Source organism: Corynebacterium sp. c25Ua_89, from assembly GCF_047459735.1.
Lineage (GTDB): Bacteria > Actinomycetota > Actinomycetes > Mycobacteriales > Mycobacteriaceae > Corynebacterium > Corynebacterium simulans.
The window spans coordinates 57,672-171,730 of the sequence record NZ_JASBOD010000002.1 but is presented as its reverse complement, the minus strand read 5'-3'; the positions used below and the strand labels follow the sequence as shown (position 1 = coordinate 171,730).

Below are 114,059 nucleotides of genomic sequence, written 5' to 3'. Positions count from 1 at the left end.
TTCCTCGCCGTCGAGAAGCGCGGCGACAAACTCGCCTTCCTCGGCCACCGACTGCGAACGAACGATGACCCAGTCACCGTTGAGGATGCCTGCGTCCTGCATGGAGTCTCCCACAACTTGGAGCATGTATAGTTCGCCGCTGCCAACTACGTCATCAGGCATGGGGAAGTAGGTGTCGATGTTTTCTTCGGCGGTGATCGGCGAACCTGCGGCAATGCGGCCGACCACCGGAATATAGGAAACTGCGGAAGCGTCCTCTGGGGTGGCGTCGACAGGCTGCTGCGGTTCTTCCTTGCGCGCAGCCTTGCGCCCTGGCTTCTTGGGTTCTTCCTCATTGAGGTGGCGTACGTCGACGGCGCGGGGCTTGTTTGGGTCGCGGCGCAGGAAGCCTTTTTCTTCTAGTTGCTTGAGCTGATAGGCCACGGAAGAGGTGGACTGGAGGCCGGCAGCGTCGCCGATTTCGCGGATGCTTGGTGGGTAGCCACGGAGCATGACTGCGTCGTGAATGACGTCGAGGATGCGGCGTTGGCGCGGCGAAAGGGAGTTGATGTCGGGCTTAGCGGAATTTTTAGCTGGCTTGCGTGGCACAGTTTCTCCTCGGCGGGGGTGGAAGTTGCCGCGCGGCTTCCGTCGCGGCTTGGGTTGTTCGAACTTGGGTTGTTCGAATTTTCGAAAAGCTTCCCTTCTTTTCTACCACGTGGGGGACAAATGTTCGAGAAATTTGCCGGAGGTGTGGACAAACTTTCGAAAAGTTGTTATAAATCGAACATAGCAACTAATTCGAACGGATTATCGATGAACCTTTTCGAACATGTCGCAGCAGAAAAGTACTCTGCAACCATCAGTTAATCGCAACGCACAAACACTGGAGAATCTCACAATGGCTATCGCACTCAACACCGCATCCACCTATGTTACTTCCACTAATGCTCGCCGCGCGTACCGCGCTCGCGTCGTGCCGGCTGCCTCTGTTTGGGATGCGGATGTCTACGATGCCCGTCGCGCTGGGGTAGCCGCAACGCCCCACGATGTTCGAACCCTTAGCGTGGATAATCGAACATACGGAGCCCCTATCCGCCGCTGCGCGAATTCTGAATCCGCTGGTCATGGCGAGCAAGAATATTCGCGTGCGCAATCGAATCGTGCGAATTATCTGTTGGGCGCTGTCTTTGGTGCAGCCGTGTTCGTCGGAACTGTATTCGGAGGATTGACTGCTGATACTGGTGCTGTCCACACCGAGAACGCCCAAGTGGTCCAGGCAGGCGTTACGCACTAGCCGCCGCTGCACGCTAGCCCCGTCCCGCGTTAGCTGCCGTCGCGCTTTTGGCGTGCGGCGCTGTGGGCGTGCGGCGCTGCTGGTGTGGGAAAGTAATCACTCGGCTTGGATGCAGGCCGGAAAATGGCATCCCCAGTTGTTTGGGCAGTACACTAAATGCGGTCTTAACGCCTGCCTTCCACGTGTGGGAGGTGGATGACGTGAAAGTGAAAGGAACCGTGCGGTGTACTGCCCGTTTTGTCATTATGAACAGTCGCGAGTCATCGACTCTCGTGTAGTCGACGCCGGCACCACCATCCGCCGTCGGCGCGAGTGCGCCTCCTGCAAAGGCCGTTTCACCACGATGGAAAAGGCGGTTCTTTTGGTGGTTAAGCGCAACGGTCTGGCGGAGCCGTTTAGCCGCGACAAGCTAATCCGCGGCGTCCGTCGCGCTTGCCAGGGACGCGACGTCAGCGACGACGCTTTGAAAAAGCTCGCCCAAGAAGTAGAGGAGACCGTGCGCAGCCACGGTTCCTCCCAGGTCAACGCCAACGACATTGGCCTTGCAATTCTCGAGCCGCTGCGTGACCTTGATGAGGTGGCCTACCTGCGCTTCGCGTCCGTTTACAAGTCCTTCGAAAGCGCCGACGATTTCGAATCCGAAATTCGCCTGATGCGCCGCCGCGACCGCGATAGCTTTTAAGAGCCGCAGTGCCAGCCGAGGGCTGGTGCTCGTTTGTGGATGGCGGCGAACGGCGTATGTCCGCATCTGGAGCTAGACGGCGTGGTGATTAGCGGAGCTTGTCCACCGCCTTTTGGATGCGGCGCAAGGATACCGGGTGCGCGGTGCCGAGGCGCTGAGCAAACAGTGAGACGCGTAGTTCCTCGACCATCCAGTAGATGTCCTTGACCTCGCGGGTTTTGGCGCGTCCGGCGGGCAGGTTGCGCAGGCGATTGTTGAGGTAGGCTTTGGCCTCGTCGACTTCGGCTTGCCGGTCCGCGTCTTTGTCCGGGTCTATTCCCATCTCATCTAGACGAATCCGCATAGCCTGTACGTAGCGCGGCAGATGGCGCAGGTGCGCCATGCCATGCAAGGTGATGGCGTTTTCGGGAAGCAGGAACTTCAGCTGCTCCCGCATATCGTCAATGGCAGGGCCTTCCCATTGATCGAGCTCGGCACGCAGGTTTGCATACTCGGCAAGCCCTGGCGCGATTGCTACCACGGATTGCCGGACGCGGCCAGGCACCTGGGGCTTGACGACGTCGCGAAGCTTGGCGAAGCCCTCCGGCGACCGAGGCGCACCGCCGGCTTCGACCATGAGATCGCGAATGGCAGCCACCCGCGCATCGCCGACGAGGCCTTCAGCGCCGCCGTGCGGGTAGGCGTCGACAGCCACGCGCTGCTGCAAGGGCAGACCCTTGACCATCTGTTGGTGATTGACGTTAATCTCCCGCAGGAGCAGCGTCAGAGTAGTGGTCATCATGGCGGCGTCGGCAGCGGCCTTGGTGGGGTGAACCTTCAGGGAAACGCCGTCCGCGGTTGCCACGAGCGCGGGGTACGCGGTGACCTCATGGCCGTCAACCACCGTTTGGACTTCCTCGTCAATAGTGCCGAGCGTCTCCAGCGTCCACTCTTTGACGGCCTTCGACTCAGACTTGCGTCCGACCCGCGAGACTGAGGACTTGATGTGCCCCGCCTGGCGCTGCACGAGCGCTGCGAGGTCCCGGTCAGAATCGATAATCTTCCCGCGCTTATCCACCGCAGCGTAGTTCATCTGCAGGTGCGGCGGCAGGCTGGAAGGCCGGAAGTCGGAAGCGTTGATCCCTTGGCCACCGAGCTCGCGGAGGACGTCGGCAAGCTGCTGCGTCAGGGGGCCCTCATAAGGAAGCAGACGCGGCAGGGCACGCTCAGCGAACTCCGGCGCGGGAACCACGGTGCGGCGCAACGCCTTCGGCAGGGAACGGATTAGCTCCGTGACCAACTCCAGGCGCAGGCCCGGCACCAGCCAGTCGAAGCCGTCCGTATCCAGCCCTGCAAGCAACGGCACGGGCACCATCAAGGTGACGCCATCGAGGGGATCGCCGGGCTCGAACTTATAGCTCAAGTCATAGTCAATCGAACCCTTCAGCCACCTGTCTGGGAAGGCTTCCTCGGTGACGTCGTGGTCTTCCTCGATAAGCTTTTCCGGGTCGAAGTCCAGCAGGTCTGGGGTCTTGTGACGCTGCTTCTTCCACCACGAGTCGAAGTGCCGGCCCGTGGTGACCTTGGCGGGGATACGTGTGTCGTAGAAATCGAAGAGCGTGTCCTCCGAAACCACCAGACCCCGGCGTCGCGCCTTGTCCTCAAACTCGGCGGCCTCTTCCAGCTTTTTCACGTTGTCGTGGAAGAAGTGGTGGTGGGTATTCCACTCGCCTTCGATCAGCGCAGAGCGGATGAACATATCGCGGGCGGCGGTCGGGTCGACGCGGTGATAGGGCACCGTGCGGTCTACCACGATGGGCACGCCGTAGAGCGTCGAGCGCTGTGTGGCGACGGCGGCGGCGCGCTTGCGTGACCACACGGGATCGGAATAGTTGTGACGTAGCAGGTCCGCTCCGAGCTTTTCGACCCACGCGGGGTCGATGGCGGCAACGTCGCGTGCCCACAGGCGCGAGGTTTCGACGAGTTCGGCGGCCATTAGAAATTCCGGCGGCTTCTTCGCCAGCGCGGAACCGGGGAAGACCAGGAAGCGAGTATTGCGGGCACCGTGGAATTCCTTGGAGTTGCCATCGCGCGCGCCGATGTTGGACAAAAGGCCCGCTAAAAGCGACATATGGATGTCATCGGGGCGGCGTTCGGTGGCTTCTTGCTGGTTCCATCCGAGCTGCTTGGCGACGTCCCTAAGCTGGCGCACCAAGTCAAACCACTCGCGGATGCGCATGTAGTGCAGGAATTCCTTCTTCATGCGCTTGCGGAAGGCGTTGCCGCTCATCTCGGTGCGGGCGTCCGTGAGGAAATCCCACAGGTTGAGCATGGCGAGAAAGTCGGAGGAGGCGTCCTTAAAGCGCGCGTGGGCTTGGTCGGCTTGCGCCTGGTATTCGAGGGGGCGCTCGCGAACATCTTGGATGGTCATGGCCGCGACGATGACCATGACGTCTTCCAAGCAGCCGGAGCGGTGGGCCTCGACGAGCATGCGCGCCATGCGGGGGTCGACGGGGATGCGGGAAAGGTCGCGGCCGATGTCGGTGAGAACCGGAAGACCGTCTTTTTCCTCTTGCGAGTGCAGGGCGCCGAGCTCGCGGAGGAGCAGCAGGCCATCGCGAATGGCCTTGTTCTCCGGCGGCTGCACGAAGGGGAACTCCGAGATATCGCCGAGGCGCAGCGAAATCATCTGCAGGATGACGCTGGCCAAGTTGGTGCGCAGGATTTCGGGGTCGGTAAATTCCGGGCGGGAGGCGAAGTCCTGCTCGGAGTACAGGCGGATGGCGATGCCGTCGGCAACACGGCCGCAGCGACCGGAACGCTGGTTGGCACTGGCCTGCGAAATCGGCTCGATGGGCAGGCGCTGGACCTTGGTGCGGGTGGAATAGCGCGAGATACGCGCGGTGCCGGTGTCTACCACGTATCGAATACCCGGGACCGTCAGCGAGGTCTCTGCGATGTTAGTGGACAGCACGATGCGCCGGCCGCGGTGCTCGGAAAAGACGCGGTGCTGCTCGTCGTTGGACAGGCGGCCAAACAGTGGGGTGACCTCAACGCCGCGCCACTTGCGCGCCTCGATGGCCTCTTGCGCGTCGCGGATATCGCGCTCGCCGGGGAAGAAGCAGAGGATGTCGCCTTCGCCCTCTGCCATGAGCTCCTCGATGGCCTCGCACAGGCCGTCGAGCGGATCTTGATCGACGACCTTGCCCCCGGCCTCGAACTCGAGCGGCCGGTAGCGAATCTCCACCGGGTAGGTGCGCCCAGAGACCTCGATGATGGGCGCGGGCTTTCCCTCACCGTCTGCGAAGTGCTGGGCAAAGCGCTCTGGGTCGATGGTCGCGGAGGTGATAATCACCTTGAGATCCGGGCGCTTAGGCAGCAGGCGCTTTAAGTAGCCCAGCAGGAAATCAATGTTAAGGGAACGTTCGTGAGCCTCATCGATGATGATGGTGTCATAAGCATTCAGGAAGCGGTCGCGCTGCATCTCCGCGAGTAGGATGCCGTCCGTCATTAGCTTCACGGCAGTGGTAGCAGATACGCGATCATCGAAGCGGATGGCGTAGCCCACAGACTTGCCGATCTTCTGATCCAATTCTTGCGCGATACGCTCGGCGACGGTGCGCGCCGCTAGACGACGCGGCTGGGTATGGCCGATCAGCCCCTTGCGGCCACGGCCTAGCTCGAGACAGATCTTAGGGATTTGCGTGGTCTTACCGGAGCCGGTCTCGCCGGCGATGATGACCACCTGGTTATCGCGGATGGCTTCTGCGATGTCGTCCTTGCGGCCGGAAACCGGAAGGGTCTCGGGGTAGGAAATGGGGGGAACGGCGGCGTCGATTAGCACGACGCGCTCGCGGGCTTGTTGGATATCGCCCCCGATTGCGGTGAGGGCTTGGGGCGAGCGGGCCTTGCGAAGGCGGCGTCGGAAGGCGCGGGCATCTTTGGTAGAAACCTCGTCGAGAGCGGCGTAAAGCTCGTCGCGGGTGGGCGTTGAAGAAGTCGTCATAGCTGGTTGTGAATTCTACTAGCCGTCGTAAGCGGCGGGAAATGTTGATAGGGTGGGTGCGATCAAGACAAAAGAAAATGAATATAAATAGAGGGGATAGAGAATGTCTTCACCTTTTGGATCTGCAGGCGACGGCAAGGATTTCCCGCGTTACGAGCCAACCAACCACCCGGAGGACCGTCCTGACTACGGCTTGCCTTCCTACGGTAGCTACAACGCGGGCGGGAACGCTGGCTACGACGAGCAGCCACAGGGCGGCGTGGGTTACAACGGTCCTGTTTACAACGGCCCGGTTTCTGCCACGAAGGCTATCGGCTGGGCATTCCGCACGGTCTTTAGCAATTGGCAGCTGTGGATTTTGGGTTCGCTTTTGATGTTGGCTGGCTTCGGCATCTTCGGTGCCGTCGTGGGATTCATCTCGGCCTCCAACGGCGACGGCAACGCCGCGTTCACGGGCAATATATTCTCCAACGTGATCACGCAGGTGGTTTCCCTGCTGGTCTCCTTGTTCGTCATGCGTCTGGCGCTGTTCCAGATTGATGACCTGAAGACAGGCTGGTCCTACATCGGCAAGGACGTGCGATGGGGCAATACCTTCCTGATGCTGCTGATCATCGCGGTCGTTTCCTTCCTGGTAATGGGGCTTGGTGTGATGGTCTTTGGTGGCACCGCCTTTGCCACGCTCACCAGCGCGGACGTTCAGGACGAGGAGGCAGCTCTGGCGGCTGCTGGCACCGTCTTCGGCATCCTGGCAGTGCTGGTTATCATCAGCTGGCTGGTTACTCCGCTGTACAAGCTGATGCCATGGTTCGCAGCCGACGGTGACTCCATCGGCGATTCCATCAAGAAGGGCTTCACGGCGGGCAAGGCCAACTACCTGCAGCTGCTGCTCTACGCGCTGATGATGTTCGGCCTGGGTATCGCTTGTATCCTCACGCTTGGTCTGGGCTTTTTCATCTTCGCTCCAGTTTCCTTGCTGGCTGAGGCGCACTTGTTCCGCCAGTGCGCTGGTCGCTACACACCGGCCTAAAGATAAAAGAAAATTCCTCGGTTCCAATCAAGGAGCCGAGGATTTTTTATACGTTGCGCGAGCGCTGCAGGGCTTCTTCGAAGGCCGCAGTAACCAGCGCGCCGAACTTGCGGAACTCTTCGGCGCGGGCGGCGGAGCTGCGGAAGACCAACCCCACCTCGCGCTCAGCGGTAACACTTGGGTCGAAGCGCGAGACCTGCAGGTGCGGGTTCGTGCACTCGGTGGCAATGGCCGATTCCGGAACCAGAGTGGCGCCCAGCCCGCCCATGACTAGCTGCAAGATGGTGGTCAAAGAGGATGCACGAGTAACCGAGTTAGTGGCCTCAGACGGGTTGATATGCGCGCGGCGGCACAGATCGAGGACTTGATCGCGGAGGCAATGGCCGTCGTCGAGAAGCAAAAGCTTCAGGCTATCTAGCTCTGCAGGGGTGAGGTCCTCGCGGCCTGCCAGGGCATCGTTGTTGTCGGTGACCACGACGAAGTCCTCCGTGTACAGCGGTACGTCCACCATGCCGGCGGCCTCGGAGGGCAGGGCGATGATGGCGAGGTCTAACTGGCCGTCGCGAAGCTTGCCCAAAAGGTGCTCCGTCTGCTCCTCCACGAAGCGCGGCTCGAGTTCTGGGTAGGTCTCGGTGATAGACCGCAGCAGGGTAGGCAGGATATATGGCGCGATGGTGGGGATAACGCCGATGGTCAGCGGCCCAGTGAGGGTACCGTGGGCTCCACGGGCATGGGCATGGAACGCATCGGCGGCCTCGAGCGTTGCTTTAGCGTAAGGCAGGAGCTCCTCGCCATTGGCGGTGACTATCACCTTGCGCGTGGAGCGCTCGATGAGCTGAATTCCAAGGCCCTGTTCGAGGGCCACGAGGGCTTGGGAGAGGGAAGGCTGGGAGATTTCCAGCTTCGCGGCGGCGGTGCCGAAGTGTTTGTTCTCCGCGATGGTGACGAATGTTCGCAGCTGAGCGAGTGTGGGACGGTACTCTTTATTGTGCATGTCTATAACTTTAACATCCATCGATAGGATTTCCTATTGACATGCGCAACGGATGTTGGCATACTTGGCTGCGGCGGGGCTTAAGGCCCCACAAGCGCTGGAAGATGCGCAGCCCAGAAATTTGATTCAACATCTAAAAGGAGATGTCTTTCATATGCCTATCTTGACCGTTGGCGAGAAGTTCCCAGAGTTCGAGCTCACCGCACTGAAGGGCGGCGACCTGCACGACGTTAACGCTAACCAGCCTGAGGATTACTTCGAGCAGGTTTCCCTGGACAAGTACGAGGGCAAGTGGAAGGTCGTCTTCTTCTACCCGAAGGACTTCACCTTCGTTTGCCCGACCGAGATCGCTGCTTTCGGCAAGCTGGATGAGGAGTTCCAGGACCGCGACACCCAGATCCTCGGCGGCTCCACCGATAACGAGTTCGCTCACTTTAACTGGCGCGCAACCCACCCAGAACTGAAGGAAGTTCCTTTCCCGATGTTCTCTGACATCCGCCACGACCTCATCCGCGCCCTCGGCGTTGAGAACGCTGACGGTGTTGCTGACCGCGCAACCTTCATCATCGACCCAGACGGCGTTATCCAGTTCGTTTCCGTTACCCCGGACGCTGTCGGCCGTAACGTTGACGAAGTTCTGCGCGTTCTGGACGCACTGCAGTCCGAAGAGGTCTGCGCTTGCAACTGGGAAGCTAATGACCCAACCAAGAACATCAACAAGATGGACGTCGTTCAGTCTGCTCTCTAAGGGTGACTAAACCGCGCGTGCTCAGTCACGCGTGACGCCTAAGCCCCCTCGGGCAACCGAAGGGGCTTTCCTTTGAACTTCTTCTGAAAAACACTTATTAAAAACGCTAAGGAGCACAAGATATGTCTATCGATAACCTGAAGTCTTCCCTTCCGGAGTACGCAAAGGACCAGAAGCTGAACCTGGGCACCTTGGCTCGTTCCACCGAGCTGAACGAGGAGCAGCTGTGGGGCTCCATGCTGGCTGCTGCTGCCGCAACCCGCAACGACACCGTTCTTTCCGAGATCATGGAAGAGGCAAAGGATCACCTTTCCGCTGAGGCTATCGAGGCCGCTCTGGGCGCTGCCACCGTCATGGCAATGAACAACGTTGCATACCGCGCCAAGGGCTGGTTGGGCGACGACTACGCTCAGGTTAAGTTCGGCCTGCGCATGAACATCATTGCTAAGCCGGGTGTGGAGAAGGCTAACTTCGAGCTGTGGAGCACCGTTGTTTCCGCAATCAACGGCTGCGAGCACTGCCTCGTTGCTCACTCCAAGACCCTGCAGGAAGAGGGCATGACCAAGGAGCAGATCTGGGAGGGCGTCAAGATCGCTGGCGTTATCCAGGCTATCGCTCAGACCATTCAGGTTGAGGCTGCTCGCTAAAAGAACTTTTAAAGGCTCGCACGGTGAAATATCGTGCGAGCCTTTTGGGCGTTTTAACGCGGCGCTAGCCGACGGCCACCCCAAACAAGGTACCGATTCCATAGGTTACGGCCAGGCCCGCTCCGCCGCCGATTAGCAGGCGGATGACTGCGCGGGTGGAGTCGGTGCGGGCAAGGCGGGCAGAAATATAGCCGGTAAGCGCAAGCGCTAGGAGCGTAACCAGGGTGACGGCCCAGCCGCCTGCGGCAGAAGGCGCGATGAGGATGGCAAGCATCGGAAGCAATGCACCGGCGAGGAAGGAGACCGCTGACCAAAAGGCGGCATGCCAGGGGTTGGTGAGGTCATCGCCGTCGATGCCGAGTTCCAGCCGCAGGTGAGCATCGAGCGGGTCATTATCGGCGATTTCGTAGGCCGCGCGGCTCGCGGTTTCCACACTCATGCCGTAGCTCGCGAGCATCTCCGTGAGTTCGGCGTGCTCCTGCTCAGGGAACTCGGCGAGCTCCCAGCGTTCTTTGGCAATGAGCGCGCGCTCGGAGTCGCGCTGCGCAGACACCGAGACGTATTCGCCCAAGGCCATGGAAACTGCGCCGGAGACCGTGGCCGCAAGACCAGCGGTCAAGATTGTTTGATCGCTGGCCCCAGAACCAACGACGCCGAGCAAGAGCGCAGCGACCGATACGATGCCGTCGTTTGCGCCCAGCACGGCTGCGCGTAGTGAATTGAGCCGCGAGTTATGGCTTGCCGCGTGTGGCTCGGTGGGGTGGAGTATATCAACCATGGCCTTCACCTTTTGTCCTTTCGACTCTTATTGTCGTCGCAGGTCAAAGGGCTTGTCTAGCATGGTTAGGCTGCGCTGGCGGCGCGCAGCAGACCCTTTCCTAAGCTAGTGCTCGATACGCAGCTCCGCTAGGCGCACCTCGCCGGCTGCGTCGGAGGCGTCGAGATCCACGCGTCCAACGAACTGATAGCCGTGATCGCCCTCTGGGTCTTTGATTACCTGGCGTACCTCCCACAAGCGGGTGTCCTGGCCGGAAACACGGAAGAACTCCGGGCCACGGGCAGCGGGGCCGGAATCGATGTCGTCGTATTCGTCGAAGTAGTCGTCGAGGACTGCACCGAAGTCGGGGACTTCGTCCAGGTAGTCCAAAAGCTCGGCCAGCCGATCCTCTTTTTCGAGCGCGAAAAGCTGCACCAAACGGAAGAAGTAGTTGCGCACCATGATGCTAAACGCGCGGCGGTTGGACGTTAGGGCAGAAGGGTCCTCAACGCCGAAGGCCAGCTCGCGCTCCAGGTCTTCCTGGGAAATCGGCGAATCCTCGCCGGCCATCTGAGCCCACTCGTCCACGAGGGAGGAATCCACCTGGCGGATGAGCTCGCCGAGCCAAACGATGACGTCGGCAAGCTCCTCGCTCATGTATTCCTCCGGGATGGACTGCTTGAGCGTGCGCCAGGCGTCCGTGAGGTAGCGCAGGATAACGCCCTCGGAGCGCGCCAAGCCGTAGGTGGCCACCAGGTCCGAGAAGGTCATGGCGTTTTCCAACATGTCGCGGACCACGGACTTCGGGCGCAGCTCAAACTCCTTGACCCACGCGTTGGTCTCCGCGAAGGTGTCATAGGCCTGCTCGAGCAGCTCCTCCAGCGGCTTTGGCCAGGTGATGTCCTCAACGATGGCCATGCGCTCGGTGTAATCGACGCCGTCGGCCTTCAGCGCGGCAATTTCCTCGCCGCGGCGCTGCTTCTGCTGGGCCACGAGCACCTGGCGCGGGTCATCGAGGATCGCCTCAAAAACGGAAATGACGTCTAAGGTGTAGGTCTCAGACTCTGGGTCCAGCAGCGTGAGTGCAGCGAGAGCAAAAGGTCCAAGCGGCTGGTTCAGCGCGAAGTCTCGAGGTAGTTCGCGGACCAAGTGATAGGGCCGGCCGTAGATGTCCAGGCCCTTGGTGGACTTTTGCACCACGCCGGAGTTCAGCAGGCCGCGGAAGAGCTCGATGGCGGTCAGGATGTCCTGGTTCTGCTTGCTGCGGGTGTCATGGTTGGTACGCAGCAGGTGCTTCATGTGCTCGTACCCGTTGCCGTGGCGGGAGAGCACGTTGAGCAGCATCGAGTTCGAGACCCGGAACTGCGAAGTCAGCTGCTCCGGCTCGGCCTCGGTCAGGCGGGCGAAGGTCTTCTCGGACCACGAGACCTCGCCATCGCGCGGGGACTTCTTCTTAAGCTTCTTCAGCCGCGCCGGGTCGTTGCTGAGGCGACGCCGCGCCTTGGCGTTTTCGATCTCGTGCTCCGGGGCCTCAACGATGACGGTGCCCTCGGTGTCATAGCCCGCGCGGCCCGCGCGGCCGGCAATCTGGTGGAACTCGCGGGATTTTAAAATGCGTTGGCGTTGACCATCGAACTTGGCCAGGCCGGTCATCAGCACCGTGCGAATCGGCACATTGATGCCCACACCCAGGGTGTCGGTTCCACAGATGATCTTAAGCAGCCCCTGCTGCGCAAGCCTCTCGACGAGGCGGCGGTACTTCGGCAACATACCCGCGTGGTGGACGCCGATGCCGCGACGCAAAAGCTTGGACAAGTCGCGGCCGAAGGCGGTGGAAAAACGGAAGTGCGCCAGCTCCTTGGCAATAGCTTCCTTTTCCTCCGGCGTGATGATGCCAGATAGGGAAGTCAGCGCTTGGGCGCGCTCGGCGGCCTCACGTTGGGAGAAGTGCACCACATAGACCGGCGCCTTACCGGAGGAGAGGATTTCCTCGATGGTCTCGTGAACCGGGGTAAACACGTAGGAGAAATCCAGCGGCACCGGGCGGGTGGTGCCGGCCACCAGCGTGGTTTCGCGGCCGGTGCGCTCGGTTAAGTCCTTTTCCAGCCAGCCGGTATCGCCCAGGGTGGCGGACATCAGCAGGAATTGCGTCTTTGGCAGCTCCAGCAGTGGCACCTGCCAGGCCCAGCCGCGGTCCGGCTCGGAGTAGTAGTGGAACTCGTCCATGACTACCTGATCGATGGCAGCATCAGCGCCGTCGCGAAGCGCAATGTTCGCCACAATTTCTGCCGTGGCGGCGATGATGGGCGCATTGCCGTTGACCGTGGCGTCGCCCGTCATCATGCCTACGTTCTCGGCGCCGAAGATCTCGCACAGGGCGAAGAACTTCTCGGAGACCAAAGCCTTAATCGGCGCGGTATAGAAACTGCGCTGGCCACGCGCCAAGGCGATGAAGTGCGCGGCATTTGCCACCATGGACTTGCCGGAGCCCGTGGGCGTGGCAAGGATGACGTTATCGCCAGCGAGGATGCCCAGCGAGGCCTCCTCTTGGGCTGGGTACAGCGAAATGCCGCGCTGCGTGGTCCAGCTAGTAAAGGTATCCCAAATCGCCTCGTCAACGAGGGAATCAGGAACTTCGGCGAGATCGGGCAGCAGCTGAGAAAGATTCACCTTCCCTACATTAGGGGATGAAGGCGCCGCCGTGTGGAAAGAGGCTAGTTCTCGCCTTCCTGATTATCTTCGTCATCTTCTGCAGCGCGATCGGCGGCATCTTCGCGGTCATCGATCTCGCTGTCCAGAACCTCGTGGCGCTGCTCGGAATCACCGTCCAGGTTCGCTAGGAAAGCCTGGAACTCCGCACTGATTTCCTCGCCGGAGGGCACGGATTCCTCACCCGGCAGCAAAGCATTCGGGTGCTCCTTGCGGTAACGCTCGTGGTAATGGTCATACTGCTGCTCGAGCTGCTGGACCACGGAGGAAACCTCCTCGGAGTCCATGACCTGTTCCTCGAGCTGCTGGTTCACGCGCGTGATGTCTTCTTCTAAGCTGCGCAGAGGCAGGTTGAGGCCTGCGGCATTCGACACCGAGTTCAGCAGGGAGAAAGTACCCTGCGGATACGGTGAGGAAGCCAGGTAATGCGGGACCGAAACGGTAAAGCCAGCGACGTTGCGGCCCTTTTTATCCAGTGCCTTTTCCAGGAAGAGGGCGGCTGAGCCCGGAACCATCATGGTCTGCTCAATCTTCATCATGCGGCCTACCAACTCAGGGGAGTTGCCGTGCGCAGTAATCACCGTGGGGCGCGTATGCGGAACTGGCATCGGGGCGGCGTAGAGAACGATGGTGTCGTGTACATCGAACTTCTCTGCAATGCCCACGACGGCCTCGGTGAATGCCTCCCAGCGCAGGTCCGGCTCAGGGCCGGAAAGCAGCAGGAAAGACTTGCCGGAGTTATCGCGCAGCACCTTGATTCCGAGCTCGATGTCTTCGATTTCTACGGTGCGGTCATGGTCAATGGTGACCATGGGGCGGCGCGAGCGGTAGTCCATGAGCTCGTCGCTATTGAAGGAGGCGAGCTGGCGGTTTTCCAGCGCGGCCTTCAAGTGATCGGCAGAGGCCTCCACTGCCTGGCCGGCATCGGCATAGCCGTGCATAGCCACGATCATCGTGGGACCTTTATCCTCACTGGAAGAATCCTTCACCACTGGGGCGGGGTATTCCAATTCGTAGATGCGCCTTTGATCATCATGCATGCGTGCGATACCTCCTTAACCTGTGCCCCGACAATACAGCTTCGGAAGACACTTACCGCTTTCAACACCGAGCCTTAAACAAGTATTCCTGAATTTCGCCCTTTAGGATCCTAAAAGCCCCGGATGGCAGGTGGCGTCGCGATGAGTTATCCACAGATTCGGCCGTTTGGGAAAACTGACCCTAGTGTGTGGCCCGCGCGCTCGCGCATAGTGAGTGCTATGAGCAAGCAAGGCACACATCAGCACAGCTATCCACCGATCAACACCCCGGGACACCTTTTGGCCAACCTGCCAGGAGTGCTCGGGTTCTATCCCACCGATTCCGTAGTCTTTCTAACCTTCGAGCCTTCCCCACACGGCATAGCGTTGGGCCCCGTCGCACGCGTGGACTTCGCGGACGCCAAGGCGGCGACGGAGGAAGTCTGGCAGACAATTACCACCGACCGCACCGAGGGCGTCTTCGCCTTCTTTATCACCCAGCGCCCACCCAGCGAAGTCGACGCATTGGCCGAGTGGATGTACGGCTTGCACAAGCACAATGACGGCATGGACATCGACGCCGCCTGGCATACCCCGGAGATCATCACTGGCGGCAGCTATGAAATCCTCTTCGGCGCCGTCAACCACGAGGGCAAGGGGCCGATGAAGAATTGGCAGGAAGGAAAGATTCCACCGCTGACTTCTGCGCCCACCATGCACCACTGCGTGGATAAGGACTTTATCCCAGAGCTAACGCGCGAGGAGCTCTACGCCAAGCTCGCGCCGGGCAATAACCAGGTAGGAACGGTGTTGGGCCGCGAGATTGCAGAGCGCGCACGGGCCGCGGCACAGCAATTCCGCGAGGACATCGAGCTTTACGAGGATGACCCAGAGGTAGCGCTTGAGGAGTTCCTGGATGATGCGTGGTGGCAGCTGCGCGCGGTGCAGGATTTACACGCCACGCTTGGCGACGTCGAGGCTCTCGAGACCGCCGCCACCTGGCTGGCCACCACGTGGTCGCGCGACCTGGTCATCGAGAAGCTCTGCGAGCGGCCGGACAAAGCGGCCATCCTGATGCTGGCCACGGCGAAGACCTTCGAGGGAGTCATCCGCTATAACGCGCTGGTGCTTTATGCCATCGCGCAGCTGCAGATGGAGCGCTACCAGCTGGCAGGGCCAGCGCTGAATATCCTGTTGGAGGAGGCCCCAGAGCATACCTTCGGCAATCTGGTCCACCAGCTCTACCGCAAGGGACTAGCAAGCCAGCTGACCGAAGCTCTGCGCCATTCCTCTGGGGTTGCGCGTTCCATGGCGCTGCAAGCCCGGGACGGCAAAGTGGCTTAGCGCTTGGCGGAATGAGCCTTATCACCGAGCTGCTTGGTGAAGTTCCAGGCATCGGTGACGATGGTGCGCAGATCCGTGCGGGTGGGGTTCCAGCCCAGTTCGGCCTTGATCTTCTCGGAGGACGCCACCAGGGTGGCTGGGTCGCCGGCGCGCCGGGGTGCAATTTCTGCCGGGATTTCGTGGCCGGTGACCTCGCGGCACATCTCGATGACCTGCTTGACGGAGTAGCCATCGCCGGAGCCCAAGTTGTAGATGCGGTGGGTGCCCGGCTCGTTGCTTTCCAACGCGAGCAGGTGCGCCTCGGCGAGGTCGCGGATGTGGATGTAATCGCGCACGGCGGTGCCATCGGTGGTGGGGTAATCATCGCCGAACATGAAGATCTTGTCGCGGTGGCTCAAAGCTACCTGCAGCACCAGCGGAATCAGGTGGGTCTCCACCTCGCGGTTTTCGCCGATGAGGCCGTAAGCGCCCGCGACGTTGAAGTAGCGCAACGAAGTAGCGCCTAGGCCATAAGCCTTGGCGAAGGAGGTGATGATGTAGTCGATGGACAGCTTAGACGCGCCATAAGGGTTGGTGGGCTGGGTCGGCATGTCCTCGGTGATAGGCACCTGCTGCGGCTCGCCGTAGGTGGCGGCGGTAGAGGAGAAGACGAGGTTGTTGACACCGTGAGCGCGCATGGCGTTGAGCAGCTTCAGGGAGGTGACAACGTTGTGCTCCCAGTAGTCGGCAGGGATTTCCACCGACTCGCCAACCAGTGAGCGGGCGGCGAAGTGGACAACTCCGTCGAAGCCGCCCTCGGAAAGCACCTCATCGGCAACGTCGGCGACGTCGCCTTCTACCAGGCGCGCGTTCGCCGGAACTGCCTCGCGGTTGCCGGTTGTGAAGTTATCGATGATGGTGACTTCGTGGCCTGCTTCCAGCAGAACCGCCGCGCAGACGGAACCGACGTAGCCTGCGCCGCCAGTGACTAGGAGCTTCATTTACTTCACCTCAATGCGGATAGCGTGTGCCAGATCGTCGAGCAACTCAATCTTGGCGCCTGATTCGGTGGTAAGGGTCACCGCACCGTTGGCGTTGACCACGGTGACGGGCGCGCCCACGACGACGCCGGCTGCGTTGATATCACGGAAGGTGGCGGAATCTACCTGCAGGATCTCGTTAATCTGCGTGATAGTAGCTTTGGTCTCTACGCCGTTGGGAAGGTCGATGGCGCGGGTGCCGCTCGGTACCTCGCCAACCTCGATGCCTAATTGATCCAACGCCGGGATGGGGTTGCCGAAGGGGGAGCGGGTGGCGTCGGAAAGCACGGCGACAACGCGCTTTTCTACTTCCTCGCTCATGACGTGCTCCCAGCGGCAGGCTTCGTCGTGGACCTTGTGGATGTCGAGCCCCAGGACGTCGGTAAGCAAAAGCTCCGCGAGGCGGTGCTTGCGCATCACGGCCGTGGCGAGCTCGCGGCCCTGGGCGGTGAGGTCGAGGCTGCGGTCGGTGCGCACGTGCAGCAGTCCATCGCGTTCCATGCGTGCAACGGTCTGAGATACCGTGGGCCCTGACTGCTCAAGGCGCTCGGCGATACGCGCGCGCAGGGGCGTGATGCCTTCTTCCTCGAGCTCGTAGATGGTACGCAGGTACATTTCAGTGGTATCAACTAGGTCCCTCACGTGGGCATACCTTTCTGCACGATGGTGAAAGGCGCGGTGAGCAAAAAGGCCGGAACGCACCTTTCGGTGCGGTCGACATGGCTCGCGGCGCCTTCGAACAATAACTAAACAATACCGCACTTTGCCGAGCCTGCTTCCGAAAGGGATAAACGCATCTCTTGCTTTCGGCGCGGTGCAATTTCACATATTCTACCTATAAAAGATCGAAACCCTGTCGGCTACTGCCTATTAAAGGCGAAGTAGCTGACAGGGCGAAGAGATTTTCTCAGGAGAGGGCTAAAGATTAGAGCGCGTACTCACGCAGGCGGTCAGCACGGTTGCCGTCACGCAGCTTGGCCATGACCTCGCGCTCAATCTGGCGCACACGCTCACGGGAAAGGCCGAACTTGCGGCCAATCTGATCCAGGGTGCGCGGGACACCGTCGTCCAAGCCGTAGCGCAGGCGGATGACGTCCTGCTCGCGCTCCTCAAGGGTGTCGATGACACCGCGGATATCGGAGTGACGCATGGCCGCCACAACGGCGGATTCGGCGTCGGTAGCTTCGGCGTCCTCGATGAAGTCTCCCAGTGGTGCTTCCTCATCGGTGCCCACCGGCATGTCGAGTGAGACAGGATCGCGGGACTGACGCAGCAGCATCTCGATCTTGGATTCCTCGATGCCGGACTCTTCAGCCAGCTCCTCATTGGTGGCCTCGCGGCCTAGGGACTGGTACATCTCACGCTTGATGCGGGAGAGCTTGTTGACCTGCTCTACCAGGTGGACTGGCAGACGGATGGTGCGGGACTGGTCAGCCATACCGCGGGTAATGGCCTGACGGATCCACCAGGTGGCGTAGGTGGAGAACTTAAAGCCCTTGGCGTAATCAAACTTCTCCATGGCGCGGATAAGGCCCAGGTTGCCTTCCTGGATGAGATCCAGAAGTGGCATGCCGCGGCCGGTGTAGCGTTTCGCAAGCGAAACGACGAGTCGGAGGTTTGCCTCCAGCAGGTGGGAGCGTGCCTTCTTGCCTTCCCGGACCAGAATTTTGAGATCACGCTTTTCGGCGCGGGTGACCTTTTCTGCATTCGCCAGCTTGTATTCGGCGTAGAGACCAACCTCGATGCGCTGGGCGAGTTCTACCTCATCTTCAGCGCTAAGCAGTGCGGTCTTGCCGATGCCGTTGAGATAAACACGGACCAAGTCGGCGGAAGGGTTGTCATTGGTCTGGTTGCGGCGTGAGCCGCGGTCTACCTCCGGCTCCTCTTCATTTGAATTGTTTCCAAGGTCAGCGGCCTTGGTGTGGGACTTTTCAGCCATCTCTAGCCTCCTGAGGTTGCGGCTTTGTACATGAGGTACAACGAAGCGCTTGCGCGTTTAGTTCCCCGGGTTAGAAAATTATTCAAAAGTAGTGCAGACATAAAGGAGGCCCTCCCCGCATACGGGGGAGGGCTCACTCATGGCATGGGCAGTTTGACCTTGCAGTTGGCCATTGGGGCCGGCTAGCTACGCACTTTGACCAAGTATCGGTAGATGGTCGGCTCGGAGACTCGAAGGCGCTCTGCCGCGGCGGCGATTCCGCCCTTCAAGAGGAAGAAGCCGCTATCTTCGAGGGCGCGAACGACCTCGATGCGCTCGTCGCGCTGCATGCGTCGGACAGGCACGGACTGGGTAGAAATCGCGGAATCCAGCATGGAGTCCAACAGGTTCTCTACGTTGTCGCGCAACGATTCGCTGACCGTTTCCTCTGGCTCTGGCTGTGGGGCCACGGCAGCCTGGGCTGCGTGTGCTCCCGGGTAGCTGCCGAAGGCTTGGGTCTTGTCCGGCGCTTCTTCCGTGTTGCCGATGAGGGAGCTGGCGGCGTTGCGGATTGCTACGAGATCCGAGATGTCGACGTTGATGCACAGCATGCCGCGCATGTGGCCCGTCTCATCACGCAGGAAGTAGCTAGAGGAGTGGCAAATCTTGCCCTCCGCGTTGACGGCCCGGTAGCCGGTCATCATGGGGACGGCGGAGGCGTCGCCTTGTTTCATAAACCACAGGGCGAAATCAGTTACAGGCCCGCCAATCTGGCGGCCGGAGATGTGGCCGTTCGCAATGGCGATGATTGACTGATCTGGGACATCGAGATCGTGCAGAACGATTTCAGTGTTTGGGCCCATGGCCTGGCCTAGAAATTCGACGAGTGGTACGTACTGCCCGAGGAAATCTTGGTCTATGCCATGACTGTTGAGTTCATTCATCAGCTGAAGCATGTCCTTTAAGTTCCTGACACTTCAAGAAAGTTGAATAGATATTAACACGACAAAAAGCGGGTAAACACGAGGGGCCAAGCGCTGTGTTCACCCGCTCAAGGTGTGCCTTACGGCAGTATTAGCCGCAGACTGGGATAGGTGGGTGGATAGCCAGTGCAAGGCCACCCTGGGAGGTCTCGCGGTACTTGGCGTTCATATCCTTACCCGTCTTGTACATCGTCCAGATGACGTCATCGAGGCTGACGCATGGCTTGGACTCGCGCTCAAGGGCCATGCGGGCGCTGGTGATGGAGTCAACTGCAGCGACGGCGTTGCGCTCGATGCACGGAATCTGTACCTGGCCCAGAACCGGGTCACAGGTCAGGCCAAGCTTGTGCTCCATAGCGATTTCGGCTGCGATGCAGACCTGCTCTGGGGTAGCGCCCATGAGCTGAGCCAGGCCGCCAGCGGCCATGGAACAGGCGACGCCGACCTCGCCCTGGCAACCAACCTCTGCACCCGAGATGGATGCATTCATCTTGTACAGCGAAGCAATCTGGTTGCAGGCGAAGATGTAGTCGGAGAACATCTCCTCGGTGACCGGCTCAACGAACTTGTCGTAGTAGGCGATGACTGCTGGGACGATGCCGCAAGCGCCGTTGGTAGGAGCGGTGACCACGCGGCCACATGAAGCGTTTTCCTCGGAGATAGAAAGCGCGAACATGTTGACCCAGTCGAGGATGTTGAGGCCATCGTGCGGCTCATCCTTTTCCAGCATGCGGCGCAGAGCAGCAGCGCGGCGCGGGACGAGGAGCTGGCCAGGCAGCGGGCCGTCGGTTGATGAGCCACGCTCGATGCCGGTGTACATGACATCGCGGACCTTGCGCATGTGCTCTTTGACCTCTTCTTCGGTGGCGTGTGCCAGCTCGTTGGCCATGCCCAGCTCCGGAAGAGTCAGGTTGTGCTGCTCGCAAAGGTCGAGCATTTCCTGTGCACTTGCGTAGGCGTAAGGAACCTTGACGTTGTCCTCGCCGCGCTTGGCGAAGTCTTCCTGGGAGACGATGAAGCCGCCGCCGATGGAGTAGTAGGTCTTGTGGAGCAGCTCTTCATCACCGTTGAAGGCGATGAGGCACATGCCGTTCTCGTGCATCGGCAGGTACTCGTTGTGGAAGTAGAAGCCGCCTTCCTTCGGGAAATCGACCTCGCGGGTACCGCCGAGCATGAGCTTCTCGGAGGTGCGAACGTTCTTTACGAATTCGTTGATGCCGTCGATGTCTACGGTCTCTGGCACCTCGCCGGCCAGGCCCAGGAGGATGGCCTTATCAGTGGAGTGGCCGATGCCGGTAAGCGAGAGGGAGCCGTACACGTTAGCTTGAATGCGGGTGACGTGGTCGAAGATGTCCTTTTCTTTGAGCTCATCTACGAACGCCTTACCAGCCTTCATTGGGCCAAGCGTGTGTGAGCTTGAGGGGCCGATGCCGATCTTGAACATATCGAAAATGCTGATGAACATTGCTTTTCCTTGAATCTTCCGAGGGGGAGAGGGGGGTCCGGGGGTTTCTAGTGCTTAGAAAGCCTGGACGATGGTGTAGAGGATGGTGGCGACAGCTACCAGGCCCATGAAGAAGACGAAGTAGTTGGAAGCCTGGCCCTTGAAGCGCTGCAGTGCAGGAACCTTGTGGATTGCCCACATCGGGATGAGGAAGAGGATGAGTGCAATCGTCGGGCCGCACAGGGTCTCAATCATGCCCAGGATGGATGGGTCTGCCCAAGCGGTCAACCATGCGGTAATCAGCATGAAGATGAGGGTGATGGTGCCGAGCTTGCGAGCGGTTGCAGCGTCGTCCTTGTCGAGGTTCTTGTTGCCCTTGAGGATGAGGCCTTCGAAGCCCTCAGCAGCGCCGAGGTAGTGGCCGAGGAAGGACTTTGCAACAGCAATCATTGCGATAATCGGTGCAATCCACTGGATGATTGGGGTATCGAAGTGGTTAGCCAGGTAGGACAGGATGGTGATGTTCTGGGCCTTTGCTTCTGCCATGTCGGCCGGCGACAGCGACAGTGCGCAGGAGAAGACGAAGAACATAACGACGACGACCATCAGGATTTCTGCGCGCAGCAGGGTGGTGCGTGCCTTGACCTCAGCGAACTTGCCGTAGGTCTCGCGGCGGTCAACTGCGAAGGAGGAAATCATCGGGGAGTGGTTGAAGGAGAAGACCATAACCGGAACCAGGAGCATCAGGGTGACGCCCAAGCTGTGGCCGGAAGCTTCACGGGCAACGTTCAGGTCGAAGGAATCGAACAGTGCGGTGTTCCACTTCGGGATGAGGTAGATGGACAGGAGGACCAGGACGGCGATGAATGGGTAGACCAGCCAGGACATGACGTGGACGATGACATCCTTGCCCATGCGGACGATGAGGATGAGGCCGCCGACGAGCAGCAGGGAGGTCAGCCAGCGGTCCGGCGGGGTGATGCCGAGCTGGTGCTCCAAGAAGGAGTTAACCGTGTTGGTGATGGTCACGGAGTAGACCAAGAGGATGGGGTAGACGGACAGGAAGTACAGGATGTTCATGAACACGCCTGCCTTGATGCCGAAGTGCTCCTCGACGACGTCGGTCAGGTCACCGGATGGCTTGGAGCTGGAGAGAACCAGGCGCGCCAGGCCGCGGTGTGCCCAGTAGGTCATCGGCAGGGCAACAACCGTCATGATGATGAGCGGGATGATGCCGCCGATGCCGGCGTTGATTGGGAGGAACAGAACGCCTGCACCGATTGCGGTGCCGAAGAGGGAGAGCATCCAGGTTAGGTCGGAGTTGTTCCACTTCGGTGCGCCGGTGGTGCCGGCGAATGGGGATTCTGCAGGATCGAATCCTGCGGCTTGTTCAGCTTTGACTGCTTTTGAGGTTTTCATGTTCTCAGGCATGTTTGGCTCATTCTCCGGATGGTTAGCGGTGTCTTTCCGCAAGACTGAGTGAGACATTTTTTGGTCTCCTTGATGTCTCTAGTTGATCGACCGAAGCCTTAGAGCTTGGCGCAACTTTGCAAGTCTTGAGAATTTTCTCGCGGCTACAATTTTGCAACTGCAGTTGGACTTTTTAACTCTGTGTCCTGCAGCTTCAGCCCTTGTTGCTTCGCTGTGTCTTTATCATAAGCCTGCTTGGAGAAGATTTGATAATAAATTATCGCATTGCAAGTACGTTTTTTATCACTCCCTTAAAATTTGAGTTTTGCGCCAGATTGTGCTTTGTTCAACACTCTAAATTAAACAATGAACTACGTCACAGACAAAAAGAAAAAGCGCAGGTAAAAGCACCTGCGCTCGGATGTATTAATCGCCCCTTGGGGTTAATTGATCCCCTTTAAGTTTCCACCAGAACGGTGAAAGGGCCTTGATTGACGGATGCAACTTCCATCATCGCGCCGAACTTTCCGGTCTCAACGTGGACGCCGCGTGCAAGAAGTCTTGCAATGATTTTCTCAATCACAGGCTCTGCTGCATCCCCGGGCGCGGCATCAGACCAAGAGGGGCGGCGTCCCTTAGCAGTCTTGCCATAGAGCGTAAATTGGCTAACTACCAGCACGGGAGCGCCTGCTTCCTCGACGGATTTCTCGCCTTCGAGGATGCGTAGCTCGGCAATCTTGCGCGCCATCTTCTCTATCTTGGCTTCTAGCTCTGCAGTATTTACTGCAGTGTCTTCGCGTGATACTCCCACAAGTGCGAGGAGCCCGCCGGTTTCTGGGCAGTCGATAGCCCCTACGACCTCGCCATCTACGATCACTGAAGCGCTGGATACTCGGGTTAAAACTGCGCGCATTAGTCTTCCTCCTCCGCAGTTAGGTTTTGGCCGGCAGCGACCGCGCCTGCCTCGAGGTTGCAGAACGGGGCCAGCTCGGTGGGGATAATGAGGCCGTGGCGGATGAGGTCAACCATGGCCGGCAGCGCGGAGGCCACCAGCTCCTCCTCATCGAAGCCCTGGGCTGCGGCATAGAGCTCGATGGTCTCGCCAAGGGAGAGCCCCGCTGGGTTTAAGCCGGCGACGATGGCCGCGATGTGCTTGTCGACGTCGTGGGACCAGCGTGGGCCCTCCGTGCGGGTAAGGCGCAGCGCGGCGGGGGAAAAGCCCATGCCCAACTCGGCGTCGGGAAGCTGCACGTCCTCGCGGGCCACGCCGGGGCGGACCTGGAAGTGCTTGGTCTCTAGCTCGCCCGGGACAAGACCTCGCAGCCAGGCCACGCGCGCGAAGTATTCCTCTACTTCTGGGCCTAGGGGATCGGTGAAAGGCTGCGGCATGTACTCGGCGAGGACGTCGGAAGGCTCGTCATCGTCGATGCGCTGGATGGCCACAAAACCAAAGCCTATGCCGGTGACGTCGTGCTCGTTAAAGTGCTCAAGCCAAAGCCGGGCACGCTCGCGGCCGAGGTCGCTGCGAACGTCCACTGACTCGTCCTTGAGCCAGGTGGAGACGTAGAGGGCAGGGTCGGCGACGTCGCGCTGGATTATCCAGGCGGCCACGCCCTTTTCCGGCAGCCAGGAGGCCACGCGCTGCTGCCAGGACTGCTCGCCTTGGTGGACCCATGCTCCCAAGATGTGTGCGCTGCCGCCTGGTGCGAGGTGCTCGACTGCCTGGGAGACCACGAGCTCGCTGGCGCCGTCCAGGTTTAGCCCGGAGTCGCGGTAGATGTGGCCGACTTCCGGCAGGCCCACCACGAAAGGCGGGTTGGCCACGATGCGATCGAAGCGGCGGCCGGCTACAGGTTCAAACCAGGAGCCCTGTAGCAGCTCGACCTTTTCTTCTGCCGCGGGGCCTGCGGCGGCCAGCGTGGCGCGCGCGAGGTCCAGAGCGCGGGAGTGGAGGTCGGTGGCGGTGACGTGGGCGGCGGTGGAAAGCTGGCCGAGCAGCTGTACGCCGGAGCCGGTGCCTAGGTCTAATGCGGTCTCCACCGGGGTAAGCGGCGTCGATTGCAAAAGCGAGAGGCTCGCCGCTCCCACGCCGAGCACGTGCTCGGAGCCCGGGACGTGGTCCACCAGGGAAGCATCCACGTCAGAGAAGACCAGGCGGTTGGTGCCGACGATGATGTGTGGACGGATGTCATAGGCAATGTAGGCATTGCCGGACTCGTCCAGCTGCGCCACGCCTGCATCCATGAGCTTGGTAGCAAGGCGGGCGCCGAGGACGTCGGAAAGCTGCGTCGGAGCCACGGCCTCGTGCAGGATAAACAGGCGGATTAGTGCGTCCAAGGTGGTATCACCCGCAGCGCCCAGGGCCACGGCGGCCGGCTCGCCGCGGTGAAGCGCCTCGGTGTACTCGGGGCCCAAGTGCCCGGCGATGCCGTCGGCGGTGAAATCGTGGGAGCTTAAGAACTCGCCAAGCTCCGCGGCGACGGCAGCGACGGGGAGCTCGGGATTGAAGTCAGGTCCAAATTTAGTCATTGTCTTTTTCTCCAGCCTTATTTCTTTATCTGTTTATCTATGCCGATTATTGCGAGTCATCGTCATGATCGATGGTCTCGGCAGACCGCTGCTCGATGCCCTCGCGCTTGGGCTGGGCTAGTTGCTCTGCCTGCATTTGCGCCATCTGGCGGGCAAGCGCCGGCTTATAGATGTTCTTTTCGCGCTTGTCCTTGCGCTGGCCCTGCGCGTTACCAATTACCACGGCGATCCACGGCAGCGGGAAGGTAACGGCGATAATTAAGGTGCCGGCGAGCCAGGCGTCGAAGAAGTACATGAGCGCGCCGCCTATGAGGAGGGAGGGCACGCGCAGAAACTGCAGGATGGAATAGATGACTTCGCGCCGATGCAACTGTTGGCCCGGGGAGAGCTGGGCGGTGGTGATGAGGTGGGCTTCGCGGCGTCGGAAAGGGCGCGCCCATCCGCGCCGCCCCGTTTGTGGGGTGCCGGAGGAATTTCGGCTTAACCTATCGCGCGAGTTCTTGGGGGACATGCGTACAAGGGTAGACGGGCGAGGTGCGAACTTCGACACCGATGCGGCATGATTGGTGGAGTGAGTACGACGACTAAGACGATTGAACGCCCCGACGTCCGCGAGGACACGTCCACTTCTGATGACACCCCGAAGTTCTTTCATTACGTAAAGAAAGACCAGATTTTGGACTCCGCAGTCAACGGTAAGTACGTCGTTGCGCTGTGTGGCGAGACCTTCCCCGTAACCAAGCAGGCAAAGCCCGGCTCCCCGGTATGCCCGGATTGTGAGCGCGTGTACAAGGGCCTGCGCCGCAAGTGAGCCGCCCGGTGAGTAATTCTGTGTCCCGCAACCCCAGAAGATTCGCCAACAACGGAAAGCTACGCGCCTGGCAGCAGGCCGCCCTCGACAAGTTCCTCGCCAAGAAGCCGCAGGACTTCATGGCCGTGGCAACGCCTGGCGCGGGTAAGACCACCTTCGCGCTGCGCATTGCCACGGAGCTGATGGAAGACCGCACGGTCGAGCGCGTCATCGTCGTGGTGCCTACTGAACACCTGAAGATTCAGTGGTCCCAGTCGGCCGCGCGCGTGGGCTTGGCGCTGGATCCGAACTTCTCGAATTCTTCTGCCGTGAACCCGGCGATGGATGGCATCGTGGTGACCTATGCCCAGGTGGGCATGCACCCGTTCAAGCACCGCGCGGTGGCTTCGGCGCGCCGTACGTTGGTGATTCTGGATGAGATCCACCACGCCGGTGACTCCAAGAGCTGGGGCGACGGCGTGCGCGAGGCTTATGACGACGTCGAGCATCGCTTGGCGCTTACCGGTACGCCTTTCCGTTCGGATGACTCGCAGATTCCTTTCGTGCGCTACGAGGAGGACGGTGAGGGCCACCTGGTCTCTCGCTCGGATCACGCCTATAATTATGGCGATGCGCTTCGCGACGGCGTCGTGCGCCCCGTTGTGTTCTTGTCTTACTCGGGCGAGGCGCGCTGGCGTGACTCCGCGGGTGAGGAATACGCCGCGCGTCTGGGCGATATCTTGAACCCTGAGCAGACAGCCCGTGCATGGAAGACGGCGCTGGACCCGAAGGGCGAGTGGATCCCGGCGGTGCTGCAGGCCGCACACACGCGTCTTATGCAGATGCGCCGCAACATGCCGGACGCCGGCGGCCTGGTGCTGGCTACCGATACGCAGACCGCGCGTGCCTACGCGAAGCTGCTGAAGCAGATTTCCTCGACCCCGGTCTCGGTGATTTTGTCCGATGACCCGGGCTCCTCGGACCGCATTGAGGAGTTTTCCAAGTCCACCGACGAGTGGATGGTGGCAGTGCGCATGGTCTCTGAGGGCGTCGACGTCCCGCGCCTAGCGGTTGGCGTTTACGCCACCTCGGCCTCGACTCCGCTGTTCTTCGCGCAGGCAATCGGCCGCTTCGTGCGATCGCGTATGCCTGGTGAGACCGCCTCGGTGTTCCTGCCTTCCGTGCCGGTGCTGCTGGGCCTGGCTGAGAACATGGAAAAGGAACGCAACCATGTCCTGGGTGAGGAAAAGAGCCCCGATAAAGAGGGCTGGGACGACGAGCTATTGGCGGAGGCCAATACTAAGAAGTCTGAGCCCGACATGCTTGAGCCCTCTTACGAGGCCCTCGGTGCTGAGGCGGAATTTTCCGGCTTACTGTTTAACGGCTCGCAGTTCAACACCGGCGACATCACCGAAGACGTCGACGCGGACTTCCTGGGCATTCCTGGGCTTCTCGACGCCGACCAAGTCAAGGACCTGCTGCGCAAAAAGCAGTCGGAGGAACTCGACCGCCGCGAAGCAGAGGAGAAGGCGCGCCGGGCTGCTGAGGCCGCTGAGGAACAGCGCCGCAAGCTCTACGGCATGCAGTACGCCCCGAAGCGCCGTGAGGAACCAGCCAACAACCAAGAATCCACCGGCGTGGTGGATGAGATTGGCAACCTGCGCAAGGAGCTCAACACCGTTGTCTCCATTACCGCGCAGCGCACCGGCCGCCCCCACGGCGCCATTCACACTGAGGTGCGCAAGGCCTGCGGCGGCCCACCCACCGCGCTTTGCGACGCCGAGCAACTGCGCCAGCGCATCGAGTACCTGCGCAAGTGGTAGGTGACGCGACGCGGTGCACTCCTAGCGTGGAGCGCACCCAGCGTGGGCAACTTAGTCAAAAGCAGTAGTCAAAAGCAATAGAACGATTAGCGATAACACGATTAAGGCTTGTGGGCTGCACTCAAGGAGGCCAAGCGTATGACCACCCCGAACGACCCTCACACCCCGGGCAACGGGAAGAATTCCGACAGCGCCGAAGGTGCGGTATTCCCGGCCTATGCCGGTGGTGGTGTCGGTGAACCTCAAGCCGAAAAGAAAAGCGTGATCGCTATTTGGGCTCTCGTAATCGGCATCATTGCGCTGGTGTCTTTACTCCTAGTTGTTCCACCGCTGCTGCTGGGGCCGATTGGCATCATCGTCTCCATCATCGCATTGCTAAAAGGCAAGAAGCGGCCAAAAGAGCTGCGCCGCGCCTGGATGTCCATCGCCGGCTTGATTACCTCAATTATCGCTTTAATCTTGTCCGTTGCTTTCTCGATTTACTTGTATACGCACATTGGTTGGACGATGACGCCTGACCCTGAAATGTGCACGACCATCGATGACCCAGCGCAAAAGCAAGCCTGCATGGAAGATTCTTTGAACGGCGCTACTCAAAACTAGATTGCCAGTGATTTCACAGGTTCCGTAAGTAACGTGGCCGGAAGCGATTGCAAACGCATAAGTTATTAAACGCACGTATTTGAAAAAGCACGCAATTAGGGCTGCCCCAAGGAGGCCAACCACATGACCACCCCGAACAACCCAGAGAACCCGAACAACCTGAACAACCCAGAGAACCCGGACAACGTAAAGAACCCATTTAGCAGCGACAGCACCAGCAAGCTGCCCTCCTACGGTGAGGCAACCTCCAAGGCTAACGAGGAGCGCGCTCACGACGCTGCACACGATATCGACTCTGCTAACAGCCACGGCGCCGTAAACGACCACACCGCGCACGACGCATACGCCACGGACGCTAACGCAACCGCCGCTGGCACCGGCTACCCGGCCTACGCTGGTGCTGACAGCCAGCCGGCAAAGAAGAACGCCGTTGCTATCTGGGCGATGGTCATTGGCATCATCGCGCTGCTGTCCCTGCTGCTGATTGTTCCGCCGCTGCTGCTTGGCCCAATCGGCATCATCGTCTCCATCATCGCGCTGGTCGTTGGCGGCAAGCGCCCGAAGGAGCTGCGACGCACCTGGATGTCCATCGTCGGCCTGATTACTTCCATTCTGGCTCTCGGTGGCACCATCGCCGTCATGGCCCTCGGCGTGAAGGTCCTCGGCGACACTGGCGCCGACAAGTGCCTGGAGCTGCAGGACCCTGCCCAGCAGCAGGCCTGCATGGAGGATACCCTGGGCACCGCAGCGCAGCAGTAAGGGAAATACCCACACACTGCACTAAGTAACCCCCACGAGCCCCGACCATATACGTGGTTGGAAGGCACGTGGGGGTTCTTGATGTCTCGTGGAAGTCGCAGTCGCACCGTCACTTGGCGTCGGTAAGTGCGTTTCCGAGCGGAACTAGGAGAGGGGATTAACCCTGTTTCGATAATTATTGAACGGTGTTCAAGATGCTGGGCTACGATACCTGCATGGCAAAAACCTCGACTGTGCTGATGAGTATCAAGATGCGTGCAAGCCTTGAAGGTAGGCATATCTCGGGTGCAGAACGCATCGTAGAACCGCACCTTGTTCCTCGTGTGAGCTCAGAGCTTGCTACTCGTGCGTTGCGGCACGAAAAGGGCGTGCCGGATTCCATCAACATTGCTACGAGGGCGGTTGCAGCAAGCGACATTGCTCATGTCAGTGCCTTGAAAGTTAGTACACGGGACTGCGAGAACCCGGAGTCTGCACAAACAGCGATGATAGCCGTGCTCGCTAAGAACAACCGAGTTTCCGAGAGCGCAGCCCGCCGAGGTATCGAGCTTCTGTACCGCACCCGCGATATGCGCGGTGCGAGCATCGTCTGTGCTGAAACCGGCGAGCGTCTAGACATTCATGGGCAACGTGGTGTTCGGGTGGGAACATTTGATTGGGCTGATTTCCTTTGTGCCGAGTCGAAGAACCATCGGGCTGATGCCGTTGCTTTAGCGTCCAAGGCTCTTGCTGCGCCGGGCATAGTCGCGGAAGTCTGTATTTCCGATGACCCGAGCTACACCACGGGTTATGTAGCGGTCGAAGGTTCCTATACGGCTTTGCACAACGTCAAGGCTGAAGGCGGGAAGCAAGGTGGACGTGTCTTGTTCTATTCAGGCGCACTTAGTGCGCTTCCGGCGACAGAGCAGTGGCTGCGTGAAAAGCCTGTCCTTGTGGAAGGTTCTTGGCAATGAGCCTGGAAGACTGGGCATTTAGTTCCAATGCTTCGTGGTGTGAGCGTGGTCTGGAAAGAACCGAAAAGGTCATTAGCGGTAGTCAAAGTCCGCGCACCGTGGTCGATGGGCGTGAAACGCTGCTTGCGGGATCGTCTGATTACCTGGGGCTCGGGGCGAATCGCGCGCTTGCCGACGCGGCCCACGAAGCAACGCTGCACGCCGGGGTGGGGTCAGGAGGATCGCGCCTGACCACGGGTACGAGTGATTATCATGTCGCGCTCGAGCGTGATCTGGCTGGGTTTGTTGGTGCGCCGGCAGCGCTCGTGTTCGGCTCGGGTTACCACGCCAACATGGGAGTAATCCCTGCGCTTGCTGCAGCTGCGCGAGATTGTGGCGAGAGACTTTCTATTTTCTCTGACGCTGATAATCATGCGAGCATCATCGACGGCATCCGGCTGGCCAAGTCGAGCTACCAAGGGGTCCGGTCATCTGTTTATCCGCACCTCGACGTGAAAACCTTAGAAGAGCAGCTTGCTGCCGATGCATCGGAGCGCCGATTGATTGTCAGTGACGGCGTATTTTCCATGTCCGGCGAGCTTGCGAATCTTCAGGCGCTTCAGGAACTTGCTCAGGATTACAACGCCTGGTTGATGATCGATGACGCGCATGGGATCGGCACACTTGGCAGAAATGGACGCGGCGTTTGTGAGCATTTCGATTTGTCCTTGCCGGATATCTATATCGGTACCGCGAGCAAAGCCTTAGGTGTGGCGGGCGCTTTCGTCGCGGGCAGTGAGCCACTTATCGAGCTATGCCGCCAACGCTGCCGCAGCTATATCTTCTCAACGTCCATGCCACCATCGCAGGCGGCTGCTATTAGGGCGGCGTTAGCTCTTGTTCCTTCGCGAGTGCCACGGCTTGCCCGCGTCGTGCACAACCTTCGGCAGCGTCTGCGGGCGAACGGATGGAAAGTGGTGGACTCGCCTGCACCTATTATCGTCTTGCCAGTAGGCGCTGAGGACGCAGCAATGGAGCGTGCGGCACAGGCAGCTGAAAGGGGAGTAATTGTTTCTCCGATCCGCTATCCGTCGGTACCGCTCGGACAGGCATTGCTAAGACTTACAGCTCATGCCGACTACTCCGAGGAAGATATTGCGCTCATTGTCGATGCAGTAGGCCCCGCGCCTCAATAACGAGACCGCGGCGCTCACCACAAAGTAACCATCACAATGAGAGTTAGTTCCATTAGTGCTGCCTGCCAGATTATGTGATGGCCGAAGGCACTAAACCCTGTAGCGGTAAAGATGTTGAGAAACTCTTTGGTTAGCAGCGCTACGACTATGGCGGCAAAAGCGAGGGCGCAGCCAGCATGGATGAGGATGGAGAACTGCGTGAAACCTGGCGTCTTACGCTCACACACCATGGATTGCACTAGAGGGACGGTGTCCGAAAAGTACAACGCTAGGAACACGAAGCTGAGCCAGGCCCTGTTATCGATGCTGCTGAAGCTGGTTGCATAAGTCGCCATCGCGATTACGGGAACGAGGAGCGCTGAGGCGACCGTCATGCGCCGCATTATTGACGCGTGCCCGCACACCGGCGTGGGCCATCTCGTCTTCCTGTCCATCACTAACCTCGACAAGCCCGAGAATACGAAGTTCCCGTACTACGCGGCGAAGGCGGCGCAGGATAAGCTCGTGCGTGAGACCGATCTTCCCACCTCGGTCGTCAACTCCGCGCAGCGGATGGAGTTCGTCCTCAACCCCGCCTCCCCGAGCGAGGAAGACGACACCGTCAAGGTCGAAGATTGGCTTATCAAACTCATCGCGCTTGCCGATGCCGCCCGCACTGTCGCCCACTCCGCCGTCGGCGCCCGAGGTGAAGGGCGCCGTGATTAATCGGAAGATTCGATGTTCCCAACGAACGTGGTGTCTTATGCTTTAGTGGTTCTCGTCCACGGCAGCATCAATGTCTTCAAGTCGCGCAAGCCACATTGACATGTGTCCGTTTGCAATGGCGTGGAACATTGCGTTGGGGAAATACACCGGCGGCTTGTCGTAGGTTAGACAGATAGCCGCAATAATCTCCGCGGCGCTGGCAGCTGCAATTCCCTCAGCTGTCTCAAGCTCTGAAAGCGGTTTCGTTCCCAGTACAGTGGCAGGTTCATCTGGACGGAACTTCTCCAACGCTTCAGCAAATTGATTCTCGAATTGCTGCGTGTCTTCTGGAGTGATGTTCTGGGAACCAAAATCGTCCGCCATGCTCTTGAACACGGTGAGTGCAGAGTATTTCGATTCGGCTTCTTCCTCGTTGCGTTGTGATTCGCCTGCTGTCTTCCTCAGCGTGAGGATGACCTCGTTGGTATCTAGTTGAAGATGATCGAAGAGTCTACGGAGGAAGGAAATTTTCTGATCGGTCGATGTAGACAGGACGACGCCCAGACCTGCATCAACTTCACGCACTCGGCTCGAGTACGCGTAGCCGGACTTAGTAAGCACGAGAGTTCCTGATGCTTGTTCGACGAAGTTTATCAGTTCCGTGCGGTAGCGTTCGGCCATCAACTTAAGCAGCATGTGGACGAACTCGGCCCAGGTTTTGACAGGGATCTTGATGCCTTCCCATTCGAAGGCGCTGATCGAGCGCCCAGTGAAGTTCGCATCGTCGCCCATCGGCTCAGTAGGGAGCACTTCGCGCTTGGGGATAAAGTCGGAATTGGGGAGGTACCAGTAGTTGAGAGCGCGGCGCAAAAGTGCGTCGGTACGCTGCTCCATAGCTGCCCGGTCCCATTTGTCCTTCGTCTTTACATCGTCATTGAGGCGATAACCGGTTTCTCGGAAGCCTTTCTCACGGTCACGCTTGGTAATGAAATTGGAGTTGGAGTACGCGGAGTTGTAACCAGTGACAGTGAGGTTTCCAATGCGGTTTACCCACGTTTGATGGATCTCCTGAAAGTCCTCTCCGAGTTCTTCTTTCCACTGCGCATTGAGCGTCTGCGGCATAATGTGCTCGACACTGATATTGCCGTTCTCGAGCGCGGTTGCGATGTCCTTCGTATCGTTGGAATCCCCGTTTTCGAGAACATCGAAAAGATAAGCGCGCACATTTTTGTGAATGTTGTACATATTACGGGTGCGGAACTCAGCGCTAAATTCTTCGTCGCTGGGAATGCGTCCGGACGATCCGTCGCGGCGTCGGAGCAGATAGGTGAGCACGTCGTACGCCGTATCTTTCTCTCCACGAATCTTCCGCATGTCGTTGTACATGGTCTCGTAGACCTTGTTGAGCGAGTTCGTCGGAACAGAAGCGACCGTACGGCGGAAGATATGGATCTCCAGTAGTCGAATGATGCGCGAAAATTCGTTTCTTGAAAGCTTGCCAAGCTTGACGTCGCGATACAACGGCAAGAGAAGCGGAAGCAGAACATCGCCGCGGATGAAATTAAATCGTTCGAGCTGTGCGTCCAGCGCGGCATTCTTCGTGTCGGATCCACAGATCTCGCGCATGAACTGGGAATACTCGTACATGTCGGCGAGTACCGTCTGGACATCGGAACTTTGCTTTTTGAAGTATGCCTTGAACTCGTCATAGACCTCGTTGCGCTTGGGAGTCCGCGACAATTTGATTGTTAGGTACCAGCGGATGAACCAGTCCGTGAGGTACCAAATATTCTTTTCCATCGGATTCCAGTAGTTCTCGTACAGCGTCGTCTGTAACTGGTGCTCGCAGCCCATGAGTATGAGATTGCGAATCTTGTCGCCTTCGCTCAACGCAAGGCCTGTCGAGTTGAGCGATTCGAAGATGCGTTGTGGATCATCGTGCGACTCTAGATCGAGAATCATGAGGTCAAGTCGCTCGATGGCGTTCCACAGTTGATCGCCGGTGAGCTTGGTCTTGTTCATTCGCTCGAGGAAGTACCGGTAATTTGCCGTGAGGTTGCTGTCCTCGATGAACATCGACTCATCGCCGAACAAACGCTTGTAAGCGGTCGCGTCGTTCTTTACAGGTTTGAGCTTGAATTTTGGTTCGTTGGTCGAGCTGTTTTTCGTGAGATAGCTAGTACGCAACCGCCGTGCGAGTTCGGGGTCTTTGGAGGTTACGACACCGGTATCCAACAGGTGAGTGAGCGCGAGGATATAGAGACTCAGCGTGGTGAGGCGCTGTTGGCCATCAATAACGACCCACTTGAACGATGTCTCGGGGTTGCCAACGATCGAGCCGAAGAAGTGACGTTCTCTGTTCTCCGTAATCAGAGTTTCCAGGTCGTCGAATAGTCGCTCACATTGCTTCTTTGACCAGTCGTAATTGCGTTGATAAACAGGGATAATGAGTTCTTTCTCGACGCTGTCGAAAATGGTATATGCCTGTTTGACTTCGCCCTTCATGCGGCTGCGGCTCCCCTCGCTAATGGTGCACGTGAATCAATCCTTTCAACGATATAGGGCGCAACGCCTGCCTGCAGCCGAAAGGCTGATTAGGAACTGAAGAGAGAACTCTGCATAAAAATTAACGAAAGGTGTGCGCGTGAAAGACTCCAAAGGGGTCGAAAATTATGGTGATCTGTTTTCTGGGGCTTGCTTAGTTTCGCGAACCGCGTAGCGACTGAACTGCCTTCTTGCGTACTGCATCCGTTGGAGGCCGGACTTCATTGGGCTGTAAGAATCGTGGCCCTATGCTGTGTGCTCTCCAACCATCAAGGCCGAGAGCGTCGTTCCCTTTGTTATCGAGAAGGTCTGGGCAACGCTCAAGTGTGAGGAAAACGGCGTTTTCGATCGGTGCAGTCGGCCGCAGCGCGACGTAGGAATCTCCAAGATCAGGCACCAGTTTGATGGCAACAATCTCGGGCGAGATGATAATCGGGTGAGTACCGAATGCGCGGTTCGTTAACAATGACTGAGCTGATTCGAAGTCATCAAGCCACGCAGTTGCGGTGCCGGGGACAACGGCTTGGGCGAGTAGTTCACGGTCAAATTTTTTGGACTTAATGCCCTCTATTACCTCGAATAGGAAATTAACGGCGTTGAAAATAGCCCGATTTCCCGCTGCTTCGATAGCCTCCCATCCGCTCTCACTATCACCTCTGAGAAGTTCGGATCCCCAAGCCTTCCTATTCTCTAGGAGAGTGGCTGCCATTTTGCCATCGACGCTGGTAACCCAAAGTGCGCTGACTGCGGCTTTGCGGACATCTTTGTCGCCGCTAACAAGGAGGTCTCCGTTACCGTCTTCGTAGAGAGCGAAAAGGAAGTTGTCATCGGGGTCATCGCAGATTCGCGGTAGTTTTTGCTCCTCGCGGTCCGGAACCTCTGTCCCGACAAGGACGATGGCATCGATGAGGGATAGGCCTTCTTCTACAGTGAAGTGCTTCCGAAATTTTGCTCTAGAAATAACGTCTTCAATCTCCTGGAGAAGGCGTTCGCAGTAGAGCAGCTCAAATTTTCCTGCAAAACATGCTTCAATCAGCGCGCGCACGGAGCCGCGAGGTGACAGCAAAGACGATATAAAGAGGTTAGTATCAACAACCAGACGCAACTTTCTGTGTGCTGCTATCTGTTGAAGCTCTTCGGTCACTTACCTGCTCCCAAGGCGGTACGGGTCCTCTTTTCCATTCGCATAGTGGCGATTTCTTCATGAGCAAACGCTTCCGCAGCACCGGGATCAAGGGGCTCAGATTGAGCATCGATTGTGCGGAGAAGCTGACGGTAGGCTGCTGTAGCAAGTTCGTTGTCGCTAAGTACTTCGACAGAGGCGGCAGACTTTTGAGCGCTTTCAAGAAGACGCTTACGTGCTGCGTCTTTGCGATTCATGGCTCTGTCCACCTTTCCTTATCGGCGAAAGTCTGAGGCAAAAGTTGGAACTTATATTACCTGACATTACGACATACAGCTAGCCTCGGCCTGTCACCTGCATGTGCGAGACATACTCTGTCTCGCCGAGCAGAATTGGTGGCCTTGAAATGATTCTTTCAGAGACTAAAAGGAGGAAGCGCCCGCGCTGTACTGAGGCGTAGGCTCGACCCCGGTTTAATCGATGGCACGTCCCCCAGAGCTACTTATTTTCGCCAACCTCCCTGATTCCTTCCACGATTCGTACAGTCTCCACCGCCACGCGCGTGACCTTCGCGATGAGGTCCACGATGTACCGCGGATTTCCCACCTCGTCAGCCCAGTCGTTGGGGTCGTTGACGATTCCCGATGCCTTGTCCTTCTTCACTTGGTACCGGTCAATAATCCACGCCAGCGCAGACCGCGAGCCGAGCATGTACTCGTCCGCTTCGGCCGGGATGTCGCGCACGGTCACGGACTTGTTGTAGACCAACGTCGTTACATCGTTGACGTTCTTACCCGTCTCCGAGTCCTTCCTCTTCGCCCACTTCATCTTCTGCACGCGCCACGTCTCGCGGTCGGACTCGTCTGCCGATGCCTTCACCTCCACCGTGACCGGCCACGGCTCCACGTCCTCGTAGTTCACATGCAGATCCATGAGCTCCCGGCCGGCGGCAGCCAGCTGTTCGAACCGCGCCCGCGACGTCGGCGTTTCGATATGCGGCAGCATCTTCTTCAGGTCCGCGGCGTACTTCTCCCGGTACCCCGGGTCATGCAGCTGCCCGTAGACGAAGTAGAAGATGTCGTCTTTTGTCACATCCGAGCCCAGCGCCTCACGGTAAATCCCAAGTATCTCGTCCGTGACGTTGTCCACACGCCGGTACCCGTCGAGGATTTCTCCTTCCATACCAGGCTCCCAGCCTTCCGATGCCCCCAACCCAAAGTCCAGCTCGCCCTCCGGCGCCTTGATGGGTTCCCAGGTCCAGCGGGGGAAGAATTGGCCGGAATGCAGGGAATGCATGTTAGGCAACAGTTTGGACCCCAGCAAAGTGTATTGGTACATAGCCGCTGGACCAGTCATCATGATCCCGAGATTCTCGTGGATTGCAGTAGGGAAAATCCTTGGCAGTTGGTAAACCATATCGTTGACCGGTGGATCAAAATACACAAATTGTTGGTTTTCTGGTCGATACAGAGATTGAACGATGCGTTCCTTGTCGAAAGAGATAGATTTTTCCGCCGCAAGCTGTTGCTTAAGGCTGCGGTTCCAAGAAATTCGAGAGAGATCTGTATATTGAGGATTCTCGGACAAGAATTGGTTTACGTCGAGCTCTTTGGGCTTTGAAACATTGTTAGTTTGCACCCATTCAGAGAATGAATTTCGTGCGGCCGCGTAAGTATCGATCAGTACCTTCATTTTTGTTGCTACTGATGCGCGCGAAGGTCCGTAGCACCACGAATCACGGGCAGTCTTTAAACCTGCAGAGAAATTTTTGAAGATTGCTGGAATGTCATCCGACTTCTTGTCGCCAAGGACAGGCCACGTCTCGAAGTCCTCATCGCGCTGATTGAGCCAGTCCCCGTAAATATTGGGCTCAATGATTTGCCAATCGACATTATCGAGCGTGGAGCGATCAACAATCGCAAGTTTTTCGTCGGCACTGAGGTAGTCGCCAATATCGCGGTAGTGGATACACACATCGTCGGGGATTTCACGTTTAACGGCGATAATGATGGCAACGGTATTACGGCTGCCGGAACCGAATACCTTGCCGCCTTCTTTGCGGGACTGTTCGCCGACTGTACGTTGGTTACCACGAAGGTTGTACACGTAAATGTCGCTGAGTTCGTCGTCTAGTGAAAGGCGCACCCCATCGGCGGTGTTTCCGTCTATCCAGCCGCCGTTGGACACGAACGCCATGACGCCGTGTGTACCGAGTCGGTCGATTGACCAGCGGAAGGCGCGGAGGTAGGAATCGTACAGTGAGTTCTTGTTTGTAGCGGACGAGTTGGCAGCGAAGGTTTCCTCGATGCGCTTGTCGAGCGTCGGGTACTTGAGGTTTTGGTTGTTATCGTTCGCGCTCGTCTGGCCCACGGAGTAGGGCGGGTTGCCGATGATGATATTGATAGGAGCGTCGATCTGCCGTTGGATGGCGGCGTTGTTTTCCTTGAAGACCTTAAGGTCGAGGATGTCGCCTTCTTCGTGGATCTGGAAGGTATCGGCAAGTGCGATGCCGTCGAAGGGGACGTACTCGGGCTCGGGTTCGCCATTGCGTTGGGCGCGTTCGCCCTGGAGTGCGTTGTAGGTGGTCTCGATGTTGACCGCGGCGACGTAGTAGGCGAGCAGCATGATCTCAGTGGCGTGGAGCTCGGTCGCGTACTTGCGGGCGAGGTCCTCCGGCTCGATGAGGCCGGACTGGAGGAGTCTGACCATGAACGTGCCGGTGCCGGTGAAGGGGTCGAGAATGTGGACGCCTTCGTCGGTAAGGCCCTTGCCGAAGTGCCAGCGGGAGATTTGGTCCGCGGAGCGCAGGATGAAGTCGACGATTTCGACCGGGGTGTAGACGATGCCGAGGGCCTCGGACTGCTTCTTGAAGGCCTTACGGAAGAATCGTTCGTAGAGGTCTTTGATCACTTGCTGCTTGCCGGAAGCGGAGGAGACCTCGGAGGCGCGCACGCGCACGGACTCGTAGAACTTGGTGAGGGATTCGGTTTCAGACTCGAGCTTGGCGTCGGACAATGCGTCGACCATGCGCTGCATGACGCGGGCGACGGGGTTGTGCGCGGCAAAGTCGTGCTCGGTGAACAGCGCGTTGAAGACTGGGGCGGTGATCAGGTGCTGCGAGAGCATGCTGATGGCTTCGTCCTCGGTAATCGAGTCGTTGAGGTTCCCGCGCAGCCCCTCGATGAAGACCTCGAATTCCTTGCGGATCGTGTCGTCCGCAGCATTGATGAGTGCCTTGATGCGAGCGATTTGTGCTTCGGCGATCGTGGCGACATCGTCAGCCCAGTCTTCCCAATAAGTACGCGTACCGACCTTGTCGACCAGCTTGACGTACATGGCTTCCTGCCAGGCCTCGAGGGAGAACAGCGTCATTTGCTCCGCGGTGAGTTCCTGCTCGCTGGAAGCTTCGGACTGGCCGGTTGGGGAGGTATCGGAAGCATTGAGCCTATTCTTGGCCGTGGCCCGATCGTCGTCGTCTGGCTTCGGGTTCGACACGGGCTGAACATCGATGGGCAGCTCGACCTTCTCGTTGAGCGCAATCGAGTTGACCTTCGCGTTGAAGCGGTCATCGTGGGCGCGCAGAGCGTTGAGGATCTGCCAGACCACGCGGAAGCGCGTGTTGTCATTGAGCGCCTGGGACGGGGAGACTCCCGGCGGGATGGCGACGGGCAGGATGATATAGCCGTAGTCCTTGCCCTCGGCTTTGCGCATGACGCGGCCGACGGACTGGACGACGTCGACCATGGAATTGCGCGGGTGGAAAAAGATGACGCTATCGAGGGCGGGGACGTCCACGCCTTCGGAGAGACAGCGGGCGTTGGTAAGGATGCGGGTTTCGTCTTCGGGGATGGAGGACTCAAGCCACGAGATCTTATTGCCGCGCTCGAGGGCGTTCATGGTGCCATCGACGTGCTCGACGGCGACCTGAAGATCGATGTTGAGCAGGCTGACGTCGTTGGTGGCGGCGTGGTCCTTGAGCTGCTCCTGGTACTGGCGGATGAGCGTGGGGAAGGTCTCTTGGATGGTCTTCGAGGCCTTGATGTCCTTGGCGAAGGCAACGGTGCGGCGCATGGGTTGGGCGTTCGCTTCAAAGCCGGACTTGGTGTCTTGCTCGGCACCCGAACGCTTCGCGAGTCCGTTCCACGCGCCGATCATGGCAGAGGCAGTGGTGAGGTTGATTTCGTTGGTGGGGTTGGTAGCGAGGACGTCGGCGGCGATGTCTTCCTCGACGGTCATGACGAGAACCTTGTAGTCGGTGAGTAGACCCTTGTCCACGGCCTCGCCGAAGCCGAGGCGGTAGAACTCGGGGCCGTAGATGGCCTCGTCATCCATGGAGGCAAGCTCCGCGGAATGCTCAGCGGCCTTGCCCTTTATATTGTCATCGAACAGGCGGGGAGTCGCGGTCATGTAGAGACGCTTGCTAGCCTTGATGTATTTTTCGTCGTGAATCTTCACGAAGTTGGAGGCATCCTCCCCGGCGAGGGTGACGCCGGTGGTGCGGTGAGCTTCATCGCAGATGACGAGATCGAAGTCGTCCATGCCGAGTTCCTGGGCCTCGTGAATGGCCTCAATGGACTGGTACGTGGAGAAGATGACGTTGATACCGGCACGACGCTTGCCCTGCGCGGTGCGCTCGGCAATGTTCTTGCCGTTGGTAGAGACCGGAACCTCCAAGTCATAGGAGGCAATGTCTTCAGCCTTCTTGGAGACCTTCGTATCCGAACAGACTGCGTAGGACTTCAGCGGCAGGTGCTCCTGGTTCTGTGCGGTCCATTCTTTTAACGTCTGCGAGAGCAAGGAGATGGAGGGAACGAGGAAGAGGACGCGGGCCTTGTTGCCGTTGAGCTCCGCGAAGCGCTCCGCCAGACGCAGGGCGGTAAACGTCTTTCCCGTACCGCACGCCATGATGAGCTTTCCACGGTCGTGTGTTTCAAAGCCTGCGATAGCCTTCGAGATCGCTTCTTGCTGGTGCGGGCGCGGGGAGAAAACCTCGCGCCGGGTGAGGTTAATTTCGATCTCAGAACCCGGGAAGGTCACATCCCAGTCGATAGGGGATTCTGCAATCGCTGCCGTGCCGATACGGTTGGTTGGGATGAGCTGGTGCTCCAGCATCTCCTCAGCATTCTTTGACCATCGCTCCGACGTGGAGATGATGATCCGCTGTGCGAAGGATTCTGTGCCCTTGTCTGTAGTAAACGAGTGTCCGGATGCCTCAAAGAAGGAATCAAGGTGACGCTTCTGGATATAGGTATCCGGCTTGTAGAACTTGCACTGGATGGCAACCCACGCGTCGTCATCGGCGCGCCGGGCAACGAGGTCGATGCCGGTGTCTTGCTTACCGCCGTTGAACTCCCAATCGCTCCAACGGCTGACTTCCGAGAACTGCTCCTGGAGGACGGGATCGGTTCGGAAGTAGTTGACCATTAACTTTTCGAACTTAATGCCGTACGAGCCTTGAGGCTGATTTTCACGGAGCTGGGCTAGGACTTCACCGAAAGCAGACATGGTGTCCATTATGGACTACACATGAGTTCTCCACTTCCAAATGGTGGCGATGTTGTGCAGCCGGGGTGGATGACTTGAGCCATTAGTAGAGCCCTGCATTCCTCATCATGCTCTGTCGTGTTTGAGAGATGAGGTAGCCGCTCAAGGGGCGGCCGGAGTGGATGGCGGCATCGTAAAGATAGTTGTGGAGGGTATCGGCACGCGAGCGGGGGCTGGTGCGTAAATCGAAGTCACGTTGGATCTGGGCGACTACGAATGGCACGGCGTTGATCTCGGAGACCGCGATTAGAAGTGCGGCGACGCTGCGCTCCACTGTGGCGTTGGTCGAGCTAAATTGCTTCGGCTTGTCGTGGGCTAGGGCGCTCAGGAGCCGGCGAGTGGATGTTAGCAGTTCCGGATCGATCTCTGGGTGATCGTTAAACCACTCGGTGATAAGTGCGTCCCATTGCTTTACACCAGCGATAACGTCTGGGGCTAGGGCGCTGAGTTTGGTGTCCTCGGAGGGGAGAGGGGAATCGTCGAGCTGTGCGTCGAAGCGGGAGGTCTCGGGGTCGGGCATGCCAGGGCCGAGGCCGATGGCATCTGGGCCGTAGCCATAGGAACCGAAGTCGGATTGTGCTTGGAGTTCCCTGCGGAAGCGCTTTCCTTCTTCCTTTAGTGCTGAGTCGAGCTGCCTTTGGATGTGGGCGGGGCGTCCTGCGACTTCGCCGGTCCAGGTGACGAACTTGGTGAGGACGCGTGGGAAGCACCGGAGGAACGAGTCACGGGCTATGACTTTGCGGGCTACGAGGGTCAGAGCTATTTCCACACGTAGTGGGGACCAGTGGTAGAGGTCGGCCATGGTGTAATTGGCTGTGATGCTGAGTAGCGTCTCGGTAGCATCGGCCTCCTCCTTCTTAAGCGGAACGGCATCCAGGAAGGCGGCCAATGTTTCTTCAGTTTCGGAATTATCGCCTTCTTCAAGACGAATACGGCGGCCGATGATACCGGGACTGGAGACAGTAGCAGGGACATTATCTAGTAGCGAGAGCACCCAGCGCAGCAGCGGACGGGTGGTAGGCCAGCTTTCACCAGGGCCGTCGTCGACTGTGATCTCATCTAGCCAGATGGCGTTGCTGAGGAAATCGGCCAGGCCCTCCTGGCTCGTAGGGCCGAAGCTCTCCATGGACTCATCCTTGGACATGATCTCCATAACCTGCTGTGCATTGGCCTCGGTGAGGAAACAGTCATAAATCGAGCCATTGCCGCCTGCTAGGTCAATGGAGACATTCACCGTCAGGGGCGCAGAGTGCGGGACGGATAGCTCGAGAGTGTAGTAATGGACATCCCCGTAGTACTGCGTAGCCTCGATGACGTTGACTACGCTGGCTTGCTCAAGGTGAGCAAGCCAGGTCGGTTCCTGCGGTAAGTCATCGCGCCGGGCGAGCTCAGCGCGATGGAGCTTTACGCGCTCTTTATCTTCATCCAGCAGGGCGGCGGCCCAGAGTACCGCGGTCGTCTCTGGGGCGGGGTTATCCCACATGGCTTCAAAGAACTCGGCAGGCTTTTGCGAGAAATCGTCATCCAGGGACAGGATCGCAGAGACCCACTGAAGCAGATCGATGGGGCTTGAACTGTCCAGGAAGGCCGCAAGGGCGGGCGTGAAGGCATTCATGACACCAGAGTCTATCCATGCATCCGCGGCAGCGGGGCTGTGTACTCTCGAGTGTTATGTCGAAATTCGACGTAGTGAGCTGGGAATATTTTTTGATTTGTAGACGGGTATTTTCGGCGTCTCCATTTTCTTAAGTTTGCGTTCATCTATGCGGATCCGCGTGTAGGCTCGGCACTGTTATAACCAGTGAAATTGGGTTAATTCGACATCCCAAGGAGATACGTGATGAAAAAGCTCATCAACTCACCGGAGAACGTAGTGGCGGAGTCTGTGGAGGGCTTCGCGCTGGCACACGGCGACATCGTCAAGCGCTTTACTGAGCCGCTGTTTGTGGCGCGTGCGCAGAAGAAGGAACAGGGCAAGGTTGCGATTGTCTCTGGTGGTGGCTCGGGACATGAGCCGCTCCACGCAGGCTTCGTGGGCCACGGCATGTTGGATGCCGCGGTGCCAGGCGCGATGTTTACGTCGCCGACGCCGGATGCGATCCAGGCGGCGACCGACGAGGTCCATGCGGGTGCGGGTGTGCTTTACATCGTGAAGAACTACACCGGCGATGTCCTCAATTTCGATACCGCGGCTGAGTTGGCGGAGTTCGATGACATTGAGGTCAGCCAGGTAATCGTGGATGATGACGTGGCGGTGGAGGATTCCACCTACACTGCAGGCCGTCGCGGTGTGGCGGGCACGCTGCTCGTGGAGAAGCTGGCAGGTGCAGCCGCTGAGCGCGGTGATGATCTAGCTGCTGTCACGGCAGTGGCGAAGAAGGTCGTGGAGAACACCGCGACCATGGGCGCAGCACTGAGCGCTTGCACCGTGCCGCACGTGGGCAAGCCTTCCTTTGACCTCGCAGATGATGAGGTGGAGCTCGGCGTCGGTATCCACGGCGAGCCGGGCCGCAAGGAGATCCCGTTGGTCTCCGCGGACGATGTCACTGATCATCTCATGGAGCCGATTCTTGCCGACCTGAAGTTGGCAGAAGGCGAGCGAACCATCGTCGTCGTCAATGGCATGGGTGCCACCCCGGCATCGGAGCTCTACGTGGTCTACCGCCGAGTAGCTCAGCGCCTAGAAGAAGCGGGCGTGACCATTGAACGCTCCCTCGTAGGTAACTTCGTCACCAGCCTCGACATGGCGGGCTGCTCTGTCACGGTCATGCGCGCCGACGATGAAGACATCGAGCTGTTCGACGCACCATGCCATACCGCCGCACTACGCCAAGGAGAATAAAGTGACTTCTGTTGAAACTTTGAACACCGAATGGGCCCTGGCTTGGATGAAAGGTTGTGCCGAACAAGCCCACGAGCACCGGGAGGAGCTTATTGAGCTCGACCGCGTCATCGGCGATAGTGACCATGGTGAAAACGTGGACCGTGGTTTCCGTGCGGTCGTGGAAAAGCTCGAAGCAGATGCCTCGGAAAGCATCGTGGATGTGCTGAAGCTGACGGCCAAGACCTTGATGTCCACCGTCGGCGGCGCATCTGGTCCGCTTTTGGGAACTGCATTCCTGCGCGCTGCTAAGTCAGTCGGCGGTGAAGCGCTTGATGGCGCTGGCGCGGCCGCGTTCATTGAGGCGGCACTCGAGGGCATCACCACCCGTGGTAAGGCCGCCGAAGGGGAGAAGACCATGGTTGATGCGTGGGCGCCGGCGGCGCGTGCTGCCCGCGAGCAGGCTGATGCCGGGGCGGGAGTTGCCGACGTTCTGCGCGCGGCAGCCGATGCCGCAGCCGAAGGCGCCGAGGCAACCATTCCACTCGTTGCCACCAAGGGCCGTGCTTCCTACTTGGGTGAGCGCTCTGTTGGCCATAAGGATCCAGGTGCTGCTTCGACCGCGCTGTTTATTGCTGCAGCTGCTGACGCTGCTTCTGCTGTAAAGGAGGGTTAGGGCATGGCAGAACCGAAAGTGGGCCTAGTCCTAGTTTCGCACTCAGCCAAGCTGGCCGAAGGCCTTGCTGATCTGGCTGGGCAGATGGCCGCTGACGTGCGTATCGCAGCCGCGGGTGGTCTGGAGTCCGGTGAAATCGGAACCTCGTATGACCTCATCGAGTCGGCTATTAATGACCTGCTCGGGGAAGGCCTCGCAGTTGTCGTTCTCACCGACTTGGGCTCGGCAACAATGACCGTTGAGTCGGTGCTGGAGTTCCTTGACGATGAGCCGGTGAAGTTCGTGGACGCACCGCTCGTGGAGGCCGCTATTGCTGCGGCTACTGCTGCGCAGCAAGGTGACGACCTTGACGAAGTTGCTACTGCTGCGGCTCGCGCCATCGAGGTGTTCGTGCCAAAGCAAGCGAAAGAAAACTCTGGTGACGCTGCAGCCGATTCTTATGAGCGCAGTGCGACAGTAGCAGATGCTTCTGGTTTGCACGCGCGACCGGCTGCCAAGATTGCTGAGATGGCTGCCGAAGCAGAAGAAGACCTCCTCATCGCTTTTGACGGTGAGAAGGCTGATGCCGATTCCGCCATGATGCTGATGTCCTTGGGCGCCGCGCAAGGCGACACCGTGACGATCATTGGCGATTCAGTGGATAAGCCGATTGTCGACAAAATCGCTGATGCCATCGCGGAAGGACTCGACGGCTAGGTCGACAGCACCTGGTAGATGAGCTTGGCTACGCGGTCGGGCACCATGTTGCGGGCTACGCGGGCTGCTTTGTCTTGGGCGCCGACGCCCCAGTGGAGGCGGCCTTTGTCCCAGCGGTTCTTGGGGTTGGCGGCGCGCCAGATGGCTTGCGCGACGTCGTCTGGCGTGAGGTTTACGCCGAGGCGTGCGACGGTTTTGGACTTGACGTCGGAGATGGGCGTCTTTGCCCACAGCGGATTGATGTCGAGGACGCGGATCTTGTCGTGGCGCCACTCGAGGTCGAGGGTTTCAGTCATGGACTGGACGTAGGCCTTGGTGGCGGCGTAGACGCCGACGTCGGGGATGCCGTAGCAGCCGGCGATGGAGGCGATGTTGATTAGCTGCGAGCCGGGAGTCTTCTTCAGATAGGGGTAAGCAGCGCGTGCGCCGAGGGTGACGCCTAGTGCGTTGACGTCGATGACGGCGCGGATGCGCGCGGGGTCGCTTTCCGCGATGGTGGCGGAGTCGATGATGCCGGCGTTGTTGTCGAGGATGTCGAGCCTGCCGCCGGTGAGTTTGGTGAACTCGGATAGGGCAGCGTCCCAGGACTCTGGTTTGGTGACATCGAGCTCGTAGAAGGTGATGCCGTCGCTGAGGATGGAATCGTCAGCTGCTGGGCGGAGATCGCCCAATCCGACGATGTAGCCTTCATTGCTGAAAATACGGGCTACGGCGAGACCGAAGCCGCCGCAGCCGCCGGAGATAAAAATCGACTTCATCCTGCAATGCTAACTGTTTCCTAGGTCACAGGAAAGAGTTTTATAGGCCGATGTCTTTGTTTTCTTTTGTGGCTTTGGCTCGCTAGAAGGCGAATACGCGCATCATGATTGTGATGGCCACCAGCATGATGATGGCGGTGGGGTTTCCGTCGAAGTTCTCAACGAGAACTGGCCAGCCGATGGCAGCGGTCATGATGGGGAACGCGGCGAAGGCGTTGCCCATGACCACGGTGAACAGCGCGTTGCTCGAGCAGTACGCGATGACGCTCCAGAGCAGGGCTTCCTGCACAATCGGCTTCGGGGCTTGTAGGGGCTAGGCCGCTGCGGCCTCCCGGGCTGTGGGGATGTCTCTGTAGAGCTCTCCGCTGCGCATCATTGCGAACAGGACGTTGAGGCGTCGGCGTCGCTGGCCAGGAATTCGCTGACGTCCATGCCAATGACGAAGTCATAGGCCATGAGTCTGTGCTTCCTAGCGATGAGTAGGGAGTTGAATAGATGAGCTTCATCGCTGGGGTGGTCGGACATACTTGCGCTGGCATCCACATTACTGTGAAACCTCATGCCACCCGGGCCGGGCCAGGTTCCTATTGAGCTGTTTGAGTATGTCATTGTCTTCGGCGGCATCACCCCCGGATCATTTTCAGAGACAGGGACAGGAATAAGCCATACCGAAGCCAGCGACTAGTTCCACTTTCCTTTCAGACGGCGGGAACGGACATAAACATAGCCCGCCCATTCGGATGGACGGGCTTTGAATCTTCGGTGCCCTGGGTGGAACTGCTAACAACGTAATGGGACATTCACGTCCCCCTAGTGCGTTGAGTTCCTAACCGATGCGCTTCACCGCATCGACGACCATGGTCCAGAACTTATCGAAGTCCAGTTCCACCGCCACCTGGGTGGTGCAGTCCTCCGGGGCGGGGGCGCGGAAATCGGCGACGGTCATGCCGGTGGTCAGCGCGCCGGACAGTTCCACATCCAGTGGTGCCTTGCGGGTGGTGAACACGGTGGGGTCGATGAGGTAGGCCACGGCGCAGGGGTCGTGGACGGGTGGGTTGTCGAATCCCTGGGCGTCCTGGTAGTTCTTGCGGAAGGCGTCGAAAAGTGCGACGACGAAGTCGCCCGTCGCGGTGCCCAGTGCGGCGAGTTTTTCCTCCACCTCCGGGGTGGCCAGCGCCTGGTGGGTGAGATCCAGACCGACCATGGTCAGGGGCCAGGACTCGTTGAAGACGATGTGGGCGGCCTCCGGGTCGATCTTGATGTTGAATTCCGCGACGGCGGTCCAGTTGCCGACGTGGTAGCCGCCACCCATAAGGACGACCTCCTTGACGCGTTCGGCGATGCGGGGTTCCTTGCGCACCGCCAGCGCGATGTTGGTCAGCGGGCCGGTGGGAACCAGGGCGACGGTGCCCGGTTCGTTGTTCATCACCGTGTCGATGATGAAGTCCACCGCGTGGGTGTCCTCAACGCCCACGGTCGGCTCGGGGAGGTCATAGTTGTTGATCTCCATGCCGGTGTCGCCGTGGATGTCCTCGGCGACCTCGATGGGGCGGACCAGCGGGCGGGTCACGCCCGGGTAGATCGGGGTGTCCATGCCGGCGATGGTGGCCACGACACGGGCGTTGTGGGTGACCTTGGCCAGGGTCTGGTTGCCGCCGACGGTGGTGATGCCGAGCAGCTCGATGTCCGGGTTGCCGTGGGCGAGCAGCATGGCGACGGCGTCATCGTGTCCGGGATCGCAGTCAAGGATGATCTTGGTGGTCATGGTGAAACTCCTAATTCTCAAAGTGCGGGGTTAGTTGCCCACGGGGGCGGTATCGGTGGTGTCGGTGGCATTGGCAGCCAGGTTTCTGGCCGCCACGGTATCGGTGATGGATTCCGGGCGTGGGATGAGCAGGGAGCACAGGAACGCCAGCGCCAGGATGATCACACCGGCCCACATACCGGCGGCGTACCCACCGTTGCTGTCCCCGAAGCTGGTGGCCACTGCGAAGAGGATGGCAAAGGAGATACCCGCACCGAGGTTGAAGGCGCCGGCGTTCATACCCGGCAGGTACCCCTGGTTGTCAGCGGGGGAGAGTACCACACCGAGTCCGTTGAGCATGATGTTGGCGATACCGGCGTAGGTGATACCCACGAAGGTGGAGATCCCCAGGTACGCCAGGTTGGAGGTGCTGCCCACGAGGAAGGTGGCACCGGCGACACCGATGATGGTGGCGGCGATACCGATCTGCAGGACGATCTTGTAGCCGAATTTGCCGGCGAGAATACCGGCGACGGGCCCGAAGACCAGGCCGGCCAGGGCATACGGGGTCAGGGTCCACCAGGAGACCACACCGGCGGACATGCCCGCACCATGGGTGGCGTCCTGCGCGAGGTTGGGCAGCAGACCGTTCATGATGGCGAACACACCGGTCATGGTCAACAGGGTGGTCAGCAGCAGCGCCCAGGTGCGGCGCTGGCCGAGGTACTCGATGCTGACCAGGGGGTTCTTCACACGCTTTTCAATGATGTAGAAGGCGACGATGCCGATGATGCCGATGGCGAACAGGGCGATGACGAGGAACCAGTTGGCGTCGGCAAGCTTGCCGGCCTCGTTGAAGGCGGTCAGCAGGGCACCGATGGACACGGCGAGCGGCAGCACACCGAGCCAGTCCATCTTCGGGGTGGTCTCGGCGGTGGAATCCTTCACACTGAAGGACAGGGCCAGGGCGGCCGCCACGCAGAACACGGCCATGACCCAGAAGATGGACCGGAAGCCGAAGTGTTCCGCCAGCCAGCCACCGGCGATCGCGTCGACGCCACCGATACCACCGTTGATGGAGGTGATTACACCCAGCAGTAGTGCGTACTGCTTCTCATTGGGCACATGCTGGCGCAGGATGATTAGACACAGTGGCACGGTGGGGCCGGCCACACCCTGGATCAGACGTCCCAGGAACAACACGGTGACGTTGGGGGCGAGTGCCGCGACGAAACAGCCGGTGCCGGTGACGATCATCATGCCGATCAGCACCTTGCGGCGGCCGATGAGGTCACCCCAGCGCGGCAGGAAGAGGGAGAACAGGGCGGCCGCGGTGAAGAACGCGGTTTGGGTCATACCGATCTGGGCGGGGGTCGCATTCAGTTCGACCTCCATGGTGGCCAGGGCCGGAGCGAGCATGGAGGCATTGAGCTGGAAAGCGAACACCGCCACCAGCAGGGCGATCATCAGCGGGATGATCGCAGCGGCCGGGGCTTTCTTCGGTTCGATGGTGGTTGACATGGTTACTCTCGTTTCGGTGGGGGAGTTAAGCGGTGACTGTGGGTAGGTCGTCGACAAGCGTGGGGTAGGAGGCCTGCGCGCCGCGGCGGGTGGCGGCGAACGCACCGACGCGGGCGGCGAAGCGTGCGGCCTCCACCAGGGAGTGGCCGTCGGCGAGCTTTGCGACGAGCGCACCCGCGAACGCATCGCCACTGCCGGTGGTGTCCACCGCCTCAACGGTGGGGGTCGGGATCGCGGTGAGGCCCTCGGCGTCACCGACCAGGGCGCCATCGGCACCGAGGGTCATGACCACGGTGGGGAAACCCTGACCCAGCAGGGCTGCCACCAGGGTGGACGGATCGGTTTCGGGGGTGGGTGCACCGAGCATTTCCAACACGAGGGCACCCTCGTGCTCATTGACCAGGAGGGGATCCGCCTGACGCAGCTGCTCATGACCGACCGGGACCACAGGCGCGAGGTTGATCACCACCCGACCCTGCGCCAGGTCCACCGCGCGGTTGAAACCATCGGCGGGGATCTCACCCTGCAGCAGGACGATGCCGGCCTGTTCAATGAGCCGGGCATGCCGGTCCACATAGTCGGCGTCCATGCTGGCATTCGCGCCGGGCACGACGATGATGGTGTTCTCACCGTCATCGGCCACCGTGATCACGGCCAGACCGGTGGGGCCGTCGACGGTGTGGACTGCGGACATGTCAGCGCCGGAGGCACGCATGTGCACCAGGGCGGAGTCGGCCATGGTATCGGAACCCACCGCACCGACCATGTGGACCTCCGCACCGAGCTGGGCGGCGGCCACGGCCTGATTGGCGCCCTTGCCGCCGGCACTGATCTCACCACCGCCGCCGAGGAGGGTCTCACCGGGGTGGGGGTGGCGGTGGACCGTGGTGGTCAGATCCGCGTTGATGGATCCGACAACAACAATGGAACCGGGTGAACCGGGTATGTCAGTCATGGTTGTGGGCCTTTCATGAGGGAATCACCCTGGATCAGGATAGTGGGTGTGACAAGGTGCGTCTGGGTGGATTCGGTAGTTTTGGAGCCTGTCAGCAGCCCGTGCAGGACGGTGAAGGCCTGCCGGGCCATGACGTCCACCTGCTGGTCGATGACCGTCAGGGGCCGTGGTTGCAGGGCGAAGATGGGTTGGTTGTCGAAACCGATCACGCTGATGTCCTCGCCGATACTCAGGCCCGCCCGGTGGCAGGCCTGGAGCACCCCGATGGTCATCATGGTGTCCCCGGCGACCAGTGCACGGGCCCCGTGGTTGAGTAGGTGGGTGGCACCCTGATAGCCCTGCTCCTGTTCGAACCCACCACGGAAGACCAGCTGCGGTTCCCGTTCGTTGTTCCGGCAGGCCTGCTGGAAGGCTTCCAGGCGGGCACGTCCCGAGGAGGTGCTCAGCGGCCCGGAGAGGTAACCGATCGGCAGGGCATGGTGCTCCACCAGCAGCGATACCGCGGCGTCCATGCCGGGTTGCGGATCGGAGATGACGGTGGGGATGGGGGATCCGGTGAGTTCTCGGTCGATGAGGACCAAGGGCATGCCCTGGGCGTGCAGGTTGTTCAGTTGGTCCGCGCAGGCTTCATCGGGCACGCAGATGATGCCGTCCACCCCGTGGCTGGCAAGGAAGGCCAGGGAGGCGGCCATGGTCTCCGGGCGCTCATCGGTGTTGGTGATGATGGTGGCCAGACCGGCACCCTCGGCTGCGTTCTGCACGGCGGAGACCATGGTGGCGAAATAGGGGTTGATCAGGCTGGGCACCACTATCCCGATGGTGTTGCTGCGTGAGCTCTGCAGGGCCCGGGCCTGGGCGTTGGGGAGATATCCCATCTCCGCGGCTAGGGCCTGGATGCGCGTGCGGGTGGTGGTGGCCACCGCGGGGTTGTCCGCCATGGCGCGGGAGGCGGTGGCGATGGAGACACCGGCGCGCTGGGCCACGTCCTTGAGGGTGGGACGGCTGTGTTCTGCTGCCATGATGGTCACCCCGCTTCGCCCTGTGGTGTGCAAACGATTGATGTAAACGTTTGCAATTTGTTAAATCCACCCTATTTCCTCACCACCGGTTCCAGCAAGGGGGCACTCTGGCGGGGGTGGAAACAGCTCCGACCCCGCCGCGGGGAGCGACGGGGTCGCAGGCATTGAGGGATAGGAACGCGGAAGCCGCGCAAGCGAATGTGCGCGGCTAGGAGGATGGTGGTCGCGCCGGGGTCGCGCAGGTCCTGCGGCACGAGGGAGAGGCCTGCGCAGGAGGCCATCTCGATGACGGCGAGGCGTCGCGCGGGGAACTCGACCCACTGGGCGGTGACCTGTTGTCCGACGGGTCCGGTGACTTCTATGGTGTGTGTCACCGCGGCGGGGCGGGCGGCGAGGATTTCGAATCAGGCTGTTCTGCAATGTTGCTCTCGTCACGGTATCCCAAGACATTAGTTTGGGGCGCAGATTTCCAATCTTCGGCTGCCTGAAATTGTGGGGAAGGAGGTCTATTTAGACCCGGCCTGGGAAAGAAATGGCTGACGAAATCGTACTCAGGCATGACTACTTAACTCGTCTAACCGGATAGCGTAGAGGCGTGGAAGTCTTTTCTGATAGGCGAATGATTCGTGACCTTGCGGTGTCGCTTTTGTGTGGAGCGGCGTCTCTCATCGGTAGGGACCTGATGTCCCGGCCGCTCTTTGACTACCTGATTATCGCCTTGGTCGTGATAGTGCCAATTATTGGCAGGCGGTGGCCGCGCCTAGTGGTCTTCGTTGCATCAGTGGTGCTCTTCGCCAGCCTGTTCCAAGTGGAACTCACCGTAGGCATCATAATCCTTGCGGGGCAGGTCGCCTACATTATTCGCCGCAGGCTGGAAGAGCCCCTACGTCGAATAATGACTATTGGGATGCTTGCTGCGGACTTTATGGGCGTATTTTGGGTGAGCCAAACGGTACAGGAAGCAGCACAGGATATTGCGCGGCGCCTTTTCGTCGTGGGCTGGAGCCTACTGGTCCTTGCGGTATGCATGCTTGTGGGTGAACTGCGTAGGAGAGCAGAGGAAGAACGCACACGGGAGATTTCGCGTGCTCTAGAGAAACAACGCCTGGAATTCGAGAAAAGCTCGACGGAACAACGGGCGTTCATCGCACGTGAGATCCATGACGTCGTCACGCACTCGCTATCGGTCATAGTTGCCCAGGCCGATGGGGCGCTCTACACCAAAGACACGGAAGCGCAAGAAGAAGCTTTGAAGTCTATTTCCCGCGTGGGAAGGACCTCTTTGCGGGAGATGCGGGGAGTCGTGGGCTTGCTGCGCACAGGGGAAAAGCGCGGCACTCAACCGATGGCGGGATTCGGTGATCTTTCAGAACTCATTAACAGCGTTAGAAGCGCTGGCATTGCTGTGGGATATCGCTGCACAGGAACGCCACCTGAAGAGCTTTCCGCCGCGACGTCGCTAAGTCTGTACCGAATTGTCCAAGAGGCTTTGACCAATGCGAACAAACATGGTGGCGGGCAAGCAGACGTACTAGTCGAATGGCTTGAAGGTATCGTCCACCTTGAGGTGCGCAATGGATATATGGGTGATGCCCGAGGCGAGGGACATGGCATTGCTGGCATGAAGGAACGAGCGGAATTGGTTGGAGGCACCTTCCAACAGCGCAGTGACGCTGGCACATGGATAGTAGAAACAGAGTTGCCCACCGTAGGAGGAAGTAAGCAATGAAAGTCGGATTGGTAGATGACCAGATTCTCTTCCTGCACGGGATTGCCCAGATCATTGGCTCGCAGCCAGACATGGATGTTATCTGGCAAGCAAACGATGGCGAAGATGCGCTGACCCAATGCGCGGCCACGCCTGCTGATGTGGTGCTCATGGATGTACAGATGCCTGTCCGCGATGGAATTAGCGCCACTGCTGAGATCGCATCCACTCTTCCGGAAACGAAGGTCATCATTCTGACAACATTCGATGACGAAGACTATGTAGTAGCCGGGCTGCGAGCAGGAGCGAGTGGCTTCGTGCTCAAGGACGCAGAGCCAGAGGAGCTACTAAGCGCGCTGCGCACTGTCTATCGCGGAGACGCGGTAATCTCACCCCGCGCCACTAAGCGCCTTGTCCACAGTATGAGGGATGATTCCACGGACACGCTGAGTATTAGCGGCGCAGACCGTCGGGTACTTGAATCGCTGACTGCCCGTGAGCAAGAAATCCTTGAAGCAATCGGGATGGGATGGTCAAACACAGAGATATGTGAGCGGATGTTCATCTCTATGCCGACCGTCAAGACGCACGTTGGACGAGTGCTCGCCAAGACGAGTTCTAGGGACCGTGTACACGCAGCCCTTTTTGCCTATCGCACAGGAGTTGTCTCCCGTGCTGACCTGCTTAGCTCCTAATACCCCGGTATGACTTGCAAAATCGTGCCTCGCGGCGATGTGCGGCGTAGGCGCGCCGGGCAACGATTGAGTTATGAGCACAGAATATGTTGTCGAAACTCAGGGTTTGACCAAGGAATATAAGGGATTCAAGGCCGTCGACGGCCTTGATATGGCAATCGGCCACGGTGTCGTTCACGGATTGTTGGGGCCGAATGGTTCAGGCAAGTCCACGACCATGAAAATGCTTTTGGGCCTTGCAAAGCCGACCGAGGGAAGCATCAGCTTGTTCGGCGAGCCTTTCGGGCCCAAGACGCGCAGCCGGGCCTTGGCCCGCACCGGCTCGCTCATCGAGCAGCCTTCGGCCTATTTGCACCTCACCGGGCGAGAAAACCTGCGCATCGCTGCGCGGCTTCTACGCGCTGAGGCAGAAGACGTCGATCGTGCAGTGCACCTCGTGCGGCTGGAAAAGCAGCTGGACAAGCAAGTAGCGAACTATTCCTTAGGCATGAAGCAGCGCCTCGGTATCGCAATGGCTATGATTCGTAACCCGCAGCTTCTGATCCTTGATGAACCAACGAACGGCCTTGACCCTGCCGGTATTGAAGAGATTCGCAATCTCATCGTCAGCCTCGCTGCCGATGAGGGGCGAACGGTATTGGTTTCGAGCCACCTTCTCTCGGAAATCGAAAAGATGGCTAGTGAGCTGACCATTATTAATCGCGGGCAGTTGCTCTTCCAAGGTACAAAGCAGGAGCTTTTCCATTCCCAACCGCCTGAAGTCTTCATCGAAACCCCGAACCCCAAGGAAGCGGCGCAAGCACTCGCGGGTATCTCAGTGCGCTTTGTAGAAGGTGGTATTCGGGTTCCGAACTTAAGCGAGCGCGACGTCGCGGGGGCATGCGCGCAGCTCGTCAACCATGGCGTGCCCATCTACCAAGTGCTAAGAACGCACCGCAGTCTCGAAGAGATCTTCATTTCGATTACGGGACGAGGTGGCTTGCAATGATGCTGCAGAATGAATATGCCAAGATGCGGCATACCCGGATGCTGCCGCTTGCCCTTGCTGTCACGCTCGCCATCGTTGCCTTTTCCAGTATGAATCTGGTGGGTGAGCACACCGCCGAACAATTTCAGCAAGATCCACATAGTCAATGGGGCGGACATCTCCTTGGCTACATCATGGTGACGGCCTTCCTCACTCCGGTGCAGGTGGCATTGTTATCCAGCCGCGCAGCCGATGTAGAGCATCTCCACGGCGGCTGGCGGCTTAATTCCATCGCCGGGTACCGCCGCGGTGGTCTGCTCCGCGCGAAGTTCGCAGCTTTAGCCCTTGTCCTAGCCGCAGTAAAGGTAGTTGAGTTGCTCGCGGTCTTGACCACTCCATTCCTTTTTGGCGCACAGTCGATTGATTCACCCGGCACATGGGTTCTCACAGCAGCTGGTCTATATGGGACCTCGTGCGCACTGATGGCGATTTTCTTGTGGCAGGCAGCACGCGTGGAATCCCAGCTCGTGGTGCTCAGCACTGGGGTAGTAGGCGGCTTCCTCGGTGTGGCAGGAATGCTTTCCCCAACCGCGGTCACGCTCATTAATCCCTTCGGTTACTACGCAGTCTTATCCCCATTTACCTTCCGCCCCGAAGGCCTAGTGAGCATCGAACCACTGTGGATTCCATGGGCACTGTTCATCGCCGTTGTAACCGTCATCTTCACCGTGCTTTGTCGCACGCTTGATTCCCAGGAGGAATAAGTTCATGTTTGCTATCGACCTGCTGAAATTTCGACGCTCCTACATATGGGCTGTCATCTTCCTCGTGCCGTCTATAGCAGTCGGCATTGGTGCCGCGAATTATCACGCCAACTTGGCGGTACTTAATGCCGGATGGGCAAGCTATCTTTCCCAAGCAACGCTGTTCTACGGCCTTATCTTTATGACTGTGGGAGTGGCCATCATCGCTGCAGCTGCCTGGCGTCTAGAACACCGCAACCACAATTGGAACACTATTTTGACCTCACCGCGCTCGGCGGGAGAAGTAGTCGCGGCTAAGTTTTTCTCCATCATGGTCCTCATCGCGCTAATGCAGGCGGTGTTCATTGCGCTGGCATTAGGCATTGGACGCGGCTTAGGTATACAGGGAGAGATTTCGCCTCTCAACTTGAGCGCGCTGTTCCTAGCAATCATCCCGGCGTTCGCAGTCGGGGCCTGGCAATCCTTCTTCTCGATGATCTTTCGCAGCTTTGCCACGCCCGTGGCGATTTCACTTGTGGGCGCGATTGCCTCAGTTGGAATTCTCTACAGCGGTATTCGGCTCATCCCGATGCTGCTGCCACCGGCTATGGTTACGTCGACGATTTCGCTCGGCAGTACCGCCTTCGGCGCAGATGACACTCCTGATGTGTGCGGTATCGCGTTCAGGATGGCTGTTTCTATCTGTTTCGTCATCGCAGCTTGGATTGCATCTGTTGCCTGGCTGCGAACCCATGACGTTGAGGCTTAGGCCTCATCCTTGGGACTCTTGCTTGTGCCACAGATGAAAAATGCCCTCGCGTCCCTCCGCAGCTTAGTGCTAACGGGGGGAGGCGAGGGCGGCGTCGGCAAGCGTGTGCGTCTTTTCGCTTGCCCTTGGCTAGCGTGGCCTCTTAGTCGAGGTAGTCGCGCAGAACCTGAGAGCGCGATGGGTGGCGCAGCTTGGACATGGTCTTGGACTCGATCTGGCGGATGCGCTCGCGGGTGACGCCGTAGACTTGACCGATTTCGTCTAAAGTGCGCGGCATGCCGTCGGTCAGGCCGAAGCGCAGGCGAACGACGCCGGCTTCGCGCTCAGACAGGGTGGTGAGCACGTCTTGGAGCTGATCCTGCAGGAGGGTAAAGGATACGGCGTCGACAGCGATGACTGCCTCGGAATCCTCAATGAAGTCACCCAGCTGGGAATCGCCCTCATCACCAATGGTCTGGTCCAGGGAAATAGGCTCACGAGCATACTGCTGGATCTCCAGCACCTTTTCCTCGGTGATGTCCATTTCCTTCGCCAGCTCCTGCGGGGTGGGCTCGCGGCCCAGATCCTGCAGCAGCTCACGCTGGATGCGGCCCAGCTTGTTGATGACCTCAACCATGTGGACCGGGATACGAATGGTGCGGGCCTGGTCTGCCATGGCGCGGGTAATGGCCTGGCGGATCCACCACGTGGCGTAGGTGGAGAACTTGTAGCCCTTGGTGTAGTCGAACTTCTCAACCGCACGGATAAGGCCTAGGTTGCCTTCCTGAATGAGATCCAAGAAAGCCATGCCGCGGCCGGTGTAGCGTTTTGCCAGCGAGACCACCAGACGGAGGTTCGCCTCCAGCAGGTGGTTCTTTGCCTTGCGGCCATCACGGGCGATGGAACGCAGGTCGCGCTTTTCCATAGGAGAGAGCTTGGCGGCCTTATCGCCCTCAGCGCGAGCCTTTTCCATCTCATCCATGCGGTACTGCGCGTAGAGGCCAGCCTCAATGCGCTTTGCCAGGGAGACCTCCTGCTCAGCGTTAAGGAGGGCGACCTTACCGATCTGCTTGAGATAAGCGCGGACGGAGTCAGCAGAAGCGGTCAGCTGTGCATCCTTGCGCGCCTGGCGCAGGGCAGCAGACTCTTCCTCGTCCCAGACGGAGGACGAGTCCTCATCGTCGTCTTCTTCGTCCTCATCCGCATCGAGCTCGTCCTCAGCATCGCCGAACTCGTCATCGTCCATGTCCGCGCTATCCGGATCGAAGTCCGCGTCATCCTGGTCGGCGTCATCTACCAGCTCGTCCTCGAGCTCGTCAGAAGCGGTCTCGAGGTTCTCCTGCTTTTCTTCAGGAGCGGTCGCGGCCTTCTGCGCAGACTTGCGGACGGTCTTCTTGGCAGATTTCTTCGCAGTTTTGCGAGTCGTCTTCTTGGCCGTCTTCTTAGCAGTCTTTTTGGCCGTCTTCTTCGCGGTCTTTTTGGCGGTCTTCTTCGCGGTCTTCTTTGCGGTTTTCTTGGCCGTCTTTTTGGCGGTCTTCTTGACAGGGGCAGATGCCTCGGCGGCATCAGCGCCCTCGCCGAGAACCTGGTCTGAAGAATCAGTGGCTGCCACGTACGCCCTTTCGACTTGCTTGTGATTGAAAACAGCAAGGTTAGACAAGATCCAACCTTTGGGGCCATGCTATGAGCTCGCCTGATTAGGGCGGGTTAGGCACGCCGCGTGCTGTTTAGATTAAGGATCGACGGCCCAGTATAGATGATCTTGGCTCTAAGGCGGTGAACTGGGGTCGATTAGCTATGTGATTACTGTTACGGCTTAAGGCCCTGCTGGGCTGCCATAGCCGCACCCACGATGCCGGCACGATTGCGCAACTGCGCTGGGGCAACGGGAGTAGAAGTAGTGAGCTTATCGCCCCACTTTTCCCACTTCCGGGAAATGCCGCCGCCAATGATGAAGGCGTGGGGGTTGAAAAGCTTTTCATATTCTTCCAATACTCGGTCAAGGCGCTTGACCCATTCCTTGTACTTGAGATCCTCGCGCTCTTTTACAGCAGAGGATGCCTGGTGCTCAGCCTCGGCATCGCCGACCATCATGTGGCCCAACTCCGTATTAGGGAAAAGTTGGCCGTCCAGCAGGAACGCGGAGCCGATACCAGTGCCGAGGGTCAGGAAGATGACCGAGCCCGTGCGCGCCACCTCGTCGCCGTAGGCAACCTCGGCGAGGCCGGCAGCGTCGGCGTCGTTAAGCACCACGAAAGGCTGATCCAGGTACTGGGCGAAAAGCTCCTGCGCATCCACGCCAATCCAGGACTTGTCGATGTTGGCGGCACTGAGCACCTTCTGGTCCTTGACCACGGAAGGCAGAGTGATGCCCACTGGGCTCTCCCAGTTCTTCTCCGCCACGATCTGCGCGACGATCTTCGCCACGGCCTCCGGGGTGGACTTTTCCGGGGTAGCAATCTTTAGACGCTCGCCCACGAACTCGCCGTTTGCTAGGTCTACTTCCGCGCCCTTGATGCCGGAACCTCCGATGTCGATGCCAAAAGAGTGCTCCGCCTGGGCTGGGGCGGCGTGGTTTGCGGTGCTGGTTTCAGCTGTAGTGCCAGTCATAGGCATCAAGTCTAGGCAAATGCATAATTGTTGGCATGGCTAGCTTTGATAGGGATGTAATTAACGTCGAAGAGCTGCGCGATTTCGCCGCGGCTACTGCCCGTGCCGCCGCCGCACGTATTCGCACGCAAAGAGCGGCGCTTATCGACGCCGACGGTCTCGCTGCGCACACGCAGACGAAGTCGAGTGCGGTGGATCCTGTCACCGAGGTAGACCAAGCAACGGAGCATTTCATCACTGAGCAGATCGTCTCCGCGCGTCCTGGCGACGGCATCTTGGGCGAGGAAGGCACAGACGTTTTAAGTAGCACCGGCATTACCTGGATTGTCGATTCCATCGATGGCACTGTGAACTTCCTCTACGGCATTGCCGAGTACGCGGTGTCCATCGGCGCCGCCGTGGATGGCGAGATCGTCGCCGGCGCCGTCATCAACGTGGTCCGCGGCGACCTCTACTCGGCGGCCCTGGGCCACGGCGCCACGCTAGAAACGTCCGATGGCACTGTACGAAAGCTTCATTGCCGCACCGAAACCGATCCTGCGCTAGCCCTGGTGGCAACGGGCTTTGGGTACGCAGCGGGGCGTCGCCAAGCGCAGGCGGAATTGCTTTGCCGACTGCTTCCGCAGGTACGTGATATTCGTCGCATGGGCGCGGCCGCGCTCGACCTGTGCCGCGTGGCGGAGGGAAGCGTCGACGCCTACTATGAGCACGGAATTAACGCCTGGGACTGCGCCGCCGGTGCCATCATCGCAGCTGAGGCAGGAGCCGTGGTTAATCGCCCAGGATTGAATAAAGGCGCAAAAGATGGCGAATTAACCTGGGCCTGCGGGGGTAGCCTGGCCTCGGCATTTTCCCAGCTTCTCGAAGAAAATAGTGCCCTAGAGTCACTGCGGGGGTAGGAATCTGACGCGCCTGCGGCGGGGCGAGTATGACATCGCAGCAAATGTGTTTTAGGATGCGCACGATAAATACCTATCCCAACCACATGACTAATAGGGGCGTACACTATGGCCACCGATTATGACGCACCGCGTCGCCGTGTAGAAGACGAGCTGGAAGCCGACTCTCTCGAAGGTCTGAAGGCTGCCGAAACCGACAACAACGGCATGGACGACGATGGAGAAATCGTCGAGGCTTTCCAGCCACCGACAGTGGATCTCACCGGTGAGGAACTCAACGTCACCGTCATCCCGCGTCAGGAAGACGAGTTCACCTGCTCTTCCTGCTTCTTGGTGCAATCCAACAAGCGCTTGTCCCACGAGGAAGACGGTCAGCCGATCTGCCTCGACTGCGCATAGGCGAGAAATCAAATTCCCCTCTGCGGGCGACTTACCCTTTGGAGCAATAGCTCCTTTCGGAGCAATAACTTGGGTAAGCGGCGCAGAGGGGAATTTTTATGTCTTGCTGCTTTGAGGGAGCTTGCGGCTTTTAGGTGTTCTGGCGACCTGCCGGACCCAAGAAGGCATCTAGCACTTGCTGTGGTTTCTTGGCGGCAATGAGCCAGTACGGAGTTGGATCATCTGGATCATCCAGAACCAGCATCACATGCTCATCGATCCAGCCATGCGTGACCAGGAAGGCGGCTGGGTCGAACTGTGGTCCAAGGGCGTTGCGGCGCGCCGACTTTGGCACCACCATGGAGCGCTGCACCACATCGTGGGGAAGCTGCGCGTCTTTGACCATGAGCCAGCGGGTGCCATCAGCATCCTTTTCCACGCGCAGGACGGTGCCGGACCAAGAAACCATGACCCAAATTGCGATGGCGCTTAAAACCACGGCCGGGATGATGACCCACCAAATAGTGCGGTTCAGGCTAACCGTTGCGGTGGTAATCGCCACGACGAAGGCCGCCATGAACCAGAAATACCACGGCACCCATTGGCGCTCGCTGTAGAGGACCTCCGGCGCGGGGCTGCCTGTTGCGCCGGCTGCGGTTTGGGAAGCGGAAGCAGAATTCTTAGACACGGGAAGTAAGTGTAGTCACTTAGGCCCTGCTTTAGCGAAGCCGTTGTGGCACCACGGTAGGCTAGTGCGGGTGAATGAGACGAACCCATTAATCGATCCTGCAAGCCCATTCGGCCCTGTCAAGGTACGCCGTCTGGATAAGGAGCTGCCGCTGCCGCAACGCGCACACCGTGGCGATGCTGGCGCTGACCTCTGCGCGGCAGAATCGGTCGACATCGCCCCGGGCGAGCGCGTCCTCGTGGGAACCGGCATCGCGGTCGCACTACCGCTGGGCACCGTTGGCCTTGTCCACCCGCGCTCCGGCCTGGGCGCCAAGCACGGTGTTTCGGTGGTCAACACGCCGGGCACCATCGACGCCGACTACCGCGGCGAGATTAAGGTCTGCTTGATTAACCACGACCTGCACGAGACTTTCCACGTGGAGCGCGGCATGCGCATCGCGCAGCTGCTCATCCAACGCGTGGAGCTGGTCGATTTCGAGGAAGTTGAAGAACTCGACGAGACCGTGCGCGGCACCGGTGGCTATGGCTCTACCGGTGTTTAGGTAGCGCGCGAGAAAAGTTTGGAGAACAATTATGCCTATGTGGCCTTTTTCTAAGAAGAAATCTGACTCCCAAAGCGATGAAGCCCAGGACCTTGAAACCCGTAATGAGGCCGAGGAACGCAGCGCGGCCGATGGAACTTCGGCGGCAGATGATGCTGCGCAAAGTGACGCTTCAGCTGCGCTAAGCGACGCCCCGTCCGGCCCAGAGGGCTTCAAAGCCTACAGTGTCGAGCACGACGCCGTGGGTGGCGAGATGGGTCCATTCGATGGTGACCAAGTAAATATCCAGGACTTCGACTTCGAGGACTTCTCGGTAGGCCTTTTGGATTTGGGCTCCATGCGCATCCCGCTGCCAAAGGGCACCCAGGTGCAGGTGGAGATGGGCGAGCAGGGCCCGAAGATGCTCCACATCGTTAGCCAGCACGGCCGCATGACGCCGGTTGCCTTCGCCGCGCCGCGCAAGCCGGGCCAGTGGGCTGAGTCCGCGACCGACATCATTAATGGTCTTATCCGTGACGGCTTTGAAGCCCACGGCGAGGATGGCCCATGGGGCACCGAGATCGTCGGCACCAACCCGAACGGTGAAATCCGCATCATCGGCGTCGACGGCCCGCGCTGGATGTACCGCCTGACCCTTGCCGCACCGGCGGGCAAGCAGGAACAACTCGCAGAGCTTGGCCGTGAGGTTTTCGCCCGTACCTTTATCTATCGCGGCGAGGATCCGATCCTGGCCGGCAACTCACTGCCGGTGACCCTGCCGCAGCAGCTGGCCGAGCAGGTGCAGCAGGCAATTAAGCAGCGTGCCGAGGGCAACAGCGCCGATGGCGCTGACGCCCAGCGCACTGATTCTGCAGCAGCTGAAGCGGAGGCAGAGGCCAAGGCACAGCTGGATGAATTGAACAAAGAAGAAAGCTAACGTGACGAAACCCGATAGTTCTAACGGCGCATCCGCGTCCAACGACGCAACCGTAACCACGGAGCAAGAGCCCACCCTTCTGGAGCAGATGGGCGGGCTTTCCGGCCTGGTATCTGCGACGCTGCCCGTGGTGGTTCTCATTCCGGTCAACAACGTGTGGGGCTTGGGCCCTGCCTTGTTGGCCGCGCTTGGTGTTGCCCTCCTTATCGCCGTCTGGCGCATTGCCCGCAAGGAAACCCTGCAGCCTGCTATCTCCGGCCTGGTGGGTGTCGGTATTTGCGCCGCCATCGCGTGGTTCACGGGCGATGCAAAGGGCTACTTCCTTTACGGCATCTGGATGTCGCTGCTGTTTTTCATCGTGGCTGCCATCTCGATCGTGGTGCGCTGGCCGCTGGTCGGCGTCATCTGGAAAGGCATCAACGGCGAGGACATGCGTTGGCGCACCGTGGCGCCAGCCCGCCGCGCCTACGCCATCGCAACTGCCGGCTGGGCAGTGATCTTCCTGGCGCGTTTCATCGTGCAAAACGCCATTTACAACGCCGACAACACCACCGCGCTCGGCGTCGTGCGCATCCTGATGGGCTGGCCTCTGACAGGCGTGGTCACCCTGCTGACCATCTGGATGGTCCGCCGTGCCAACGCCGCTGTCGAGGAAGCCATGCCAGCAGAGGAAGCAGAAGCATCCGCTGCATCCTCTCCGGCCGCGTCCGCTGAGGAGGCTATTCGTGACTAGCCCGGAGGTATCGATTACTAAGGGCGAGACTTTCGACGTCACCGTTGAGCGCATGGCACACGGCGGCGTGGGCATCGCGCATGCTGCCGATGGCCGCATCGTCTTCGTCCACGGCGCATTCCCCGGCGACGCCGTGAGCGTTATCGCCCGTAAGGTCAAGAAGTCCTTCATTGAGGCTGACCTCGTGGCCGTGAATACCGCTGGCTCCTTGCGCGTGGAGTCCGCCTGCCCGGCGGCTGCACAGGGCACTGGCTGCTGCGACTTCCACGAGCTGGATCCGAATAAGGAATCCGATATCAAGACAGACGTCTTGACTGAGCAGCTGCGCCGCGTGGCCAAGCTGGAAGCAGATGAGCTCGAGCGCCTCAACATTGAGACCCGCGAGCTTGCCCCACAGCGTGGCTGGCGCACGCGCGTGCGCCTCGGCGTGGACCAGGAGGGCCGTGCCGGTCTGCGCAAGCGTGGCTCTACCGAGCTCGTCACCGACGTCGCCTGCACCCAGCTGGTGCCGGGCCTCGTCGACGGAATCGTGGGGGAGGACGCCCGCCGTTTCACCCCGGGTGCTGAAGTCATCGCCGTGATGGACAGCGAGGGAAACCGCCACGTCGTGGAATCCCGCCGTGCCCCGCGCGGGCGCCGCGTCGAAACCGTCCGTGAAGTCATTGAAGGCTCCGGCACCGTGGTCGAAAAGGTAGGCGAGCACGCCTTTACCTTCCCGGCTACCGCATTTTGGCAGGCTCACCGCGCCGCCCCGGAGGCCTATACCGCGCTCGTGCGCGAGTGGCTCTCTGCTTCGTCAGCACCGGCTGATTCTTCTGGAGAATCCGCTGTGGCCTGGGACCTCTATGGAGGCGTGGGCCTTTTCGTGCCCGCGCTGCACGACGCCCTGGTAAGCAGCGGAGCGGCCGAGAAACCTGCAGACTTTGCCTCCCCGCAAATTTACTCCGTGGACTACTCGCCGGCAGCAGCTGCCACTAAGCAGGATTGCCTGGCGCCTTACAACGTGGAGTTCCGCAGCGCCAAGGTGGAATCATCTGCGGCGCAGCTGCCCGCACCGCGCTTCGTGGTCCTTGACCCACCGCGCACCGGCGCTGGCGACGACGTCGTCCGTTCCGTAGCCACCGCCGCACCACGCAGCGTCGTCCATGTGGGCTGCGATCCAGCAACCTTCGCTCGCGACATCAAGGCGTGGAAGCAGGCCGGTTATGAACTCAAACGCTTGACCATGCTCAACGCCTTCCCAGGAACGCATCATTTCGAGACAATGGCGTTGCTGCAGCCGCATAAATAGCCCTGTCCCCGCCGCCGCGGCTAACCACCCAAGCTAACTCGAGGATTGCCGCCCTTAGCGCAGGAACGGGTACGGTAGAAAAGAAAAAGAACTGACAAGAAGGAGAAGAAGGCCGCTCCATGACCATTCTGGATACCATTGCGTCGCCTCGCGATTTGAAGGCTCTCTCCCCAGCACAACTGCGCCAGTTGGCTGATGAAATTCGTCAACGTCTGATTGAGAAGGTCTCCGTCACCGGCGGCCACCTGGGGCCAAACCTGGGCGTCGTGGAGCTGACCGTGGCCATCCACCGCGTGTTTGACTCCCCGCGGGATGCCATCGTTTTCGATACCTCCCACCAGTCCTACGTGCACAAGATGTTAACGGGGCGCACCGATCAGTTCGATACTCTGCGCCAGAAGGACGGCCTTTCCGGCTACACCGACCGCGGCGAGTCTGAGCATGACTGGACCGAGTCCTCCCACGCTTCTGCCGCGCTTTCTACCGTCGATGGCTTGTCCAAGGCCTTCAAGATCAAGGGCGAGAACCACCGCAACGCCGTGGCCGTCGTGGGCGATGGCGCGTTGACCGGCGGCATGTGCTGGGAAGCGCTCAACAACATCTCAGCCGATAAAGAACGCAACGCCGTCATCATCGTCAACGACAACGGCCGTTCCTATTCGCCGACCATCGGCGGTCTATCCGAGAACCTGGGCCGTATCCGTGCCCAGCATGGCTACGACGAGATCATGGAACAGGGCAAAAAGCGCCTGAAGTCCATGGGCTGGGTCGGCGAGCGCACCTTCGATGCGCTGCATGCCATCAAGGACGGCGTGAAGTCCACCGTCATGCCTACCGAGATGTTCCCAGAGCTTGGCATTAAGTATGTTGGCCCCATTAATGGCCACGACATCGACGCCGTGGTGCGCGCGCTTTCCTACGCCCGCGACTACGACGGCCCAATCATCGTCCACACCGTAACGGAAAAGGGCCACGGCTTTGCCCCAGCCGTCAACGAGCCGAAGGATCAGATGCACTCCACCGGTGCCATCGACCCAGTCACCGGCGTGGCAAAGGGCCAGAAGCAGCCGGGTTGGACCGCAGCTTTTTCCGAGGAACTCATTAAGGCGGCAGAAAACCGTGAGGACATCGTGGCGATTACCGCTGCCATGGCAGGTCCTACCGGCCTGGCGCCTTTTGAGGAGCGCTTCCCAGAGCGCTTCTTCGACGTCGGCATCGCAGAGCAGCACGCGATGGCTTCTGCCTCTGGCTTGGCGCTAGCCGGCATGCACCCGGTGGTTGCCATCTACTCGACCTTCCTGAACCGTGCCGTGGACCAGGTCATCATGGACATCGCGCTGCTGAAGCTGCCGGTGACCATTGTCTTGGACCGCGCTGGCGTCACCGGCTCCGACGGCCCTTCCCACAACGGTGTGTGGGACATGGCCCTGATGAGCATCGTCCCAGGCATGCGCATCGCCGCTCCTCGCGACGGCGCCCGCCTGCGCGAGCTGTTCAACGAGGCCCTCGAGGTCAACGACGGACCAACCGTCGTGCGTTTCCCCAAGGGCAACCTGCTTGATGACATCGAAGCAGTGGACCAGCTTTCCGACGGTGTGGACATCATCTACTACAACGATGCTGAGGAAGCTGCCTCCGATGTCCCAGACATCCTGCTCGTTGCCATCGGCGCGATGAGCACCCGTTCCCGCAACGCCGCGAAGCTGCTCGAAGAGCGCGGCTACAACGTCACCGTCGCCGACCCGCGCTGGGTGGTTCCGGTACCGCAGTCCCTGGTTGGCCTCGCGGCAGACCACGACCTCGTGGTCACCGTCGAGGACGGCATCATCCGTGGCGGCATCGGCTCCATGATCGCAGAGGCGCTGAATGCCGCTGAGGTGGATACGCCGCTGCGCCGCATGGGCGTGGCCAACTACTTCCCACGCCACGCAAGCCGCGGCGAAGTGCTGGAGGAAAACAGCCTCACCCCGGAGGAAATCGCCGCAGCCGTCGAGGACTGGCTGGGTACCATCACCGAAGGCTAGGGCCTAGCTGCCGGAATAATCGAGCCCTTCTTCCAGAATCGGTTGAAGGAGCTCGATTTGCCATTCTCTGGCTCCTTCATCCCGTAGGAAAGGCGCGATATCGCTTTCGTCTGTGACGAGTCCGCCCACGGAACCCTCGCGTCGTGCCTGCGGCGGGCAGCCAGCGGCCCACACCACCGCACGCAACGTGGCGGGCTTGATGATGATTTCCCACGGCATGCCCAATTCCTCACCGAGCTCTTCGCAATCGGTGCGCAGGTCCTGGAACACTCGCCACAGATGCGGGTGGTCCTTGTTCCACACCGTCTTGGAAGGAACGCGGGAAGGCTCCCGCTTCTTGCTCGGCCACTCGCGCCGATCTATCTCGCGCGCCTGTTGGACTACCGCCAGCCACTGCAGGCCCGCCCCGTGGCGCTTGCGCGGCACGCCCTTGATGCGGGCAAAATCGCGGGGAGAATCGGGCAGCTGGCGTGCGATGTCCACGAGCACGCGGTGCGGCAAGACGCGGTTTGGTGCGGTGTCAGTCTCACGGGCAATCTTCTCCCGCTTGGTCCACAGCAGCTTCGCCACGATGAGCTGTTCCGACTTGTGAAGGGCCTTGAGCCCCTTGAGCCCGCGCCAGGTACGTGGCGCCGGCTCCTTGATGCCGGCATGCTCGGCCACGATTGCCGCGAATTCTTCATAGGCCCAGTCGAGTTTGTCTTGCTCAGCCAAGATATCGCGCAAGGCCTCCGCGAGCTCTAAGAGCAACTCGACGTCGAGGGCTGCATAGGCACGCAAGTCCAGGCTCAAGTTCGGCTCAGACCAGTCAGCATCGCCGTAGCCTTTTTCTAGCTCGACGTCGAAAAGCTCTGCAACCATGGAGCCTAAATTCGCATGCTCAAACCCTGCCATGCGGGCGGCGAGTTCAGTATCAAAAAGAGTGCCTGGATATAGCCCCAACCAGGCCAGGCACGGCAAATCTGAGGGCGCGGCGTGGACTACCCACGCGGAATCATTAAGCACCGGCGCAAGCGCTGCCGTGAGCTGTTTGCGTTTACCCTCCGGTGCAAAGAGGAAGGTTCCGGCGCCTTTGCGGCGCACCTGAACCAAAAATGCGCGGTCATCATATCGATACGAGGACGCACGCTCAGTATCGATAGCGAAAGGGCCCTCGCCAGCTGCCAGCGCACTAGCCGCGGCTTTAAACTCCGCCGCGGTGCGCAAAACCTCTGGAGTGCCTTCCGCCGGTCTGGTCCGCAATTCAGTCATAGTAGCCAGCCTACAAGTCTGGTGTGACACGGAGCCGTAGTTAACGTCCGAGCTCTATAACGCCCTCCGGAGGCAGGCCGGCGACGTTCGCGAGAACCTGGGCAAAGGCCTCAACGTGCGGGGTTAGGTTCAGATCCGCAGCAGTCCAGGAGGCGCGCATCTCCAGTTGGTAGGCGCGCGGCGGGCCGCCGATCTCGCCGTAACGGACAGAGGCGGTCGAGGTAACCGTGCCACCCAAGTTGGTGTGCGTTGCGCCGTTGGCCTCCATGGCCTCGTTGAGCCACTGCCAAGCGACGTCGGGAAGCAGCGGGTCACCCGCGACCGCATCGTCCATATCTGCCTGGATATAGGCCACCAAACGCATGGCGCCTTCCCATGCCTCTTCGGCGCCGGGATCGTGCAGGAGGATAAGGCGGCCGAAGGCATCGCCCTCGGCGTCCGTTGGAACCACGTCGGTGCCTTCCGCAGGGTCGCCAATTTCCAGGCCAACAGCGTGGCTATACGGCGCCAGGCGCTGCGGCGGGCGAATGGTGCCCAAAGTGATTTCGGGGCGCAGCTGTGCCGCGTGCATGGAATCGACAGCGGCGTTGAAGACGGTGGGCGTCGTTGCCTCTTCCGGTACGGAAGTGGCCTTGGCTGCGGCGTGCTCGTGCAGGCTCGTTGCGGCGCCTGCCGGGGTGCTCGAAGTTGCGTCGGAATTGCTCACGAGGTTCAAGCTATAGTTTTCGGCTCGGAATAGGGCGAAGGCGCGCCGGAACTCGGTGAGCTGCCCGACAAATGGGGCAGGGTGGTGGCAGGGGAAATGGAAATGGCCGCCTATCCAACTTATGATGGATAGGTATTTCAACATGAATCCGCTTTTCAAGGAGACGGTCCAATATGGCGAAGGTTAACTTCCAGGAGCTCAACGCAGTACAGCAGTATTCCCAACACGCGGTGTTCAAGGTCATTCCGGGTGCCCTGGGAACCGAGCGGGAGGACATCGTGACCCAGGCGCAGGAGTTCTTCAAGGCTCTCGAAGCTGCAGGGAAGGTAACCGTCCGCGGAATCTATGATCTTTCGGGCATGCGCGATTCTGCCGATTTCATGATCTGGTGGCACGCCGAGCAGTTTGCGGATATCCAGAAGGCATTTGCGGACTTCCGCCGCGAGACCGTTCTCGGCCAGGTCTCCGAGGTGACCTGGGTAGGCAACGCCCTGCACCGTCCGGCAGAGTTCAACAAATCCCACCTGCCTTCCTTCATCATGGGTGAGGAACCAGGGGATTGGATTGCGGTCTACCCGTTCGTGCGTTCCTACGACTGGTACACCATGGATGAGGAAAAGCGCCGCCGCATCCTGATGGAGCACGGCATGCAGGCCCGCGACTACCCAGACGTGCGTGCGAACACCGTGCCATCCTTCGCGCTCGGCGACTACGAGTGGATCCTCGCCTTCGAGGCTCCAGAGCTACACCGCATCGTCGACCTGATGTACCTGATGCGCTACACCGAGGCCCGCCACTACGTGCGCGAGGAGATTCCTTTCCACACCGGCCGTCGTGTCAAGGACGTCGCCGAGCTCATCGCGGTGCTGCCTTAAGAAGGCTGCCTTAGGTTGCTGCCTAAAGCAACCTACTTAGGTATTTGGCAAACGCGGCCTAATCCTCGATGGGTTTTTCCTCGAGGTTGAGGCAGATCGAGTTGATGCAGTAGCGCTGATCCGTCGGGGTGTTATAACCCTCGCCAGTAAATACGTGGCCCAAGTGGGACTCACAGTTGGCGCACAACACCTCGGTGCGGGTCATGCCGTGTGAGGTATCAACTCTTTCGATGACGGCCTCTCCAGCCAATGGGGAAAAGAAGGAAGGCCAGCCACAGTGGGACTCGAACTTTTCCGTAGAGCGGAAAAGTTCGGCTCCGCAGGCCTTGCAGGAGTACACGCCCTCGGTGGTGGTGTTGGTGTACTCACCAACGTGAGGCGCCTCAGTGCCAGCTTGACGCAGCACACGGTATTCCTCGGCGCTTAGCCGGTTGCGCCATTCAGTATCGGCAATGAGCTTGAAATCAGTCATGCCGGGAAGTCTAGACCTTGGTCTCGTCCTGCCGCCACCATCCGGCAACCGATGCGGCGATCAAGACAATCAGCAGGCCCCAGCCAATTGTTGCGCTGAACACGGCCATCCAGTATCCCGCGGTGGGCCAGGGCACCGAAGTCCACTTGACTGGCGCGAGGAATAAAAATGCCACGCACCACGCCGGGACGGTATGGAATACCGAACGCGGCAGAAAAACGGTAAAGACCAGCGGGATAAGCCACATGGAGTAGTACTGCTGGCCCAACGAGGACAGGAAGAAGATTCCCGCCATAATTGCGCCTGAGGTGGTCAAAGCCCAGAACACCGGCTCCGTGTCGCGCCATTTGAGTAGGCCCAGGATGCTAAACGCGCACGCCGCGGCGGCGGCGAGCCAGACCGCGTAGAACGGGGCGTCGCCAAGCCCAAAATAAGCCTGCACGCCCGGCCACGAGCTGTTGGCGAAGTCGCGCGTTTGCCCGAGATAAGGCACAAGCTTGTCCAGGTAGCCGCTGGCGCCCGGGGTAAGTGGCCAAGCGACGGCGTTGAAGATGACCGGCACCGCGATACTTAAGGCGGCACTTAGCCACCGTTTCTTCACCAGCGTAAGGAATAGTAACGGCCCAAACTGGGGTTTGATGAGAATGGCCAAGCCCAACACCAGCCCCGCGATGATGTGGCTGCGGCGGCGCGTGTCCAAAATGCCCCAGAGGAATATCGCCATGGCCAAGAAGAGAATGCCGTTGATGTTGGTGAAGGCAAGGGTATTGGTCACTGACTCAGTGGCAAAAGCCAAGATAATGGAGGCCGGAAATTCCGGGCTGCGCAGGTTGCGTCCGACGAGTTTTATGAGGACAGCGAGGGCGCCGATGATGGCCAATGCATTGACCACAATGAAGCCGCAGCGCGCCACCGTGAGATCCATCCACCCTAAGGGCGAAAGTAAAAGCGTGGCGCCTGGATTGTAGAGATAAAGCGGATCGACATGCGTGTAGTCCTGCTCGTAGACGGGAATGCCTTGCAGGAAGCGGCGCATGGCCGAATGCACGGTAGTAAAGTCGTCGGTGGTGGTGCCGTTTAACGCGACGATGACAACGCGATGGAACACCAACAACAGTGCAATCGGCCAAGCCGCGGTTTTAAAAACCTTGATGCTTCGCGAGCCATACGAAGACTTTGTGTCCAATGGCAACGCGTCAGCAGCTGGAGAGAGACTCGGGGATTTCACGATGTGCAGTTTACGGGGCACCTACTACGGCGTAGCGCAGAAACACCGTGCCGTCAGCGTCTGGGACTACGCTTTCAAGCGACAGGCTCAACGGTTGTGCATTAGCCGTTGCCTCATCCGGCGCGTGGACCAGCGGCTGGGAAACCGTGGGCGAAAGATGCGGGTCCAGGGTCAAATAGAGCTTGTCCACCATGCCTGCGGCAATGAAAAGGGAATAGATGCCTGGGCCGCCCTCGCAGCTAATGCGGGACCAGCCTTTCGCGCGAAGTGCCTCCACGACGGAAGGGATCGTGCCGTCACCAGTGCCTAGCAACGTGGCGCCGGCTTCCTCCAAGCGCTTCGACGCGGTGGTGCCCAGGTTCTCGTCTGGGGTCAAAATGATGGGCGGAGTGCCAACATTAAAAAGCTTCGACTCCACGTCCAAGTCAAGCGAGTTACTCATCACCGCAATGCGTGCCTTGCCAGGGGAGGAGCCCTCATAATCCTCGGCCTTGACCGTGCCTGAACCCACTACTGCAACGTCGGCCCACTCGCGCAGTGCTGCAAACAACGCGGCGTCGTTATCGTTGCCCATGGCATCCGAGGTGCCATCTATAGTGGCCGAACCAGAAAGGGTAGAGACCTCAATCAGGCGGATGCCCGGCTCGTCAGGGCCGACCAGCGTGGATATATCAATGCTTTCGCTCATGCCGGCCAGCCTAGTGGAGAAATAGCGGAGGAGTTACAACGAGATACAACAAAGCCGGCATCCTTGAATAAAAGATGCCGGCTTTAAGAAAGTGGTGGTCCTAGCTGGGATTGAACCAGCGACCTTTCCGGTGTGAACGGAACGCTCTCCCACTGAGCTATAGGACCGCGGTGCGGTGTTGAATTTACACCTAGGGCGGTGGCAACTCCTAATCGGTCTATTGAAGAGAATTCTAAAATGACATCGACGTAATTCGCTCGGTGAAAATCGCTATCAAACAGCGCTGTAAAAACAGCTAATTATCCTGCGGATTTGGAAACTTCGAAAGTGCGCGATAATGTTTCTACTCGCACCACGGCAGACGGTTGTTACACACAACAGTTTGTATGATGCAATGCGGATGTAGCGCAGTTGGTAGCGCATCACCTTGCCAAGGTGAGGGTCGCGAGTTCGAGTCTCGTCATCCGCTCCAAGACGTTGATCGGTAGCTATTCTGGTTAGCGTGTTGACAATAAAATATCGGCGCGATTAGCTCAGTGGGAGAGCGCTTCCCTGACACGGAAGAGGTCACTGGTTCAATCCCAGTATCGCGCACTAGGTGCTTAAAGCGCCTAGTGGGGTTCGATAAGAATCTCAAATGCGGATGTAGCGCAGTTGGTAGCGCATCACCTTGCCAAGGTGAGGGTCGCGAGTTCGAGTCTCGTCATCCGCTCCAGCACACTTGTGTGTGAGGCGGTATCGCCACGGTGGAATGGCCGAGTGGTGAGGCAACGGTCTGCAAAACCGTGCACACGGGTTCGATTCCCGTTTCCACCTCAACTTTGACGCGCTTTGGCGTGTCGAGCGCGATTAGCTCAGTGGGAGAGCGCTTCCCTGACACGGAAGAGGTCACTGGTTCAATCCCAGTATCGCGCACAAGGCTTTAAGCCTAGAAAACCGGGCCTGGTTTTCGAATGCGGATGTAGCGCAGTTGGTAGCGCATCACCTTGCCAAGGTGAGGGTCGCGAGTTCGAGTCTCGTCATCCGCTCAAATAAGAACGCTCCTGTTCGGGATTCCGGTCAGGAGCGTTTTTGTCGTGCACTTTGAAAGTTTCAAGAGCACTTATGACTCTTTAGCCCTTTTGGCATTACCTTGATGCGGATGAGCTGTATTCCAGTGGCGAAGAATACTGCTCCTGCAGAGCCTATTGCTGCGTCGCTTGGAGCGCTCATGCATACTGGCACCATGAAACTGTTTCTTGCGTCCTACCTTCATCCGCAGCTGCGCGAATTCTTGCACGGCAGAATCTTGTACATCGATGACGCTGCTGTCGGGATGGAAGAAGTGCCGTTTGCACAGAAGGAGCGGGAAGAAGTGGCTTCTATTGCATCCGACTTTGTTTCACTGACCGTTGCGAATACCACGCTTGAAGAGTTTGAGACTCAAGTAAAGAAGGCGGATTGTGTCTACGTCGCAAGCGGTAATGCTTACCGCGTACTGTATGAGTTAAAGAAGTCTGGTGCCTTCGAACTGCTTTCTGAAGCGGTTCGCGGCGGTTTGCCATATGCCGGCAGCTCGGCGGGTGCGGTCCTTGCCGGGCCATCGGTCGAACCGATTTCCGTTATGGATGAACCAGGTGCTGTTCCCGAATTGCAAGATCGTACGGCTCTATCACTTACTCCCTACGCTGTAGTTCCTCACGCACAGGGAACTACTGGCCCATACACAATTTCGGTTATTAGTGAAACGGTTCAAAAGTACGGAAAAGACTGGAACCTGGTGCTTTTGCGTGATGGGCAGGCACTGCTGATTAATGATGATTGCGTTGAATTGATTTAAAAGGTCCTATCTCGTACAGGCGGCCATACCCACCAGGCGTGGCGTCGATTGGCGGGTGCGTCACTTTCCGCATGGAGGCGTTAACCATTTACCAAAAATGGTGTGCATTAACACATTTCCTATGATACTGGGAACTAGGTTGAATGGGGCAGCGACTAATAAGGCAACCGCTGCTCGTTCAGTTGGTTGATATCCTGACTTGCTTTAAGCAAGGCTTAGGTTATTGGCCATTGTTTCGGGTGCGGTTATAGCATGTATTTACCCATTCGCAAGCCATGCAATTCGAGGAGAAAACTATGCACTTTCGTCGCTCCACCAGCTTGTTTGCGCTCGGTGCTGCCGCGTCCATGCTTGCCATGTCCGCGCCTGCAGCCCTGGCACACGACTCCGTGATCGGCGGCAATGTGGTCAGTGATTCTCCGCTGCAGGAGTTTCCGGAGGAGATCACTCTGGAGTTTTCTGCAGTACCCAGGGATGACTTCAACACCTTCGCCGTCACCGACACTAAGACGGGCGAGGTGCTTTTCGACGCCGAGCCCGAAATCGAACAGCGTGAGCTCACCATCGAGGTTCCGGACGATGTAAAGCCGGGACCTGGCGAGTACCAGGTGGGCTTCCAGATTACCTCCTCGGACGGGCATGCCACCCGTGGTTCTGTTCCGTTTAGCGTTGCCGGCTCTTCCGACGGCGCAGCGGGCGATGCCGCAGACGGCGATGACGCGAATGACGATGCTGCTAAACAAGATGAAACCAACTCCGAGGGCCTGCCGCCTGCCGCACTGTGGGCGCTGGGCATCGTCGGCGTTCTGGCTATCGTCGCCGTGGTCATCATGGCCGGTGCAAAGATGCGCCGCGCAAATGACCTGGACTCTTAAAACCCACCCCTTTTAAGACGCAGGCAAGGCACAAATAAAAGGAAGTGCCTTCGCGCCTTAAAGCTTGGACAAGAAAGACATCTAATGATGAAGATGCGTAATATCGTTGTTTCTGCCGTTGCCGTCAGCGCACTCTGGCTGGCTGGCTGCTCCAACAGCGAGCAGGATTCCGGTGCCGAAAAGGAAGCTGCAACCAGCGCGACTCCGGCAAGCGCAAGCGCCTCCGATAGGCAGACAGGCGATGTCACCATCGAGGACGGCGTGGTTCGCGCCATGGCTGAGGATGCGGAGATGACTGCCATCTTCGGCACCATTCATAATGATTCCGACAAAGACATCACCGTCACTGGCTTTAGCTCCTCCATCGACGCCGAGATGAACCAGGTGCACGAGGTTGTTGACGGTGTAATGCAGGAAAAGAAGGGCGGCCTGAAGATTCCGGCCGGTGGCACCGCAGAACTCAAGCCAGGCGGCGAGCACTTCATGCTGATGGGCGTGAAGGAACCAGTCATGGCGGGCGAGACGGTCAAGGTTACCCTCTTGCTTGAGGACGGTTCCAAGGTCGAGGCCGGTGAGGTGCCGGTGCGCGAAATCGGCGCCGGCGATGAGAACTACGGCGACATGTCTGGCATGGATCACGGCTCTATGGACCATGGTTCGATGGAGCACGGCTCTATGGATCACGGTTCGATGGAGCACGGCGAGCACTCGCACCACTAAAGGCTAAAGCCGACGCGCGGGTGGATTACTCACGCGCCAGCATTGGAATGAGTAGTAGGGAAAAGAACATGGATGAGTCCTTAAAATCTGCATCTTCCTCCGAGCGTGAGACCACGGAGTTTTTGAGTCGACGCGGCCTGCTGGTTGGCGGCGCCGTCGCGGCCAGCGCGGTGGCGGTGGCCAGCTGCGCTTCACCTTCTCGCGACGATTCTGACTCTGGGTCTGGTGCGGCAGCTGCTGCTGGGCAGCCAGCGCAGGATGAAGCAGCCGAGATCATGGGCGATAATATCGTCGCATTCGATGGCGAGCATCAGGCCGGAATCGAGACCCCGCCGCAGGCACACGTGGCGCTCGTGGGTTTTGACTTAAAAGATTCCACCACCAAGCGCGGCGCCAAGGCACTGATGCGGTTGTGGACTGAGGACGCACGCCGGCTGTGCACCGCAGAAAACCCCTTGGGTAGCCTGGAGCCGGAGCTGGCGCAAACCCCGGCTAGCCTTACCGTGACCTGCGGTTGGGGAGAAGGCTTCTTTGCCCGGACGGGCGTCGCCAAGCCGGAGTGGCTCCGGGATGTGCGCGCGTACAAGCGCGATAAGTTGCGCCCGGAATGGGGCCAAAGCGATGTGGTGTTGCAGATTTGCAGCGATGATCCGCTAACGGCGGCGCACGTGATGCGGCACATGACCCGTGCGGGTGCGAGCTACGTGGACACCAAGTGGGTGCAGCAGGGCTTTGGTCATGCCAACGGCGCCGCCAAGAAGGGGGAGACCGCGCGCAATCTCTTCGGGCAAAAGGATGGCACTGTCAATCCGCACACTCCAGAGGAATTCCGGGAGCAGGTCTGGATCGATAAAGGAAAATTCGCCGGCGGCAGCGCCATGGTCGTGCGCCGAATCCACATGAATCTGGACGCGTGGGAAGAGCTTGACCGCGCTTCCAGGGAAAACTCCACTGGCCGCAAGCTGGACTCCGGTGCGCCGATGCACGGCACCGAGGAATTCGATGCCGTGGACCTCAACGCGCGCGATAAGTTCGGATTGAAGGCAATTGACCCGGCATCCCACGTGGCGCGCGCCCATCCGCCGAAGGACCATCCGGAGCAGAAGATTCTGCGCCGGCCGTTCAACTACAACCTCCCACCGAGCGCGGAAAACCCAGGTGAGCTGTCTAATGCAGGGCAGATTTTCATCTGTTATCAAAAGGATCCGAGTAAGCAATTTGAGCCCATTCAAGCCCGCCTTGATGAGCAAGATTTGCTCAATACGTGGATTACCCACATCGGCTCAGCCATGTACTTTGTACCGGCCGGTACCACCTCTAACTCCTACTGGGGCGAGTCGCTTCTTGAGGGTTAAGCGGGGTAGAATCTTTCGCTGTAACTCTACGATTAGCTTTGGTCGGCCAGGTATGTCGATCGAAGCGTGAGCGCATAAGGAGCGCAAGTCTAAATGGCGGAAATGATTCCAGCTGTACCGGTGAACTACGAGCCTTTTAAGGTGCCAGCAGGCACTGCCGTAGGCGCAGCAATGCGGGAGCTCGAGCTTCCAAACAAGGGCCCAGAGGCAGTCGTCGTCGTACGCGGCGCCGATGGAGCTCTCTACGATCTCTCGCATACGCCGACTGCCGACGCCGAATTCACCCCAGTTGCAGCAAGCGAGGAGGACGGCCGCGCTGTCATCCGTCACTCCACTGCACACGTGATGGCACAGGCAGTTCAGGCTGAGTTCCCGGGTACCAAGCTGGGTATCGGTCCGGCCATTGAAAACGGCTTCTACTTCGACTTCCAGACCGCCGAGCCTTTCACGCCGGAGGATCTGAAGAAGATCGAAAAGCGCATGAAGAAGATCATCAAGACTGGTCAGCGCTTTGAACGCCGCGTGTATTCCTCCAACGAGGAAGCAGAGGCAGCGCTTGCTGAAGAGCCATTCAAGCTGGAGCTCATCCAGGACAAGGGCAACGTTGACCCAGACTCCGATGAGGCAGCAGAGGTTGGCGCAGGCGATCTGACGCACTACGACAACATCAACCCGCGCACGGGCGAGGTGGAGTGGTTCGACCTCTGCCGTGGTCCGCACCTGCCGACCACCAAGTACATTCCGGCGTTTACTTTGACCCGTTCCTCGGCTGCTTATTGGCGCGGTGACCAGTCCAAGGCTGGTCTGCAGCGCATCTACGGCACCGCTTTCGAGTCCAAGGAGGCCCTCGAGGCCTACCAGCACATGATTGCGGAGGCAGAAAAGCGTGACCACCGCCGTCTGGGCCAGGAGCTTGACCTTTTCTCCTTCCCGGACGAGATTGGCTCCGGCTTCCCAGTCTTCCACCCGAACGGCGCCATCGTGCGTATGGAGATGGAAGAGCACTCCCGCCGCCGTCACATTGAGGATGGATACTCCTTCGTATCCACCCCGCACCTGACAAAGGGTGACTTGTTCAAGAAGTCTGGCCACCTGGACTTCTACGCGGACGGCATGTTCCCGGCCATGGCTTTGGACGGCGAGTATGACGAGGACGGTAACTGCACCAAGCAGCCGCAGGATTACTACGCGAAGCCGATGAACTGCCCGATGCACAACCTCATCTTTGCTTCCCGTGGCCGTTCTTACCGCGAGCTGCCGCTGCGTCTGTTCGAGTTCGGTACTGTCTACCGCTACGAGAAGTCCGGCGTTATCCACGGCCTGACCCGTGCTCGCGGCTTTACCCAGGATGACTCCCACATCTACTGCACCCCGGAGCAGCTGGAAGAAGAGTTGACCAAGGTTTTGGACTTCATCATTTCCTTGTTGAAGGACTACGGCCTGGATGACTTCTACCTGGAGCTTTCCACCAAGGATCCCAACAAGTATGTCGGTACCGACGAGATCTGGGAGCGTTCTACTTCCATCCTGCAATCGGTGGCTGAAAAGTCCGGCCTGGACCTGGTTCCGGATCCTGCAGGTGCTGCCTTCTACGGCCCGAAGATCTCCGTGCAGGCACGCGATGCCATCGGCCGTACCTGGCAGATGTCTACCGTGCAGCTGGACTTCAACCTGCCGGAGCGCTTCGAGCTCGAGTACACCGCGTCCGACGGCACCAAGCAGCGTCCGATTATGATCCACCGCGCGCTGTTCGGCTCCATCGAGCGCTTCTTCGGCGTGCTGCTGGAGCACTACGTCGGCGCATTCCCGGCATGGCTGGCTCCGCACCAGGTAGTTGGCATCCCGGTTGCAGATGAGTTCTCCCCGCACTTGGAGGAGATCGCTGCGAAGCTGCGCAAGCGCGGCATCCGTGCTGACGTGGATACCTCTGACGACCGCATGCAGAAGAAGATCCGCAATCACACCACCGGCAAGGTGCCTTTCATGTTGCTCGCCGGCGAGCGCGACGTCGACGCAAATGCCGTCTCTTTCCGCTTCCTGGACGGTTCGCAAGTCAACGGCGTGCCGGTGGATGAGGCTATCGAGCTCATCGCCGCATGGGTTGCTGAGCGCATCAACGAGCAGCCGAACGAAGAGTTGATCAGTGCACGACGCTAACGAGCAATACGTCGATTCCGGGGCCGGGGAACCAGACCGCCTTGAGCGGCTATGGGCTCCCTACCGGATGGCGTATATCTCGAAGCGTTCGAAGGACCCCTTCGTGGAGGCTCCCAAGGGCAGCGATGAGGACGGGCTAATCATTGCCCGCGGCGAGTATGTCTACGCTTTGCTGAACCTATTTCCCTATAACTCGGGACATTTAATGGTGGTGCCTTATCGCAAGGAATCCCAGCTGGAGAACTTGACTCTAGAGGAATCCCACGAGCTGATGGCCTTCGCCCAGAAGGCGGTACGTGTTTTAAAGCGCGTGTCCAAGCCGGAAGCAATCAACGTGGGCTTCAACCTGGGCAAGGCGTCTGGCGGTTCCGTGGGAGATCACTTACATTTGCATGTGGTTCCCCGGTGGGCCGGTGACAGCAACTTTATGACTGTCTTGGAGGGCACTAAAGTGTTGCCTCAGTTATTACAAGAGACTCGCGCCCTTTTGGCCCAAGGCTGGCGGGAGATCGATGAGGAGGATTCGCATGCTTAGCGTTCACGGGCGAAAGCCAGCGGCAGTCGTCGTGGAACCCGTGGCAAAGCTGTTTCTGAAGATGGGGCTGACCCCCAACGTGGTCACCATCGTCGGCACTCTTGTCACCATTGCTATCGCAGTCGTCTGTATTCCTCTGGATCACCTGTTCGCGGCAGCAGTGCTCTCTGGTCTCTTTGCAGCCTTTGACATGCTCGACGGCACGATGGCCCGCATGACCACGGGCGGGTCCAAGTTCGGCGCGACTCTCGACGCCTCCTGTGATCGCATCACCGACGGCGCCCTGTTTTCTGCCATCTTGTACTGGCTGGTTTACGTCGATAACGCTCGCCCCATCCACGTGGTGGCCTGCCTCATCGTGCTGGTTTCTTCGCAGGTCATTTCCTATATCAAGGCCCGCGGCGAGGCTTCTGGCTTCAAGATGGTCGGCGGCCTGATCGAGCGCCCAGAGCGCCTCATCATCGGCCTCGGCGGCATCGGCTTGGAGGGCTTGGGTGTTCCCGACGCCATCGAGATCGCCCTGTGGATCCTTGTATTCGGTTCCATCTTTACCGTCATTCAGCGCATGGTCCAGGCTGCCCGCCAGGACACGAAGGCCCGTTTCACCCCAGACCTTTAAGGATTAATGCCTATGGCCCTTCTTCCTGGATTAGACCGTGAGCAGCTGTCTGCCGCCGGCTACTTAGCCGGTTGGCGGCTGGTGCGTTTGTTGCCGGAGAAGTGGGCCAAGCGCCTTTTTGACTGGGGCGCAGACCGCGCCAGCGATGATGGCCGCGGCATGGAGCAACTGCGCCAAAACTTAGCGCGCGTGGTGGGCCCAGAAAACGTCACGCGCGAGTTGGTGCGCAATTCGATGCGTTCCTATATGCGTTACTGGCGGGAGGCATTCTGCCTGCCGTCGATCCATCAGGACCCGGATCTGCACGCCAAGCTGCTTTCCGGTTTGCAGGGCTTAGAGAACTTCGACGAGTCCATGGCCCGCGGCAAAGGCGTCATTTTGGCGCTTCCGCACACTGGCAACTGGGACATGGCCGGGGTGTTTCTGGTGGGCCACTATGGCCAATTCACAACGGTTGCAGAAAGGCTCAAGCCGGAGGTGCTTTTCGACGCCTTCGTGGACTTCCGCGAGTCCCTAGGCTTTGAGGTTATCGCTCTGACAGGAGAGAAGACCTCACCTTTTGGTCGCCTCAAGGAAGTCTTGGAAGCAGGTGGCGTGGTCTGCCTGTTGGCCGAGCGCGACCTGACTCGCACTGGCGTCACGGTCGACTTCATGGGCGAGGAAGCCAACATGGCTGCCGGCCCGGCCCGCTTGGCCATGGAAACCGGGGCGGCATTGCACGTGGTCCACTCCTGGTTTGAGGATGAAGGCTGGGGCCTTTCCGTCAGCCCGCAGGTAGAAGTCACCAATGTGCAGGAGACCACCCAACGCCTGGCCGATGGCTTCGCCGCGAACATCAAGGCCCACCCGGCGGACTGGCATATGCTGCAGCCGCAGTGGAATGTAGACGTTGAACGCCGCGCGGCCGATCGCGCGGCACGCCGCGCAACCAAGGACAAGCGTACGTCCCAAGAAAAGCTCGAAGATAACGGTAAAAAGTAGGGAAGTAGGCAGTAGTGCGTATCGGAATCGTATGCCCGTATTCCTTTGATGAGCCAGGCGGCGTGCAGGCCCACATCCTGGATTTGGCCACCGTCTTTATCGAGCAAGGCCATCACGTGGAGGTCCTTGGCCCAGCAGCCCCGGAGACACAGCTGCCGAGCTTCGTCATGAAAGGCGGGCGCGCCATTCCGATTACCTACAACGGGTCCGTGGCCCGCTTGTCCGTAGGCCCGCAGGTAAAGCGCAACGTCAAGAAGTTCATTGAACGCGGCAATTTCGACGTGCTGCACATCCATGAGCCGAACTCGCCAAGCTACTCTATGGTTGCGCTGGCACAAGCCAAAGGCCCCATCGTCGCGACCTACCACGCCTCGGCTTCTAGCTCGCTCGTGCTGAAGCTGGCCAAGCCTTTCCTCACACCAATCCTGGAGAAGGTGCGCGGCGGCATTGCCGTCTCAGAGATGGCCCGCCGCTGGCAGGTGGAACAACTCGGCGGCGACCCAATTCTTATTCCGAATGGCGTGGATACCTCCGTGTACGCGGCAGCACGCAAGCGGGTCGCCGCGCAACAAGATCAACTCGGACAGCCAGGGCAATCCGGGCAGAAGGTGCCTGAGATCGTGTTCTTGGGACGTCTCGACGAGCCACGAAAAGGCCTGGATATTTTGCTGGAGGCCCTCACGATGGTGGACACGGACGTCAAGGTCACCGTCATGGGCGGCGGCCGCCCGCGTGAGGTTGAGGGCGTGGACTTCGTTGGCCGCGTAAGCGATGTGGAAAAGGCGGAGATCCTCGGCCGCGCTGATATCTATGTCGCTCCTAACACCGGCGGCGAAAGCTTCGGCATCGTCCTGGTAGAGGCGATGGCTGCAGGCTGTGCGGTGGTAGCTTCCGATCTTGAAGCCTTTGCCGCCGTATGCGACGCCGATTCTGAGAACCCAGCCGGTGCGTTGTTCCGCAACGAGGATGCCCGTGATCTCGCGCGGGTGCTCAACCTTGTCCTGCAGGACGAAGATAAGCGTAATGCTTTAGTTGAAGCCGGTACCGAGCGCGCTCGCACCTACGATTGGGACCATGTGGCCGCTGCCGTGATGCAGGTTTATGAGACCGTGCAGGACGGAACTAAGGTCCGCACCAAGTAGAAGCGGGCGTTGCCGCCCTTTACCCACAGCAGATTTAAGAGCAGGAAAAGACTATGGCAGTAGAACTGGTTATCGTGATCGTCGCGCTCGTGCTCATCTTGATGTGGGCCTATTTCACCGCGCAGCGGTTGAACTCCCTGCACATCCGCACGGATGCGGCTTTGGCGCAGCTGGAGGCCACCCTTGACCGCCGCGCCGCAGTCGTCGCAGCGCTAGCGCCAGAGCTGGAGGAGGTTGCCTCCCGCGCGGAGTCGAGCGAGCTTACCCAGGGCCATTTTGAGACGCGTTCGGCCCACGAGCGGGAGCTGTCTATCGCGGTCAACGAGCGCTTTGCCGAGCGCCCCGCATTGCTTGCCGACGCCGAGGGGCGCATCCACCTTGCTCATCGCTTCTACAACGAAGCGGTCAGCGATACCCGCTCGCTACGCCTACGCCCCCTCGTGCGCATGTTCCGCTTGGGCGGTACGGCACCGCTGCCGGAGTTCTTCGAGCTCAGCCAGCTGCGGATTACTGAGTAGTTCCTGCTACTGAGCTGTTTACTTGGCTGCTTGCTTGGTAGAGCTAGTGTTTTCGCGCTTGAGCTCCAAGCGCAGCCAAGACAAAGCAAGGCCTGTCATCACGAGGATGAGCACGTTGCGCGCCAGCAACAAGAAGGCAGGGAAGAGGCCGTCGCGGCCCGCGTAGAGTACCGCGTCATAGTTGAACGGGTAGACCAGTGTGCCCAGTGCCGCCGCAGCAAGCGTGCACAGTGCGAGGTTGCGCAGCACTTTGCCTACTTTTTCGTCGATATGTTGATGCGCAACCGATGTGGCACGCGGCCAGGCATCCTTGAGTGCTATCGCCAAGATCGGGCCGAGCCAGGTGATGTACTGGGTGGAAAAGACCTTGTTGCTGATATATAGCAGGCAGATCATCGTGATGAAAAAGGCCAGCGTGCTGCGCGCACCCCAGTTGCCGTTGCGGAAGCGCATGAGTGCGAAGCCGATGGCGAAAAACAGCATCGCCAAGGTTAAGACGTTGCTAAGAACTAAGAGCGCGCTCACCCAAGGGCCGGTGATTTCAAAACTTTTGGAGGCAGCGTAGCCGATGGACCAAGTGCCCGGGAAAAGATGCGAGGCAAATACCGGAAGTGTTGCGGGTATCGATTCCACCTGTAGTCCTCGTACCCCTTGGTAGCGCAGCGGGGAGACGAGGCGCTCGACGTCATTGAAGGCGATGACGAGCAGGCAGATGCCCACGATGGAAGCGAAGAACGCGCTAAGGCGCTGCCAAGTCGCACGGGCATCGAAGCGGCCAACCAGGCCTGCGGCGAGCACGCCCGGCCACAGCTTCATCGTGGTGGCAAGGCCAAGCAACGCCGCCGCAAGCCGCGAGTTGCGGCCAAGAAGCATTCCTGCGGCAGCAACTGCCAGAGCCGGAAAAATATCGAGGCGCCAGACAAAGACCTGACCCACTGCGGTTCCAAAGATAACCCAAAACCATGCGGCGACGAAGGCCTGCGGCTTGCGGCGCCAGCCGTGAAGCAAGACCATGAGGAAAGCGGCGTCGACAAGCAGGCACAGCCCTGTAAAAATAACGGTAAAGCTGGTCTGATTCGGGCCGCTCAACCAGCCGACGAGAATCGAAGGCCACGTGCCAGGGTGCGGGTACTCGGTCATATCCGAGGAGTTCGTCCCAAAACGCCCGGAGAAGTAATAGGAGATATCTCCTAGCGGGACGTTGTTCCATTGCAGCAGTCCAATGAGGATAAGCCGGAAACAAATCCAGCCAGTCCATACTGCTGGAACGGAACGAAAAATTTTCACCTAGGTAATGCTATTAGATGTTCGACTCGATAGTGGATTCGACATCGACGGGTGGCCCGAGCATTAGCAGAACGCCAAAGACCAGCGCAATGACTACCACGAATATGCTCAGAGTGCGCACCGGGAAGCGCACTACCTGGGCCAAAAGCTGCTCGGCAAGACCGTGTGGCTGCTCAGAATCGCTAAAGCGCCAATGCGGCAGGAACTTATCGTGCTTGTCCGCCCATAGCGCAAACGGGAGTGCGGCAAAAGGTATGACCGAAACGATAAGCCCCAACATGCCCAGGCCAAAGGACCACTTGTTATTGATCCACACCATGACGCCCACGACGATGAAGCAGAGGAAACCAAAACCGTGGATACCGCCAGCGATAGGAGTTAGAGCCTCCGTCACGCCGGAGTACTTCAGGATCATAGAAAAAATAAGAAATGCCCACGTGAACATCTCTAGGTAGGCAACGACGCGGTGCAGGCGAGCAGGGCGTAAAAAAGACATGCGGCATATCCTACGCGCTAGCCCGGCGCACAGGTAAAGTTGACAGGGTTGCATGTGAAGAACGCACGTAAAGTTTGCGCGTTGAGCAACCTGCAGCACTCGGAAGTTTCTAAAGAATGTCGTTGAGCAACGAGGGGAGTCCCGCGTAGGTAATGGCTAAGGTGCGCGAGGTTATTGATTTAGCGCCGCTGAATGAAAAGGCTCAGGGTGATGTCTTTTCCGTGCCCATGGTTCCGTCCCAGATTGCGCGCACCTTTGGCGGGCAGGTGGTGGCCCAGGCGCTCGCTGCAGCCCAGCACACCGTTGAAGGAAAGCTCGTGCATTCCTTGCATGGCTACTTCGTGGGCCCGGGTGATGCCGCCGCGCCTGCGCGTGCCGAGGTAGAGCGCGTGCGGGACGGCCGTTCCTTTGCTACTCGTCAGGTTCGCATCTTCCAAGACGAACGCCTGATTTTCATGCTCAACGCGGGTTTCCACATCGCCGATGACTTTGGTCCTGAGCACCAGGACGCCATGCCGGAGGTCATGGGCCCGGAGGAGGCTGCCGCGGCTGGCGGTGGTGCTCCTTATTCCACCCGCATCATCCTGCGCGAGTGGGAAGACTGGGATATCCGTTTGGTCCCGCAGGAAAGCCGTGACCCTGAACTTGCCGAAGCCACAGGCGCTGGGTTCCGCTACGTGTGGTTCCGCAACACCTCGCAAGAATTTGCGGCGTCAGAAAGCAGCCAGGATGCCCACCGTGCGGCACTTGCCTACATGTCTGACATGACCTTAATCCGTGCTTCTCTGCTGCCACACCAAGGCGAGCAAGTACAGCTTGCCAGCCTGGATCACTCGATCTGGTTCCTGCGTCCAGTGCGTGTTAATGAGTGGTTGCTGTATGTGCAGGAATCACCATCCGCGCAGAATGCGACCGGTCTGGCCACCGGAAAGATCTTTAACCAAGGCGGGGATTTGGTTGCCGTGGTGGTCCAGGAAGGGCTTACCCGAACCGTGCGCGAGGGCATGCAGATAGGCTCGCACAACGGCAATTGGCAAAACGTCTAGAAAAATATTCACTCAAACGCCGGAAAACGGTGGGGGCTGTTTTCAGCTACTCTACGCCCGTCCGTATAATTGCAGGCAGTTTCATAGAGCCACAATGAAAGGGATGAAATGTCCGGACACTCCAAATGGGCTACTACCAAGCACAAGAAGGCTGCTAACGATGCCAAGCGTGGCAAGGAATTTGCCAAGCTGATTAAGAACATCGAGGTCGCGGCCCGCACCGGTGGTGGCGATCCGGCTGCTAACCCGACGCTCGATGACATGATCAAGAAGGCCAAGAAGGCCTCCGTGCCGAACGACAACATCGAGCGCGCCCGCAAGCGCGGCTCCGGCGAAGAGGCCGGCGGTGCCGACTGGGAAACCATCATGTACGAGGGCTACGGCCCGAACGGTGTGGCAATGCTCATCGAGTGCCTTACCGATAACCGCAACCGTGCAGCCACCGATGTTCGCACCGCAATGTCCAAGAACGGCGGCAACCTCGGCGAGTCCGGTTCCGTTGCCTACATGTTCTCCCGCACCGGCATTGTTTTGGTCAACAAGGGCGAGCTGACCGAGGATGACGTCCTGATGGCAGTTCTGGAAGCAGGCGCTGAAGAGGTTAACGACCTGGGCGAGAAGTTCGAAGTTGTCTGCCAGCCGGGCGATATCCCGGCAGTTAAGGAAGCCCTGGTTGAGGCTGGCATCGAGGTCGACGACAATGAGACCGACTTCCGCGCATCCGTTGAGGTTCCGCTGGGTGCCGCTGATGCTCGTAAGATCTTCCGCCTCATCGACGCGCTGGAAGAATCCGATGACGTGCAGAACGTCTACACCAACATGGATCTTTCTGAAGAGGTTCTGGCCGAGCTCGAGCAGGACTAGCATTTAGCCAGGCTCTGCCACTTCGCACCGCGCCTTATTCTCCGCCTCGCGTAGGCGATAAGGAGAAAAGGCGCGGTTGCTCGTTTTAACCCCGCTCCATTTTTAGAACATGTGTGTGTATGATGTGGGAGGATCTTTTTCCTGAACTTCGCTCGGATTCCAAATCCAACTACCCACAGAAAGGCTTGCCGTGAACCTTGAAGGCTTGCGCGTCATGGGCATTGACCCAGGTCTAACCCGCTGTGGCCTTTCGGTGGTCCAGGCTGGGCGCGGTCGCGCGGTGATTCCCGTGGCAGTCGGCGTGGCGCGTACGCCGAGCGATAAAGAGCTAACCGAGCGTCTGCTGCGTCTTTCGGTGGCAGTTAAAGAGTGGATGGATGATTACCGTCCCGATGTGGTCGCTATCGAGCGCGTCTTCGAACGCGGCGAGGTCTCCACCGTCATGCAGACCGCCCATGTGGTTGGGGTAGTGGTGCTTGCTGCTGCTGAGCGCAACATCCCAGTGCACATGTACACCCCGTCTGAGGTAAAGAAAGCCATCTCCGGCAATGGCCGCGCCGATAAGAAGCAGATGACGGTAATGATTACCCGTATCCTTGGCTTGAGTGAAGCACCCAAGCCTGCCGACGCCGCCGATGCCCTAGCGCTTGCCGTATGCCACTGTTGGCGCGCACCCGCTTTGGCCCGCGTGGGGGAGAGCACCGGCTCTTGGCCTAAGACCAGCGGCGTGAAGGGCCGGGCCAATAAGCCGCGGACATCGTCTGGTACGTAGCCGGGGTGCCGACCAGCATGACGCTATCCAGACTCGCACTGCTTTACTTACTGTTTCATCGCTTTAGATTTCATCCCGTCAAATAAAGGAGCCCCACCCACATGATTGCCTCGCTACGCGGAACCGTGTTGACCATCGGCCTTGACCACGCTGTCATCGAATGTGCGGGCGTGGGGTATAAGTTTCTCGCCACCCCAGTAACTCTCGGAACCCTGCGTCGCGGGGAGGAAGCTACCGTGCTTACCTCCATGGTGGTCAAGGAAGACTCCATGACTTTGTATGGTTTCGGCAACGATGAAGACCGCGAGATGTTTCACATGCTGCAGTCCGTCTCCGGCTTGGGGCCAAAGCTGGCAGTAGCGGCGCTGTCCGTGATGGGAGCGGGGCAGTTGGCAGCGGCAATCTCTAGCGGTGACGCAAAGACACTGCAGTCTATTCCTGGAGTGGGCAAGCGCATGGCAGAACGCCTAGCGCTAGAGCTAAAGGACAAGGTCAGCGTCTTTGCCCCCCAAGCAGGAGCCGGCGAAGTTACAACGGGTACTTCCGCTGTGGCCCATGCACCGGTAGTCGAGCAGGTCGTGGAAGCGCTCGTTGGACTGGGCTTTAGCGATAAGGCGGCGCGGCCCGTCGTGGAATCTATTGTGGAGGCAGATCCGGCAGCCGAGACTTCCACCGTCTTGCGCGGTGCACTGGCACAATTGGGACGCAAGAAGTAACTTTCGCAGTTCATATTCGCTTTGAGTCTTAACCCCCGCCCGACTATCTAAATTAAGTGAGAATGCATGTCCGATGTAGAACGCACTGAATTTCAGCTCCCTGAGGGGCTAGCTGACCCGAGCGCGCCGCAGCGCAACCTCGACGTTGATGCGAGCGAGCAGGTGGGCGAGCACGACATTGAGCGTTCCTTGCGTCCGAAGTCCATTGAGGAATTCATCGGCCAGCCCAAAGTGCGCGAACAGCTCTCACTGGTGTTGAAGGGTGCTAAGAACCGTGGGGTAACTCCAGACCACGTGTTGCTCTCGGGCCCGCCTGGCCTGGGTAAGACCACCATGGCGATGATCATTGCGCAGGAACTCGGCACGTCATTGCGCATGACCTCCGGCCCAGCGCTGGAGCGTGCCGGTGACCTGGCTGCCATGCTGTCTAACCTGATGGAGGGTGACGTCCTATTCATCGATGAGATCCACCGCATCGCACGTCCGGCAGAAGAAATGCTGTACATGGCGATGGAGGATTTCCGCATCGATGTCATCGTGGGCAAAGGCCCTGGCGCTACTTCCATCCCGTTGGAGATTCCGCCTTTTACCTTGGTGGGCGCTACCACCCGCGCCGGCATGCTGACCGGCCCGCTGCGTGACCGCTTTGGTTTCACTGCGCAGATGGAGTACTACGACACTGCTGACCTGAAACGAGTAATCACCCGTGCGGCAAAGATTCTGGACGTCTCCATCGATGAAGATGCTGCCGTAGAAATCGGTTCTCGCTCGCGCGGTACGCCGCGTATTGCGAACCGGCTGCTGCGCCGCGTGCGTGACTTTGCTGAGGTCAACGGTGACGGTCACATTGATCTCGCCGCAGCGCAGGGCGCGCTGGCCGTCTTCGACGTCGATGAAAAGGGCCTGGACCGCCTCGACCGCGCGGTACTGGAAGCGCTCATCAAGGGCCACGGCGGCGGCCCAGTTGGTGTGAACACACTCGCAGTAGCGGTGGGTGAGGAGCCTTCCACAGTGGAGGAAGTCTGCGAGCCGTACCTCGTGCGCGCCGGCATGGTTGCCCGCACTGGCCGGGGCCGCGTGGCTACCGCGGCCGCCTGGCACCATATTGGATTGGAACCGCCCGAGGGTACGTTGGGCGAGGCGCTGTTTTAGAAGCCGCGTCGCGGCGTTTTGGCAGCCGCTAGATGTGGGTTTCTGGCACACTATCCTGTTATGGAATACGCATTTCTACTCGTTATCGCCCTCCTTATTATCCTGCCTAGCTTCATGACTATGCGGAAGCAGAAGGAGCACCAGAACAAGCTGCGCAACCTCCAGGAAAACCTGGCCCCGGGGCAGGAAGTTATTACTGCGGGCGGCATGCACGGCACCGTGGTTGCCACCACCGGACGCGACGTGCAGCTACAGATTGCCCAAGGCGTTGTCGCAACCTTCGACAAGATGGCCATCGTGCGCACCGTTGAAACCGAGCAGCCTGGCGAGGTCCCCGACGTCGACAATGCACGCGATGCGGATGGGACCGCTGAGCCTGTTGAGTCAGTTGAGTCTGCTGAGGATTCGCAGCGTTAGCTGATGTTGTAGCACTGGTCACACTCAGTGCTAAAAGCTGAGACCCCGTTGAGTTAATGGCCCGTCCATGACGTAGCATGAGGGATCGTGCTCGTGGGGCAGTAAAACATTGGCCGCACGAATTATTCACTTTTATTTTGTAAAACCCTGTTTCTAGTTGCACAGGAGAACTTCTTGTCCGCAAAAAATCGTGGCGCATTGCGCAACAAAAACAGGCAATGGCCCAAGCGCGCCATGGCCTTGTTTGCGCTAATCGTCGTTGCTATTTATGCCCTTATTTTCCTAACCGGCCCGCGCGAGGCTTCGACGAAGCTCGGCATCGACTTGCAGGGCGGTACCCGCGTGACCCTCGTGCCGCAGGGAGAGGAACCGACGCAGGATCAGCTCAAGCAGGCACGCGACATCCTTGAACAGCGCGTCAACGGTATGGGCGTTTCTGGCTCCGAGGTGGTTATTAACGGATCCACCCTCGTTATCACCGTCCCTGGCGAGGACGCCTCGCAGGCACAGGCAGTGGGCCAGACCTCCCAGCTTCTGTTCCGCCCTGTTGCGCAGCAGCCGATGCCGGATATGTCCAAGCTGGAAGACACCTTGCAGGATATGGCTAACCGCTGGGTGGAATACCGAGTTATCACCCCTGAGCAGGCTAATGAATCCCTGAAGAACGTCAACGACGCAATCCAGCAGAGCGCAGAGCAGGCTAGCAAAAAGGACGCTAAGAAGTCCGAGGCACCGAAGGTCACCGCTAAGCCAAAGGAAGAGCCTTCCAACTCGCTTGAGAAGGCAGACTTCCGTGATGAGATGACCAAGATGCTGCTGAAGGACCGCCAGTCTGAAGACGCCACGACCATCTCCGCGGCTTCCGCACTGATGCGTTGCGACGCCGATACCGATCCGCTCGCCGGCACCGACGATCCAGCTAAGCAGTTCGTGGCTTGTGACTTTGCTAATAAGACGCCGTATATTCTGGCGCCGTCCCCGCTTCTCGAGGGCATCAAGGATCCAAACGGCACCCGCCTGACCGGTAACGAGATCGACACCAACAAGCCGATCAATGGTGGGCTGAACCCACAGACTGGCCAGATGGAAATCAGCTTCGCGTTCAAGGACGGCGATGGCCCGAACGGCTCTGAGACGTGGTCCAAGCTGACCCAGGAGAACCTGAAGAAGCAGGTTGCCATCACCCTTGACTCCGCGGTTATCTCCGCACCTGTCATCCAGGGCGCAACCCCGGTTGGTTCTGCTACCTCCATCACCGGTGACTTCTCCCAGGAAGAAGCAACTAGCCTGGCTAATAACCTGAAGTACGGCGCACTGCCGCTTTCCTTTACCGGTTCCAACGGCGAGCCTGGCGGCACCGTCGAGACTGTTCCGCCATCACTGGGCAAGGCAGCTTTGAAGGCGGGCCTTATCGCCGGCATCGTCGGCTTCCTCCTCGTGGCTGCATACTCCCTGTACTATTTCCGCGCACTCGCCGGCATTTCTCTTATCACCCTGGTTGCCTCCGGCATCCTGACCTATGGCGCCCTGGTTCTGCTGGGCCGCTGGATTGGTTACTCCCTGGATCTTTCCGGCGTCGCTGGTCTGGTCATCGGTGTGGGTGCCACGGCTGACTCCTTCGTCGTCTACTACGAACGCATCAAGGATGAGCTGCTCGAGGGCCGCTCCTTCCGCTCCGCAGCCACCAAGGCCTGGGAGCGCTCGCGTGCCACCATCGTCACAGGTAACGCCGTGACGCTCATCGGCGCCGTCATCGTCTACTTCCTCTCCATCGGTGAGGTTAAGGGCTTCGCCTTCACGATGGGCCTTACCACTGCCTTTGACTTGGTTGTTTCCTTCCTCGTCATGGCGCCGCTCATGCAGCTCATCGGCGGCAAGCCTGCGGCTGCGAAGCCCGCAATGAATGGTCTCGGCGGCATCTACGCGCTCGTCGAGGAGCGCCGCGCCCGCGGCTACTACGCAAAGACCCCGGCAGCAGGAAAATCTGATGTGTCCCGCCTGTCCGAGGAGGAGAAGTAAGCATGACCTCTAGCGTTAAGTCCCACAAAATTTCCAAGCTGGACCGCCTCTACGAGGACGAGGGCGGATTCGATTTCATTGGCCGTTCCAAGACCTGGTACGCCATCACCGCAGCCCTCGTGGTTGCCGCCGTCTTGGCCATCGCCATTCGCGGCTTCAGCCTCTCCCTCGACTTCGAGGGCGGCACCAAGCTCAACATGCCTGCAGGCAACCTCGTGGCCGAGCAGGTAGGAGACACCTTCGAGGAAGCAACCGGCATCGAGCCGGAGATGGTGCAGATTGTCGGCGCCGGCGATTCCCGCACCTTGGAGATCACCACCGAGCGCCTTTCCCAGGAGCAGGTCGACACTGCCCGCCAGGCGATCTTTGAAAAGTATGAGCCGAAGGACGAATCCGGCGAGGCGACTCCGGATGCGATTGGCTCCTCCACGGTTTCTGAGTCCTGGGGTTCTTCCATCACCGAGCGCATGTTGCTGGCCATGCTCGTATTCTTGGTCGTCGCCACCATCTACGTGGCAGTGCGCTTGCAGCGCGACATGGCTTTCGCCGCCATTTTGGCGCTGATTCTCGACGGCGTGATCATTGCCGGCATCTACGCCTTGTTCGGCTTGGAGGTTTCCCCGGCCGTCATCATTGGTCTGCTGACCGTTCTGACCTTCTCCATCTATGACTCTGTCATCGTCTTCGACAAGGTCAACGAGAACACCGAAGGCTTCGAGGGGCAGCGCAAGCGCACCTACGGCGAGCTGGCCAACTTGGCTACGAACCAGACCGTCATGCGTTCGATTTCCACCTCGATCATCTCCGTGCTGCCAATCATCGCGCTGTTTGTTATCGCGGTCTGGCTCATGGGCATCGGCACCCTGCGCGATCTCGCGCTTATCCAGCTGATCGGCGTTATCGAGGGCATTTTCTCCTCGCTCTTCCTTGCTACTCCATTGCTGGTTACCTTGGCTAACCGCCGCAAGGCAGTAAAGAAGCACAATGCTGCGGTCAAGGCCTTCCGAGCCGAGCACGGCGAGGATGCCACCGAAGAAGACACAACAGAGGCGGCCAAGGGTTCGCGAACCGTGGCTTCGCCGCAGCGTGCGGCAACAGGCGAGAAGGCGGCGTCGCCAAGCACTGGCGAGAATGGCACCCCGCGTAACCTGGATACGCCGGGCAGCGCTGGCGCAAGCTGGCGCCCGGGCCGTTAAGTACAACGGGGCGAAAAGGAGCGAGTACTACCGTGGTAAACACACCACAGAACGAGCGTCATTGGAGCAAGCGAGCTGCGATGGCGCTCCTCGCCATTGTCGGGCTAAGCGCAACGGCGTGTTCGAATGGACCGGGCGAGGATTCCGCGGAGGATGCAAAGAACGCCGGACCCAAATCCACCGATTACTTCGGCTACATGGTCAATACCCGCCTGGCCACCACCAATGCGGGAACGTCCTTTGGCAACGCTACGAATGCGGCCCAGCTGGCGAGCCGCCTATACCCAGGCATCTACATGCCGGGCCCATCGGGGCAGATGATTCCAAACTCGGACTTGGTGCAGACCGAGGAGATACCGGCCAGCCCGGAGAACCCATATAAGCAGGTCAATTTCACCTTGTCGGAGCAGGCAACCTTCTCCGACGGCGTTCCGGTGACCTGCGATGACTACCTGCTGGCATATACCGCTGGCGTCATGCCGGCCGAGTTTGGCTCGCATATGCCGCTTAATAGCGAGATCGCGCAATTTGATTGCGCGCCCAACGCGAAGAAGTTCACCATCACCTTCAACAAGGACCAAGGCGATAGGTGGCGTTACCTTTTTGGCCCGGGCACCGTAATGCCGGCGCATGCCGTTGCTAAGAAGGCCGGGATGAACCTAGAAGAGCTCAACGCGGCGCTGTCCACGCAGGATCCTGCGTCCTTGCAACAGGTCGCCGAGACCTGGCGCTACGGTTTCTCCACAGCAGCCGAGGACTTTGATCCCGCGCTGCAGGTTTCCTTTGGTCCCTTCGTCGTGGATAAGGTCGGCGAGTCCGGCGAGGTCATCCTGCGCGCGAACGAGGAGTACTTTGGTGATCACCCCGCTACTGACAAGGTTGTGGTGTGGCCAAATACCGCAGATGCCAAGGCGCTGCGGGAGTCTGGTAACCTGCGCGTTGTCGACGCAGGCTTCGCTAAGCCGAAGTGGCTGCCGGCCGCCGACGAGGCAAGCCCCTATGAGGTTGAGCCCACCGTCGGCGGGTTGACCGATACGTTGACGCTGTCGCAGGCTGGCGTGTTTCAGGAGCCGTGGGCGCGTCAAGCCTTCGCGGCCTGCATCGACCAGTCCCGACTGGCCAAGGTCAGCTCGGACATCTCCGGCGTGGACGTGCCGCCGGTCTACGCGCGCACCCTGCGTCACTCCGACCCGGTGGGCACGCACCTTGGCGATATCGCAGATGCGCACAAGAAGCCGGACATGACCAAGGCCTCGGAGCTTTCGGGCAATACCATCAAGATTGGCTACTTAGGCCCCGATGAGCGCTATGCCGCGATGGTGGAGGAGATTAAGGCCATGTGCGAGCCGGCCGGCATCACCGTCGAGGACCAGTCCTCCGAATACATGTCCCAGTATTACCTCGAGATGGATCCGGCTACATGGACGCCTACCATCGACGCCTTCTTGGGTCCTGTCGATCCAATGAGCGAGTACGCCACGCCCGATGCCGATATCTCGAATCTGAAGGAGATTCGAGGCGCGGAGGAAAAGCTCTGGGAGGATGTGCCTTCCATTCCGGTGGCAGCGCAGCCGCGCGTGTTCATCGTGGATCGCAACGTCAAGGGAGTGGTGCCTTACACTGGCAGCGCGGGCATTGGCTGGAACATGGACCGCTGGGCCGTGAGCGCTTCCGTGAGCGCTTCCGTGAGCGCTTCCGCGGGCTAGTGCGCAGACCTTTTCTACGTAACACTGATTTTAATGAGGATTTTTAGACCGTGAGTGAAGTTTATTCAGATGCTGCACGTGCGCTGGCGGAAAAAGTCCGCCTAGTGAAGGACTTCCCGGAGGAGGGCATCCTCTTTGAGGATCTCACGCCCGTGCTAGCCGACGCCGATGCCTTCCAAGCCGTCGTCGATGGCCTTGCGCAGGCTTGTAAGGACCTTGGCGCCGACATGATCGGCGGCCTGGACGCCCGCGGATTCCTGCTGGGGTCAGCCGTGGCCTATAAGCTGGGCCTGGGAATTCTGGCCATCCGCAAGAAGGGCAAGCTGCCGCCACCAGTACTGACCCAGGAATACACCCTAGAGTACGGCTCCGCGGCGCTGGAGATTCCGGCCGATGGCGTGGACATCAAGGGTAAGCGTGTCGTGCTTGTCGACGACGTGCTGGCAACCGGCGGCACCCTCTACGGTGCGAAGTTGCTTTTGGAGTCTGCGGGTGCGGAAGTTGCCGGAAACGTCGTGGTGCTAGAGGTCAATGGCCTAGCCGGCCGCGAGCGATTGGCAGATGTTCCGCTGGTAGTGCTCAATCAGGCGGGCGCGACCGGCTAGAATGATGTGGCTAAGGCCATACTAGGGCCATACTAGGGCCATACTAGGCCAAACACATCACCCCCATGACCTATGAGGAGGGCGACGCCGTGACCACTGAGAAGTCGACAAAGCGCCCCAATGGCGGCATGCGCAGCATGTCTGCCCGTTTAGCGCGGTCTTTGACCGGCGGCAGGGTAAGGATCAACCCGGTTTTGGACCCGCTTATGTCCATTCACCGGCAGTTTCACCCCAAGGCCGATGCCGAAGTGCTCAACAAGGCTTATGACACTGCTGAGCGCCTCCATGAGGGGGTATTCCGCAAGTCGGGGGATCCGTACATTACGCACCCGCTGGCGGTCGCCACGATTGCCGCGGAGATCGGCATGGACACCACCACCATCGTTGCGGCGCTGCTGCATGACACGGTGGAAGATACCGACTACTCGTTGGATGACCTCACGCGCGACTTCGGCCCGGAGGTTGCCCGGCTTGTCGACGGCGTGACGAAGCTGGACAAGGTCGCCTTGGGCGCCGCCGCGGAGGCGGAGACGATCCGCAAGATGATCGTGGCCATGGCTACGGACCCGCGCGTGCTGGTTATCAAGGTCGCCGACCGCCTGCATAATATGCGCACCATGCGCTTTTTGCCGCCAGAGAAGCAAGCAAAGAAGGCGCGCCAGACCCTTGACGTCATCGCGCCGCTGGCGCACCGCCTCGGCATGGCGAACGTGAAATGGGAGCTGGAAGACCTTTCCTTTGCCATCTTGTACCCGAAGAAGTACGACGAGATTGTGCGCATGGTGGCAGATCGCGCGCCTTCGCGCGATCGCGCCCTTAAGGAGATCCAGAAACAGGTTGGTGCGGCGCTGCGTGAAAACGGAATTCAGGCCGAGGTCATGGGCCGCCCGAAGCACTACTGGTCCATTTATCAGAAGATGATGGTCCGTGGCCGCGACTTCGCGGAGATCTTCGACCTCGTGGGCATCCGCATCTTGGTCGATGACGTCAACTCCTGCTACGCCGCCATCGGCGTGGTCCACGCGCTCTACCAGGCGCTGCCGGGCCGGTTTAAGGATTATATTTCCTCCCCGCGCTTCGGCGTTTACCAGTCGCTGCACACCACGGTTATTGCAGAAGGTGGCTCCACCCTGGAAGTTCAGGTGCGCACGCACGAGATGCACTACAACGCCGAGTTCGGTGTGGCCGCGCACTGGCGTTACAAGGAGAAGAAGGGCAAGAACGGCGCTGGCGATGCCGAAGTCGACCAGATGGCGTGGATGCGCCAGCTGCTGGATTGGCAGAAGGAAGCCGCGGACCCGAACGAGTTCCTAGACTCTCTGCGCTATGACCTGACCGCCAAGCAGATCTTCGCATTCACGCCTAAGGGCGATGTGGTGACGCTGCCAGCGGGTTCCACGCCGGTGGACTTTGCCTATGCCGTTCACACTGAGGTGGGCCACCGCTGCATCGGTGCGAAGGTTAACGGCAAGCTGGTGGCGTTGGAGTCTCAGCTCAAGTCCGGCGACAAGGTAGAGATCTTTACCTCGAAGGATCAGAATGCCGGTCCTTCGCGCGACTGGCAGGAGTTCCTGGTATCGCCGCGCGCGAAGGCGAAGGTGCGCCAGTGGTTTGCCAAGGAGCGCCGCGAGGAGCACCTAGAGGCTGGCCGCGACGCCCTGGCCACAGAAATCCAGCGTGGCGGCTTGCCGATGCACCGCCTGTTCACCGCATCCTCGATGCGCCAAGTGGCAGAGCAGTTGCACTTTGAAGACGTCGATTCGCTCTACACGGCAATCGGCGCGGGCCACGTCTCGGCCCAGCACGTGGCTAACCAGTTGATGTCGCTCTTCGGCGACCAAGACGATGCCGCTGAGGCACTGGCGTCACGTACTTCACTCACGGAGTTGGAGAACTCCCGCACGCAGCATACTGCCGATTCCGAGAAGGGAACCGGCATCCTAGTGGAGGGTAGCCCCGACGTCATGGCTAAGCTGGCGCGCTGCTGCCAGCCCGTGCCTGGCGACGCCATCTTCGGATTCGTCACCCGTGGCGGCGGCGTTTCGGTTCACCGTGCAGATTGCACCAATGCCGAAAAGCTCAAGCAGGAACCAGAGCGCATGATGAAGGTGGAGTGGTCCTCCGGCAAGGGCGCCGCCGGCGAGTTTGCTGCGAGCGTCCAGCTCGAGGCCATCGACCGCCAGGGCCTGCTGGCTGAGCTGACCGGCGTGTTCAGCGAGCAGAAGCTCAACGTGTTGTCCATGAGCTCCAATCGCGGTGATGACCACATCGCCACGATGCGCTTTACCTTCTCCATTTCGGATACCAAGCAGCTGGGCCAGCTTATGACCACGCTGCGCAACACCGAGGGCGTCTTCGACGTCTACCGCGTGACGGCTTAACACTGTCGCCCTCACCCAACCTGGGGTGAGGGTTTCTTAATGCCATATAGCTGGCGGTTTGCGGGCAGGTGAACTTTCCGGGCATGCCCGGTAAAACGCCAGGTAATGGCATTCATGTGGACTGCAAAGGTGCCTCAAAGCGACTATAAACAAGACGTTCGTACCTCTCTCATGAAACAGGAGAACTCGTGAAATTTCGTCGCTTTGGCCAGCTGCTCGCTGCCTCTACCGTTACTGCCGTCGCTCTCAGCGGAGCCCCTGCCTTCGCGCAGGACAACACCGTGACTATCTCCGTCAGCAACATCACTGACATCCACGGTCATTTGGAAAATGGCCTGCCCAAGGACAAGACCGTAAAGCCCGGCGATGAGATGGGCGCGGCTCTGCTGCAGTCGCTGATTAAGAAAGTCAACGAAGGCCAGGAATACGCGCTGACTTCCTCCGGCGATAACGTGGGCGGTTCTGCATATATCTCCGCCATCTCCGAGGACGAGTACACCATGGACGTTCTCAACGCGATGGGCCTCGATGCTACCGCAGTGGGCAACCACGAGTTTGATAAGGGCGTCGATGACCTGCGGGATCGTATCGAGCCGCACTCCGATTTCCCGATCCTGGGCGCAAACGTGCTGCAGAATGGCAAGCCGATTCTCGATGCTTCCACCGTCCAGGAAATCGGCGGCGTCAAGGTTGGTTTTGTTGGCACCGTTACCCAGAACACCGAGTTCAAGGTTGCCCCGGCAATGATTCCAGGCGTGACCTTCACCGACCCAGTTAAGGCCACCAATAAAGAGGCAAAGCGCCTGAAGGAGTCCGGCGAGGCTGACGTCGTCATCGCGCTCTTCCACGAGGATGCCCAGCAGTTCGCCGACGGATTCAGCACCGACGTTGACGCGCTCTTCGGCGGCGATACCCACGTGAAGACCCAGGGCGAGGTCGCCCGCGAGGGCGCCCTGCCGCTGCAGTGGGCGGAGGGGCATGAGTACGGCAAGCTGCTCAATGACCTGGATATCACCTTCGACACCAAGGCGAAGAAGGTCACCGACATCAAGATGAAGCAGTATGACGCGACGGACGCGGCGTCGCTTAGCGAGGATGCTGAAATCGCCGCGATCGTCGATGAAGCTGCGGCCAAGGCGGAGGAGCTCGGTGCTGACGTCGTGGGCACCATGCCGAAGGCACTCTTCCGTGGCTCCGATGAGGGCAAGGGTTCGGGCTCCAACCGCGGCGTGGAATCCACCCTGAACAACTTCATCGCGCAGGCACAGCGCAAATCTGTGGCGGAGGCCGTGGGCAAGGAGATCGACTTGGGCGTCATGAATGCCGGCGGTGTCCGCGCGGACCTGCCTGCAGGCGAGGTCACCTACAAGGATGTCTTCACGGTGCAGCCATTCGGTAACTCCGTGGCTTACGGCAAGGTTTCCGGCGCTGACCTCATCAACGCTCTGGAGAACCAGTGGCAGGAAGGCTCATCTCGTCCGCGCCTAGCCATGGGCCTTTCCGATAACGTGCAGGTGGTTTATGACCAGACCGGTGAGCACGGTAGCCGCATTAAGTCCGTGACCATCGACGGTGAGCAGGTCGACCCGAGCAAGGACTACACCATCGCGCTGTCCACCTTCCTCATCGGCGGCGGCGACGGCTACTTCGCTGAGGGCGCCATCAAGGATGTTGTGGACTTGGGCTACATGGACACTCAGGCCATGATTGATTACATCAAGGCTGGTAAGCCAGCCGCTCGTGAGGGCCAGGGCCAGATTGGCGCTCACATCACCGGCGAGGTTAAGCCGGGCAATGAGATCACCGTGGAGCTGTCCTCTCTCAACTACACCTCTGAGGGCGAGCCGATGGCAAAGACCGCAACGGTCAAGTTGGGGGATGAGACCGCCACTGCGGATATCGACAACGCGAAGCAGGACGGTGACGACCAGTTCGGTGAGCGTGGCCGCGCGACGCTGAAGCTTAACGTGCCGGCGGACTTCACCTGCGATACCCCGCTCGAAATCACCACCGACGCTGGTACTAAGGCAACGCTGCCGCTTGACGACGCCACCTGCAGCGACGAGCCTGGCAAGGGCGATACTGCCGACAGCTCCTCGCTGAGCTCCCTTTCCTCCCTGAACTCCGGTTCGTCCAAGGGCCTGGGCATTGCCGCGGGCGTCATCGCTGCCATCGTGGGAATCATCGGCGTGGTGGGCATGAACATGCACATGCTGCCGGCGCCGGTGCGTGCTTTCATTGAGAACCTGCGCAAGCAGTTCAACATCTAAGCACTGCAGTCTAAAGCAAGGCACCGTGGAATCTTCTCCACGGTGCCTTTGTCTATCCAAGCTCCGTGAAGGAAATGCGTGATAGTAGAGTAGTTTGACGTGGATATTGTGGATTTAATCGGGCGTGAGTCGGCTTATCAATTAGGTATTGAGCCACACCGCATTCCCGTGGTCCTTCTTGCCACCATCGGTATCTACTTGGCCTTTATGATTCTGGTCAAGCTCTTTGGCACCCGCGTGCTGACGTCGATGACTGCCTCCGATGCGGTCATCATCATTATGTTCGGTGCCGTGGCCGGCCGTGTCATCGTGGGTAATCCACCTACCCTTGCCGCCGGCGTCATCGGCCTTCTAACGCTCATGGTTTTAGAGGCTGCCTTCGGCACCATCCGCCGCTACATCGGCTGGTCCCGCTACCTAGACCGCCGTCCCGTGCTGTTGGTCTATAACGGCGAGCTGCTCGAAGACAACATGCACTTTGCCCACATCACCGTCAGCGACGTAAATTCTGCAACCCGCAAAGCCGGACTCGGCCGCCGCGGCGACATTCAGATGATGATCCTCGAACCCACCGGCCAAATCTCCGTCATCAAAATCGGCCAATTCGTCGACCCGGACCTCTTCCGCGACATCCTCGGCGCTGAGCTCATCGAGGGCATGGACGAGAAAAAAGGGGAGAAGTAGCTGGGCTTTGGGCTGTTCGTAATGCCAAACTACCTGGGAAGCTCTGATAAAAGGTCCAGACTTCTGACAACTTAATCTTTTTCGAATATTCTTTCTTCTGATGAGCGATACTAATGAGGAAGAATCCCCTAACACGCAGATGGCGGAGTCAATGACACCGAAGAGTCAGGCTCGATCGCTGAAGACTCGTGACAGGCTTATAGGGTGGTCTGTTTCCTTGCGCGGCGCACTTTGGATTTTCCTCGTCATTGGTGTCATCGGAGTTACTGCAGCACTCTTTCTGATTCGGTGGCTTACGGGTGCCGAGTGGAAAGATGCCATTTTAAAGCTCGTGAATTACCGTGGGGCGATTCCGAACGCAATTGTTGCTGTCGTAGGTCTCGTAATCGCCTGGCGTTCGTTCAAGCAAAAACAAAGTTCAGATAGGCGCGATGCCTACTACAACAGAATCGAGTGGGCAATGAATCTAACTCTTGATAGCGACGAAAGAAAACGTCGAGCAGGATGGCAGTTGTTGCCAACGCTCGTGACAATGTCTGATCGCTCCGATGAAGACGAGACGTTTGTCCAAGCAATATCGGTATACATCGAGGAGAATTATGAGAATGGTGTAGAGCGTGAGCACCCGACGACGGAATCTAGTGAGGAAGCGTAAACGCCTCAAACTTTACCCAGGAAAAAGGGTGGATTACGCTGTATCAGCGATGTAAGGTTAAGGGCACTGAAAGAGGAGGGACGTGCCATGACGATTGCAGATAGGTCTGCTCAGAATTCTCAGGCGATTTCTGACGAAGAGTTTGAAGCGCTGGAAGAGGCACATTTCTTCATGAAGGAATACATGCAGCGTATGAATGAACCACGTAACCTTCCCTGGTGGGAGAAAGTCCTAGGCGTGTTCGGTATTCGACGAATTGTGCGCTAGCAGAGCTTTATTGAGGAGCACTCAAATAAGAATTCCCTCGATGCCGTTGTTGGCATCGAGGGAATAGTTTTGCGCGTGATGCGTTCTCTGGCATCGGTGCTTGGCTGAAACCGTCCGGTGCATGACTGAAACTTCAGCTGGTCAGGCATAAGAAAACCGCCCACCAGAAGGTGAGCGGTTGTTCTAGATCTTCGGATCGAGTTTAGAAGATCTTGAGGTACTTGTTGACGAAGCCGAACAGTGCGCCGAGGGCGGTGATGATTGCGGTAGCAACGCCGATCCACTCCTTGACTTCCTTTACGTCGACATCGTCGAAGGAAGAGGAACCTCCCTTTTCAGGGGTCTGAGCTTTAGTGGTAGTAGGAGTAGCCGTTGCGGTAGCGGAAGTAGCTGCGGCTGGGGTTTCAGCGGCCATAGCAGCGCCAGCGCCGCCGAAGGAGATGGTAGCGGCTGCAGCTGCTGCAACCAGTGCCTTGCGGGAGAAGAACTTCATGTGTTCAATCCTTAGGAGTTTGGGAATTTCAAAGACCCCACGAATGTTAGTTCCGGCCCTGAAGATATGCAACCGATAAAGCGAAAAAGTTCATCCTGTGAAGTATCTGGAGGATTGTTGTGTGCAGGAGAAATAGGAAAAATGCACTAGATGATTGAGCCTATTTTGTGAAAAGGCCTGCGCACGCATAAGAAAATCTCAGCTAACTCTGAAAATGGTGCATGTAAGACGAAGCCCCTGGGCATACCCATCAGGGGTGCCCAGGGGGAGACGAAAGGACATTTATTTGTCGGCGCTTAGGCTTCGACAGACGCCTTCTTGATCTTGATTTCCTCGGCCGGCTTACCGTCAGAGGCACCGCCTTCGACGCCGATCTTGGCGATCTTGTCCATGGTCTTCTGGCCCTTATCTGTCAGGTCGCCGAAGTAGGTGTACTCAGGCGTGAGCATGGAGTCGGCGTAGTTGACGAAGAACTGGGAGCCGTTGGTGTCAACGCCGGAGTTGGCCAGGGCGATGGAGCCTTTCGGGTAGGTCACCGGAGTCTTGGTGTCAGCTTCATCAGTCTCGTCGGTTGGGTACTCGTTGGCGAAGCTAAAGCCAGGGCCGCCGGAGCCGGTGCCGGTTGGGTCACCGCACTGCAGGACGCTCAAGCCGCCGGAGGTCATGCGGTGGCAGATGGTGTCGTCGTAGTAGCCCTGATCCGCCAGGTCCGAAATTGCGTTGACGGCACACGGAGCTTTAGCACGGTCGAGCTCCATTTCGATGTCGCCCTTGTTGGTAGCAAAGTTAACCTTCACCTTTCCCTTGGTGGAGACATCCTTGCCGTCCGGAATCTTCGCTCCGTTGGCATCCCGGCCGTCCTTTTCATAGGTGCACTGCACGCTCGCAGGCAGTGCCTTCGCACGCTTGCCGGACAGTGGCTTGGTATCCGGGGTGTCTTGATCAGTGGTCTCTGCGGCGCTGGACTCTTCGGCCACGACTTTTTCATCGGAATTATCGCGGGTGGCGAAGTAGTAGATGCCGCCGACCAAGGCGAGGATAACTACGAGCGAGGCCGCGACAACGCCCAGAGGGCGGGTCTTTTCCTTGCGGTCACGGGCCTTAAGCTCACGGTCGAGTTGGTTTAGCGCTTCTTCGCCACGCTGTTTGTTGTTGGGCATTTAATGGTCCTTTGGCGATGGATTTCGAGTTAAACGCTAGCTTCTAAGCCAGTGGGCTCGAGCTATACCTGACAGAGTCTAGCCCGTCGGAGCGATCGGATAGTATTTGCCCGTCGTGGCACGCCAGGTAATCCTTCAGTAGGGTGGGGCGTCATGGCTCACGTTAAATTCAATGGAAACGAAACCGAAATCGCCGGAAACCTACCTGAGGTAGGGCAGAAGCTGCCAGAGTTCACGCTCGTCGGCACCGATCTTTCCGAGGTAACCAACAAGGACTTCGAGGGCAAGCGCCTGGTTATCTCCTTGTTCCCGTCCGTAGACACCGGCGTGTGTGCAGCGCAGCTGCGTTCCTTCAACGAGAAGGCTGCCGGCCTAGACAACACCGTCGTGTTGTCCGTGTCCCGTGACCTGCCATTCGCGCAGGAGCGCTTCTGTGCAGCAGAGGGCATCGAGAACGTCGTTAGCGCTTCCGACTTCCGCTCTGACTTCGGTGAGAAGCTGGGCATTACTCTGCAGGGCTCCCCGCTGAAGGGCCTGCTGGCTCGCTCCGTTGTTGTCACCGATGAAGAGCACAAGGTCATCTACACCGAGCTCGTTGATGAGGTAACTACTGAGCCGAACTACGACGCTGCGATCGAGGCATTGAGCAAGTAATTCGGCGAGTAAAAGCTCACTAATTCTCATCTAGCGCTTGGCCCCACTGCATTGGGGCGGGCGCTAGACTGCGTTTTATGACTTTGAGCGTTTTAGGTTTTGCAGCTGGGCCCTATAAGACCAATACCTATGTGGTAGCCAATGGCTCCCGCGCTTTCGTGGTTGACCCAGGCATGCATGCGATGCAGCGTGTTCTCGACTTGGGTAAAGAGCATGGCCTTAACTTCGAAGCTATCGTCTTGACCCATGGCCACCTCGACCACACCCGCGAGGCAGGTGACCTTGCCAAGCAGCTCAACCTTCCGGTGTACATCCACCCCAAGGACGCGTTCATGCTTGTTGACGGTTCCGGGGTCTCACCGGAATCGCAGCTGCTTTTCGACGCCGCGAATATGCTCGCCATCGACGATCTTCGCGAGCTCCACGGCGGCAAGACCTTGGAACTCATCGGCTACGAGTTCCGCATCGAGCACGCCCCGGGCCATTCGCCGGGCTCTGTCCTTGTTATTGCCGAGGAATTCGTGCTTTCCGGCGACGTCCTCTTTAAAGGCTCCATCGGGCGCACCGACTTGGAGCACTCTGCCCCAAGCGCGATGCAGCTCTCGCTTGCCGGGCCTGTCTGGAGGCTCGATGACAAGCTCGCTGTCCTGCCCGGACACGGCGCAACCACCACGATGGGCGCCGAAAGGGCAACTAATCCATTCTTGGCCACGCTACGGGATGTACTCTGATACGCGTGAATGATAAGAAGCAGTTTAAGGCCCTGTCCGCTCCCAAGGGAGTCCCGGACTACATTCCGCCGCAATCGGCGACCTTCTACAAGGTGCGTGAGAACCTGGTCCATCAGGCTCATCTCTCCGGCTTCCAGCACATCGAGCTTCCGATCTTCGAAGACACCACGCTTTTCGCGCGTGGTGTTGGTGAATCCACCGATGTGGTCTCCAAGGAGATGTACACCTTCGCAGACCGCGGCGACCGCTCGGTAACCCTGCGCCCAGAAGGCACCGCAGGCGTTATGCGTTCTGTCATTGAGCACAACCTTGACCGCGGCCAGCTGCCGGTCAAGCTCAACTACTTCGGACCTTTCTTCCGTTACGAGCGCCCGCAGGCTGGCCGCTACCGCCAGCTTCAGCAGGTCGGTGTCGAGGCCATCGGCGTTGACGATCCTGCGCTCGACGCCGAGGTCATCGCCCTGGCAGATCGCTCCTTCCGTTCCCTCGGGCTGAGCCAATTCCGTCTCGAGCTGACCAGCTTGGGTGACCAGAACTGCCGCCCGGCTTACCGCGAGAAGCTGCAGGAGTTCCTGTTCAAGCTCGACTTGGATGAGGAAACCCGCAAGCGTGCGGAGATCAACCCGCTGCGTGTCCTCGATGACAAGCGTCCTGAGGTCCAGGAGCAGCTTGTCGACGCCCCGCTGATGCTCGATCACCTAAACGACGAGTGCCGTGAGCACTTCGAGACGGTCACCGGCCTGCTCGATGACATGGGCATCGAGTACACCATCAATCCGCGCATGGTCCGTGGTTTGGATTACTACACCAAGACCTGTTTCGAGTTCGTGCACCCGCTGCTCGGCGCGCAGTCCGGCATCGGTGGCGGCGGCCGCTACGACGGCCTGATGTCTCAGCTGGGAGGCCAGGAGCTCTCTGGCATCGGCTACGGCCTCGGCGTTGACCGCACCATCTTGGCTCTGGAGGCCGAGGGCATCCAGCTCGACGGCGTCGACCAGCGCGTTGAGGTCTTTGGCGTGGCACTGGGCGCCGATGCTAAGCGCCGCATGACAGGCATCGTCAACGACCTGCGCAACGCCGGCATCTCTGCTGACATGTCCTTTGGTGACCGCGGCCTCAAGGGTGCTATGAAGGGCGCGGACCGTGCCGGCGCTCGCTTCGCGCTTGTCCTGGGCGAGCAGGAGCTTGAAAACGGCGTTGTGGCCGTCAAGGACCTTGCCGCGCATGAGCAAAGCGACGTCGCCATTGACGTGCTCGTAGAGCACCTGCGCGGCCAGCTGAATTAAGCCAACGACGTCAAAGGGCATCTCGCTGAGATGCCAAAGGCGCCTTCGTTCCCACATATCGGTTGGGGAGTGAAGGCGCCTTTTGTTTTGCTACTATGCGTTCGCGATGCCGCTTTTGATGCCCGCCAGGTAGATGTGCAGCATACGCTTTTGGATATCGGGCACGTAGTTCTCCACGTGCACTTTCCTGGGGCGCACCAGCGTCAAGATTCCCACCACGAAGTCGAGGTGCCCCACGCCGGGGCCAATTACTCCGTGCTGTTTTCCGAGCTCGATGAACCTTTCGCCGTCTTCCTGTAACGCGTCGCGCTTCAACTTCAAATCTTCCGGCAGGGTATCTAAGTCCTCCGGCACGAAGGAAGGGATGAGGCTGGTCAAACCCATTTCCGTGAGCTTGAGAGCATAGTCTAGGACGAAGCTTTTCGCGTCCGAAGGATCGGATTCGAAGCCTTTAATCAAGCGATTTTGGAAGACTAGAAAATCGTCGCTCATGTGTTCCGCGCACGCGTGAATCAACCCTTCACGGTCCGGGAAGTTGCGGTAGAGCGTGGCGACGCCCACGCCTGCTTCCTGGGCGATCTTTTCAAGGGAGACCGAGTTGCCATGGCGTTTAAACATGGCGCATGCCGCCTCGATGATGGCTATTCGGCGGCGTAATGCATCGGCTCGCATGGAGGTAGATATCGCTTTCTAGGTTAGAGTCTGTGCGTTAGCGATAAGACTACCTTTTGCCACGCAAGCCTTTTTGCATTAGCACTCCACCTGCGTGACGGCGAAGCCTAGGGTCTTTGCGAGGCCACCAATGGAGGTCTCCTTGTACTTCGCCAGCATGTCGCGGCCGGTATCGGCCATCGTCTGCACGGCGGCGTCGAGAGAAACGTGGTGCGTGCCTTGGCCCATGCGCGCCAGGCGCGCGGCGTTGATGGACTTGACCGCGCCGATGGCGTTGCGCTCGATGCACGGAATCTGCACGAGGCCGCCGACTGGGTCGCAGGTAAGGCCGAGGTTGTGCTCCAGCGCAATCTCGGCGGCATTTTCGATCTGCGCCGGCGTTGCGCCTAGCAGTTCAGCCATGCCGGCCGCCGCCATTGACGACGCGGAGCCTACCTCGCCCTGACAGCCCACCTCGGCGCCCGAAATCGAGGCGTTGTGCTTGATGATCATGCCGATGGCACCCGCGGTAAGCAAGTAGCGGCGGGCGGAATCGCGGGTGAAGTTCGGCTTGAAGTCGCGGGCATAGTGCAACACCGCTGGGATGATGCCGCAGGCGCCGTTCGTTGGGGCCGTGATGACGCGGCCGCCGGCGGCATTTTGCTCGTTGACGGCGAGCGCAAACAGGTTGACCCACTCCATAGCGGAAAAGCCGCAGGTCTTATCGTCGTGGCCTTCCATCAGCTGCTTGTACATGCCCGGCGCGCGGCGTGGGACCTGCAGGCCGCCCGGCAGGATGCCGGAGGTGGAGATGCCGTCGGTGACGCACTCGCGCATGATGTCCCACACCAAATCCAGGTGCGCGTAGACATACTCGAGGCCGCCGTCCTCTTTATGGAGCGCTTCCTGGTTGGCGGCGACAATCTCCCAGATCTTCAAATCGTGCTTCTCGCACAGCGCCAGCAATTGCTCGCCCGTGGTGAATGGGTAAGGAACATCGTCGGTGGATTCGGCTGCTGCCATGCCGGCAGGTACCTCGGCGGAGGCTGCGACCTCAGCGTCGAGTTCCGCGCGGGAGAGAATGAATCCACCGCCGACGGAGAAGTACTCGGCGTGCTCGGCCAGCAGGTTGCCCTCTGCATCCCAGGCATCGAAGATGAGGCAGTTCGGGTGCTCGCGGACAGGCTCGTTGTTGAACTCGATGGAGTACTCCATCGCGCCCAGTGGACCTTCGGTCATGCCGTTGCTCGGAATGGGCTGATCGGATCGCGGTTCAGCGTCAACCGGGACGGTAAGCGGATCCCAGCCGGCCAAACCCAGAATCACCGCGCGGTCGGTGCCGTGGCCGCGGCCAGTCAGCGAGAGCGAGCCGCGCAGCTCGGTGTGCACCTTGGCTGGATGCTCCGGCAGCGTTTTCAGGAACGCAAGGGCCGCGCGCATTGGACCGACGGTGTGCGAGGAAGATGGGCCAATGCCGATGGAGAAAATGTCGGTGACGCTGATTGCCATGCTGGGCGGTGCCTCCTTTGTGAGTTTGGAAATTAAATTGGGGGTAGGTGGGGGGGAGTATTTCTAGGGGGCAGGCTGTGGCTAAACCCGTGTTAATTGCGATCTTGCTGCGGCCAAAATTCTCGGTGACGAGGAGTATTTTAAGTAGGCCGCGCATACAGTTTCTCCATGTTACCGCTTTGTCAGTAGTTCACTACGTGGAGGTAGCCTCAGCAGCCCTGCGGGCCAACCGAGCGTGAATATTGGCGTGCCCGCTACGCCGAGCAGGATGCCAACCCCGGTGCGCGGTGCTGCTAGATGACGCTGTGGCTAGGCGGTGCCGTCGTGGCCTTTCAGCAGCGCGCTAAACGGCGTGAACTCTTCTTCCACGTCCAATCCGGTGGGACGTGGGGAAGGCTCTGCCAAGTTCGGGGCGGCAAGTCCTGCGACGCGGTCGGTGGGAGCCACGATGAGATCGGCAAGCTCTTTGGCTGCGCGCTCGATGCGCTGGGCATTGCGTGTACCTTCTGCGGTGCCGAAGTCTTCGGTGGCTTGGAAGACGCCGGTGGGGATCACTGTGGCATGCAGGTAGTTAAACAGCGGACGCAACGCATAGTCGAGCACCAACGCATGCCGCGAAGACCCGCCCGTGGCTGCAATCGCTGTGGGCAGGTGCTCCAAGGCGTGCGGATCGAGTGTGTCGAAGAAGAGCTTGAAAAGGCCCGAGTAGCTGCCCTGGAAAATCGGGGTCACCGCAATCAGTGCGCTCGCCGTCGATAGTGCGCGCTTTGCCTCATCTAGGCGGGGAGTGGTGGCGCCCCAGTTCGTCATGGTCTCGGCGAGCTCGGCGGCAAGCTCACGGAGCTCAATCATGGTGGTCTCCGCGCCTTCGCCTCGGGCGCTGACCTGGGAGCACACGGCCTGGGAGAGGGCGTCGGCAAGCGCGCGCGTTGATGACGGCGTGGATAGCCCTGCAGTAACAACGACCAGTGAACGCATCTAGTTCTCCTCTCCGGGGTTGACCTTGAAATGGGGTGCGGCGGGGTTGGCCTTCAGGCTTGCGTGGGTAGGCGGATTCGAAGGCACATGCTCCGGGCGGCGGGCCTCCATGCGGCGGCGCAGCTCCGGAACCACCTGGGTGCCCAAGATTTCAATCTGTTTCAGTACTACCTCCTGCGGCAGGCCCGCGTGATCGATGAGGAAAAGCTGGCGCTGGTAATCGCCCACCCAATCGGCAAACTGCATGGTGCGCTCGATGACCTGCTCCACCGTGCCTACAGTCAGCGGCGTCTGCGCGGTGAACTCCTCCAGGGAAGGGCCGTGGCCGTAGACCGGTGCGTTATCGAAGTAGGGGCGGAAGAACTTCTTCGCCTCGGCTTCGGTCTCGCCGATGAAGACCTGGCCGCCCAAGCCCACGATGGCCTGATCCGCGCGGCCGTGCCCGTAGGACTCGAAGCGGCGGCGGTAGATGCCTACCATCTTCGCGGTGTGCTCCTTGTTCCAGAAGATGTTGTTGTGAAAGAACCCATCGCCGTAGAAGGCGGCCTGCTCGGCAATCTGCACTGAGCGGATGGAGCCGTGCCAGACAAAAGGCGGCACGCCGTCAAGGGGCGCCGGGGTAGACGTATAACTCTGTAGAGGCGTGCGGTACTTGCCCGTCCAATTAACCACCGGCTCGCGCCACAGTCGGCGCAGCAAGTGATAGTTCTCCACCGCCAGTGGGATGCCTTCGCGGATATCCTTGCCAAACCACGGATAAACCGGGCCCGTGTTGCCGCGGCCCATCATGAGATCTACGCGGCCGCCGGAAAGGTGCTGCAGGAAGGCATAGTCCTCGGCGATCTTTACCGGGTCATTGGTGGTGATAAGCGTCGTGGAGGTGGATAGCTGCAGGTTCTTTGTCTGTGCGGCGATATATGCCAGGTGGGTAGTCGGTGAGGAGGGCACGAAGGGTGGGTTGTGGTGCTCGCCGGTCGCAAAGACGTCGAGGCCAACCTCCTCGGCCTTCAGCGCAATCTCGGTCATATTGCGGATGCGCTCGGCCTCGCTGGGGCTGATGCCGTTGGTTGGGTCCGCGGTGACATCGCCGATGCTAAAGATTCCGAATTGCATGCTGCTCCCTTGAGCGTGGCTTAGAACTTTAGTGTATATGACATGTCAACAACAGGGGTGCGTGGGAAATTCCCACGCACCCCTGTCATTTTTAGGCGGGACCTAGACTTTAGGCGCTATAAGTGTTTAGCCGTTATAAGCATTGCGCTCGAGGTAGTCGCACCGCGCCATCTCGCCTGATTGGTAGCCGGCTAAGAAGGCTTTGGAGCGCATTTCGGAAGAACCGTGTGTCCACTGATCGGGGCGGACCTGGCCGCCGGAGCGCTGCTGGATGTTGTCATCGCCAACAGCGGCAGCGGCGGTCACTGCGTTCTCGAGCTGCTGCTGCGAAATCTCTTGCAAGCCCATGTTCGTATTGTCATCGGCATAGTTTGCCCAGATGCCTGCGTAGCAGTCTGCCTGCAGCTCAATCTTGACGGCGTTGGAATCCTCGCCCGGCTGGTTGTAATTGGAAAGACCCAGCGTTCCCTCGAGGTTTTGAATGTGGTGACCAAACTCGTGGGCCACGATATACATTTGCGTCAGGGGTGCGTTCTCGGCGCCGAATTGGGTGAGTTGATCGAAAAAGGCGGTATCGAAATAGGCCGTCTGATCACTCGGGCAGTAGAACGGGCCGGTGGCGGCCGATGCTTGGCCGCAGCCGGACGTGGTGGCGCCGTGAAAGATGACCATTCCGGGTTCGGTGTATTCCAGCCCGGCCTGCTTTGGAAGTTGGTCCGCCCAAACGCGGTCGATGGACTGGGCGGCGTACATGATGCGGCAGTCGTCGTATTTGTTGCCGTCCTCAGCGGTCTGGCAGTGGGCAAGCTCTCCGGTGGGGTTGCCGTTTGCGTCTGTGCCGTTTTCTTCCTGCGCTATTTGGCCCTGGTCATTCTCGGTGCCGAAGTACTGATCAAGATCGGATGGGTTTCCGCCCATGATCAGGAACAAACCGATGAGGACGAGAGTGCCCAGGCCGCCCCCTGCCGCAATGGTGCCGCCGCGGCGCCCGCCGCCACCAGAGCGGGCGCGGGTGTTGTTGAATTCTGCATCCGAACGAAATGTCATGCCATTGATAATGCCATATGTCCAGCGCATTGTGCCGCCAGAAAATATAGATACTTTCTGTAACTGCCTCATCGAAACGAAATACTAGGCGGGGTTGTAGACTTGGGCGCGTTCAAGTTTTGCCATTCTCCGGCGCGTGCTGTCTACGCGTGGCGGGAGAGGGTAAAAAATCGAAATAGAAGGGACTGAACGCTAGTGCTGCGCACTCATTTGGCCGGCGAGCTCCGCAAGGACATCGCAGGCGAGACCGTTACTCTCACCGGTTGGGTTTCCCGCCGTCGCGACCACGGTGGAGTTATCTTCATTGACCTGCGTGACCGATCCGGCATCGCCCAGGTTGTCTTCCGCGAATCCGAAGTTGCAGAGCACGCACACGACCTGCGCTCTGAGTACTGCGTGAAGGTAACCGGCGTCGTCGAGCCGCGTCCAGAAGGCTCCGAGAACCCGAACCTGCCTTCCGGCGAGATCGAGGTCAACGTCACCGAGCTGGAGGTCCTCAACAAGTCCGCAGCACTGCCTTTCCAGATCGATGACCCATCCACCTCTGGAGAGGTCGGCGAGGAAGCGCGCCTGAAGTACCGCTACCTGGATCTGCGCCGCAAGACCCAGGGCGACGCGCTGCGTCTGCGCTCTGCGGCAAACCGTGCAGCCCGCAAGGTGCTCGACGCTCACGATTTCACCGAGATCGAGACCCCAACCCTGACCCGCTCCACCCCAGAAGGCGCCCGTGACTTCCTGGTCCCAGCACGCCTGAAGCCAGGCTCCTGGTACGCCCTGCCGCAGTCGCCGCAGCTGTTCAAGCAGCTTCTTATGGTTGCCGGCATGGAGCGCTACTACCAGATCGCGCGCTGCTACCGCGACGAGGATTTCCGCGCTGACCGCCAGCCGGAGTTCACCCAGCTCGACGTCGAGATGTCCTTCGTGGACCAGGACGACGTCATCGCACTGGCGGAGGAGATCGTCTCCGAACTGTGGAAGCTCATCGGCTACGAAATCACCACTCCAATCCCGCGTATGACCTACGCCGATGCCATGAAGTACTACGGCTCCGATAAGCCGGACCTGCGCTTTGACATCAAGATCGTCGAGTGCACCGAGTTCTTCAAGGACACCACCTTCCGCGTATTCCAGAACGAGTACGTCGGTGCCGTCGTCATGGAAGGCGGCGCATCTCAGCCGCGCCGCCAGTTCGACGCTTGGCAGGAGTGGGCAAAGCAGCGCGGCGCTAAGGGCCTTGCCTACATCACCATTGCTGAGGATGGCACCTTGGGCGGCCCAGTGGCCAAGAACATCACCGACGCCGAGCGCGAGGGCATCGCCGCTCACGTGGGCGCAAAGCCTGGCGACGCTATCTTCTTTGCCGCAGGCGACACCAAGTCTTCCCGCGCTCTGCTCGGCGCAGCCCGTGGCGAGATCGCGCGCAAGCTCGACCTCATCAAGGAAGGCGACTGGGCCTTTACCTGGGTCGTCGACGCACCACTGTTCGAGCCAGCTGCCGACGCCACCGCATCCGGTGACGTTGCCTTGGGCCACTCCAAGTGGACGGCCGTGCACCACGCCTTTACCTCCCCGAAGCCGGAGTACCTCGACACCTTCGACCAGAACCCGGGCGAGGCAACCGCTTACGCTTATGACATCGTCTGCAACGGCAACGAGATCGGCGGCGGTTCCATCCGTATCCACCAGCAGGATGTGCAAAAGCGTGTCTTCGACGTCATGGGCATCGGCGAGGAAGAAGCACAGGAGAAGTTCGGCTTCCTGCTCGACGCATTCCAGTACGGCGCACCGCCACACGGCGGCATCGCATTCGGCTGGGACCGCATCGTGTCCCTGCTCGGCGGCTTTGACTCCATCCGCGACGTCATTGCTTTCCCGAAGTCCGGCGGCGGCGTCGATCCGCTAACCGACGCCCCGGCACCGATCCCTGCCGCACAGCGCAAGGAGACTGGCGTCGACTTCAAGCCGGAAAAGAAGTCAGAAGAAAAGGCTGCAGCGAAGTAAGCGCTAAAGCTTGCTTTTAAAGCGGGGCAGGGCCGAAGCTGCGGGAAAGTGTTTCACCACACCGCATGAGGCGGTGCCCCGCTTTTGCTGCGAGCGCGGCTGACATAGAGCTCAGCGATCAAGTAAAGGAAGATGAAGTGACCACGGAGAATACGGGCGTTACTGACACGGCCTATACCCAAGACGAGGTCGTCGAGATGGCCGCCGAGTTGCTTTCGCGCCGTTACGGCGGGGTTGCCGAGTTCACGCAGGTAACTGACCTAGGCGGTTCGGGCAACGCCACCGTCTTGCGCGCGCGGATGACTCCGACGGCATTTTTGCCGCACCGCTCCGTGGTCATCAAATACAACCCTTCTACCGGGCATGCGATTGATGACGCCGCGCTTCTCCGCGAGGTCGTGGCCTACCAGTTCACCACCGCTTTGGGCGAGGACGTGCGCCCGGGCCCGGTGCTTTTTGCCCATGATCTGGATCGTCGCATTTTGGTGCTTTCCGACGTCGGTGAGGGCGACACCTTGGCCGACGTTCTCATCCAGGCACAGGGCGAGGACCGCAAGGAGATCCTGCGTTCTCTGGGGCGTTCTTTGGGCCAGATGCATGCGGGTACCGCAGACCGCGAGCAAGACTACGAGACGCTGCTTAACCGCATGCTGCGCCAGCACCCGGAATACGCCGAGCATCAGTCGCTGCGCGATGAATCCCTGCAGCGCTCGATTTTGATTGGCGCAGACATCCTGGCTGATGCTGGCCTGCCAGCGCCCGCAGACTTTGTGGAGCTGGCGCAACAGGCGGCAAGCGCGCTGTCCATCGGTCGCGAGCGCGCATTTACGCCTTTTGATTTGTCGCCCGATAACGTCATCGTTTCCCAAAACCTAGCCTTTTTGGATTATGAGTGGGCGGGTTATCGCAACGTCGGCTTCGACGTCGCCTGTGTCATCGCCGGCTTCCCGCAGTTCCTTTTCGCGCGTCCGATCTCGGATGAAGAGGCCGAGATTTTCATCTCCGCCTGGCAACGCCGCGTGGTGCATGTGTGGCCGCGTCTCGCTGACGATATCGAGCTTCACGAGCTCATCGTCGCCTCGCTCATCGGCTGGGCTTTGTCCAGCGTGACCACGATGTACGCCGGCGGTATTGAGGGCGTTGTGGCTCTTTCGGAAGGCTCCGCAGACATCGAGCACGACGCACGCCATTCCTTGCTGCGTCCTGCAGACCAGGGTCCATTTAGCGAAGAGGAAATTCTCATCCGCCGCGACTTGTACGAAACCTTCGAGGCGTTGGCGCGGTATTCCGCCAAGTGCGATTCCGCCGCATGCGAACCGGTTGCGCAGTTTGGCCAGACCGTAGCCAGCCGTCTGCGTGAGGGCTAGGCCATGAGCCAAGATTTTCTGTTTGGCCCAGCACCCGGCGGGACAGAGGCATCCGCGCCGCTGCCTGGCCAAGAAATCTTTGCCACCCATTCCGGCTCGCCATTGGCGGCCCGGATGCGCCCGCAGAGCCTCGATGAGGTGGTGGGTCAAGGCCACCTACTTGAAGAAGGGAAGCCCCTGCGCCGGCTCATCGAAGGCTCCGGCGAGGCTTCTGTCATCTTGTATGGTCCTCCCGGTACTGGCAAGACCACCATTGCCTCGCTGATCGCAAAATCGATTGGCCAAAACTTCGTGGGCTTATCCGCCTTGGATTCGGGAGTCAAGCAGGTGCGCGAGGTCATCACCCGGGCGCGCCAAGAACTCATCCATGGCCGGCGCACGGTGCTGTTTATCGACGAGGTGCATCGCTTTTCCAAGACCCAGCAGGACGCGTTGCTCGCGGCAGTGGAAAATCGCACCGTGTTGCTCGTCGCTGCGACCACGGAAAACCCCTCCTTTTCCGTGGTGGCGCCGTTGCTCTCGCGCTCGTTGTTGCTGCAGTTGCAGCCGCTAGACGACGCCTCCCTGAAAGTACTCGCCGAACGCGCCCTCACCAGCGAACGTGGCCTGGGTGGGCGCATTAGCGCAAACAACGAAGCGCTCGACCAGCTCGTGCTGCTCGCCGGCGGTGACGCCCGTCGCACGCTGACCTACCTGGAAGCCGCAGCCGAGGCCGTGGCCGACGGTGGGGAATTGACCGCCCAAGTCATCCGTGACAACGTCAACCGCGCCGTCGTGCGCTATGACCGCGATGGTGACCAGCACTACGATGTCGTCTCTGCGTTCATTAAGTCGATCCGTGGCTCGGATGTCGATGCCGCGCTGCACTACCTGGCGCGCATGATTGAGGCAGGCGAGGACCCGCGCTTTATCGCACGCCGTCTTATCGTGCATGCCTCCGAAGACATCGGCATGGCCGACCCTTCCGCG

General features: G+C 59.4%; 106 protein-coding genes, 7 tRNA genes and 1 pseudogene (2 of these 114 cut by a window edge). 67 read left to right on the top strand and 47 right to left on the bottom strand.

Annotation, left to right across the window (positions count from 1 at the left end):
* A protein-coding gene (gene lexA / locus QKB66_RS03605; RefSeq protein ID WP_414252705.1) for a transcriptional repressor LexA crosses the window boundary here: on the bottom strand, positions 1-588 show its 5' portion. The gene continues 132 nt to the left of window position 1, outside the view; the window shows 588 of its 720 coding nt (coding positions 1-588); it begins with the start codon at positions 586-588; its stop codon lies off the left edge, out of view.
* A 292-nt stretch (positions 589-880) separates the two neighbouring features.
* Between lexA and QKB66_RS03600 the strand changes: the two genes are divergently transcribed.
* Together QKB66_RS03600 and nrdR are read left to right on the top strand one after the other, a co-directional pair.
* The gene (locus QKB66_RS03600; protein ID WP_414252704.1) at positions 881-1,276 is read left to right on the top strand and encodes a hypothetical protein; all 396 of its coding nucleotides are present in this window, start codon (positions 881-883) and stop codon (positions 1,274-1,276) included.
* Positions 1,277-1,499: 223 nt separating this feature from the next.
* Positions 1,500-1,958, top strand: coding sequence for a transcriptional regulator NrdR (nrdR, locus tag QKB66_RS03595; RefSeq protein WP_248091785.1), 459 nt, complete (start codon positions 1,500-1,502; stop codon positions 1,956-1,958).
* An 88-nt stretch (positions 1,959-2,046) separates the two neighbouring features.
* Here the strand turns inward: nrdR and hrpA are convergent, their stop codons facing one another.
* Positions 2,047-5,943 (bottom strand): ATP-dependent RNA helicase HrpA, encoded by a 3,897-nt coding sequence (gene hrpA / locus QKB66_RS03590; protein ID WP_414252703.1) that lies wholly within the window; start codon positions 5,941-5,943, stop codon positions 2,047-2,049.
* A 103-nt stretch (positions 5,944-6,046) separates the two neighbouring features.
* On the opposite strand from hrpA, the gene QKB66_RS03585 reads away from it, so the two are divergent.
* A complete protein-coding gene (locus tag QKB66_RS03585; protein WP_248091790.1) occupies positions 6,047-6,973 on the top strand; it encodes a hypothetical protein in 927 nt (308 codons plus the stop codon).
* A 46-nt stretch (positions 6,974-7,019) separates the two neighbouring features.
* Here QKB66_RS03585 and QKB66_RS03580 read toward each other — a convergent pair whose 3' ends face one another.
* Positions 7,020-7,967, bottom strand: a complete 948-nt coding sequence (locus QKB66_RS03580) for a LysR substrate-binding domain-containing protein (protein ID WP_414252702.1) — start codon at positions 7,965-7,967, stop codon at positions 7,020-7,022.
* Positions 7,968-8,121: 154 nt separating this feature from the next.
* Between QKB66_RS03580 and QKB66_RS03575 the strand changes: the two genes are divergently transcribed.
* Positions 8,122-8,715: a peroxiredoxin gene (locus QKB66_RS03575; protein WP_061922987.1), complete on the top strand. Its 594-nt coding sequence runs from the start codon at positions 8,122-8,124 to the stop codon at positions 8,713-8,715.
* A 122-nt stretch (positions 8,716-8,837) separates the two neighbouring features.
* A complete protein-coding gene (locus tag QKB66_RS03570; protein WP_414252701.1) occupies positions 8,838-9,362 on the top strand; it encodes a carboxymuconolactone decarboxylase family protein in 525 nt (174 codons plus the stop codon).
* A 64-nt stretch (positions 9,363-9,426) separates the two neighbouring features.
* Here QKB66_RS03570 and QKB66_RS03565 read toward each other — a convergent pair whose 3' ends face one another.
* The 3 genes from QKB66_RS03565 to QKB66_RS03555 all read right to left on the bottom strand — a co-directional run bounded on the left by QKB66_RS03565 (position 9,427) and on the right by QKB66_RS03555 (position 13,868).
* Positions 9,427-10,140, bottom strand: a complete 714-nt coding sequence (locus tag QKB66_RS03565; RefSeq protein ID WP_248091799.1) for a VIT family protein — start codon at positions 10,138-10,140, stop codon at positions 9,427-9,429.
* Positions 10,141-10,245: 105 nt separating this feature from the next.
* Entirely contained in the window at positions 10,246-12,789 is a 2,544-nt protein-coding gene (locus tag QKB66_RS03560; RefSeq protein WP_414252700.1) for a DEAD/DEAH box helicase, read from the bottom strand.
* Positions 12,790-12,833: 44 nt separating this feature from the next.
* Positions 12,834-13,868, bottom strand: a complete 1,035-nt coding sequence (locus QKB66_RS03555) for a PAC2 family protein (RefSeq protein WP_248091806.1) — start codon at positions 13,866-13,868, stop codon at positions 12,834-12,836.
* 219 nt (positions 13,869-14,087) lie between these two features.
* On the opposite strand from QKB66_RS03555, the gene QKB66_RS03550 reads away from it, so the two are divergent.
* Positions 14,088-15,191, top strand: a complete 1,104-nt coding sequence (locus QKB66_RS03550; RefSeq protein ID WP_414252699.1) for a DUF4192 domain-containing protein — start codon at positions 14,088-14,090, stop codon at positions 15,189-15,191.
* Here the strand turns inward: QKB66_RS03550 and galE are convergent.
* From galE to QKB66_RS03505, 9 genes are all read right to left on the bottom strand, one after another.
* On the bottom strand, positions 15,188-16,171 hold the full coding sequence (gene galE, locus QKB66_RS03545; RefSeq protein WP_414252698.1) for a UDP-glucose 4-epimerase GalE: 984 nt from the start codon (positions 16,169-16,171) through the stop codon (positions 15,188-15,190). The two genes, QKB66_RS03550 and galE, sit on opposite strands and share 4 nt — an antisense overlap.
* The gene (locus QKB66_RS03540; protein WP_311518832.1) at positions 16,172-16,852 is read right to left on the bottom strand and encodes a metal-dependent transcriptional regulator; all 681 of its coding nucleotides are present in this window, start codon (positions 16,850-16,852) and stop codon (positions 16,172-16,174) included. It abuts the gene before it with no gap.
* A gap of 283 nt (positions 16,853-17,135) precedes the next feature.
* Positions 17,136-18,149, bottom strand: coding sequence for a sigma-70 family RNA polymerase sigma factor (locus tag QKB66_RS03535; RefSeq protein WP_061922959.1), 1,014 nt, complete (start codon positions 18,147-18,149; stop codon positions 17,136-17,138).
* Positions 18,150-18,331: 182 nt separating this feature from the next.
* Positions 18,332-19,072, bottom strand: coding sequence for a transcriptional regulator (locus QKB66_RS03530; protein ID WP_414252697.1), 741 nt, complete (start codon positions 19,070-19,072; stop codon positions 18,332-18,334).
* Between the two features lie 130 nt (positions 19,073-19,202).
* Positions 19,203-20,576 (bottom strand): L-serine ammonia-lyase, encoded by a 1,374-nt coding sequence (locus QKB66_RS03525; RefSeq protein ID WP_248091825.1) that lies wholly within the window; start codon positions 20,574-20,576, stop codon positions 19,203-19,205.
* A gap of 54 nt (positions 20,577-20,630) precedes the next feature.
* Positions 20,631-21,986, bottom strand: coding sequence for an HAAAP family serine/threonine permease (locus QKB66_RS03520; protein ID WP_062044191.1), 1,356 nt, complete (start codon positions 21,984-21,986; stop codon positions 20,631-20,633).
* A gap of 436 nt (positions 21,987-22,422) precedes the next feature.
* Positions 22,423-22,878 carry a D-aminoacyl-tRNA deacylase gene (gene dtd, locus QKB66_RS03515; protein ID WP_061922952.1) on the bottom strand — a complete coding sequence of 152 codons (456 nt, stop codon included), beginning with the start codon at positions 22,876-22,878 and terminating at the stop codon, positions 22,423-22,425.
* Positions 22,878-24,494, bottom strand: a complete 1,617-nt coding sequence (locus QKB66_RS03510; protein ID WP_414252696.1) for a methyltransferase — start codon at positions 24,492-24,494, stop codon at positions 22,878-22,880. The genes dtd and QKB66_RS03510 overlap by 1 nt, the downstream gene beginning before the upstream one ends.
* 46 nt (positions 24,495-24,540) lie before the next feature.
* Positions 24,541-25,005, bottom strand: coding sequence for a DUF3099 domain-containing protein (locus QKB66_RS03505; protein WP_414252695.1), 465 nt, complete (start codon positions 25,003-25,005; stop codon positions 24,541-24,543).
* Between the two features lie 48 nt (positions 25,006-25,053).
* Here QKB66_RS03505 and QKB66_RS03500 point away from each other — a divergent pair, with 48 nt between their 5' ends.
* The 6 genes from QKB66_RS03500 (at position 25,054) to QKB66_RS03475 (ending at position 30,597) form a co-directional block, all read left to right on the top strand.
* Complete coding sequence (locus QKB66_RS03500; RefSeq protein ID WP_049192065.1) at positions 25,054-25,305, top strand: DUF3039 domain-containing protein; 252 nt, start codon at positions 25,054-25,056, stop codon at positions 25,303-25,305.
* Between the two features lie 8 nt (positions 25,306-25,313).
* Positions 25,314-27,107 carry a DEAD/DEAH box helicase gene (locus tag QKB66_RS03495; RefSeq protein ID WP_414252694.1) on the top strand — a complete coding sequence of 598 codons (1,794 nt, stop codon included), beginning with the start codon at positions 25,314-25,316 and terminating at the stop codon, positions 27,105-27,107.
* A 138-nt stretch (positions 27,108-27,245) separates the two neighbouring features.
* Positions 27,246-27,710, top strand: coding sequence for a hypothetical protein (locus QKB66_RS03490; RefSeq protein ID WP_414252693.1), 465 nt, complete (start codon positions 27,246-27,248; stop codon positions 27,708-27,710).
* A 123-nt stretch (positions 27,711-27,833) separates the two neighbouring features.
* Positions 27,834-28,469 (top strand): hypothetical protein, encoded by a 636-nt coding sequence (locus tag QKB66_RS03485; protein WP_414252692.1) that lies wholly within the window; start codon positions 27,834-27,836, stop codon positions 28,467-28,469.
* Between the two features lie 194 nt (positions 28,470-28,663).
* The gene (locus QKB66_RS03480; protein WP_414252857.1) at positions 28,664-29,422 is read left to right on the top strand and encodes a 6-carboxyhexanoate--CoA ligase; all 759 of its coding nucleotides are present in this window, start codon (positions 28,664-28,666) and stop codon (positions 29,420-29,422) included.
* Positions 29,419-30,597: an aminotransferase class I/II-fold pyridoxal phosphate-dependent enzyme gene (locus QKB66_RS03475; protein ID WP_414252691.1), complete on the top strand. Its 1,179-nt coding sequence runs from the start codon at positions 29,419-29,421 to the stop codon at positions 30,595-30,597. Before QKB66_RS03480 ends, QKB66_RS03475 begins: the two co-directional genes overlap by 4 nt.
* 14 nt (positions 30,598-30,611) lie before the next feature.
* On the opposite strand, the gene QKB66_RS03470 is transcribed toward QKB66_RS03475, so the two are convergent.
* Positions 30,612-30,971, bottom strand: a complete 360-nt coding sequence (locus QKB66_RS03470) for a hypothetical protein (RefSeq protein WP_414252690.1) — start codon at positions 30,969-30,971, stop codon at positions 30,612-30,614.
* Between QKB66_RS03470 and QKB66_RS03465 the strand changes: the two genes are divergently transcribed.
* Positions 30,970-31,302, top strand: a complete 333-nt coding sequence (locus QKB66_RS03465) for an NmrA family NAD(P)-binding protein (protein WP_248091844.1) — start codon at positions 30,970-30,972, stop codon at positions 31,300-31,302. The genes QKB66_RS03470 and QKB66_RS03465 overlap by 2 nt on opposite strands.
* Positions 31,303-31,344: 42 nt before the next feature.
* On the opposite strand, the gene QKB66_RS03460 is transcribed toward QKB66_RS03465, so the two are convergent.
* The 5 genes from QKB66_RS03460 to QKB66_RS03440 all read right to left on the bottom strand — a co-directional run bounded on the left by QKB66_RS03460 (position 31,345) and on the right by QKB66_RS03440 (position 42,107).
* Positions 31,345-33,786, bottom strand: a complete 2,442-nt coding sequence (locus tag QKB66_RS03460; protein WP_414252689.1) for a DUF262 domain-containing protein — start codon at positions 33,784-33,786, stop codon at positions 31,345-31,347.
* 193 nt (positions 33,787-33,979) lie between these two features.
* Complete coding sequence (locus tag QKB66_RS03455; RefSeq protein WP_414252688.1) at positions 33,980-34,969, bottom strand: putative toxin-antitoxin system toxin component, PIN family; 990 nt, start codon at positions 34,967-34,969, stop codon at positions 33,980-33,982.
* Positions 34,966-35,205, bottom strand: coding sequence for a hypothetical protein (locus tag QKB66_RS03450; protein WP_070433139.1), 240 nt, complete (start codon positions 35,203-35,205; stop codon positions 34,966-34,968). The genes QKB66_RS03455 and QKB66_RS03450 overlap by 4 nt, the downstream gene beginning before the upstream one ends.
* 241 nt (positions 35,206-35,446) lie before the next feature.
* On the bottom strand, positions 35,447-40,453 hold the full coding sequence (locus QKB66_RS03445; protein ID WP_414252687.1) for a DEAD/DEAH box helicase: 5,007 nt from the start codon (positions 40,451-40,453) through the stop codon (positions 35,447-35,449).
* Between the two features lie 82 nt (positions 40,454-40,535).
* The gene (locus tag QKB66_RS03440) at positions 40,536-42,107 is read right to left on the bottom strand and encodes a hypothetical protein (protein WP_062038726.1); all 1,572 of its coding nucleotides are present in this window, start codon (positions 42,105-42,107) and stop codon (positions 40,536-40,538) included.
* Positions 42,108-42,332: 225 nt separating this feature from the next.
* Between QKB66_RS03440 and dhaK the strand changes: the two genes are divergently transcribed.
* The 3 genes from dhaK to dhaM are packed head-to-tail and all read left to right on the top strand — an operon-like array spanning position 42,333 to position 44,685.
* A complete protein-coding gene (gene dhaK, locus QKB66_RS03435) occupies positions 42,333-43,334 on the top strand; it encodes a dihydroxyacetone kinase subunit DhaK (protein ID WP_061922926.1) in 1,002 nt (333 codons plus the stop codon).
* Between the two features lie 46 nt (positions 43,335-43,380).
* On the top strand, positions 43,381-43,989 hold the full coding sequence (gene dhaL, locus QKB66_RS03430; protein WP_414252856.1) for a dihydroxyacetone kinase subunit DhaL: 609 nt from the start codon (positions 43,381-43,383) through the stop codon (positions 43,987-43,989).
* 3 nt (positions 43,990-43,992) lie between these two features.
* Complete coding sequence (dhaM, locus tag QKB66_RS03425; RefSeq protein WP_414252686.1) at positions 43,993-44,685, top strand: dihydroxyacetone kinase phosphoryl donor subunit DhaM; 693 nt, start codon at positions 43,993-43,995, stop codon at positions 44,683-44,685.
* Here the strand turns inward: dhaM and QKB66_RS03420 are convergent.
* The 8 genes from QKB66_RS03420 to QKB66_RS03385 all read right to left on the bottom strand — a co-directional run bounded on the left by QKB66_RS03420 (position 44,682) and on the right by QKB66_RS03385 (position 51,056).
* Positions 44,682-45,443 carry an SDR family oxidoreductase gene (locus tag QKB66_RS03420; RefSeq protein WP_414252685.1) on the bottom strand — a complete coding sequence of 254 codons (762 nt, stop codon included), beginning with the start codon at positions 45,441-45,443 and terminating at the stop codon, positions 44,682-44,684. The genes dhaM and QKB66_RS03420 overlap by 4 nt on opposite strands.
* Before the next feature lie 82 nt (positions 45,444-45,525).
* Complete coding sequence (locus QKB66_RS03415) at positions 45,526-45,732, bottom strand: 5-oxoproline transporter, DUF979 family subunit (RefSeq protein ID WP_070456512.1); 207 nt, start codon at positions 45,730-45,732, stop codon at positions 45,526-45,528.
* 83 nt (positions 45,733-45,815) lie between these two features.
* Positions 45,816-45,986, bottom strand: a complete 171-nt coding sequence (locus QKB66_RS03410) for a hypothetical protein (RefSeq protein ID WP_158510278.1) — start codon at positions 45,984-45,986, stop codon at positions 45,816-45,818.
* 283 nt (positions 45,987-46,269) lie between these two features.
* Positions 46,270-47,208 carry a nucleoside hydrolase gene (locus tag QKB66_RS03405; RefSeq protein WP_061922910.1) on the bottom strand — a complete coding sequence of 313 codons (939 nt, stop codon included), beginning with the start codon at positions 47,206-47,208 and terminating at the stop codon, positions 46,270-46,272.
* Between the two features lie 30 nt (positions 47,209-47,238).
* Positions 47,239-48,708, bottom strand: coding sequence for an MFS transporter (locus QKB66_RS03400; protein WP_414252684.1), 1,470 nt, complete (start codon positions 48,706-48,708; stop codon positions 47,239-47,241).
* A 25-nt stretch (positions 48,709-48,733) separates the two neighbouring features.
* A complete protein-coding gene (locus tag QKB66_RS03395; RefSeq protein ID WP_061922904.1) occupies positions 48,734-49,663 on the bottom strand; it encodes a ribokinase in 930 nt (309 codons plus the stop codon).
* The gene (locus QKB66_RS03390; RefSeq protein WP_414252683.1) at positions 49,660-50,682 is read right to left on the bottom strand and encodes a LacI family DNA-binding transcriptional regulator; all 1,023 of its coding nucleotides are present in this window, start codon (positions 50,680-50,682) and stop codon (positions 49,660-49,662) included. Before QKB66_RS03390 ends, QKB66_RS03395 begins: the two co-directional genes overlap by 4 nt.
* A 71-nt stretch (positions 50,683-50,753) precedes the next feature.
* A complete protein-coding gene (locus tag QKB66_RS03385; RefSeq protein ID WP_235591050.1) occupies positions 50,754-51,056 on the bottom strand; it encodes a glycerate kinase in 303 nt (100 codons plus the stop codon).
* A gap of 245 nt (positions 51,057-51,301) precedes the next feature.
* Between QKB66_RS03385 and QKB66_RS03380 the strand changes: the two genes are divergently transcribed.
* The 5 genes from QKB66_RS03380 to QKB66_RS03360 all read left to right on the top strand — a co-directional run bounded on the left by QKB66_RS03380 (position 51,302) and on the right by QKB66_RS03360 (position 55,564).
* Positions 51,302-52,411 carry a sensor histidine kinase gene (locus tag QKB66_RS03380; RefSeq protein ID WP_414252682.1) on the top strand — a complete coding sequence of 370 codons (1,110 nt, stop codon included), beginning with the start codon at positions 51,302-51,304 and terminating at the stop codon, positions 52,409-52,411.
* Complete coding sequence (locus QKB66_RS03375) at positions 52,408-53,085, top strand: response regulator (RefSeq protein WP_414252681.1); 678 nt, start codon at positions 52,408-52,410, stop codon at positions 53,083-53,085. The genes QKB66_RS03380 and QKB66_RS03375 overlap by 4 nt, the downstream gene beginning before the upstream one ends.
* Positions 53,086-53,158: 73 nt before the next feature.
* On the top strand, positions 53,159-54,073 hold the full coding sequence (locus QKB66_RS03370) for an ABC transporter ATP-binding protein (protein ID WP_062040427.1): 915 nt from the start codon (positions 53,159-53,161) through the stop codon (positions 54,071-54,073).
* Positions 54,070-54,816, top strand: a complete 747-nt coding sequence (locus QKB66_RS03365; RefSeq protein ID WP_239299493.1) for an ABC transporter permease — start codon at positions 54,070-54,072, stop codon at positions 54,814-54,816. The genes QKB66_RS03370 and QKB66_RS03365 overlap by 4 nt, the downstream gene beginning before the upstream one ends.
* Positions 54,817-54,820: 4 nt before the next feature.
* Entirely contained in the window at positions 54,821-55,564 is a 744-nt protein-coding gene (locus tag QKB66_RS03360) for an ABC transporter permease (protein ID WP_248091872.1), read from the top strand.
* A 142-nt stretch (positions 55,565-55,706) separates the two neighbouring features.
* On the opposite strand, the gene QKB66_RS03355 is transcribed toward QKB66_RS03360, so the two are convergent.
* Complete coding sequence (locus QKB66_RS03355; protein ID WP_070433196.1) at positions 55,707-57,155, bottom strand: RNA polymerase sigma factor; 1,449 nt, start codon at positions 57,153-57,155, stop codon at positions 55,707-55,709.
* Between the two features lie 197 nt (positions 57,156-57,352).
* Positions 57,353-58,153, bottom strand: a complete 801-nt coding sequence (gene ppgK / locus QKB66_RS03350) for a polyphosphate--glucose phosphotransferase (protein ID WP_414252680.1) — start codon at positions 58,151-58,153, stop codon at positions 57,353-57,355.
* Positions 58,154-58,188: 35 nt separating this feature from the next.
* Between ppgK and QKB66_RS03345 the strand changes: the two genes are divergently transcribed.
* Entirely contained in the window at positions 58,189-59,052 is an 864-nt protein-coding gene (locus QKB66_RS03345; RefSeq protein WP_414252679.1) for an inositol monophosphatase family protein, read from the top strand.
* A 108-nt stretch (positions 59,053-59,160) separates the two neighbouring features.
* A complete protein-coding gene (locus tag QKB66_RS03340) occupies positions 59,161-59,451 on the top strand; it encodes a DUF4193 domain-containing protein (RefSeq protein WP_061922875.1) in 291 nt (96 codons plus the stop codon).
* Positions 59,452-59,581: 130 nt separating this feature from the next.
* On the opposite strand, the gene QKB66_RS03335 is transcribed toward QKB66_RS03340, so the two are convergent.
* Positions 59,582-60,118, bottom strand: coding sequence for a DUF3093 domain-containing protein (locus QKB66_RS03335; RefSeq protein ID WP_083281296.1), 537 nt, complete (start codon positions 60,116-60,118; stop codon positions 59,582-59,584).
* 70 nt (positions 60,119-60,188) lie between these two features.
* On the opposite strand from QKB66_RS03335, the gene dut reads away from it, so the two are divergent.
* From dut to dxs, 5 genes are all read left to right on the top strand, one after another.
* Positions 60,189-60,662 carry a dUTP diphosphatase gene (dut, locus tag QKB66_RS03330; RefSeq protein WP_061922873.1) on the top strand — a complete coding sequence of 158 codons (474 nt, stop codon included), beginning with the start codon at positions 60,189-60,191 and terminating at the stop codon, positions 60,660-60,662.
* 37 nt (positions 60,663-60,699) lie between these two features.
* Positions 60,700-61,578 carry a DUF3710 domain-containing protein gene (locus QKB66_RS03325; protein WP_414252678.1) on the top strand — a complete coding sequence of 293 codons (879 nt, stop codon included), beginning with the start codon at positions 60,700-60,702 and terminating at the stop codon, positions 61,576-61,578.
* Between the two features lie 88 nt (positions 61,579-61,666).
* Positions 61,667-62,311, top strand: a complete 645-nt coding sequence (locus QKB66_RS03320; protein ID WP_083281299.1) for a DUF3159 domain-containing protein — start codon at positions 61,667-61,669, stop codon at positions 62,309-62,311.
* Entirely contained in the window at positions 62,304-63,602 is a 1,299-nt protein-coding gene (locus tag QKB66_RS03315) for a class I SAM-dependent RNA methyltransferase (RefSeq protein WP_256374627.1), read from the top strand. The genes QKB66_RS03320 and QKB66_RS03315 overlap by 8 nt, the downstream gene beginning before the upstream one ends.
* A gap of 119 nt (positions 63,603-63,721) precedes the next feature.
* Positions 63,722-65,626, top strand: coding sequence for a 1-deoxy-D-xylulose-5-phosphate synthase (gene dxs, locus QKB66_RS03310; RefSeq protein WP_070433150.1), 1,905 nt, complete (start codon positions 63,722-63,724; stop codon positions 65,624-65,626).
* 3 nt (positions 65,627-65,629) lie between these two features.
* On the opposite strand, the gene QKB66_RS03305 is transcribed toward dxs, so the two are convergent.
* A complete protein-coding gene (locus QKB66_RS03305) occupies positions 65,630-66,877 on the bottom strand; it encodes an HRDC domain-containing protein (RefSeq protein WP_414252677.1) in 1,248 nt (415 codons plus the stop codon).
* A 40-nt stretch (positions 66,878-66,917) separates the two neighbouring features.
* Positions 66,918-67,592, bottom strand: a complete 675-nt coding sequence (locus QKB66_RS03300; protein ID WP_414252676.1) for a DUF3000 domain-containing protein — start codon at positions 67,590-67,592, stop codon at positions 66,918-66,920.
* 164 nt (positions 67,593-67,756) lie between these two features.
* Between QKB66_RS03300 and hemQ the strand changes: the two genes are divergently transcribed.
* Positions 67,757-68,458, top strand: a complete 702-nt coding sequence (gene hemQ, locus QKB66_RS03295; RefSeq protein ID WP_070433152.1) for a hydrogen peroxide-dependent heme synthase — start codon at positions 67,757-67,759, stop codon at positions 68,456-68,458.
* Between the two features lie 58 nt (positions 68,459-68,516).
* Here hemQ and msrB read toward each other — a convergent pair whose 3' ends face one another.
* The 4 genes from msrB to QKB66_RS03275 all read right to left on the bottom strand — a co-directional run bounded on the left by msrB (position 68,517) and on the right by QKB66_RS03275 (position 71,013).
* Positions 68,517-68,930 (bottom strand): peptide-methionine (R)-S-oxide reductase MsrB, encoded by a 414-nt coding sequence (msrB, locus tag QKB66_RS03290; RefSeq protein ID WP_061922852.1) that lies wholly within the window; start codon positions 68,928-68,930, stop codon positions 68,517-68,519.
* A 10-nt stretch (positions 68,931-68,940) separates the two neighbouring features.
* Positions 68,941-70,158, bottom strand: a complete 1,218-nt coding sequence (locus QKB66_RS03285; RefSeq protein WP_246817721.1) for a glycosyltransferase family 87 protein — start codon at positions 70,156-70,158, stop codon at positions 68,941-68,943.
* Between the two features lie 10 nt (positions 70,159-70,168).
* A complete protein-coding gene (locus QKB66_RS03280; protein WP_414252675.1) occupies positions 70,169-70,846 on the bottom strand; it encodes a dihydrofolate reductase family protein in 678 nt (225 codons plus the stop codon).
* 92 nt (positions 70,847-70,938) lie between these two features.
* A tRNA-Val gene (locus tag QKB66_RS03275) sits at positions 70,939-71,013 on the bottom strand.
* 229 nt (positions 71,014-71,242) lie between these two features.
* Between QKB66_RS03275 and QKB66_RS03270 the strand changes: the two genes are divergently transcribed.
* The 16 genes from QKB66_RS03270 to QKB66_RS03195 all read left to right on the top strand — a co-directional run bounded on the left by QKB66_RS03270 (position 71,243) and on the right by QKB66_RS03195 (position 81,567).
* A tRNA-Gly gene (locus QKB66_RS03270) sits at positions 71,243-71,318 on the top strand.
* A 50-nt stretch (positions 71,319-71,368) separates the two neighbouring features.
* Positions 71,369-71,440 (top strand) — tRNA-Val (locus QKB66_RS03265).
* Between the two features lie 45 nt (positions 71,441-71,485).
* Positions 71,486-71,561: transfer RNA gene (locus QKB66_RS03260), tRNA-Gly, on the top strand.
* Between the two features lie 30 nt (positions 71,562-71,591).
* Positions 71,592-71,662 (top strand) — tRNA-Cys (locus QKB66_RS03255).
* A 27-nt stretch (positions 71,663-71,689) separates the two neighbouring features.
* Positions 71,690-71,761, top strand: a tRNA-Val gene (locus tag QKB66_RS03250).
* Positions 71,762-71,801: 40 nt separating this feature from the next.
* A tRNA-Gly gene (locus QKB66_RS03245) sits at positions 71,802-71,874 on the top strand.
* A 197-nt stretch (positions 71,875-72,071) separates the two neighbouring features.
* Positions 72,072-72,665 (top strand): Type 1 glutamine amidotransferase-like domain-containing protein, encoded by a 594-nt coding sequence (locus QKB66_RS03240; protein ID WP_248091889.1) that lies wholly within the window; start codon positions 72,072-72,074, stop codon positions 72,663-72,665.
* A gap of 296 nt (positions 72,666-72,961) precedes the next feature.
* The gene (locus QKB66_RS03235) at positions 72,962-73,540 is read left to right on the top strand and encodes a copper resistance CopC family protein (RefSeq protein ID WP_248091891.1); all 579 of its coding nucleotides are present in this window, start codon (positions 72,962-72,964) and stop codon (positions 73,538-73,540) included.
* A gap of 93 nt (positions 73,541-73,633) precedes the next feature.
* The gene (locus QKB66_RS03230; protein ID WP_414252674.1) at positions 73,634-74,260 is read left to right on the top strand and encodes a copper chaperone PCu(A)C; all 627 of its coding nucleotides are present in this window, start codon (positions 73,634-73,636) and stop codon (positions 74,258-74,260) included.
* A gap of 68 nt (positions 74,261-74,328) precedes the next feature.
* Complete coding sequence (locus QKB66_RS03225; RefSeq protein WP_248091893.1) at positions 74,329-75,615, top strand: Dyp-type peroxidase; 1,287 nt, start codon at positions 74,329-74,331, stop codon at positions 75,613-75,615.
* A gap of 93 nt (positions 75,616-75,708) precedes the next feature.
* Complete coding sequence (gene thrS / locus QKB66_RS03220) at positions 75,709-77,772, top strand: threonine--tRNA ligase (protein ID WP_414252673.1); 2,064 nt, start codon at positions 75,709-75,711, stop codon at positions 77,770-77,772.
* Entirely contained in the window at positions 77,759-78,307 is a 549-nt protein-coding gene (locus tag QKB66_RS03215) for an HIT family protein (RefSeq protein ID WP_005529196.1), read from the top strand. Before thrS ends, QKB66_RS03215 begins: the two co-directional genes overlap by 14 nt.
* Entirely contained in the window at positions 78,300-78,926 is a 627-nt protein-coding gene (pgsA, locus tag QKB66_RS03210; protein ID WP_070733219.1) for a phosphatidylinositol phosphate synthase, read from the top strand. Before QKB66_RS03215 ends, pgsA begins: the two co-directional genes overlap by 8 nt.
* A gap of 12 nt (positions 78,927-78,938) precedes the next feature.
* Complete coding sequence (locus QKB66_RS03205) at positions 78,939-79,907, top strand: phosphatidylinositol mannoside acyltransferase (protein ID WP_248091898.1); 969 nt, start codon at positions 78,939-78,941, stop codon at positions 79,905-79,907.
* Positions 79,908-79,921: 14 nt separating this feature from the next.
* Entirely contained in the window at positions 79,922-81,049 is a 1,128-nt protein-coding gene (locus QKB66_RS03200) for a glycosyltransferase family 4 protein (RefSeq protein ID WP_414252672.1), read from the top strand.
* A gap of 53 nt (positions 81,050-81,102) precedes the next feature.
* Positions 81,103-81,567 (top strand): hypothetical protein, encoded by a 465-nt coding sequence (locus tag QKB66_RS03195; protein ID WP_070498587.1) that lies wholly within the window; start codon positions 81,103-81,105, stop codon positions 81,565-81,567.
* Between the two features lie 18 nt (positions 81,568-81,585).
* On the opposite strand, the gene QKB66_RS03190 is transcribed toward QKB66_RS03195, so the two are convergent.
* A complete protein-coding gene (locus tag QKB66_RS03190) occupies positions 81,586-82,854 on the bottom strand; it encodes a DUF2029 domain-containing protein (protein WP_414252671.1) in 1,269 nt (422 codons plus the stop codon).
* A 13-nt stretch (positions 82,855-82,867) separates the two neighbouring features.
* Positions 82,868-83,350, bottom strand: a complete 483-nt coding sequence (locus tag QKB66_RS03185; RefSeq protein ID WP_311518257.1) for a DUF3817 domain-containing protein — start codon at positions 83,348-83,350, stop codon at positions 82,868-82,870.
* A gap of 152 nt (positions 83,351-83,502) precedes the next feature.
* Here QKB66_RS03185 and QKB66_RS03180 point away from each other — a divergent pair, with 152 nt between their 5' ends.
* The 15 genes from QKB66_RS03180 to QKB66_RS03110 all read left to right on the top strand — a co-directional run bounded on the left by QKB66_RS03180 (position 83,503) and on the right by QKB66_RS03110 (position 100,100).
* A complete protein-coding gene (locus QKB66_RS03180) occupies positions 83,503-84,396 on the top strand; it encodes an acyl-CoA thioesterase (RefSeq protein ID WP_414252670.1) in 894 nt (297 codons plus the stop codon).
* Positions 84,397-84,504: 108 nt separating this feature from the next.
* Positions 84,505-85,260 carry a YebC/PmpR family DNA-binding transcriptional regulator gene (locus tag QKB66_RS03175; RefSeq protein WP_062038800.1) on the top strand — a complete coding sequence of 252 codons (756 nt, stop codon included), beginning with the start codon at positions 84,505-84,507 and terminating at the stop codon, positions 85,258-85,260.
* 190 nt (positions 85,261-85,450) lie between these two features.
* Positions 85,451-86,032 carry a crossover junction endodeoxyribonuclease RuvC gene (ruvC, locus tag QKB66_RS03170; protein WP_061922809.1) on the top strand — a complete coding sequence of 194 codons (582 nt, stop codon included), beginning with the start codon at positions 85,451-85,453 and terminating at the stop codon, positions 86,030-86,032.
* A 101-nt stretch (positions 86,033-86,133) separates the two neighbouring features.
* The gene (gene ruvA, locus QKB66_RS03165) at positions 86,134-86,748 is read left to right on the top strand and encodes a Holliday junction branch migration protein RuvA (RefSeq protein WP_414252669.1); all 615 of its coding nucleotides are present in this window, start codon (positions 86,134-86,136) and stop codon (positions 86,746-86,748) included.
* A gap of 66 nt (positions 86,749-86,814) precedes the next feature.
* Positions 86,815-87,900, top strand: a complete 1,086-nt coding sequence (gene ruvB / locus QKB66_RS03160) for a Holliday junction branch migration DNA helicase RuvB (protein WP_414252668.1) — start codon at positions 86,815-86,817, stop codon at positions 87,898-87,900.
* 60 nt (positions 87,901-87,960) lie between these two features.
* The gene (yajC, locus tag QKB66_RS03155) at positions 87,961-88,317 is read left to right on the top strand and encodes a preprotein translocase subunit YajC (RefSeq protein ID WP_414252667.1); all 357 of its coding nucleotides are present in this window, start codon (positions 87,961-87,963) and stop codon (positions 88,315-88,317) included.
* Positions 88,318-88,551: 234 nt separating this feature from the next.
* On the top strand, positions 88,552-90,336 hold the full coding sequence (gene secD / locus QKB66_RS03150) for a protein translocase subunit SecD (RefSeq protein ID WP_414252855.1): 1,785 nt from the start codon (positions 88,552-88,554) through the stop codon (positions 90,334-90,336).
* Positions 90,337-90,338: 2 nt separating this feature from the next.
* Positions 90,339-91,532, top strand: a complete 1,194-nt coding sequence (gene secF / locus QKB66_RS03145) for a protein translocase subunit SecF (RefSeq protein ID WP_414252666.1) — start codon at positions 90,339-90,341, stop codon at positions 91,530-91,532.
* A 32-nt stretch (positions 91,533-91,564) separates the two neighbouring features.
* The gene (locus QKB66_RS03140; protein ID WP_414252665.1) at positions 91,565-93,238 is read left to right on the top strand and encodes an ABC transporter substrate-binding protein; all 1,674 of its coding nucleotides are present in this window, start codon (positions 91,565-91,567) and stop codon (positions 93,236-93,238) included.
* 50 nt (positions 93,239-93,288) lie between these two features.
* Complete coding sequence (locus QKB66_RS03135) at positions 93,289-93,843, top strand: adenine phosphoribosyltransferase (RefSeq protein ID WP_062038815.1); 555 nt, start codon at positions 93,289-93,291, stop codon at positions 93,841-93,843.
* Between the two features lie 65 nt (positions 93,844-93,908).
* Positions 93,909-96,224 (top strand): RelA/SpoT family protein, encoded by a 2,316-nt coding sequence (locus QKB66_RS03130; RefSeq protein ID WP_399530913.1) that lies wholly within the window; start codon positions 93,909-93,911, stop codon positions 96,222-96,224.
* A gap of 188 nt (positions 96,225-96,412) precedes the next feature.
* On the top strand, positions 96,413-98,494 hold the full coding sequence (locus QKB66_RS03125) for a bifunctional metallophosphatase/5'-nucleotidase (protein ID WP_414252664.1): 2,082 nt from the start codon (positions 96,413-96,415) through the stop codon (positions 98,492-98,494).
* 99 nt (positions 98,495-98,593) lie between these two features.
* Complete coding sequence (locus tag QKB66_RS03120; RefSeq protein ID WP_248091928.1) at positions 98,594-99,178, top strand: DUF421 domain-containing protein; 585 nt, start codon at positions 98,594-98,596, stop codon at positions 99,176-99,178.
* 100 nt (positions 99,179-99,278) lie between these two features.
* Positions 99,279-99,833 carry a hypothetical protein gene (locus tag QKB66_RS03115; RefSeq protein WP_145914832.1) on the top strand — a complete coding sequence of 185 codons (555 nt, stop codon included), beginning with the start codon at positions 99,279-99,281 and terminating at the stop codon, positions 99,831-99,833.
* Positions 99,834-99,920: 87 nt separating this feature from the next.
* Positions 99,921-100,100, top strand: a complete 180-nt coding sequence (locus QKB66_RS03110) for a hypothetical protein (RefSeq protein WP_062040517.1) — start codon at positions 99,921-99,923, stop codon at positions 100,098-100,100.
* A 202-nt stretch (positions 100,101-100,302) separates the two neighbouring features.
* Here the strand turns inward: QKB66_RS03110 and QKB66_RS03105 are convergent, their stop codons facing one another.
* A complete protein-coding gene (locus tag QKB66_RS03105) occupies positions 100,303-100,593 on the bottom strand; it encodes a hypothetical protein (protein ID WP_414252663.1) in 291 nt (96 codons plus the stop codon).
* Between the two features lie 296 nt (positions 100,594-100,889).
* A complete protein-coding gene (locus tag QKB66_RS03100) occupies positions 100,890-101,753 on the bottom strand; it encodes a peptidylprolyl isomerase (protein WP_248091934.1) in 864 nt (287 codons plus the stop codon).
* A gap of 153 nt (positions 101,754-101,906) precedes the next feature.
* On the opposite strand from QKB66_RS03100, the gene tpx reads away from it, so the two are divergent.
* From tpx to hisS, 3 genes are all read left to right on the top strand, one after another.
* On the top strand, positions 101,907-102,407 hold the full coding sequence (gene tpx / locus QKB66_RS03095; RefSeq protein ID WP_248091937.1) for a thiol peroxidase: 501 nt from the start codon (positions 101,907-101,909) through the stop codon (positions 102,405-102,407).
* Positions 102,408-102,484: 77 nt separating this feature from the next.
* The gene (locus tag QKB66_RS03090) at positions 102,485-103,138 is read left to right on the top strand and encodes an MBL fold metallo-hydrolase (RefSeq protein WP_414252662.1); all 654 of its coding nucleotides are present in this window, start codon (positions 102,485-102,487) and stop codon (positions 103,136-103,138) included.
* Between the two features lie 5 nt (positions 103,139-103,143).
* Complete coding sequence (gene hisS, locus QKB66_RS03085; RefSeq protein WP_414252661.1) at positions 103,144-104,424, top strand: histidine--tRNA ligase; 1,281 nt, start codon at positions 103,144-103,146, stop codon at positions 104,422-104,424.
* A 93-nt stretch (positions 104,425-104,517) separates the two neighbouring features.
* Here hisS and QKB66_RS03080 read toward each other — a convergent pair whose 3' ends face one another.
* Positions 104,518-105,096 carry a TetR/AcrR family transcriptional regulator gene (locus tag QKB66_RS03080; protein ID WP_248091945.1) on the bottom strand — a complete coding sequence of 193 codons (579 nt, stop codon included), beginning with the start codon at positions 105,094-105,096 and terminating at the stop codon, positions 104,518-104,520.
* A 78-nt stretch (positions 105,097-105,174) separates the two neighbouring features.
* Entirely contained in the window at positions 105,175-106,584 is a 1,410-nt protein-coding gene (locus QKB66_RS03075; RefSeq protein ID WP_248091948.1) for an L-serine ammonia-lyase, read from the bottom strand.
* 225 nt (positions 106,585-106,809) lie between these two features.
* Between QKB66_RS03075 and QKB66_RS03070 the strand changes: the two are divergent.
* Positions 106,810-106,881 (top strand): annotated as a pseudogene (locus QKB66_RS03070) (CstA-like transporter-associated (seleno)protein); the annotation flags it as partial.
* A 12-nt stretch (positions 106,882-106,893) separates the two neighbouring features.
* Here QKB66_RS03070 and QKB66_RS03065 read toward each other — a convergent pair.
* From QKB66_RS03065 to QKB66_RS03055, 3 genes are all read right to left on the bottom strand, one after another.
* Entirely contained in the window at positions 106,894-107,562 is a 669-nt protein-coding gene (locus QKB66_RS03065) for an FMN reductase (protein WP_096336819.1), read from the bottom strand.
* Positions 107,563-108,675 (bottom strand): LLM class flavin-dependent oxidoreductase, encoded by a 1,113-nt coding sequence (locus QKB66_RS03060; RefSeq protein WP_414252660.1) that lies wholly within the window; start codon positions 108,673-108,675, stop codon positions 107,563-107,565. It abuts the gene before it with no gap.
* Between the two features lie 126 nt (positions 108,676-108,801).
* Positions 108,802-109,722 carry a neutral zinc metallopeptidase gene (locus QKB66_RS03055; protein WP_248091953.1) on the bottom strand — a complete coding sequence of 307 codons (921 nt, stop codon included), beginning with the start codon at positions 109,720-109,722 and terminating at the stop codon, positions 108,802-108,804.
* Positions 109,723-109,917: 195 nt separating this feature from the next.
* Here QKB66_RS03055 and aspS point away from each other — a divergent pair, with 195 nt between their 5' ends.
* The 3 genes from aspS to QKB66_RS03040 form a co-directional block, all read left to right on the top strand.
* Positions 109,918-111,723, top strand: coding sequence for an aspartate--tRNA ligase (gene aspS, locus QKB66_RS03050; protein ID WP_062038851.1), 1,806 nt, complete (start codon positions 109,918-109,920; stop codon positions 111,721-111,723).
* A 197-nt stretch (positions 111,724-111,920) separates the two neighbouring features.
* A complete protein-coding gene (locus QKB66_RS03045; protein WP_248092085.1) occupies positions 111,921-113,090 on the top strand; it encodes a phosphotransferase in 1,170 nt (389 codons plus the stop codon).
* Positions 113,091-113,093: 3 nt separating this feature from the next.
* Positions 113,094-114,059, top strand: partial view of a replication-associated recombination protein A gene (locus QKB66_RS03040; protein ID WP_414252659.1) — the 5' portion only. 399 nt of this gene lie beyond the right edge of the window; 966 of the gene's 1,365 nt are visible here — the first part of the coding sequence; its start codon is at positions 113,094-113,096; its stop codon lies off the right edge, out of view.

Bases quoted from the DNA above. Each gene is read 5' to 3' on its own strand.
- QKB66_RS03450 (WP_070433139.1), bottom strand. From the start codon at position 35,205: ATGAATCGCAAAGACGCAGCACGTAAGCGTCTTCTTGAAAGCGCTCAA.
- pgsA (WP_070733219.1), top strand. From the start codon at position 78,300: ATGCTTAGCGTTCACGGGCGAAAGCCAGCGGCAGTCGTCGTGGAACCC.
- QKB66_RS03075 (WP_248091948.1), bottom strand. From the start codon at position 106,584: ATGGCAATCAGCGTCACCGACATTTTCTCCATCGGCATTGGCCCATCT.
- hrpA (WP_414252703.1), bottom strand. From the start codon at position 5,943: ATGACGACTTCTTCAACGCCCACCCGCGACGAGCTTTACGCCGCTCTC.
- QKB66_RS03445 (WP_414252687.1), bottom strand. From the start codon at position 40,453: ATGTCTGCTTTCGGTGAAGTCCTAGCCCAGCTCCGTGAAAATCAGCCT.
- QKB66_RS03390 (WP_414252683.1), bottom strand. From the start codon at position 50,682: ATGGCAGCAGAACACAGCCGTCCCACCCTCAAGGACGTGGCCCAGCGC.
- QKB66_RS03470 (WP_414252690.1), bottom strand. From the start codon at position 30,971: ATGACGGTCGCCTCAGCGCTCCTCGTTCCCGTAATCGCGATGGCGACT.
- QKB66_RS03530 (WP_414252697.1), bottom strand. From the start codon at position 19,072: ATGAATGAACTCAACAGTCATGGCATAGACCAAGATTTCCTCGGGCAG.
- QKB66_RS03060 (WP_414252660.1), bottom strand. From the start codon at position 108,675: ATGCAATTCGGAATCTTTAGCATCGGCGATGTCACCGCGGACCCAACC.
- QKB66_RS03375 (WP_414252681.1), top strand. From the start codon at position 52,408: ATGAAAGTCGGATTGGTAGATGACCAGATTCTCTTCCTGCACGGGATT.
- QKB66_RS03230 (WP_414252674.1), top strand. From the start codon at position 73,634: ATGCGTAATATCGTTGTTTCTGCCGTTGCCGTCAGCGCACTCTGGCTG.
- dhaL (WP_414252856.1), top strand. From the start codon at position 43,381: ATGAAAGGTTGTGCCGAACAAGCCCACGAGCACCGGGAGGAGCTTATT.
- QKB66_RS03105 (WP_414252663.1), bottom strand. From the start codon at position 100,593: ATGAAGTTCTTCTCCCGCAAGGCACTGGTTGCAGCAGCTGCAGCCGCT.
- secD (WP_414252855.1), top strand. From the start codon at position 88,552: ATGGCCTTGTTTGCGCTAATCGTCGTTGCTATTTATGCCCTTATTTTC.
- QKB66_RS03370 (WP_062040427.1), top strand. From the start codon at position 53,159: ATGAGCACAGAATATGTTGTCGAAACTCAGGGTTTGACCAAGGAATAT.
- msrB (WP_061922852.1), bottom strand. From the start codon at position 68,930: ATGACTGATTTCAAGCTCATTGCCGATACTGAATGGCGCAACCGGCTA.
- QKB66_RS03585 (WP_248091790.1), top strand. From the start codon at position 6,047: ATGTCTTCACCTTTTGGATCTGCAGGCGACGGCAAGGATTTCCCGCGT.
- QKB66_RS03575 (WP_061922987.1), top strand. From the start codon at position 8,122: ATGCCTATCTTGACCGTTGGCGAGAAGTTCCCAGAGTTCGAGCTCACC.
- QKB66_RS03110 (WP_062040517.1), top strand. From the start codon at position 99,921: ATGACGATTGCAGATAGGTCTGCTCAGAATTCTCAGGCGATTTCTGAC.
- QKB66_RS03485 (WP_414252692.1), top strand. From the start codon at position 27,834: ATGACCACCCCGAACAACCCAGAGAACCCGAACAACCTGAACAACCCA.
- QKB66_RS03045 (WP_248092085.1), top strand. From the start codon at position 111,921: ATGGCCGCCGAGTTGCTTTCGCGCCGTTACGGCGGGGTTGCCGAGTTC.
- QKB66_RS03090 (WP_414252662.1), top strand. From the start codon at position 102,485: ATGACTTTGAGCGTTTTAGGTTTTGCAGCTGGGCCCTATAAGACCAAT.
- QKB66_RS03400 (WP_414252684.1), bottom strand. From the start codon at position 48,708: ATGTCAACCACCATCGAACCGAAGAAAGCCCCGGCCGCTGCGATCATC.
- QKB66_RS03205 (WP_248091898.1), top strand. From the start codon at position 78,939: ATGGCCCTTCTTCCTGGATTAGACCGTGAGCAGCTGTCTGCCGCCGGC.
- QKB66_RS03395 (WP_061922904.1), bottom strand. From the start codon at position 49,663: ATGACTGACATACCCGGTTCACCCGGTTCCATTGTTGTTGTCGGATCC.
- ppgK (WP_414252680.1), bottom strand. From the start codon at position 58,153: ATGACTGGCACTACAGCTGAAACCAGCACCGCAAACCACGCCGCCCCA.
- QKB66_RS03600 (WP_414252704.1), top strand. From the start codon at position 881: ATGGCTATCGCACTCAACACCGCATCCACCTATGTTACTTCCACTAAT.
- QKB66_RS03505 (WP_414252695.1), bottom strand. From the start codon at position 25,005: ATGTCCCCCAAGAACTCGCGCGATAGGTTAAGCCGAAATTCCTCCGGC.
- QKB66_RS03420 (WP_414252685.1), bottom strand. From the start codon at position 45,443: ATGAAGTCGATTTTTATCTCCGGCGGCTGCGGCGGCTTCGGTCTCGCC.
- QKB66_RS03565 (WP_248091799.1), bottom strand. From the start codon at position 10,140: ATGGTTGATATACTCCACCCCACCGAGCCACACGCGGCAAGCCATAAC.
- QKB66_RS03100 (WP_248091934.1), bottom strand. From the start codon at position 101,753: ATGCCCAACAACAAACAGCGTGGCGAAGAAGCGCTAAACCAACTCGAC.
- QKB66_RS03340 (WP_061922875.1), top strand. From the start codon at position 59,161: ATGGCCACCGATTATGACGCACCGCGTCGCCGTGTAGAAGACGAGCTG.
- QKB66_RS03525 (WP_248091825.1), bottom strand. From the start codon at position 20,576: ATGTTCATCAGCATTTTCGATATGTTCAAGATCGGCATCGGCCCCTCA.
- QKB66_RS03555 (WP_248091806.1), bottom strand. From the start codon at position 13,868: ATGCATGATGATCAAAGGCGCATCTACGAATTGGAATACCCCGCCCCA.
- QKB66_RS03345 (WP_414252679.1), top strand. From the start codon at position 58,189: ATGGCTAGCTTTGATAGGGATGTAATTAACGTCGAAGAGCTGCGCGAT.
- QKB66_RS03195 (WP_070498587.1), top strand. From the start codon at position 81,103: ATGGCAGTAGAACTGGTTATCGTGATCGTCGCGCTCGTGCTCATCTTG.
- yajC (WP_414252667.1), top strand. From the start codon at position 87,961: ATGGAATACGCATTTCTACTCGTTATCGCCCTCCTTATTATCCTGCCT.
- hemQ (WP_070433152.1), top strand. From the start codon at position 67,757: ATGGCGAAGGTTAACTTCCAGGAGCTCAACGCAGTACAGCAGTATTCC.
- QKB66_RS03225 (WP_248091893.1), top strand. From the start codon at position 74,329: ATGGATGAGTCCTTAAAATCTGCATCTTCCTCCGAGCGTGAGACCACG.
- QKB66_RS03130 (WP_399530913.1), top strand. From the start codon at position 93,909: ATGACCTATGAGGAGGGCGACGCCGTGACCACTGAGAAGTCGACAAAG.
- thrS (WP_414252673.1), top strand. From the start codon at position 75,709: ATGGCGGAAATGATTCCAGCTGTACCGGTGAACTACGAGCCTTTTAAG.
- tpx (WP_248091937.1), top strand. From the start codon at position 101,907: ATGGCTCACGTTAAATTCAATGGAAACGAAACCGAAATCGCCGGAAAC.
- QKB66_RS03405 (WP_061922910.1), bottom strand. From the start codon at position 47,208: ATGACCACCAAGATCATCCTTGACTGCGATCCCGGACACGATGACGCC.
- dhaM (WP_414252686.1), top strand. From the start codon at position 43,993: ATGGCAGAACCGAAAGTGGGCCTAGTCCTAGTTTCGCACTCAGCCAAG.
- QKB66_RS03440 (WP_062038726.1), bottom strand. From the start codon at position 42,107: ATGAATGCCTTCACGCCCGCCCTTGCGGCCTTCCTGGACAGTTCAAGC.
- QKB66_RS03185 (WP_311518257.1), bottom strand. From the start codon at position 83,350: ATGTCTTTTTTACGCCCTGCTCGCCTGCACCGCGTCGTTGCCTACCTA.
- QKB66_RS03280 (WP_414252675.1), bottom strand. From the start codon at position 70,846: ATGAGCGAAAGCATTGATATATCCACGCTGGTCGGCCCTGACGAGCCG.
- QKB66_RS03055 (WP_248091953.1), bottom strand. From the start codon at position 109,722: ATGACATTTCGTTCGGATGCAGAATTCAACAACACCCGCGCCCGCTCT.
- QKB66_RS03240 (WP_248091889.1), top strand. From the start codon at position 72,072: ATGAAACTGTTTCTTGCGTCCTACCTTCATCCGCAGCTGCGCGAATTC.
- QKB66_RS03380 (WP_414252682.1), top strand. From the start codon at position 51,302: ATGATTCGTGACCTTGCGGTGTCGCTTTTGTGTGGAGCGGCGTCTCTC.
- QKB66_RS03305 (WP_414252677.1), bottom strand. From the start codon at position 66,877: ATGACTGAATTGCGGACCAGACCGGCGGAAGGCACTCCAGAGGTTTTG.
- QKB66_RS03570 (WP_414252701.1), top strand. From the start codon at position 8,838: ATGTCTATCGATAACCTGAAGTCTTCCCTTCCGGAGTACGCAAAGGAC.
- dhaK (WP_061922926.1), top strand. From the start codon at position 42,333: ATGAAAAAGCTCATCAACTCACCGGAGAACGTAGTGGCGGAGTCTGTG.
- galE (WP_414252698.1), bottom strand. From the start codon at position 16,171: ATGAAGCTCCTAGTCACTGGCGGCGCAGGCTACGTCGGTTCCGTCTGC.
- QKB66_RS03510 (WP_414252696.1), bottom strand. From the start codon at position 24,494: ATGACTAAATTTGGACCTGACTTCAATCCCGAGCTCCCCGTCGCTGCC.
- QKB66_RS03325 (WP_414252678.1), top strand. From the start codon at position 60,700: ATGTGGCCTTTTTCTAAGAAGAAATCTGACTCCCAAAGCGATGAAGCC.
- QKB66_RS03365 (WP_239299493.1), top strand. From the start codon at position 54,070: ATGATGCTGCAGAATGAATATGCCAAGATGCGGCATACCCGGATGCTG.
- dtd (WP_061922952.1), bottom strand. From the start codon at position 22,878: ATGCGCGCAGTTTTAACCCGAGTATCCAGCGCTTCAGTGATCGTAGAT.
- QKB66_RS03490 (WP_414252693.1), top strand. From the start codon at position 27,246: ATGACCACCCCGAACGACCCTCACACCCCGGGCAACGGGAAGAATTCC.
- QKB66_RS03115 (WP_145914832.1), top strand. From the start codon at position 99,279: ATGAGCGATACTAATGAGGAAGAATCCCCTAACACGCAGATGGCGGAG.
- QKB66_RS03360 (WP_248091872.1), top strand. From the start codon at position 54,821: ATGTTTGCTATCGACCTGCTGAAATTTCGACGCTCCTACATATGGGCT.
- QKB66_RS03550 (WP_414252699.1), top strand. From the start codon at position 14,088: ATGAGCAAGCAAGGCACACATCAGCACAGCTATCCACCGATCAACACC.
- QKB66_RS03235 (WP_248091891.1), top strand. From the start codon at position 72,962: ATGCACTTTCGTCGCTCCACCAGCTTGTTTGCGCTCGGTGCTGCCGCG.
- QKB66_RS03080 (WP_248091945.1), bottom strand. From the start codon at position 105,096: ATGCGAGCCGATGCATTACGCCGCCGAATAGCCATCATCGAGGCGGCA.
- dxs (WP_070433150.1), top strand. From the start codon at position 63,722: ATGACCATTCTGGATACCATTGCGTCGCCTCGCGATTTGAAGGCTCTC.
- QKB66_RS03465 (WP_248091844.1), top strand. From the start codon at position 30,970: ATGCGCCGCATTATTGACGCGTGCCCGCACACCGGCGTGGGCCATCTC.
- ruvA (WP_414252669.1), top strand. From the start codon at position 86,134: ATGATTGCCTCGCTACGCGGAACCGTGTTGACCATCGGCCTTGACCAC.
- QKB66_RS03320 (WP_083281299.1), top strand. From the start codon at position 61,667: ATGGGCGGGCTTTCCGGCCTGGTATCTGCGACGCTGCCCGTGGTGGTT.
- ruvB (WP_414252668.1), top strand. From the start codon at position 86,815: ATGTCCGATGTAGAACGCACTGAATTTCAGCTCCCTGAGGGGCTAGCT.
- QKB66_RS03065 (WP_096336819.1), bottom strand. From the start codon at position 107,562: ATGCGTTCACTGGTCGTTGTTACTGCAGGGCTATCCACGCCGTCATCA.
- QKB66_RS03480 (WP_414252857.1), top strand. From the start codon at position 28,664: ATGCTGGGCTACGATACCTGCATGGCAAAAACCTCGACTGTGCTGATG.
- QKB66_RS03460 (WP_414252689.1), bottom strand. From the start codon at position 33,786: ATGAAGGGCGAAGTCAAACAGGCATATACCATTTTCGACAGCGTCGAG.
- QKB66_RS03535 (WP_061922959.1), bottom strand. From the start codon at position 18,149: ATGGCTGAAAAGTCCCACACCAAGGCCGCTGACCTTGGAAACAATTCA.
- QKB66_RS03475 (WP_414252691.1), top strand. From the start codon at position 29,419: ATGAGCCTGGAAGACTGGGCATTTAGTTCCAATGCTTCGTGGTGTGAG.
- QKB66_RS03180 (WP_414252670.1), top strand. From the start codon at position 83,503: ATGGCTAAGGTGCGCGAGGTTATTGATTTAGCGCCGCTGAATGAAAAG.
- QKB66_RS03580 (WP_414252702.1), bottom strand. From the start codon at position 7,967: ATGCACAATAAAGAGTACCGTCCCACACTCGCTCAGCTGCGAACATTC.
- secF (WP_414252666.1), top strand. From the start codon at position 90,339: ATGACCTCTAGCGTTAAGTCCCACAAAATTTCCAAGCTGGACCGCCTC.
- QKB66_RS03520 (WP_062044191.1), bottom strand. From the start codon at position 21,986: ATGCCTGAGAACATGAAAACCTCAAAAGCAGTCAAAGCTGAACAAGCC.
- QKB66_RS03500 (WP_049192065.1), top strand. From the start codon at position 25,054: ATGATTGGTGGAGTGAGTACGACGACTAAGACGATTGAACGCCCCGAC.
- QKB66_RS03175 (WP_062038800.1), top strand. From the start codon at position 84,505: ATGTCCGGACACTCCAAATGGGCTACTACCAAGCACAAGAAGGCTGCT.